This is a genomic window from Desulfosporosinus sp. FKB (assembly GCF_002196705.1).
Lineage (GTDB): Bacteria > Bacillota > Desulfitobacteriia > Desulfitobacteriales > Desulfitobacteriaceae > Desulfosporosinus.
Window position 1 is genome coordinate 1 of the sequence record NZ_NADJ01000036.1, and the last position, 115,343, is coordinate 115,343.

The window sequence follows — 115,343 nt, forward strand, 5'->3', positions numbered from 1 at the left end:
TTGGTAGATTTGTACGCAATCAAATTATACCAAAACCCTGTGTTCATGCGGAATTTTTATATCTGTTTGACCCAATTAAGCCGGAATTAGAGCTGATTTATTAGGTGCGAAACTTCAGTTATTATTAATCGGCAGCGGCCTATCTATTGCAGGCAGGCTGTTTTCGATTGAAGGCTAATAGCCCTCGATTCACAAGTATTGTACACAAAGTGTTTTAGGATTAGGTAAAAAAAATGCTCGAGAAGGCGTTAAAACGTCTTTTCGAGCTTATATGTTTTATATGTTAAAGACCCAAAGCGAATCGCCTGCTCATTCCAGCTTATCCTCATATCCCATTTGGCTGATTACCATTTCATAATAAGCCCCTTTGCTCCTCATCAGTTCATCATGAGTTCCGCTCTCCAATATTCTCCCGCTGCCGATAACCATTATTTTGTCAGCATCGCGAATGGTTGAAAGTCGATGAGCAATTAAAAAGCTCGTCCGATTTTTCATGAGAGTCAACAGCGCATGCTGAATTTCTTTTTCTGTCTTGGTATCAACGCTGCTTGTAGCCTCATCAAGAATTAAAATCGGAGCGTCACACAGTATTGCCCGGGCGATAGCCAGTAATTGGCGCTGTCCTTGACTAAGGTTATCTGTACTGCCGGTTACGATCGTATCATAGCCTTTGGGCAAACGGGTTATAAATTCGTCGGCATGAGCCAGCTTAGCGGCTTCTTTGACTTCCTCATCTGAGGCAGAAGGTCTTGAATAACGGATATTATCGTAGATCGTACCTGTAAAGAGACAGGTATCTTGTAAGACGACTGAAAAACAGCTTCTTAAGTTTTTTCTGGCAATTTCCGTAATATCCCTGTTGTCAATGAGAATTTCCCCATGGTCCAGCTCATAAAAACGAGTTAATAAATTGACAATAGTCGTTTTTCCTGCTCCTGTTTCACCGACTAAAGCAACAACTTCACCGGGGCTGACTTTAAAGTTGATATCAGTTAACACCGGTTTGCCGGGGTTATAGAAAAACGTGACATTGCGAAATTCTACCGCTCCTTGAGGATCAGTTAGTTCTTGTATATCCGACCGGTCAGGGACTTCTTCTTTCTCGTCCATGATTTCAAAGACTCTTTCTGCGCCTGCCAAAGCCGACTGGATGTTATTAAACATTCCGGCAATATTATTTAAAGGCTGACCGAATTGTTTGGAGTAGGTCAGAAAACTTACGACCACACCAACAGTTATGACTCCTTTAACTGACAATATTCCTCCTGTACAGGCGATGATACCAAAGCTCAGGTTATTAATAACATTCATAAACGGCATCATAAAACCAGCCCAGATTTGTGCCTTTGTCGAATAATCACAAAGTTCCTGATTGGTATTCCCAAAATCCGTCAGAACATTTTGCTGCCGGTTAAAGGCTTTGACCATCTTCAGACCGTTAATGCTCTCTTCAATCACGCCGTTTAACGCACCCAGCTTTTGCTGCTGCCCTAAAAAATACCCTCGGCTGCGTCTGGTAATTGTTTTGGTTAATAAGAAAAACAGTGGTATGGATATCATGGCAACCAGCGTCAAAATGGGGCTTAGGACGAGCATCATAATAAAGGAACCTGCGATAGTAAAAACGCTCGCGATAAGCTGAGTCGTCGTCTGGGAAATAGTGCTGCTGATATTATCAACATCATTGGTGATCCTGCTCATAGTATCCCCGTGTGATCTCGTGTCATAAAAATCCAGAGGGATGTTCTGCAGCTTAGCAAAAAACTCGGTTCGAATGTGTTTGACGAGTTTTTGGGTAACCTTGGCCATCAGAATGCCATTGGATGTATCAAGAAACCAGCCGGCAAGGTAACATGCCACCAGAATCAGGATATAGTCTGCCAATAATGATTGATCGACAGTATTGGTTTGGGGATGGAAGGTATTGATTGCCTTGCCTAAAAAAAGCGGGGTAAATAAGGCGACTGTGGCGGAAGTGACTGTTAAAGCGATTGACAGAAAGAAGGACCTTCGCCATAACATAAAAATCCCCAGCAGTCTTTGCAGCGTTGCTTTTGTGTTTTTCGGCTTTGCTGTGGGAGCAAATCGTCTTGGCCCTCCGCCGCCAATCCTGCCCAAGTTAGGCATGTTTTCAAAGCTTTTATTGTTACTCTTAGCCATGCGTAATCCCTTCCAAGTCGCCGCCTATTTGCGAGTCAAAAATTCCCTGATAGGTTTTACAGGACTGCAGGAGTTCTTGATGACTGCCAAAGCCAACATTTAATCCATTGTCAAGTACAAGAATTTTATCGGCAAACATTGCGGTTCCTATCCTTTGCGTTATCATGATTACTGTTCTGCGGTTCTCGGCTTGATTGATTGCCCTTCTGACCTTCGCTTCAGTAACGGCATCAAGGGCACTTGTGCAGTCATCCAGAATCAGAACAGGCGCTTTTTTTACCAAGGCCCTGGCAATAGAAATACGCTGCTTTTGGCCGCCTGAAAGATTTACTCCGCCCTGACCTAAACTGCTGTCGTATTGAGCGGACATATTTTGAATAAATCCGTCTGCCTGGGCAGCCTGGGCTGCCTGGGTAATTTCCTCTTTAGAGGCTTGGGGATTTCCCCAAGCTATATTTTCGAAAACAGTTCCAGAGAAAAGCATGCTCTTTTGCGGTGCCAGAGCAATATTTTCTCTCAAGCTATCGCTGTTCAGGGTTTTAATATCCCTTCCATTAAAATAAATTGCACCTTCCAGGACGTCATAAAAATGTAGGAAAAGCCAGACAAGGGTGGATTTCCCTGAGCCCGTAGGCCCAATAATTGCCAGGGTTTCTCCTGAATTAATCTTAAAGGAAAGATTTTTGATCGTCGGCAGACCGCTGCCGCTCGGATAGGCAAAGGTTACGTTTTTAAACTCAAGTTCTCCTGAACGATGTTCGGATTTTTGGCCGGAGCCTTTAAAATCCTCCTCGCTGTTCAGCACCTCATTGATTCGCTCCGTGGAGGCTTTTGTCCTGACAAAGACATTGAAAATGTTCGTGATCATGATCAGAGAGGCTAAGATCTGCGTCATATAGCTGATGAAGGCGGCTATTTTTCCGACTTCGATATCCCCATGTCCATAGAGTATGCTTCCAATATATAGTATCAGAGCAATCCCCAGATTAATGCTTAGGGACATGAGGGGGGAAAAATAGGCAATGACAACCTGGGAGGACAGAGTTTTAGCAGCCAGATCAGAATTGGCGCTATCGAACTTTTCCTCCTCATCCGCATACCGTCCAAAGGCTTTAACGAGTCTTACACCCATCAAATATTCCTGAACCACTGAATTTACTTTATCAATGGCATATTGGACTTTAGAAAAACGAACATAGCTCAGTTTCATACTGATAACGATAAAAACGGCCACAATCATCACGACGAGAAATAGGATTAAGCTCATCTGGCGGCTTAACATGACGGCCAGAATTATGCTTCCTAAGCAAGTGATTGGCGCTTTAAAAAAGATTCTCATTAAGCCGTTGATAAATTGGGTTACTTGGGAGATGTCATTGGTCATGCGAGTGATCAGCGAACCGCTTTCAATCTTATCTGAACTTACTTCAGAAAATTCAATTATCTTCGCATAGACATCATAGCGCAAATCCGCCCCAAAGCTTTGAGATACCTTGCTTGCCAGGACGCTCCGCGTGCCTGCAAAAAAGGCCCCTATAACTGTGATCAATAACATCAGCAGCCCAAATTTTATCACTGTTGCCATTTGGCTGTTTTTCACGCCCTCGTCAATGATGCGTGCCATGATTGTCGGCTGCATCAAATCACAGAGGGCCTCAAAAAACACACAACTTACCGCTGTGAAGAACAACAATTTGTATTTCTTAAAATAAGGCTTGTAGATACCCATATTTTCCTGATTTCCTATCTTTTCTAATGTCAAAACTGCTCTGAAACGATAGTCTCCAGTGGAGACTATCGCCAAAACAGCCTATACCAAAAGGAATACTTCGCGGCAAAGTAGGACTCTGCCCCGACAAGCAAAGTACGATGGGCCCACTTCCACTGCTGAAAGCAGAAATTTTAAGATTGGATAAATTACTTTTTAGTTGAGTTGGTTGTCTTAGTTGTGGTAGTAGTGTTACCTTTAGAGATTTTTACTTTCTCTCCGTCATTTAAGAAGATCTGGCCCTCGGTAATTACATTCTCACCTGGTTTTAAGCCACTGATAATCTCGGAGATTTTATCGTTAGAAATCCCAACTTGTACGGGAATCTTATCTACAGTGTTATTCACAACGGCATAAATATAAGAAACCCCGTCCTCGATGGATATTGCTCCGTTGGGTACCGTCAAGATATTATCCTTTTGTTGTGCCGGGAGAACTACTGTAGCATACATTCCTGCTTTTAATTCATTATTAGTATTATCCAAATTGACATCAATAACATAGGAATTTGTTTTGTCGGCAGCAGGGCTGATAATATTGATCGTCCCATTGACGGTTTTATTATTCAGTGCGCTGATTTTAACCGGTACCGTTTGGCCTTTTTTGAGATTGATGACCGTGGTATCCGGAACATTAACCTCAGCGACTACAGTTTTAGTGTTGATCACCGTAAATGCTTGAGTCGCACTCGATGCAACCTCTCCTATATCTATATTACGACTAGAAACAGTCCCATCAATCGGTGAAGTAATCGTTGTATTTTGAACCTGAACCTGTGCATAGTTTACGGCTGACTGTGCTTGCTTTACTTGGGCTGCCGCAGCTTCTACGGACTGTGGTCCTGATTGTTCCTTGAGCAAATTCAGGTTTGAGTTGGCAGAATTCAGAGCGACAGTTGCCTCATCGAGATTTTTTTTATCATTCTCCAGACTTTGCTGCGATAATGCTCCGGCATTATACAGCGTTTTGTCCTTATTATAAGTATCTTGAGCATTGTTATAAGTTATTTGAGCATTTTGTTGAGCTTCTTCCGCAGTGAGCAATTGTTGCTGATAAGCTGATCCTTGTGTTTTATCATAATTGACTTGGCTTCCTTCCAGATTTGCCTGCTGCTGCTGAAGCTGAGCTTGTAAATCACTTGAGTCAAGAGTAAACAATACCTGACCTTGTTTAACCTCATCTCCTACATCAGCTTGCACCGCCGCAACCTTTCCGGCAATTTTCGGAGAAATCGTTATATCCTGAAATGGTTTTAATTCGCTGGAATATTCGACATTCGTCGTTATTGAGCCTGAAGTTGCCTGTACAACATTAACGTTAACTGCACTCTGCTGCTTGGGCGCCGCCGTCCCGCAAGCGGTTAAAATGAACGACATACCAATACTCAAAACTGAAATCGCCATACGCTTTTTATCATATCTCATCACTCTTAAGCCTCCGTATGTTTTAAAATCTCTCGTCTCTTGCGAGAACGGTGTTTTATATCATCCAAGACGGTATATACTACAGGCAAGATAATAGGTGTGAATATTGTTGAGGCGATCATGCCCCCGATAATGACAAGGGCCATCCCAACTTTCATCTCGCTGCCCTGACCGAAAGTAAATACGGCAGGCAGCATTCCTACGATCATCGTCAGTGATGTCATTATGATCGGTCTCAGTCGAGTTGTTCCCGATTCAATCAAGGCTTCTTTTAAAGGTTTGCCTCTCTTCATTAATGTATTGGTATAGTCAATTAGCAAGGTTCCGTTTTTAGAAGCCAAGCCGTCAAGCATAATGAGCCCTATCATTGTTGTCAAGTTCAGGGTGTTTCTCGTAATCGCCAGCATGACAAAGGCTCCGATAATTGCACACGGCAAGGAAAGCATTCTAATCAAGGGGGTCAGGAACGATTCGTAGAGTATGACAAGAATCATGTAGACAAGTACGATTGATCCCGCCATAGCTTCGCCAAGGCTTCCAAAAGAATCCGACATGCTTTTTTGATTTCCGCCAAATTTTATACTATAGCCATAAGGCAGGGCGATTGTGCTCAATTTGCTCTGAATTTCTGCATTAGCAGTTCCTAAAGCTACATTTTGCTGCAAATTAGCCGTGATATTAATAACCTCTAACCTATCCTGCCTGGAGATGGTTTTCTGACTATCTGACAAGACAATAGAGGCGACCTGATTCAAAGCGATTTGCTGTCCTGCGGCATTCATTATCTTAATAGAACCGATGTCATCCGGAGTTTTTATCTGGTTGTCTTCAAAACTTACGACGATATCGTGAGAGGTGCCGTCGCTGTCCGTGTATTCTCCCACCGTTGATCCAGCGATACTTGTTCTTAGAATTGATGCAACATCGGAAGGAGATACGCCGTATTGATTACAGGCCAAACGGTTAACATTGACCTTAATTTCATTTTCATTTTGTCTTACAGAGTTGTTAACATCAACGACACCCGGTATTGATTTAACTAAGCCTTCAACTTTATAAGAGATGGTTTTCAAAACAGTGTTATCGCTGCCTTCCAGATTTATCTGTATACCACCTCCGCCGCCTCGGCCGCCGCCGCCGAAGCCAAATCCCCCTGAACCCATAGATGCTTGGGAGACCATTACGCTGGCACCCGTTAGTTTTTTACTCCACCCTCGAATTTCATCACCCACTTGGGCTTGGGTCTTCTTGCGCTGACTTTTATCCACAAGTCCCACAACGAAATTAGCTGTAGATTTATCACTGCCGCCTATCCTGGAAAACACGCTTGTAACTTCCGGCAAAGTGTGCAAATATTTTTCCACAACAATTGCTTTGCTTTCAGTTTGTTCTAGGCTGGCCCCAGGATTAAGCAAAAGATTAACGGACAACTGATTATTGTCGGTCTGAGGAATAAACTCTGTCTTGATGGCTCCCAAGGGCAGTAAGGCAATACTCGCAATAACTCCGATGGCAAAGACAGCGATGATTTTCATGCGGTGATTCATTGACCACAGCAGGGTCTTTTTATATTGCTCTGTAGCTTTTTCGAAGGGATGTAACCCTTTGGCCCTTTGGAATAAGCTTGAACGTTCCATGACCTTGAGAAGGTATTTTCTTAACTTACTATTTCCCTTAGAATCAAAGGGATTAACTTCGTCACGTAAGATTCTTGACGAGAGCATAGGGGTTACTGTAAAGGAAATAAAGAGAGAAAATAAGGCTGCAAAAGCCACAGTAAGGCCGAATTCCTTAAACAGTGCCCCTGATGTTCCTGACACAAAGGCTACCGGTGTGAAAACAACAATATCGCAGAGAGTTATAGCTACAGCTACCATCCCAATTTCTTGCCGCCCATCCAGAGCGGCTTGCGCTGGACTTTTACCCATTTGCCGGTGCCGAATAATATTCTCCAGAACTACGATGGAGTCATCAACCAAAATACCGATGCAAAGTGACAAAGCCAAAAGCGACATCATATTGAGAGTGAAATGGCATACGTACATGGCAAAGAAGGTTGAGACCAAGGAAGTTGGAATGGCGATCAAGACAATGAGTGATGAACGCCAGTTACGCAGAAAGAGGAATAACACCAGGGCAGTAGTGATGATACCTTCGATAATATTTTCCTTAATATCGTTGACTGAAGCCTTGATAGAGGTTGTGGTATCGTAGGCAATGCCCAGATCAACTCCTTTAGGAAGAGTTTTTCTGATATTGACAAGTTCTTTTTTAACTCCATCAACTGTCTCCACCACATTAGCATCACTTTGTTTTTGAATGCTTATGGCGATAGCGTTTTTGCCGTTTAATTTAATTGAGGTATCATTTTTCGGGTAGTCAAAATTAACCTGAGCAATATCACCCAAACGAACACTGCCGGAGTTACTGGTTGGAACCATGATATTTTTGACATCATCAATATTTTGGAATTCTCCGATCATGTCCACCGTTAAGTCACTTTGATCCTGAACAATATCCCCTGCCGGAGTATTCACGTTTTCGGAACTAATTAAGGCCATTAGTGTTTTTAGGTTAATTCCATAATATTCAACGGCAGATTTATCCAGTTTTACTTGCAGCTGCTTAGCGTTTGCTCCCATAAGAGATACTTGCCCAATATTAGGGAGATTCTGCAGGCCCTGCTGGACGTTATAAGCCACATTATAAATTTCATCATAAGAAGTTGACCCGGATACAGTTAGCATCAGTACAGCAGAGGCATTCGGGTCGATCTTTTGGATAATCGGTTTATCCGCATCTGTTGGCAATTGTCTCTGCGCTCTGTCCACAGCTTTTTCCACGTCCATAAGGGCAGAGTTAATATCTGTATCCTGGGTAAAGGTTATAACCGTTGTGCCTGCGCCCTGCCTCGCCGTCGATGAGATGGTATCAATTCCGCTTATCCCGGAAACGGCATTCTCCAGCGGCATTACAATTGCTTTATTAATTTCATCAGAACCTGCGCCTGCATAGCTGACTGAAACTGTAATGACAGGTATATTCATAGAGGGCAGCATGTCTACACCCATATTGTTGTAGCCAATAATCCCCAGGCCCAGGAGTAAAACTACAAGGATAATAATTGTTGCAGGCCTTTTTATCGATAGTTCAGTAACACCCACCAAATTAACCTCCAAACTTAACATTATCATTCATAAACTGCAAATTATAATCTTCACTTACTTTTGTAAAACGCTTTCCCTTGATTATTCGCCTTTGTTGTCCATCTCCTTTAAGATTTTTTCCAAAAACCGTTGCTCAAGCTGATAATGAGACAGGAGATATTCTTTTACCATCAGTCTCTTCGTAGGATATAACTCTTTTGTTTTTGCGAACTTCTCATTAAAATGGTTCATAAAATCATTTAGATTTGTTAAGCGTTCTTGAATTGTTTGCTTGAAAATTTCCGGATCCATTAAATTGCGGCAGGACAAACCGACGCTTAAATCAAAGTAATAGCGTTCACTGTGTTTTAAAATTTTTTCAGTTGCATTTTCAAAGGCTTTATTGCCGTTTTCCGTTATGTAGTAGCGTTTCCGTTGAGGCATGTTACCCTCTTTTTCAATTTTGTAGGCGAGAAGGCCCTTATTACATAACCTATCTAAGGCCTGATAGATTGTCGTACCCCCAATTTTGACCCACGTTCTTATTTCCCGGTCTTCAATCATTTTTTCTATTTCATAAGCATAGGACGGTTTAGTCTTGACAAATTTTAATAACATAAGTTCTTTATTTGATAACATAGATTTCACCCATCCTCATTAATAATACTACTAGTAATAGTAGTATTATTAGTAGTACCAGTCAAGAAGAAATCACCTCCATTGTATTGCCAAATTATGTGAATTAAGCTCTCCTTTATTGCGCCAGCTTATAACATGCCCTTTTTATAGGATAAACGAATTCTGTTAGGATTTAATGAAAAAGATCTTTAGAAAGTGTTAAACCTTATTATGGGAAATAATGAGGACCTCCGCGTCCGGAGGTCCTTGCGCAATGCCCCAATAGAGATAACCATAAAATATTGGGACAAGACTATTGAATTATGAATGTGACTTAATAATTAAGAAGCTTTTGCTAGTATAACCGGTTTACTGGTTTTTATTAAAAGAAGATCAGAATTTAGTCAAATAAATGGCAAGCAACAAAATGACCGGGAGAAACTTCTTTTAATTTTGCTTCCTGGAGTTTACACGATTCCTGTACCTTGAAGCAGCGGGAAGAAAAACGGCAGCCTGCAGGTGGATTAATGGGACTGGGTACGTCCCCCTCCAGTATGATGCGTTCCATTTTCTTCTCCGGATTGATGACGGGAATAGCAGAAAGCAGAGCTTGGGTATAGGGATGCTGCGGATTGGCATAAAGTTCTTTCTTCGGAGCAATCTCTACCAATTTGCCCAAATACATGACGCCAACACGGTCACTAATGTGTTTAACAACGTTCAAGCCATGGGCAATGAAGAGATAGGTCAGACCAAACTCTTCCTTCAAATCGCCTAACAAATTCAAGACCTGAGCCTGAATGGACACGTCCAGAGCGGAAACCGGTTCGTCGCAGACGATAATCTTCGGTTCCACTGCCAGGGCACGAGCAATACCGACACGCTGCCGCTGCCCGCCGGAGAATTCGTGGGGGTAACGGTTACGCTGGTGGCGAGCCAGCCCTACACAGTTTAAAAGATAAATGACACGCTCTTCCACCTGATTTTTCGGCAACAGGCCATTGATAAGAATCGGCTCGGCAATAATGTCACCTACCGTCATTTTAGGATTCAGTGAAGCGTAGGGGTCCTGAAAAATCATCTGGATATCCTTACAATATAAACGGCGCTGTCCTTCATTAAGAACTGTCAAATCCTTACCTTCAAAAAACAATTTACCGCTGGTCGGGCTGTAAAGATTGACTAAAATTTTACCGAGAGTCGTTTTTCCGCAGCCGGATTCGCCCACTAAGCCAAAGGCCTCACCCTTATTGATGCTAAAGGACACGCCGTCAACGGCTTTTAAGACGGAGACGGGCTTGCCAAAGAAATTGGTATCGACAACAAAATGTTTAGCAAGGTCTTGAATATCCATCAACACTTCACTCATTGTTTACCCGATCCCCCTTCCTTAGCGTCATATAAAAAGCACCGTACCTTATGACCGTCAATTTCCCGCAATTGGGGCATTTCCTGAGTACATCGCTCCATACTCTGCTCGCAGCGATCAGAAAAGGGACAACCTTTGGGCATATTAAGGGGGTTGGGTACCATCCCTTTGATCATATATAAAGGTTCATCGCTGTCATTATCAATTTGCGGTATAGATTTCAGCAATCCAATCGTATAAGGGTGCAGCGGATGATTGAATAGGCTTCTGACATCGGCTTCTTCCATGATTTTACCGCAGTACATGACAATGACCCGGTCAGCGGCTTCAGAAACCACGCCTAAATCATGGGTAATAAGCATTACTGCCATATGGAACTTTTCTCTCATGCGATAGAGAAGTTCCAAAATCTGAGCCTGAATGGTTACATCAAGAGCTGTCGTAGGTTCGTCTGCAATTAATAATTCAGGCTCGCAGGCTAAGGCCATAGCCGTCATCACCCTTTGGCGCATGCCGCCGCTCATCTGATGCGGGTAATCGTTGGCCCGCTGAGCCGCTGACGGGATACCTACCGTTTCTAACATCTCAATTGTCCGCGCCAAAGCTTCTTTTTTAGAAAGCTTCATATGCAGCATGATACTTTCCATAATCTGATCTTTGATACGCCAGACCGGATTAAGCGATGTCATGGGTTCCTGAAATATCATGGAAATTTGATTGCCCCGCAGCTTTTGCTGTTCTTTCCTGCTCAGCTTATTTAAGTCCTGGGATTTATATAAAATTTGCCCGCCGGTAACCCTGCCCGGATTTTGCAAAAGCCCCATGATGGAAAGGGAGGTTACACTTTTGCCCGAACCGGATTCACCGACAATAGCCAAAATTTCGCCTTTATCTATTGTGAAGCTGATATCATCAACAGCCTTGACTATGCCGCGCTTCAGCTTAAATTCCGTTGTTAAATTTTTTACTTCCAGCAACATCCTGTTCACCACCCCTATTTTATTCTGGATTTAGGATCAAGGGCATCCCGCAGCCCGTCACCTAACAGGTTAAAGGCCAGCACTGTAATTGTGATGGCAATACCGGGAAAAATCAGTGTATAAGGGGCGGAGAAAATAAAGCCCCTTGCCCGACCAAGCATATCGCCCCACTCGGCGAATGGCGGCTGAACTCCCAGACCCAGAAACCCAAGGGCTGCTGTATCTAACACGGCAGAGGAAATACCCAAGGTAGCCCTGACGACGATCACAGAAATAACATTGGGCAGAATATGTTTATAGATAATACGTCTCGTTTTGTTGCCCATGATTTTTGCTGCATGAACATAATCATTTTCTTTAACTGAGAGAATACTGCCCCGCACGATACGGGCATACTCAGGAATCGATACCAGCCCAATGGCAATAATCGCTTTATCCAAGCCTTTGCCCAAGGCCGCCATAAAGGCGATCGCCAACAGGATCGACGGAATGGCCAGCATCATATCCATAAGTCTCATAATCACTGTATCCGTTTTGCCGCCGCGATAAGCAGCAATGGCACCAAAGATAACTCCAATGGTTAAGGAAATAGCTACTGCTGTAACACCTACGAACAAGGAGATTTTCGTTCCGTCAAGGATTCTGCTAAACATATCCCTGCCAAGTTGATCTGTCCCAAACCAGTGCTGGGCATTAGGTTTGATAAAACTTTTCGTCATATCGGCATAATTAGGATCATAGGGTAATATCTGTTTGCCCATGAGCTCACTCAACCAAACCGTCAGGGCAATCAGAGCCAAAATTCCAATGATAAACAGGCCGGCAACTGCGGCTTTGTTCAGTCTGAGTGTTTCCCACATTACTTTAAGCTGCGACTCCGGTTTTTCCACGTATTCTGCAGCCTGTAGATTTTCATCGGGATTCGAAGAATATGTTGGTTCCATACAAGCTACACCTCTTTTTTCGAATATTTAATACGTGGATCAAGGAAGGCATAAATCACATCGACAATGAGATTCATTAAGACATAAATCGTAGCTACCAGTAATACCACACCCTGAACCACTGGAAAATCAGATTTCAGAATACATTCCACAGTATAAGCACCGATCCCCGGCCATGAGAACACTGTTTCTGTCAGTACAGCACCACCGAGAAGACTGCCTAACTGCAGACCAATTACGGTGACAATAGGTATCAAGCCGTTGCGCAAGGCATGCTTGCGGATCACTTTGCCCTCTGGAACTCCTTTGGCCCGGGCAGTTCGAATAAAGTCCTGCTGCAGCGTGTCCAACATACTGGAGCGGGTCATTCTTGTGATGATCGCCATGGAATACATGGCCAAGGCGCTCGCCGGTAAAATAATGTGCTTCAAGGCATCGAAGAAAGAGTCCATGTTGCCTGCTATCAGGCTGTCAATGAGGAAAAACCCAGTGATATGCGCAGGCGCTAAGAGGGGATTAATCCGGCCGTTGGAAGGAAGCCAGTGCAGTGCACCGGAAAAAAGAATGATTAACAATATTCCCAGCCAAAAAATCGGCATAGAGACACCAATCAAGGCTATGAACATCCCGGCGTTATCGAAAATAGAGTTCTTCTTGACTGCAGAAATTACACCAATCACTATACCGAAAAATGAGGCCAAAATGATGGCGACAAAGGCCAGTTCAATGGTTGCCGGAAATCGTGACATAATTTCTTTGACAACAGGCAGCTTAGTATAGTAGGACGTTCCAAGATCTCCGGTCAATGCACCTTTGAGATAATGATAATATTGTAAATAGATGGGATCATTTAAACCATTGACCTGCCGCCAGGCATCTGCAGCCTGCTGAGTGGCATGCTGGCCTAAAACAATGGGAGCAGGATCCGGTGAAAATACGCGCATGATCAGGAAAACGATAATCGAAACCCCTAAAAGCACGGGAATCAACATTAATAAACGTTTTATTATATATCTGAGCATCAGCAACACCTTTCCCCAAATAAAACCTAAAATAAACAAACCGGGAACCGGCTTGAGGCCGGTTCTCGGCAGTCTAAATTATAAAGAACAACGCCAAAGTTATTTCTTGGATACACCTACAAAAGGAGTAATACCTGTCATATGGAAGTAGAAGTTTTGGACATTAGGTCTGTAAGCACAAAGGGTTTGAGCGTGGGAAACGGGAAGCCACACTGCATCAGCAGCTGCGATTTTCTCCAGTTGAGTGTAAATTGCGTTGCGGGCATCACCGGCAGGGGTAGCTACGCCTTTTTTAATTAAGTCGTTGAATTGAGGATTATTATACAAAGCAATATTCATCGTCGGATCAGGATCTGATAAGAGGTTCATAAAGTTATCCGGGTCTCCATTGTCGCCGACCCAACCGTAGAAGGCAATATCATAATCTCCTTCTTTAACTTTTTGCTTATAAGTGGTCCAGTCATAAGAATCGATTTTAACGGTAACTCCAACTTTGGAAAGATAACCTTGGATAGCTTCAGCTAACACTTGACCGGTTGCGGTGTTGTAAGGTCTTGGGTTGGTATAAGTAATCATGTGTACCGTGGTCAATCCGGCAGCTTTTAACGTTTTGGCTGCAGCTTGCGGATCATAGGCTACTTGAGAAATACTCTTGTCATAGCCTTCCATGAAGTTTGGCATAATTGAGGTTGCAGGTTCGGAATAACCTTTATACAGGCTCTTCACCATTTCAGGAACATTGACGGCCTGAGATATAGCTGTGCGGAGATTTTTGTCATTGAAAGGTTTACGTGAGGTATTGTAAGCCATGTAGTTAATGTTCATGCCCGGTGCTTGGAAAATCTTATTGCCGGCATCGGTGATCTGTTTTACAACAGTAGCATCGATACCATCGATGACATCAGCTTCACCATTGTTTAAGGCAACAACGCGGGCGGAATTGTCTTTAATAAATTTGAAAACAACATTTTTGATCAGAGGCTTGGTTCCCCAATATTGATCATTGGCAACTAAGACAATGTCTTGATCCTTATCCCACTTAACAAATTTGTAAGGACCTGTGCCAACAGGCTGTTGGTTGACGTTATTGTTATTATCTTTAAGAGCTTTAGGACTAATCATGGGAGCGGCCATGATCATTGCTAAATTCTTTAAGAAGGGAGTGCTTGGAGACGTTAAATTAATTTTAACGGTATTTGGATCAACAACCTGTACGTCTTTCACAGAACCAAAGACGAAGGATGCATAGGCCATATCCTGAGTTACTTTAGGCGGTAACTGACGGTCAATGTTAACTTTCACTGCATCAGCATTAAAATCAGTACCATCCTGGAATTTAACACCTTTACGAAGATGGAAGGTATAGCTAAGTCCATCGGGACTTACATCCCAGCTTGTAGCCAGGGAGGGTTCTACCTTCGTGGAATCTTTATCGTACTTTAAAAGTCCTTCATAAATGTTACTCATTACTTTAGCGGACTCGCCGTCATCAACGAGAGCCGGGTCCAGTCCTCTAGGTTCTGCCCCTTGAGCATAAACCAAGGTATCGCTGCCTTTCGATGAACTGCTGCTCGCTGAGCTGCTTGTAGAGCTGCTGCCGCAACCTGTTAAGGAAACAAGAACAAGGGTTGCAGATAGAGCAAGGGCCATAATTCTTTTTACTTTTCTCATTTTCTTCCTCCTACTTTGTTGAATTAGAAAATATCATATATTTCCTATATTTTATATAACACCTCCAAATTATTTTCCCTAATTATAGCAAATGAACTTGCCCAACTAAAGAAATAAAAAAGATAAAAAGTGTTTGATTATTGTATACAATCCTAAATACGTTACTATTATATAAGAACCCCTTGAAGAATCTCTCAAAAGTTAACTCGTTCAACTAAATCCGAACATCGGGAACCACTCCCACTTGAGGTGGAAGTCTTAAGAATAGATAAATGCGGCACTTACTAATAAGCCTAAGCCTCATAGTAAGTGCCGCTGCAAATCCTACGTATACTTCAACTCTGGGGTTATAAATCAAATCCAGCAATAGCGATTTTTGGGCCGGCCGATTTTCTGATAACTTGGTATGGACTGAACTTTACCGTTATTAACAAGATAGGTAAGATAGCGATAAACAGTGGGGACCGCAAGAGACAGCTTTTTGGAGATCTCCTCTACGGTTGAAGGTTCGGGACAATCGGTGAGATATCGTTCGATATAGGAGAGCGTTGATTTACTTATTCCTTTGGTTACAAAAACATCGTTTTGTACTTTGGTGTTGGCTTGTACCGCCTTGGTCATATACAGCAGCCGCATGTGCAATTGGACCCGGGCAATTAAATCCGGTGCCTTGACTGGCTTCAGGGCAAAGTCAGTAGCGCCTGCATCGAGAAAACGATCAGCTATTTCCTGCCGTTCATCAACAGTGAGTACAAGGATGGGGATTTCCGGATCATGTTCCCTAATCAAGCGAACCGTTTCAAGACCATCAATTTCCGGCATATGATAATCCACTAAAATAATATCTGCTCCATGGGTAAAGAAGCCTTCGATTCCTTCTCTGCCATTTGGATAGGCTATAGGATCCCATCCGGCGAAACTGAATATTTCGCTTAAGGTATAGCGCAGTGACTGCTCGTCATCCATAATTATTATTTTCATTGGCTCTCTCCCAAAGGCAAGGTTATCCAAACCTTAGTTCCCTGGCCGACGACACTTTTTATATTGACAAATCCTTCATGCCCTTCGGCGACCTGTCGTACAAAAGCCAGGCCAAAACCAGGATGGTTTTTGGTGCTGTATCCGGTCTTCCAGATTCTTTTGACATCGTTTTCTGTTATACCATAGCCATTGTCTTCCACTTCAAGGTTCACTGTATTTTCCAATGTTTTGGCACGCAAAACAACCCTCCCATTTTCTCGATCCTGCACTGCATCCAAGGCGTTATCAATCAAATTTATGATTGCCCGGGTTAATCTGATTTTATTAATATAAAGATTTGATCGAGGTTCTCCCTCTAATTCTATATCCACAGATAAGTTTGTCCCACTTAGACGAGTGGCTCGAATATAGTCAATCAGGTCTTTTAGTTCACACCAATTCTTGCGATCTTCATATAAAATTTCCGATACCATGGCGCTCATAGAATTAATGGAACGATAAATCGTTTGACAGTATTCCTGCATCTTTGGGTCCGGCCAGCGCGTCTCCATAAGAGAAACCAGCCCTTCAATGGTTGCTAAAGGCGTTTTTAGATCATGGACTAAATGAAGCACCTCTCGTCCCGAACGAGATTCATTAGCTTCAAGCTGGGCACGAAGCAAATCCTGAGAAATAGCCCATTTCTCCATATATAAAATTAAATAAACCCACAACGTGATAGCACTGGCAACGAAGATAAAGAACAGCACATTGGCATAAAGCGTTAAAACCTCGCCAAATCCAATTTGAATTGCGGATTGTTTTAATTTAAACGATAAAGAACCCTGACCAAAGCCGTAAGGTGTTAGAAAAGGAACTTGATTTAACCAAGCAACTCCAAAAATTAATTGAGAAAAAACCATGAGTTTCATCCCAATATTCAATTTTTGCTTGCTTAAGGTCTGCATCACTACAATCATCAGCCATAAAAAAATGTCGGTGGCTCCAAAACTATAGTTTAAAGGAGTAACCAGGTTAACAATCACATAAGCGCAGGGAACAACGGTCAAAGGGATGACGGTTTTTAAGGCAGGCCGTTCAAAGACTTCCGCCATTCCATCCCCTAACATAACCACGCTGAGAAACTGAGGTATAGAAATAATCGTATTAATAGACACGATCAGGAAGGCATTTACCATTAAGGCACTTCCGTCTGTCTTATAATGCATCGTTTGCAGTAATTGGTCCAAGCCAATAAGCTGCGGTTTTAGCCAATAAGGTATTAATATTCCCAATAGGAATAATATAATTCCTATCCATATTTTTATAGACTTGAGAATTTTCCTCACAGCTTGCCTCCCTTCTCTTATATAAGTATACCATGAAAAAGGTCGACGGATAGCAAAAAAGCCTTGAAAGGGAACAATAATCCTCTTCAAGGTTTTATTATTTTATAATCATATTTACATACTCTAGACTCTGGACGAATGACCGCTGGTATAAATGCCCTTTGCTTCAAGAGCCTGGACAAGAGCGCCAACTGTTTCGAGATGACCTTTTCGCATGGTAATATAAAGCTGAAAAGACCTGTGCGCTGCTAAGAGAGGTATTAAAAGCAGCAAAAGTCCCAAAGGCCCATAGCAAGTTGTTCATTTTGGATAATGTTTATTTTTTCTCCAAAAATAATAATTGACTTTGTGACTTTTTTCTATAATCAATCGTGTTATAGATGAAAGGAGATTCTTACATGCCCCAATGGCCTGGCAGTAGTTTTTCAACAAAATACAAATTGTATGGCGACATGGTTTTTAAAATTGCCATGGTTCATCTCGGAAATAAAGATGATGCAGAAGAAATTATGCAAGAGGCATTTTATAAGCTTCTGTTCAAATCACCAACTTTTAATAATGATGGCCATGAGAAAGCATGGCTTATTAAAGTGACGGTTAATCTTTGCCGGGATACCCTGCGCAGTGTTTGGCACAAACGAGTCATAAAAATGGAGGAAATAGATAATTATTACGATGATCCGGCGGACTTTAATATTTTAAAAGAGATTATCAGCTTACCTATGAAGTATAAATCGGTAATTTACCTCTTTTATTTTGAAGATTATTCGATTAAACAAATAGCCCAAATCCTAAACAGCAAAGAGTCAGCAATAAAAATGCGTTTGCAGAGGGGTCGTCAGCTTCTAAAAATAGAATTGGAAGGAAATGAAAATGAACAGCTTTGATATTAAACGCGTCATCGGAAAACTTGAGCCGGATGATGACATGGAACAGAGATTATCCGCCAAATTAAACGGGAAGCTGGCAAAAGGAATGCCCTTCAAACCTATTGCTGTAATAGCGGCTGGGCTGATCGTGGCTATTGGGGCAGGTGTATTGGCCAATCATCAGATTGAAACCCCTCCCAAATTAGCTGTTCAAAACAATATCCCCAATAGCACGTCCATTGCCCTCCTCCCCGATAATAAAGGCGGCAACCAAGCGGAACAGAAAATTCAAGGAAATAATGCTAAAAATCCAAACCTCCCGCAAACTAATAACAATCAAAGTAGTAACCAAACTAATAGCCAAAATAACAACCAAAATAACAACCAAGCTGAAACTATCGCTCCTCAAACCCGCAGCGACTCCGATGTCCAATCACCGTCCCTTCCCAATACCGATAAGCAAAATGACAACTCGAAAGCACTTCAACAGAACAACGAGACCAACAATTCTAAGCAAATCCCGGCTGAAAATGAAACAACACCAGAACCCAGAACTTTGCTTAGAGACAATGGCGATAACGGTGTCAGTTCACAGAATCAAATATCGCAAGGGTTAAATCAGCAAAATGAGGGAATTTTTATTCCCAAAGTTCAATTGCCTGTTAAGGCAACAGATTCGGTAACAACAGCAAAAATGATGGAGCTTATTGTCTATCAAGGGAGGATATATATTCGCAGCACTTTACCCCTGGATCTGAACAGGGCCGCTGCGCTGGTTGGCGAAAAGCTTGGCACCACGAAGGGAACCATCACAGAATGGAGTCAGCAGAACGATTATGACGAAGAGTTGGCTTCGACGGTTGGGATCCAAGACGTCTATTCCGTCAAGGGCTATGACAAGAGCTTCAGAATTATGACGTATGAACAAATCAACGGTGAAGTTAATGCTCAGTTCTTTGATTGCCTGAATGGCATCACTGTGAAAACGGGACATGACATTTTTGGTAAGTTCCAGATAGAAAACAATATTGCTTCGGTTCGTTATGAGGACTTCGAAAGTTGGAACAACGGTAAAAATAATTTTAAATCCCTGTCAAATCTTGATCAATTTAATGTTTTTCTGGCAGCATTAGAAAACTCAGTTCCTGTGAATGAAGAAGACTTAGACTATTTATTTTCTGAACAAGGTACAACAGATCAGCGAGTTTTGGATATCCGCTTAAAGGATGGCAGCGGTGTTGAATTACGGCTTTTTAAAGAAGGCTATGTCTATATCAATGGCGTTAATATATTCTTCAAAGTGGACAGCCTTGTATTTAACAACTTTTGGAATGGGCTGGTTTAACCAGCGAATTGATTTGTGGTTAACAAGCTCCGTTTATTGATTACTATGAAAGGGGTGATTACCAAGGAACAAACCCAGCTTTCTTAAGACAAAGCCTTGATTCGATCTGTAATTAATTATTAAGGAGGCGTCTCTTTTGAAAAAAAGTATTAAACTTATATTTTTCGCCCTTGTTCTAACCTTATTATTTGCTCAAACTGCATCTGCAGCGGAAATTCAACAGCCAGGAACAATCGAGACTTCGGCAACCAGTTCCGTAAACGTAGACCCTGACATCGTCCAACTCAATTTATCTGTAAGGACTGAAGCAAACAGTGCTGCTTTAGCGCAGGAAAATAATTCGATTGCTGTTAACAAGGCCATAGATTTGCTCGTAGGTGAAGGTTTAAGCAAAGATGCCATTAAGACTACAAACTATTCCACCTATTCTTACACCAAATCAGATGATACTACTAAAAATGAAGTTACAGTATACTCTTCTAATAGCAGTATGACAGTGACTATTAAAGAGTTAGATAAAGTCGGGGATATTCTCGATAAACTGGCAGATATCAGCGAGGTCAATGTAAATTCGGTTAACTATTCCATCCAGGACCCAGGAAAGTACAAAGATCAAGTCATCGCTTCCGCGATTGCCGCTGCGAAGGAGAATATTCTCAGTAGTGCCAATGCTTTAGGTGTTACCTTGGATAAATTGAACAGCCTCAGAATTGATTTTAATTCAGATTCAAATATTCAGCCTTATCCCAGAAATACAGTTTCCCTTAGCGGATCTTCAACTCCCCAGCCACAAAGTCCGGAAAAGATTACAATCTCAGCTACTGCAGACTTGTCTTATACGGTCCAACAGTAGATTCACTAAATTTTTCAATTTACAAACACTAACTAAAGTGAGACAGGCACGTTGTTTCGAAAAGCAACGTGCCTGTCTCTTTTTGAGTTCCCTCTTCAAGAAGCCATGCATGAATTGTAACCTACTTATATAATCTATCGTGAAGCAACATCCATGTAAAGGTGATCGCGTCATCCATACTAAGAAAAAGATAAGCAAGTGACGCTGCACGATGATAAAGAGTGCGCATAAATGCTTTCTTAAAAATCCAAAAAATAAATGATGGAAAAGGTCGAATATTATAGACGATGTTTACTATTTAGATTATACTGAAAATAACTAAATCGTAAAGGGAGCGGTGATATGGGCACAGTCGAAAGAGAATTCAGAGCTTACGATGAAAAAGAAAAGGCCTTGATTTATGATCAAGATTTATGGCTTCCTGATTATCTGAAAAAGTTAGGGCATACCGAATCTCCCGTTCATATTTCCTCGGAAGGAATTCATTATACCTTAAATTGTTTATCAAATCATTATGAAAACGATTGGGAAGAAAAGGTCATAGCTTATATAGGTATTGATATCATGCAAAACACGAATCTTTTGGACAAGACGGGAAAAAAAATCTTTGGCAAAGACATTATTTCCTTCTACCCTTCAGGTAATTTGACTCAAAGTTCAGCCAAAACTTTAGGAAGAATTCAGTATAGCGAACAATCCGGCGAATGGATTATCGTTAATAAACATGAACAATTTCTCGATGAATTAGGCAAAGCAAACCAACCCGAAGTTATCGGTAACTGGTTCGAGAATGCAGAATTACTTAATTAAGACATCAAAAAGAACTCCGCAACACTACGGAGTTCTTTTAGTTATAGTTGGTTTTAGGTGTTGGATGCTCAAATCAACTCTTTAGTTTCTTGCAATATAGTGAGTGTGCAGTAATTGATGAGCCTTACTACTGCCGGGCTTGTCCAGAAATTCTGCGTAGATCTTTTTAATTTCAGGATTATCATGGGATTTTCTCTTCACGGCTGTTCTGTCTAAGGAATAGATACTGGCAGCTCGTAATTGATTAACCTCTTGAGTTTTTGATTTATCCATAAGAATCGGCTGACCCCCGCCATTAATACAACCTCCAGGGCAACCCATAACTTCTATAAAATGATAGCCTGCTTTACCCTCCCTGATTGTATCAAGAAGTTTCGACGCATTACCTGTCCCGTGAGCAATTGCTACGTTTAATTTCATCCCATTGACATTGACAGTTGCTTCCTTGATTCCCTCCAAACCACGAACTTCGTGATATTCAATGGTTTGAAGATCTTCACCAGTTAAAATATCAGCAACTGTTCGCAGAGCTGCTTCCATAACCCCTCCGGTATTAGCAAAGATTACACCTGCACCGGTTGAAGTGCCAAGAAGTTCATCATAATGGCTGTCTGATTGTTGATTAAAGTTTATGCCCGCTTGTTTAATCATTTTAGCGAGTTCTCTCGTCGTTATGACAGCATCAACATCCCTAAGTCCATTGATCTTCAGTTCTTCACGGTCTGCTTCGAACTTTTTAGCTGTACAAGGCATAACCGAGACAACAAAAACCTTCTTCGCATCAAGACCGGCTTTTTGCGGATAATAGGACTTGGCTACCGCTCCAAACATCTGCTGAGGGGACTTACAGCTTGAAAGATTATCCAGAAAGTCCGGATAATTATGCTCGCAGAATTTGACCCATCCCGGAGAACAAGAGGTAATCAGCGGCAGCTTACCTCCATTGTTGATCCTGTGCAGCAGTTCCGTACCTTCTTCCATAATGGTAAGATCTGCGCTAAAGGTGGTATCGAATATCTTATTAAACCCTAATCTTCTAAGGGCAGTTACCATTTTCCCTTTAACATTAGTTCCAACAGGCAGGCCGAATTCCTCACCCAAGGCAACCCTGACGGCAGGAGCTGTTTGTACGACGACATGGAGCTCCGGGTCTTCAAGCGCATTCCAAACTTTTTCCGTATCATCTCTTTCCTGGAGCGCGCCTACGGGACAAACCTTTATACACTGCCCGCAATTAATGCAGGAACGAAGAGACAGACTTTGTTCATAGGGAGTGGTAACGGAGGTATCGGGCCCTCTATTGGCTAATTCAATGGCATTAACCTTTTGAATGTTCGAGCAAACGCTGACACACCGGCCGCATAAAACACATTTGCTGGTATCCCTGACCACCGGGCCAGATTGATCCAGCTCCACGCAAGTTCCTTTTTTCTCATAGTAATTCGAGTCAATGCCAAAATCCTCAGCAAGCTTTTGAAGCTCACATCTTTGATTTCTTTTACAAGATAAGCATTCCCGATTATGATTTGCCAATATGAGCTCTAAGATGTCTCTCCGTGTCTCCCGCACCAGCTTGCTTGAGGTTTTAACCGCAATCCCTTCCTCAGCTTTTGTTATGCAGGCAGGCTGCAGTCCCCTCCAGCCTTCAACTTCAACGACACATATTCTGCAAGAGCCTGGTTCATGAACCCCTTGCAGGAAACAGAGTGTCGGAATATCTACCTTGGCTTCTTTGGCAGCTTGTAAAATTGTAGAACCCTTGGCAACGGAGATATCTATACCATCAATCGTTAGGTTGATCTTTTCCATTCTTGTTTACCTCCTTACCCCACTCATGCTGCACTTTCCGCTGGGACATCGGCCCTGAACATGAGCTTCAAATTCATCTGCAAAATGCTTGAGAAGTGTTGTAACAGGAACCGGAGCGCTTTGGCCCAGACCGCAAAAGCTTGTATTCCTCATCGTCCGAGCTAAACTCTGGAGACGCTCAAGGTCTTCCTTCGCTCCTCTGCCTGAAGTCAGCTTCTCTAGGATTTCAACCATTCTTCGATTTCCTTCCCGGCAAGGAGTACACTTACCGCAGGACTCGTCTTCGAAGAACTCCATGACCGTCTTGAGATAATCCACAACACAATGACTGTCATCGACAACAAGAACGGCACCTGAGCCCAGTGATAAACCGTTTTTTCGAAGGTCGTTATAACAAATTTTTGTATCCAGTAATTCTTCAGGGAAACAAGCTCCGCTTGATCCACCCAAATGAACAAATTTTAGCTTTTTGCCGTCAGCAATTCCACCACCGAGGTCATAAATAAGGTCTCTAAGGGTCGTTCCAAAAGGCACTTCATAAACTCCCCGCTGAACAACATTTCCGGAGAGACACATCAATTTTGTCCCGCCGCTGAATTCCGTCCCCAACGATAGAAATTTTTCTCCGCCTTCCTTAACAATCCAGGGAATACAGGCATAAGTCTCCACGTTATTTAATACAGTAGGCAGCATATTAAGGCCTGCATTCTTGATATAAGGTGGTTTACGTCTCGGTCTGCCGGTTTTTCCTTCAATTGATTCCACCAAGGCGGTATTTTCTCCGCAGACATAAGCCCCTGCTCCTGAAACCACTTTAATATTAAAATTCAGTCCCGTACCCAGGATGTTTTCTCCAAGGAATCCAGCCTCTGTGGCGTTCTTAATAGCACTCCTTAATATTTTTTGAATCCCGGAATATTCACCCCGGCAATAGATGTATCCTTCCTTTGCCCCGAAAATAAAGGCCCCAATTGTCATCCCTTCGATTAACATCAAGGGATCTTCGGCCATAATATGGCGGTCCTTAAAAGTTCCCGGTTCCCCTTCGTCCGCATTACAAATCATGTATTTAGGCCCTTTTTCCAGAGGAATAGCATACGCCTGTTCCCACTTAACTCCCGTAGGATATGCCGCTCCCCCTCGCCCAAAAAGATAGGCATTTTTAATCTCCTGAATAATCTCTTCAGGTTTCATGGTAATTGCTTTTTTTAACCCTTCGTAACCACCGGCAGCAACAAATTCTTCCACATAGTCCGGCTTAATTTTTCCAAAACGCGAACTTAATATCTTTGTGTTTTCCATGCTGTTAAGCCTCCGCTCTGTAAGAATTAATGACCGCTTTGAGTGAGTCCGGCGTTAAATTGCCATAAACATTTTCGCCGATTTTTATGGCAGGGGCTATATCACAGGCACCAAAGCAATTGGAACGTTCTAAAGTAAAGAGTCCATCTTCTGTTGTTTCCCCCGGCTTAATTGCTAACTCTTTTTCTAACATCAGTTCAACGCCTTCAGAACCTGACACATGACAGGGACCGCTCTTACAAACTTCAATGAGATTTTTTCCTCTGGGCTTGGTACTAAACATCCCGTAGAAGGTCATAACTCCGTACACCTTGTTCATAGGCATGTCAAGGGCCTGTGCAACATATTCCACCCATTCCTCGGGTAAATAATTTTTTCCCGAAAGCATTTGTAGTTCGAGCAGAATTTGAATAAGGTTTTCTTTAGCGTATCGAAACTTTTCCAAAACCTCGTCGACTATTTTCATTTGTAATACCCCTTTGTTTTTTTCTGCACATAAACAATAGATATTAGTTTGCTATAGTTCCATTAGTTTCGTTACTAATAGTTCTATTATCCGAAACACGTTTCCACTATGTAAAACAAATATTAACTTATAGTGATAAGAATAACAAGTACTTTTGCCAAAGTTCTAATTTGATTATTATTCACACTTTACTTTTTGTTCTGATTAATAATCTGATCTGAAGTCTCTGAAATTTGCTAAAGCTGAACATCGGGGCTTCGGTGACGAAAGTGTCCTGTGGACACTTTCGCCAAAGCCCTAATGCAATTGAACCCTTCCCCGGCAAACTTGAAGGCACTCCGAACATCCCCGAAGCGCTTTTGAGAAACAACGCATTTTATGAAACCTGTTATCCTGAAATGCTTTTGCCGGACATGCGTCAATACACAGTGAGCAGTTGTCACAGGACTCATTGATTAAACTTAAGTTCTCTGCAGTACTGACTTGCAGCGGTGCATTTGTAAAAATCGCAGCAAATAAAAGTCTTGAACCATACTTAGGGTTTGTGACCAGTCCGTTTTTCCCCCAGTTTCCCAGTCCCGCCGCGATTGCCAAAGGGCGAAAATCCCCGAATAGCGAGAGCGGGGTTTTAAGGTCTGCAGAATATCCTTCACTGCGTAAAACCTGAGCAATATCCCTCAACAGTTTCCAGCTTGTCCATACTTCTTCCCCAAACCTTTTCGTGATGTAAAAGGGATGATTTAAAATCCATTGATCCGAGAAGGGAAAACCAATCACCATAACAGGCTCTTGCTGCCTTATTTTCGTATAGCCAACGGCTAACGCTCCTTGCTGCAATAATTGATTTGTAAGGTGATCCTGGAGATCAGCGCTATTTTCCATTATATACGTCCCTTTCATATGATCTATAAGCAATTTTATCCAATCGTAAGACTTCCACTTCTACAAGAGGGAGCGTTTCCCATACCTGCTTCGGTGGGGATAGAGTCCTTCCAGACCATAGTTTAACTTTCCACAAAATAGCCAAACCATTCAATATAATCAACCATCCTGTCACCCACGGAGCCTAAATCAGCATTAATTAAGTCAAATTTATAAAATTTCTTTTTATGGTTTCTTACTTAATAAATTCGATAAGCTCTAGGAATGAGAGGAAAACCAATTACTTACTTGCTCAATGCACTCTAGACTTCCAGAAGAACCAATCAAAAAAGGTTTCAGAATTCCTATCAAGGAACCCTGAAACCCATTTTGATCATTTCTATTAGACATTTCTATTAGACATTTCTTTAGAAACAAAGTCTGAGACTAAAAGATAATATGGTTTACTCGATCACTTCGATTCCTAACACCTTACACAACAATCTCATCTCTTCGGCTACATCTTCCCAAACGATACTATAGTGATGGGGAACACCTTCCTCAACAATCTTGTACAACATTTTCAAGACCGGCTCTTCCATAACGACATTGACCATGACTCCTTTGGTAACTCTTTGGGTAGGGATGGCTTCACCTTTAGTCAGGAAAAGTTTATACTCATTGCCGATCTTAGACATCCGGGCGATGGTAACCTTGCCGGGCTTGAGCGTCGTGTAGAAAGCAACTCCCTGTCCGGCTAACGGGTGATTACTGACAATGAAATCACTCTCCGGGTCTTTAAGAGACTTTCCTGCCTGGCCGCAGTGCCAGAAAAGGGCAGTATTGGCTTTTTCATCAATGGTGATCAGGTCGGACATAAAGACTGTTTTTCCGGTCAGGTATTTTTGAATGAGCATGGCAATGGTGGCATCCATATCACCTTCACAGCCAATGACAAATCCCTTGTCGGCAAAGCGGGCCATGGCCCCGCAGGGTGTGAACTTCAGATTGCCCATTTCAGGCCAGCATTTTAAAATCAGGGCGTTAAAGCCTTGTTGGCGGATAAATTCTTCCAGGGCCAAAACCAGCCTGCTGTGATTTTCCAGATGGCCATCAGGAAGATTCTGCACGTTTTCATGAGCTCTTATATTGTCCGCATCGGCCTGAACTTTTGCAGGGTCGGCTTTCTCTGCCAGATCAAAAATAACCTTGAGGTCAAATTCCTCCATCTTAATCCCGAATTTTTGACGAATTAGTGTTTCGTCAAAGGTTGAGCTGTAAAATGCTGTCGGCCGATAGCCCAAAAGGCCCAGAAAGGTGTATTTTAGTTTTTTGATAGTATCGTAGACTTTAAGATATTGGGTTACTTCCTTTTGCACCCTGCTGTCCGTATAGTCGCCATAGACGAAATGAGCTTTGTATCCCAGCCTGTGCAGAGCCGCGGCGTTCATCGTTGCCGATACAAGGCTGTTGGCCATAAGCCTGCCTCCGTCGAAGGACGGCTCATAGGGTGCCCAAATCATTACCGGAACCTTTAGCTCTTCAGCGATTAGAGAAGCAGCATTGTCGCCGGTAAAAGCCCCCAACAGGAGAATAACAAGGTCAACGGCTGCTTTTCTAAACGATATGATGACCTCTTCAACATCCTTCATATCAACGGCTAATTTGTCTGCTTTTACTATATTCATGGTTGGGAAATTGTCCGCCAGCCATGCAGAGTAGTCATGATGCCTCTTAGTAGGCAGCTCAGTCGGCCATCTCCCCGATACGGTTGTGATCAATCCCACATTTAGTTTTTTTTCTTCCATTATAAATTGCCTCCTCTTAACCCTAATAATCAATATAATTGATTCGGTTTAAGCTTAAGCCTTATTGGCAGAACCGGATAACTCGATAATATCTCTGATGACGCCTTCCAATTTCTTCTCAGCGAATTGGGAGATCTTCCAGGAGTGTCCTTGGTGATTCAAGGTTTCCAGGCCTTCTTTAAAATACTCGACATATTTATGGCGAATTAATGTCCCAAAGTTGATCTTGGCCACACCAATACGGATAGCCTCTTTGACGGCTTCATCCGGCATACCTGTACAGCCGTGGAGCACCAAAGGAATATCCGTAATTTCACGTACCTGGCGCAGAACGTCTAAGCGAATCAGTGGTTCACCTTTATAAAAGCCATGGGCATTACCGATACCAATTGCCAACATGTCGGGAGTGCAGCCTTCCACGAACTGCTTGACATCCTCAACCCTGGCAATGTTCTTATTCTCCAGGGTTTCACCCGTTTCGTCCAAGCGCACCAGCTCGCCGACTTCTGCTTCGATGGGGACTCCGAAAACCTGGCAAACCTTCATAACTTCATTGGTGTGCTTGATATTGTCCTCAATCGATTCAGCCGAACAATCCAGCATTATTGAGGTGAATCCGTATTGTAAAGCCTTAACACAGATGTCATAGCTGTCACCATGGTCCAGATGGATAGCTACAGGAACCGACACTTTCTTGGCCAGCCATTTGCAAACCTCAACAAACCAATCGTCACCCGAATATTTGCCGGTTGCCACGTAGTGAGCCAAAATAATCGGAGATCTCATCTCTTCGGCAGCATAACAAATGGAGCGTATAATGTCGTAATTTCCTCCTCCGGTATTAATGGCCGGAACGGCATAGCCTCTCTTTTGAGCATCTAAAATCATCTCTTTGCTTGTTACGAGCATATTATTAGCTTCCTTTCTCGTCTTGAGATTGCTCTTTGGTGAAATTATTAATGTAAAAATAATTGAGCTAACATAGCCAGACCGCTGATGAGAATAACGATCAGCCCGAATTTTTTTAGGGTCGGAAAATCGAGGCGTACGAAGAGCTTTTCACCGATCCAATAGCCCAGAAAAATCGCCAGGCAGGCAAACAAGACATTGAAATTGAGGTAGTCCAAGTGAAACGTTTGCGCAAAATAAGACATACTTAAGGTTACGATGTTTGAAAGCAGGAACAAACGTGCCAGACTGGCCCTCACAAGTTCCTTGTCTTCACTCAGTGCTATCATGCATAAAACCATCGGCGGTCCGCCCAGGCCGGTTGTGGCAGTCAGGAAACCGCTTATGAAACCAAGCACAGCCTTGAACAGCCCTTGACGGCGGATTTTAAGCCCGGCACTCTTTGTCATGAGAATGGAACTTAAAATAAGAACTATGCCAACAAAGCCTTTTAAAACACTCTCACTAATAACTTTCATGACATACAGGCCGGGAAGTATCCCTACGATGCTGGCCACAAAGGCAACGATGAGCTGACGAAACCTTGCTTTCCCGACGGTTCGGCAAATCATAATCACGTTGATCAATGTTGAGGTCACCAACGTGAACATTACGACTTCTTTAGTGCCTAAAACCAGGGTAAGCAAGGGTGTCGCCAATAAAGCATAGCCAAACCCGGTCAAGGTCTGTAAAAGGCTGGCCAGCAAAACAACCAGAACTATATATAATGTCGTCAACGTTAACATCCTGGATCATCTCCTTCATATCGCCCTGAACGCTCATGCTTTTTATCATAACCCAGGACCCCAGGAAAGTCAGGATGCTGCTCCCTGCCCTCTACGAATTTCTTTGGTAACGTTGAGCCATTTCCTCTAAACTTACTGCTTCCACCTTTGCGGAAGAACCGACTGAACCGAATTCGACAATGAGTGTCCCAACGACTTCCTGCACTCCTTGTTTTATCCGCTTAAAGATATCCAAGACCTGGGGATCAGTGGTTTGACCGGTAATAAAGCTATCCATAATGGGAACCAAATAACCCCGGGGATCAAACTGCTCCGGCTTTTGATTCATGAGCTCCGCTATAGCTTTTAGAGCCGGATTTTCGGCGGCAGAGTTATTTCCCGCCAAATACTCTCGTATATTTCGGGTGACTGCCAGCCGAAGGTCGGTGTCAATATTGATCTTGCCGATTCCGGCTTTAATAACGGACTTCAGTTCCTCCATGGGGATGCCGTTGGCACCCTTGATTGTTCCGCCCAATTGATTAATTTTCTCGACAATATACCGGGGTACCAGTGATGAACCATGAGAGACAAGAACGCCAAAGATTCCTTCATGCTTGAGATTCTCTGTAACCGCGATGACAATTTCCTTGCGTAATTGGACGTTTTCCCCTTTAACGGCGCCATGTTTGGTGCCGTAAGAAATGGCCAAGCAATCTACGCCGGTCTTTTTGCAAAACTCGACGGCTTTGAGGGGATTAGTATAGGTTGATTGGTCGGAAAAAACGTCATCCTCCACTCCGGAGAGTACCCCCAGTTCACCTTCCACCGTAATTCCCCGCTCATGGGCATATTGGACAACCTCGCGGGTCAGCTCGACATTCTCAGCAAACGGAAGATGGGAACCGTCAATCATCACCGACGTAAAGCCTCCATCAATGGCCGCTTTAACGGAAGCAAAATCTTTGCCGTGATCCAGATGAAGTACAACCGGTATAGGAGAATCCTGACTGAGCTTTTTTACGGCCTCGCCAATAAGCCGGGCACCTCTCTGTTTGTCTTCCAGGGTTCCCTTTAAAAAATCGGCGTTTCCGCCCATAAAAGCATTAGCCAGGTCTGCCCCCTGCAGAATGGCAGCTGACCTGAACATTTCGTGCGCTGCAATGACAGCTTCGGCCTGGATAACACTGTTGACATTAAAAGCTCCCTGGGCAAAACCGTACCTTTGAGTTGCTGCCAATAAGGGCCGGAGGGGTATAAGTGGCATACTAAAACGCTCCTTCCTGCATACCCAGATGAACACTGGCCGTTTTAAAGGCTCTGGGCAAAGCTAAGATGTTCGGAGTCTTGCCGACGTACTTTTCCGCATCCTTTAAAGCCTCTGCAAAGGTCGCTCTGGTCTTCATGCCCATACTTCTGGCATAACCCGGTTCATAGGCTCCCACAATATAGATAGCCGAACAATGTTTTTCGGCAATATGGCCGCAGGAAATCATGGAAAAGGTATGATAGGGATGATAGCCGAAATTAAAACGATATTTGGCGATATAGTCTTCATCCCGGGCCAGGTATTCACCGTACTTTTCCAGGTCAGGCAGGACATTGTGATAATCTTTCTGGAAAAGGTCATAAACTCTTCGATAAGCGGGAAATTCGTCATCATGAAAATAACCGTTGCAAATCGAGGAACAAATAACGACGCAATTGTCGCTTAAGACTCTTTTATGCCTGATAATCTGGGCCGATACGGCCTGCATCATCAGAATCGGATTGGTGCCCATACCGTTGCCATAGTGGAAATTCTGCGGCATACCGAACACCATGACATCATATTTTTTCGTGGCCCAGGGCACATAGGTTCTTTGATCGGCAATTTCCCAGGACAGGGGCTGAATCTCTTTGGCATAACCGGCAAAAACCGCAATCTGTCTTTGCGCTGTATCCAGCACGGCGTCACAGGCAAAAAATTTCTTGCCCATGCATTTTTCCATGTGCTGGCCAATCGAATCAAACTTTCTGCGCATCAGGCTATGGCTGTTAACAGGCGTGAAATCGTCCCGATGCATGACATGAGGCACATGGTGGGAAGCAATGGATTTCCAGTGGGTTATGCCTGTGGCGCAGTGCTTATAGCCTCCGGAATAGCCGCCATAGGGATTGCCCAAAACATGGCCGATCAGTACAGCCAGATCGGCTTCATAAACTATTTTGTTCATTATCACCGGGTTCCCCATCTCATCGCAGCCGAGGTCTACTAAATTGTCCCAGTCCTCGCTGTCGTGGTTGGTTATTTGATGAGACCACCAGTAATCATTAAATAATTTATCGCCTAAGATCGTCTTGATTTCTTCCTTCGTCATTTTGCGGTGGAGTCCATTGCTGCAGACCAAGTGAATATCCTTCTTTTCCACTCCCGCTTTCAGACATTCTTCGATGATGATTGCCGTAGACACTTTGCGATGAGAGTTCTCCTGAAATCCGCCTTTTACTCTGTCCGGGAAAACAATCACAACCTTGGAACCTTTCCTGACCTGTTCACTGATCGGCTTAAGACCAATGGGGTTAAGTATGGCTTCGCGGGTGCTTTCCACGATATTTTCCAGAGCAGGAGGATCGGCAACAGTCTCTCCCGGAACAAAGACATCCGTATTATCCGGCAGTTCTGCTTCCATCAGTCCTTCACCATATTCAAACGCTAGCTTTTTCATCCTTCCTTATACCTCCAATTGATTAGTAAACTAAAGACAGCTCTCAAGGTTAGGCCATATATTTAGCAATAATTTTTGCTAAATCCTCTGGGTAAAATCCGATTTCACCGCTAAACTGAGTTAAGGCTACCAGCCCTCCGCTGACTGCTTCCACCTTGCCTATGGCTCCGGCGTTGTCCTCTTTCAGTCCTCCCCCATAGACAACACTTATCTCCCTGCCCAACAGTTCTAAAGCAACTTCCTTTATATAGGAAGCAACAAACGCGATATATTCTGGTCCGGGGGGAGTTTTGCCGGGCCCAATAGCCCAGATTGGTTCATAACCGATAACGACCTGACGATTTGTGCTCTCAGCCGGAACTGACTTTAGTTCTTCTTCCAGCTGCCGGCGCAATACTTGTTTCACTCGGACTTTTTGTTCTTCCCACTCACCCTGTCCTCTTTCTGCGGCTGTTTCTCCAACACACAAGAGGACATCCAACCCGGCTTTTAAGGCGCATAGAACTTCCTGGTTAATGAGGGAATAAACAGCCTCTTTGGCCTTTTTGTTCTTGATCTCATCTGTCATGATTTCGGAATCATAACGGGTCATAATCTCTAACTTATCTTTAATTTCTTCCGAATGACCGATAATCGCCCAAGTACAGCCCATCGTTTTGGCAGCGGCGGCAGGTCTGTTCGTGGTGAAAGCTCCAAAATTGCCGCCTTTCTGGATATCGACCCGGAAAACTCCCTGACATCCCAGTTTAATAGTCTCCCGCTCCTCTGCCGGATAGGTCAACAGTTTCTCATCAGCGCTGAGGATCAGCCCTTCCTGCAGCAGGTAGATGATCTCAATATCTTTAAGTTTTCCCAAACCTTGTTCAACGCTTTTAGCCATGATCCACTGAACCCATTCCTTGGGGCCGTCTTTACTCGCGACTCCGCCTAAAGACCTTGGCACCTCAAAGCGTTTTAAATTCACAAATATCTTAGCCATCAGCCTAACCTCCAAAATGTTATTGTCTTATTGTCAGCCTAAGCGAAATTCCCCTTTTGACCTGAGATCTGTAAACTCCGGCAAGGGATTACCGATCAGCGGCCTGCAATAATTAAGAAATTCTTGGGTAACACCGTTCCCTTGGGCATTGATATAGGAAGCAGGCATTTTTTTCTCAAGTAACATTACGTCCTGAATGGGTATAAGGACAGGCTCACATTGATAGGGAAGGCCGGCGAGCCGTTTGAAGCCAACCATCTTGCCGCTTTCTCCCTTAAGTACTGCCTGGACTGAATAGGCTCCGGCCATGATGGCTTCATCCCGGTCTGTTGACGACTGGTAAGGCATTGAGGCCCTCCCCAGCAAGCCGGGCTTTTCACTTCTGGCCTTGATGCCTAACTCTTTCAGCACCAGCATGGCCAGATGAGAGCCAACATCACCGAAATAGACGTCCCTGCCCCTGGTCAGTAAGGGCGGAACAATAGAATTTCCTGTCCCATCCTGCAATCCCTCACTAGCAACAACCACCACTCCGCCGAAACGTTCATGTAAGCTCTTCACATCCTGAAGGAATTCCTCAGGTTTAAAAGCTCGTTCAGGCAAATAGATGAGGTGGGGTGGATCATCCGGTTCTTTTTGCGCCAGGGCTGAGGCAGCAGCAATCCAGCCGGCATTTCTGCCCATGGCTTCGATGATACTGACATGAATAGGCATGGCTTTAACATCTTCAGCCACCTCTGCTGTCGCTGAGGCGATAAAGCGGGCAGCACTGCCGAAACCTGGAGAGTGATCTGTAATAGCAATATCGTTATCCACCGTTTTAGGAATTCCTAAGACTCTGATATCCTCCGGCTTCGCCAGTTCGTAAATTTTCCCGCAGGTATCCATGGAACCATTGCCCCCGTTAAATAACAGGTATTTAACCTTTAACTCTTTGAGGATCTGGATTATGCGTTCATAATCCTCTCCAGACAGCTTTTTCCTGGATGTTCCAATCGCAGAAGCCGGTGTGTTGAGAAGACGCTGAATATCTGCGGAGGGCACCCGGCTGAAATCAATTAATTGCTTTTGAACTATTCCTTCCACTCCGCTGACTGCCCCATAAACTCCAGAGATCTCCGGATGCTTTTGGGCTTCAGTGATGGCTCCGTATAAGGAGGCATTAATAACTGCTGTCGGCCCCCCTCCATGAACAATCAACAGATTCCCTTGATGAATTTCGGACAAATCGGCCACCTCCTTAGTTTAAAAAGGCTATCCTTTTAATTTGGCAAACATCTTTTCCTTATAGGCCTCTACTCCCGGCTGGTTAAAAGGGTTGACCCCCAAGAGCGATGCGGAAAGATAACAAGCATACTCAAAGAAATAAAGCAGCTGCCCCATGTAGTAAGGGGTTAATTCAGGAACATTGACGATGAAACAGGGAACCCCGCCGTCCACATGAGCCTGTACTGTTGCTTCATAAGCGTTTTTGTTGAGGTAAGCAAAATCCAGGTTATTAAGATAATTAAAACCGTCAATGTCTGTATCTTCAACGGGAATCCTAAAGGTTTCTCCTTGATCCTCAAGATTAATAAAGGTCTCCAGCAGTAACCTCTGACCTTCCTGGATGTATTGCCCCAAGGAATGGAGATCTTCAGTAAACGAACAGGATGTGGGATAAAGTCCTTTGCCCTCCTTGCCTTCGGTCTCTCCAAAGAGCTGTACCCACCATTTAGCAAAATAAGCCAAGGCAGGCTCGAAATGAGCCAGAATTTCAAGCCGGTAACCTTTGGCCAGGAGAATATTTCTGATGACTGCATAAATTACGGCGTCATTCTTCTCCGGGCTTTGCGAATGAATCACCTGTTTGATATCCTTAGCACCCCTTAACAGCTCATGTATCTCAACCCCTGCGATAGCGATAGGCAAGAGTCCGACTGCCGAAAGGACGGAATACCTACCTCCCACATCGAGGGGAAAGGGCATAAGGGTATAGCCTTTCTTTTTTCCCAGCTCTTCAAGGCTGCTGCCATTGAGTGAGCCAGTCGCAATAATCCTTTGTGCCGCTTCTTCTCTGCCGTACCTTTCTTCCAGATACTGCCTGAGAACCCTAAAGGTGATGCCCGGTTCCAGGGTGGCAAAATTTTTGGCGATAATATTGACATAGACTGATTTTCCGGCGAGTTTAGCCATGATCGTTTGCAGATACCGGGGAGATAAATTATTGCCGACATATAAAATTTCAATTTGCTGATCACCCAATGATTTAATGACAGCCCGTGCTCCTTGATTAGATCCGCCTACCCCAATCAGGACAAATATGTCCCCTCGTTCCCGAATCTCTCGAGCCTTTTTTTCAATACTCTCCAGCAAACGATCATTTGCCAGACTAGTTAGATCAACCCAGCCGAGGTCATTGCTGTTATCGTGATCAGGAGCGAGAACCGTTCTAAGCAACTCGTGATGGCGAATTAGAACGTCATTAATTTCCTGATCGCTGACAAAAGGAACTGTATTTACATAATCCAATTTTATCGTCATTGTTAGCTCTCCTTACTCTAATCGCAGTGACCCGGCGGAAAACAGCGAATGATTCTCAGGTTTCCCTCACCTCTGGACTCCCACACCACAGGGCCGAGTGCTGCCGGCAAAAACAGTTCATCGCCCTGGCCGATGGCCATGATCCCACCGGACCAAATCAGATCGCCCTGTCCGGAAACCACAATCACTACTGAAAAGCTGAATAAGCGGGAGGTGGCAAAACAGCCCCAAATCTCCAGTTCATCCATGGAAAAATAAGAGATATCTTTCCCGGATATGACACTTCTGCGCATTCCGCCGTCTTTGCGCTCAATAATTTGGGGTTTACGGTAGTATTTTTCCAGGACTTGCTCTCGCGTGTAAGGTTCATAGTGAAAACATTCCAGCATTTTCGGAAATCCTGCCCCCTGATGACATTGATAATCGGACATCACTCTTCCTTCGGGCGATACTTTCTCGACTCTCATGGTAAAGTCGGTAGGTTCTTGTATTTCAATCAAAAAACAGCCCGAACCAATTGCATGGGGAACCCCGCTTTCTACCAAAAACACGTCCCCCTCTTGGACCGGAAAGTGATGAAGGGAGTCAACCATGCCTTGGATGTCTTGTCTAAAAAATAGCTCCGACCAGGTTTCTTGGGTTACGCCTGGTTTGAAACCAAGGAGAACATAGGGGTCCTGCCCATTGACCCTTCTCCCTCCCAGGACATACCATGCTTCCGTTTTGCCAAACCCCGACCCAAAAACCCTTTGGGCATAATCACGGTCTGGATGAACTTGAAGCAAGAGCCGTGTATAAGAATCCAGTAGTTTTACCAAGATGGCCATATTGCTGCCGAACTTCCTAATGTGGGGCTGACCCAAAAATTCAAGGGGATGAGCAGCAAGCAGGGTTTTAAGAAATTCCGCGTCTGAGTTCGGATTATCCAGCCGGCTCAGCCCTGCAAAGGAATCACTTGTTTCACTTTGGGCCTGAACAATCGATGCAGCCCACTCTTCTGCAGCGAATCCATCTTGAGGATTATCCTTGTGCTGCCACTGATCTAAAAGCATCCCACCTTTAAAGGGGCGCTTGACACGGTTTGGTTTTAGCTTAAGCGGTTTTAAGCAGATCTCCTTCTCCACAAGTTCACCTCCTTCGCCTGGACTGAAGTCCTGGCGTTTTCCTTCGCAAAATAGGGCCAAGCGTGTTAAACTAATAGATGCTACCAGAGAATTCAAAAGATCGCTAAACTTTAAAAATTTCAGCGGAGGAATCCCAACTATGATTGTCCTCTTATTGTTGCTGACTTTGGCTTCCATCGCACTCTTTATCATAAAAGCCAGAAATTCTTCTGCCTATTGGATGGCGTTCGTTCTTCTCGGTTGGTCTTTAAGTATGTCAGGGTTTGTTCTATTTATCTCAAAATACGGAGGTTTTTACTACCGGGTTAATACCATCTTGTTTTTCAACGATGCTATCCGCATAGCTCTGCTGACATCGCCCATCTCCCTGGATGCCATAAGCCGGATGATCACTGCCGGCCGCTCCTTGTTTGTCTTTAGTTTGATCGGATTTTCCCTGAACCTCTACCACAAGCATCTCGGGAAAGGTCTATGGAAGATACAGGCCATTAACTTCCTCTTCTCCCTTACTCAGCTTCTTTTCTATGATCCCATAATTTATCGCAGGGCACTTGAGGTCCTCAATGAAAGGCAGACTTACATTGTCAGTTTGCTGACCAGAACCTGGTTTGTTATATCTGTGATCCTTGCTTTATCCCTTCTGCTTTGGGAATATAAGTTTCTCGCTATTCCTTGGATCAAGCGCCAACGGAAATTTATTCTTATGGGCCTTTTGGCCCTCGTCGTTTTCTATTCTTACCTTGGCTTCATGGGGCCTCTCCAAGTCACTGATGTACGTACCTACTACTTTCTCTACTCTGATTTTTACAATTTCAATCCGCCCATTACCTTGCCGGAGTGGTATATTGGCATAGGATTTACTGGCTTTGCCTCTGTCGTTAGTTTCTATGCTGTCTGGAAATACGCTGAAGTGGAGAGACAATTGGGGCAAGCCGATATGCAATTAGAACGCAAACTTAAAACAGCAAACATTGGCGTACGCGTTTTCACCCATGCTATCAAGAATCAATTGCTTAGTATTCAGCTAATTCTTAATCAAACTTCTAAGCTCTTGACGCCGGAAGATGAGGCAGAGTCCAAAGATGCCTTAGTGGCGCAGAACTTAGCTAAAACTTTAGAGATCGTCAATCATACTCTTTCCCGGCTTGATACCCTCTACAGCTCCTTTAAAACAACGCAGCTTCATCTGAAAGCAATAGTGTTAAGTGAGCTGATGAACAATATTGTCCAGCGCTTAGAGGTTCCTAATAATATTCAATTTGAACAGCAGACACTTTCAAGCAGCATCTTAGCAGATCAATTGCACCTTTCCGAAGCCCTTTATAATATTTTATGCAACGCCTTTGAAGCTATCGGAACAGAAGAACAGGGGCAGGTGCATGTTACAACCTGTTCGGATTTCAACTGGCTGATTATTCAAATTCAAGATAATGGCCCCGGCATTCCCAGGGACAAACTGGACAGTATTTTTGATCCGTTCTATACCAGCAAAAACACAAACCGCAACTGGGGAGTCGGACTATCTTATGCCAAACAGGTTATTGACGGTCATTTTGGCCATATCCATGTAGAAAGTCATACGGATGGGCCGAACAAAGGAACTTCCTTTTATGTCTATTTGCCAATTTACAACCTAACGTTAAATTCTAAAGGAGAATAATCGTCATCAACTGTCTAATAGGAGGAGCATGATTTCCATGGAAAACGAGATGCTGGAAAAAACCATTGGTCTAATTGTAGCCGATGATCTTGCGATTTTACGCGATCACTTCTGCAGTATTATCAATGGTGAAAAAGATATGAAAGTACTCGCTCAAGCCTCCAGCGGCAAACAAGCGGTTCAGCTCGCGTCAGAGTTAAAACCTGACTTGATGCTCATGGATATAGAGATGGATATGCGCCATGATGGCATTTTTGCCGCCCAGGAAATATTGGCCGCCAACCCGGAAATACGCATTGTCTTCCTAACGATTCATGAAGATGATGATACGGTTTTCAATGCCTTCGAGGTCGGGGCCGTAGACTACATTCTCAAAACTATTGACAGTTCGGAACTGGTTGCCGGCATTCGAGCGGCATACCGCCGCAATTCTCCGATCCGTCCGGAAATAGCCTCCAAAATACGAAATGAATTTTCTCGCATCCGCCGCAATGAGTCGAGAATCTTTGATGCTATGTCTATTGTCTCCAGCCTGACGCCTTCGGAAAAAGCAATCATCACCCTACTTTTGCAAGGAAAAAAGCCGGCAGAGATTACAGCCATTCGTAACGTTGAATTAACAACTATAAAGTCTCAGATTAATGTCATCCTCAAGAAGTTTAATAAAAATCGAACGAAGGAAATTGTCAAAATGATTAAGGATATGAATATCGCTCATCTTTTTTATCGTTAGAACTTAAACGATTTAGCGACAAGGGCTAGGGGTTATCCACCTAGCCCTTGTTTTTATTTATGCCATTACTTTTTCAGGGCTTGGGCCATAGGGGCCGGAGCTAAATATTGATCTGGATCGACATAGGTCTTAACCTTACCGGTCTCTATAAACAGGTTCTCTAAGTTGCCCAACCACTTCTTGATAGTTCCATCCGTCAGATTACTGTTTAATTTACTGGATTCTATCCAATTTGTCGTTTTTACCTGTACTTTAAGGGAATCTTCAGGGACCTGCGTGAATTTAGAAGTTAATTGGACAGCCTCATCGAGATGGCTTATCCGATAATCATTAGCTTGGCTCCAAGCCTTCATGAAACGATTGACAGCTTCGGGGTTTTTCTCTAAAAATGATGGTCTGACTACCCACATTTGCGGAAAAACATGATCTGGTTCAAAGGTAGCGTCGTTGGCTAATTTTACAATATTATCGGTGCCTACTTGTTTTTCGATCTCGTTTGTATAGGGGACCCAGGTTGCCACGGCGTCAACTTTGTTAGCCACAAAGGCGGCAACTGATCCGGCTACATCCATATTTACTAAATTTACATCACTGGGTTTCAAGGATACCTTTTTCAAAGCTAAATCAAGGATCATCTCTGCTGAGCTTCCCTTGGTAACGGCTATGTTTTTACCTTTAAGATCACTTAAGGTCTTAATTCCCGATTTCTTGGTTGCCCAGACCACATCCCCTTCGTTGGTGCTGTCGACGGTTAAAACTTTACCTTGACCTTGTACGACAAGAGGAAAAGCGCCTGGTCCAATATAAGCTATATCCAGATTTCCCGAGGCCATGGCTTGAAATTCCTGAGGTCCGGTAAGGAATTTCAGCGGATTGACTTGAAGTCCGGCATTTTTAAAATAGCCTTTCTGGTCGCCAATAACGATAGGAGCGGCACCGTGAAGGTCCGGCAGATAACCGACATTTATTTTCATGACTGTTGCATTTGTTCCGGAGGAATCCTGAGATTTGGACGGAACGGACGATTGGTTACTGCAAGCGCTTAAAATGAGCGAAAGTACTAACAAGACCACACCCGAAAACACCAGTCTGGTTTTTTTCAACATTAGTAAACCTCCTCAAATTCCCGATATTTCTCTCATAATCTCTTTTTCTATCGTTACTCTAAAGGTTTTAAAAATCTTACTGCAATTCATACCGAATAGAATACAGTTATTGAATTGATTAATTTGACGTATTCAATTGTATTTTTAATTTACTTCTTAACTTCCAGATATTCCCGATAAACCTTAGACCAAATTTCATTTTTGATCTCCACGAATTCGGAGCTTAGTTTTGTAGCTTGATCTCGCGGATAAGGAATATCTACCGGGATAATTTCTTTTACTCGTCCGGGCCGTGCGCTCATAATGATAACCCTTTGAGCGAGAATTACAGCCTCCTCCACATCATGGGTAATAAAGAAACAGGTCCTTTTTTCCGTCTGCCAGGTTTGCAGCAGCTCCTCCTGTAATTGGGAACGTGTCTGAGCATCAACGGCTCCGAAAGGTTCATCCATCAGAAGAACCTCCGGCTCAACGGCATAGGCCCTGGCTATGGCTACCCGCTGTCTCATCCCGCCTGAAAGTTCTTTGGGATAGGCGTGGGCAAAATCCTTCAGTCCTACTAGTTCAAGATACCTTTCAGCTTTCTCTTGCCGTTCTTGCTTGCCCAAACCTTTAAGTTTCAAGCCAAACTCGACATTTTTGAGGACAGTCTTCCAAGGAAATAAAGCATATTGTTGAAAGACGACTCCTCGTTCCCTGCCCGGACCGTTTATCGGTTTCCCGTCAACTAAGACACTGCCCTCTGTCTGTTTCTCGAGTCCGGCAATAATGTTTAGCAACGTAGTTTTACCACAGCCGCTGGGGCCGACAACACAGACAAATTCATTATCCGCAATATCTAAGTTAACATCCTGCAAAGCAACCAGTTGACCTGTCCTGGCCTGATATATTTTCGAAAGGTTTTTGATCTCAATTCGATTGTTAACGATGTTTTCCCTTAATTTTTCCTGACTTCCTGCCATCCCGTTAGCTTCCTTTCCAAAAATAAGACCCCTCTGTCCAAGACAAAGCCGATAATACCAATTAATACTATGCCTAAAAGAACCAGATCCATACGGAAATAAATACTTGCCTCTTCAATCATATCGCCTAAGCCCGCTGAAGCCCCGGTCAATTCTGCGGCTACCAACGTCGTTAAAGCACTGGCTAGTCCCAGCCTTACTCCGACTAAGATATAGGGAAATGATGCAGGTACTACAACTTCAAAGAATATATCTTTATCAGTCGCGCCTAAAACTTTAGCCGCTTTGATTAGGGTCGGATCTACATTGCGAACTCCTTGATAAATAGTAATAACCATTACCAGAAAAGATGCTACGAAAATAACGGTAACCTTCGCTCCCTCTCCCACACCAAAGGCAACAATTACCAAAGGAATGAGGGCGATGGGAGGAATCGTTCGAAAAAATTGAATCCAGGGCTCGACGATATTGCGGAACAGGCCGTACCAGCCCATTAGAAAAGCAACTGGAATAGCGGCAACTAATCCCAGGGCAAAGCCGCATAAAACCCGGAAAAGACTGATGGATATATTTGAATAAAGACTGCCGCTTTGTAATTCTGAAACAAACGCTTGGGCAACTTTCCCCGGGCCAACCAAAACAGCCCCAACCTGCGGAAAAGAAGAGATTCCTGCCCAGAATAGAATGCCAACAATAAAGGATATGACTGTCATAACCCGGGCATCAATTTTATCCCAAAACTTAACCCCTTCTTGACCGCTGTTTCCCGCATTCCTTCTTTTTGACACCGACTGATTCACTGCCACGTATTGCTCACCTCCTTTCCATCCTTGACTATTCATCCTGTTTGATGAAAACGCGCTTACCAAATCAGGAATCCCTCATTTACCTCAAGGATATCTCTAAACAATCAGAAAATACAGTATGATCTTTTTTCATACTTTTAGAGAACGACCATCTAAAAGTTCATACAGATCGTCTATAACTTGAAAAAAATTATAAGTTTTCAATGGTCCTTATTAAGGCGAATATATCGAACTCACGTCATGCTTATTTAAAACCTAAAATCCAAAAGGCTGCTATTTCTTCATTACAGAAAGTACCTAATTCATGAATTGACAAATCAGTAAGGTACCTTTATAATATAATTCATAAGGTACCTTACTAATTATTAATTGCTTCTGGAAAGTGAGGGTTAATTATGAATAACAATGATCTAGACTTATTTGATCAATTTGTCCGCCTTGAATGGCTGCTTCACCGCTATCATCAACACAACCACAGACACCATGGTCCTATGGGGGACTCTCATCGCGGCCAGGGTCGGGTACTGGCTCTGCTGAAGTTAAAGCCGGAAATTAGTCAGAAAGAGCTTTCCGATATCTTGGATATCCGCTCCCAATCTTTGGGGGAATTGCTGGCAAAATTAGAGCGCAGCGGTTTTATAACCCGGACCCCTTCCCAAACTGACCGCCGTGTTATGGAGGTACGTTTAACGGAAACAGGAAAAACGGTATCTGACCAGAATGAGCAGCAGAGAGATACTGAGTCCTTGTTTAGCTGTCTAAATCAAGAGGAGCAATCTGCTCTCAGCAATTATCTGAATCGTATTATTGATAACTTAGAACAACAATTCGGAAATATTGAACCAGGACCACATTGGCATGGACTTGAACATGGACATGGTGGGCATCCGCCTTTTGATGGCAGAGGTATTGGCCCTCATTGTGACCGGAGAGGCGGTCATCCGCCCTTCCATGGCAGACACTTTGCTCAGCATTTCGGCGGAGAAGGAGGTCGTTCTCCTTTTGATGGCAGGGAGTTTGGTCAAAATTCTAAGACCGAGGATAAACCAGATAGCTCAGATGGGAAATAGATTATAGTATAGAGACCCAATTCAGACTAATATCCCTTGAAAAGGTACTCTAACTGCAGCAAATCTACTGCTGTACAATGATAAGTTACTGATAAGTTTCGGCATGCAGCTCTTAAAAGAACAGCCCTCTACCTACATAATATAGGTCAGAGGGCTGTTTTATTAGGATTTTGGAAATTTTTACTTTATGATTCAGGCATTTAAATAGACTTTAAATAGTTTATGACACTTGATAGGAGCAACTTAAAATTCCAGTACAAAAACAAAAGGTACTAATTGCTTATAATCATTAGTACCTATCCCCATACAGATGTTTTAAGTTCATCGTCTTAAAGCTCTCAAACTATTTACTTTCAAGAATCTAAAGATTAGGCCAGTCTCTTTTTTAGGAGGAACATCAAGCCTGGTTTCCAAATCAGGTTCAATTACCTCCATTCGATAGGTATGCACTAAACTATCAGCATCCAGTCCCAGAAAACGTGCATAAGAACGCAAATAGCCTATTGTATATACTCCCCCAGGAAGGATTCCAAAGTTCCCTTCCTCTAACGCTTGCAAATACTTAGTTCGAATTTTAGTAATTTCTTCAACGTCTTTTAACTCTATTCCTTTTGCTTCTCGGGCCTTTCGTAATTGCAGGAAGACATTATCCATATCTAAACCTCCGGCGGCCTGGCAATCATGGCAGTGCTTTCCTGCTTTAGACCCATAGCTTTGCGTCATACCTTTTCAGATATTTTGCCCTTATTCAGAACATTTTTCGAGATAAGATAACATAAGTGAAGATTTTATGTATATTGGTAAAACGAAGTTACAGAATGTCGTATTTGCGAGAATCTTCTCGTGAAGTATTTTAACACATTTGTCAATAACTTTAAATACACTTTTGCTATATTTTTCTAAATTTTTTTCTATATTTTTTCTATATTTTTACTATATTTTTACTTAGGGATCAGCACAATAAAATTGGGCTCTGCGGATCAACAACTTGTTGACTGTGGAGCCCAATTTTTTTATTATTTAAGCATAATTTAAAGAGCTAGCTGTAAGATCTGTTCTTGTACATCATTCGTCAATACGCCCCCATGATAGCAAATAACGTTATCAATTTCAAACTGAGCTAGTTTCTTCACTGACTTATTCGCTTCATCCAAATCGTAAGTAGCTGAGGGATTGGGTCCCGATAATTGGCCACCATCGGCAGTTAAGGCATCTCCAGTCACTAAGGTTTTACTTGCCTTATGATATAAGCAAATATGACCGGGAGTATGTCCCGGTGTATGGATGACCATAATTCCGCCACAATAGGGGAGCTCTTCACCATCTTCAATAGTTCTATCGACCTTAGCTTTCGGCGGGTTGGAAAATGCAGCTTGAAGTCGTTTCCGTTGGTCTTCCGGCAACGTTTCAAAGAGTTTCGATCGTTTTGCAGTTTCCGCTTTGATTAGGGGCTTATCACCTTGAATGTAAGGTTTTTCACCCTCATGCGCTAAAACTTCAACCTTTTGCTGTGCACAAGCCAAAATTTCCGGTAAACTGCCAATATGGTCAATATCTTGATGAGTTATGATCACTTTGTTCAAGCGCTCAAAGGAAACTCCTGTTTTTTCAATGGCCTCCTTAATTTGCGGTTCTAAACCAGGGAAACCGGCATCTACTAGAATTACAGAGTCTTTATCCCAAAACAGTGTTGGATAGATAGTTGTTTGACGCCCCATCAGATTAACTGTCAGTTCAAGGGCCTCAAGGCCGTTCGCAATTTTCAATTCTCTCAACCTCCATTGTTACCCTAATTGGATCTATAATAATAACATACAAGCGAAGTTGCAAGGTGGTAATAAAGAATGATGACGATCAACAACAGCTCCCGCCGTATTTCTCAGGCTTGGTTCCTTCTTCTAAGTTTAACTGCGGTCTTTGCATTTCTCTATTTCATTTCCGCACTCTTTCCCAAGCCAATCGATCCTTCCATAAGCAAGTATTTTTCTTTAGCTTTAGCAGAGAAGGCCAGAATATACAATTACGCCCCCCGTATTGTTTATATCGTTCATTTGTGTTTCCAGATCGGTTTTTTAACCTGGCTGCTCTTTAGCGCCAGAGGGAAAATTTTCTTTCAGGGCGTCCGAAATCTGAGCCGAAATTATTGGGTAGTTTCCGTCCTTTCCATTCTGGCCATATGGCTTTTAAGCACTTTTATTTCCCTGCCTTTCTCCTATTATAGCGGATACTACTGGCAGAAAATCTGGGGTTTTAGTACCCAAAGTCAAGTCGCTTGGTGGGTTGATTATCTAAAAAATACGAGTATCGATCTTATTCTCTCTCTGGCGGGAGGGATTGTTTTCTTCCTGTTGGTCAATAGTCTATCCCGTTATTGGTGGTTAGTCGGCTCAGTGTTGTTCAGTCTTTGGCTCCTTGTAGAATATTTCTTTTGGCCCATTGTCGTATCCCCAATTTTCAACCATTTTGAACCCATACCTAACTCGGCTGTTACTGCCATGGTTGACGAACTCGCACATAAGGCAGGGTTAAACGTTGGCTCTGTTCTCGAGATGGATGCCAGCAAACAAACAACCTTTGCCAACGCCTATTTTACCGGAGTAGGCAGTACGAAGCGAATCGTAATTTATGATACTTTATTAAAAAACTATACCCTGCCCGAGATCAGGGCTGTTATTGCTCACGAAATGGGACATTGGCGTCATAACGATGTTGTCCACGGGCTCCTTTTAGGAATGGCAGGGGGGTTTATCGTTTTTGGTTTCTTGACCTTTCTCTTAAAACCATGGCTGCCGAAAAACTCCAATAAACCGCCAGAACTCTGGGCCGCTCTGCAACTTGCACTTATTCTCCTCCTCTTTGTAAGCAGTCCCATCCAAAGTGCCATCTCCAGAGAAATGGAACGAAATGCTGATTATTTCTCCTTAGAGCTTACCGGCAGCCTTCCAGTACAAATTGAACTCCAGGAAGATCTGGCGCGCAATAGTCTAGCTGATTTAGACCCCCCCGGCTTTATTGTCTGGTTTAGCTACGATCATCCACCGACCTTAACCAGAATCCATGACTTCGAACGAGAGTATCAGCCAAATTGATCGGAACATTTGAGGGACAAGCAGAATAGACTATTTCATAATCGCCTCCTTACTCTTATGGATCCGAATGAAGGAGGACCAACATAACGGGAAGGTTGAGGCAAAAACTGAAAACGAAACTTTACTGTTTGGCTACCGAAGAATAAAATCCGAATATAAATAAAACGCGAAGAGCTTAAGCTCTCCGCGTTGCAAAAATTAATGAACTCTAATTCGTTGCCCAGGATAAATATAATTCGGATTAGAAATCTGTGGATTTAAAGATATGAGTCTTCGCACACTAGTTCCGTGACAGTGAGCTATTTTATGCAAAGTATCGCCTCTGCGAACATAATGATACATTAAATATCCCTCCTCATTTTGACTACATCCCAAAATATTCCACGAGGAGTTTGTTCGGTGCTTGGGCAAAATAATTCTCTTAGCCCAACTCATGAATAAATAATCCGCTCCTGAGTTTCGGTTCAAACCAGGTCGACTTCGGCGGCATTAATTGACCTGCGTCGGATACATTAAGCAATTCATTGATTGAGGTTGGGTACATAGCGAAGGCAACCTTCATGTCAGTGTTGACTCTTCGTTCAAGTTCCTTAAGACCTCTTATTCCGCCCACAAAATCGATTCTCTTGTCTGTTCTAATGTCTTTTATATTTAGAACCGGTGTTAACAAATAATTTTGCAGCAAAGAAACGTCAAGCCCCTCGACGGGGTCATTTGAACGAATCTCCTTCTTGGCGCTTAACTTATACCAGACTCCTTCCAAGTACATCCCGAATGTAGCCTTTTCCGTTGGCTTATAAGGTTCCTTACCGATAGTTTCGATTAAAAATGATTGCTTCAGAGCACTGAGGAACTCTTCTTTCGTATAACCGTTCAGATCTTTGACCACACGATTGTAGTCCAAGATCATCAACTGGTCATGGGGAAACAGCACTGAGAGAAAAAAATTAAACTCCTCTTCTCCGGTATAATCAGGATTGGCCTCTCTGCGTTTTAGTCCGACTTTTACCGCGGAAGCCGTTCGATGATGACCATCCGCGATATAGACACTTTCGGTCTTCCTAAATTCTCTTTCGATCTTTTCGATATCAGTCTCGTTAGCAATTTTCCAAACTGTATGCCTAATTCGGTCAGGAGCGATAAAATCATATAATGGCTTTTCCCTTTTTATTTTTCCTACAATATCATCAATGGTTTTTTGTGAACGATACGCTAAAAATATTGGACCAGTTTGAGCATTGCAACTATCCACATGATTGATGCGGTCGATTTCTTTCTCTTCCCGTGTTTTCTCATGCTTTTTGATAACGTTATTCAGATAGTCGTCAATCGAGGCGCATCCGACAAGGCCCGCCTGGGAACGGCCGTTCATCGTTAACTCGTAGATATAGTAACAGTTCTTGCCATCCTTTACGAAGATACCTTCGCTGATCATTTCTTGGAGGAGGTCTCTCGCTTTCTCATACACTTTTCCCTCATAGGGATTAACGTCCTTGGCAAATTGAGTTTCAGCTCGGTCAATCTTCAAAAAGGAGAATGGTTCTTTTAAGACTTCGGCCTGAGCTTCTTCACGGTTATAGACGTCATACGGCAGCGCAGCAACTCTGTTTGCAATATCTTCTCGAGGTCTTACAGCTTTAAATGGTCTGATCACAGGCAAAGTACGTTCCCTCCATTCCCATAACTATTTGTTCGTTATACAGTTTACGGTTTGAGACTCCCGTCTTCTATAGCTGGTGAGATTAATTACCACTCCCAAATTATTGCCGAACTCTTGTTTCAAACATGTTCCTGTTCTTAACGAAGTGTAGGTGGGGAGGTTTACTTAATGACCCTGATTCTTAAAACCCCATCAATTTCTTCGATTCTCTTGATAATGTCAGGGGTCGAAGGTGGTTCGATATCGAGCAGGGTATATGCCCACTGTCCCTTACTCCTATTCATCATGTCCGAAATATTAATATTTTCTTTAGCAAACGCTGCGGTAAATTGGCTTAACATGTTGGGTACGTTACGATGATGAATGGCAATACGCTCTGCCTGAGTACAAACCCCCATGTCACAATTGGGGAAGTTGACGGAATTTTTGATATTCCCATTTTCCAGATAGTCCATTAATTGGACAACTGCCATGACGGCACAGTTATCTTCTGATTCGTTCGTTGAAGCCCCTAAGTGAGGAATTGCAATAACGCCTTCATGTCCAACCACTTTAGGATTGGGAAAATCCGTCACGTACTTGCCAACTTTGCCGGAATTTAAAGCTTCAATCATGTCATCATCATTCACCAAAGTGTCTCGGGAGAAGTTAAGAAGTTTAACTCCATCCTTCATAAGGGCGAAGGCGTCTTGATTGAACATGCCCTTGGTCGTATCGGTTAAGGGTACATGAACCGTAATGAAATCACACTCACGATAGATCTCTTCCAATGATTTGCTTGGTTTAATATATTTCGAAAGCTTCCAGGCAGAGCCAACAGAAATAAAGGGATCATAGCCGTAGACCTCCATCTCCAGTTTAATGGCCACATTGGCAGCCAAAACTCCGATGGCGCCCAGTCCGATTACGCCAAGTTTTTTACCTTTAATTTCGGTTCCTACAAACTTAGCTTTATTTTTTTCGACAAGCTTAGCAACATCCGGCTCCTCCTTAACGGAAGTCACCCAGTTTACTCCCCCCAGGATGTCACGGGAAGCAAGAATCAATGAAGCGATTAAAATCTCTTTGACTCCATTTGCATTTGCACCCGGTGTGTTAAAGACGACAATTCCTTTTTCAGCACATTTGTCGAGAGGGATATTATTAACTCCGGCTCCTGCTCTAGCTATAGCCTTTAAAGAATTCGGCAGTTCTATTTCATGAAGATTCGCGCTCCTGACAAGTGCCGCATCGGCATTATTCAGGCTCTCAACCATCTCATAATTATCCGTGAGTAAATCCAAGCCCACATTGGCTATATTGTTAAATCGGTTGATCTTAAACATTGTTTCATCTACTCCTTCTTAAATCTACTTGTTATTTGACCACTTGTTATGAAATCTGCTTTTATTCACTAAAGCGGCTTGTTTTCGTCCTCAAATTTTTTCATAAATTCCACCAGACTTCTAACACCTTCAATTGGCATAGCATTATAAATACTCGCTCTCATCCCGCCAACAGTTCTATGCCCTTTTAAGTTTTCAAAGCCGGCTGCCTTTGATTCTTTGATAAATTTAGCATCAAGTTCCTCCGAACCCGTAACAAAGGGCACATTCATGAGCGAACGATCCTTCTTGACAACAGTTCCCTTAAACAGTTTGCTTGAATCAAGGTAGTCATATAAGATCGCTGCCTTCTCCTCATTTCGTTTCTTCATGGCCTCAAGACCGCCTAATTTCTGAACCCACTTAAATACTTTGCCGCAAATATAGATACCGTAGGCAGGAGGGGTATTATATAGAGATTTATTATCGGCATGAGTCTTATATTTTAACATTGTCGGCGTACCAGGCAAGACGTCATCGGTAATCAAGTCTTCGCGAATAATAACCACCACAACTCCCGCAGGGCCAATATTTTTCTGAACTCCGGCAAAAATAATGCCGTATTTTGTGACGTCGACTGGTTCTGAAAGAATATCCGAGGACATATCCGCAACTAAGATTTTGCCGCCTGTTTCTGGTAACCGATTATATTTCGTTCCATAAATTGTATTGTTATGGCAAATATACACATAATCGGCATCATCGGATATTGTTAAGTTCGTTAGATCAGGTATATAGGAAAACATCTTATCCTCAGAAGAAGCGATGACATTGATTTTGCCATATATTTTCCCTTCGGCGATAGCCTTTTTAGCCCATTGTCCGGTATTAATATGATCTGCAACTCTATTCTTCATCAAGTTCATCGGAATCATGGCGAATTGTTGAGATGCTCCGCCTTGGAGGAACAATACCTTGTAATTCCCTGGAATGTCCATCAAATCTCTTAATGTTTTCTCAGCATCGCTGATTATTCCTTCAAAGGCTTTTGAACGATGACTCATCTCCATAACGGACATACCCGTACCGTTATAATCCAACATCTCTTCTGCTGCTTCTTTCAACACCTCTTCCGGTAATACGGCCGGACCTGCTGAAAAGTTGTATACTCTTGCCATGAAAAATAATCCTCCTTTTGTTCTATCCTAAAATTTTAACGCGCTCACTATATCTCACTATTTCTTGCTATCTATCACTATCTCATGTTAACAATTTACACAACTCCCCTTTTTTTAAATATTTTAATCAAATTGTAATATATTGGATGTGCAGAAAAAAACAAAACCCGCCCCATCATTGGGGCGGGAATTCCGCGGTGCCACCCAAGTTCAAGCCAGTTAAGAGCACAGGAAAAAAACGCTTTGAACGCAAACAAACCTCTCATCCCAAATAGGGACGAGAGGTTATTCCCGCGTTGCCACCCATGTTGCCAATAACGGCCAACTTTTGTCCGCGCTATCGGGCGGAACCCGTCACAATTCATCATTGGCCACTCCGGGATGGAATCCTTAGACTAAGCAGACTGACTTGCACCGACCGCCAGCTCTCTAAACGACTTAAGCCTGGGACTTCCCTTCATCGTGTTCAAGCATATTTTCGAAGGTTTTATTGGTGTTGATTTTAATCCATTTCAGTCTTCCTGTCAATATCTTTTCTGGATTTAAATCAAATTTCATTATGACGAATTTCTAATACCTAGCAAAGATTCCATCCTTCGACGACCAATTTCTCTCTGTGGAAAAAGCGAGTCAAATCAACCATAAGATTCATATTGCTCAAATGCGAGGGCACATTGAGCTTAATCCCTTGAACTTCCAAAGCCGTATAGGAACCTTCAGGAATCTTTAACCCCTTTCTCACCTTGAGCTCACCCACGTACACTGGGGGGGGCTCAGAAATCTGGAGGCAACATCCGTTAACGATTATTGGCATATCCACAGAAATCGTCTTAACCTCTCTTCTCTCAAGAAAAGCTAAAGCCTCAGGAGAGATTGTCCACATCATCTGCCACCTCCAAAACATCTTGGTTCATATCATCCATTGGTACAAAGGACATTGATTACTGCAAAGCAACAAAGTAAATCATGCTTATTTTGCTGCCAGATCTTTAAGAATTTCTTGATGACGGGCTTTTTGAATCTCAAGAGTTTTCTTATCTTTGATAAGGGCAGTCCATTTAACAAAAGCGTCAACAACGATGATCAAGGCTAAAATTGCCATAACGACGGAGAGAATCACATTTAAGACCATGTGTTGGGGCAGATAAACCTTTGTAACATTAAAGTAAGACGCGTCCAAGGTGGTTATGAAGAGAAAAACAAATGGGATAAAGGTGGTAAGTGCATAGGAGATTCTGCCAGTGCTCTTTAAAATAATCGAAGTACCGACCACCATGGCTAAAGAAGCGAGCAGTTGGTTCGAAACTCCAAAGAGCGGCCAAACCGTAGAAATATTCCCTCCATACAAGAGATAGCCCCAAGCGAAAGAGACGAGAGCTGCACTGATGACTGCACCCGGCCACCAGTTAATTTTTTTGAACGGCTTAATCACAACACCGATCATATCTTGAACAACATAGCGAGCTGCTCTTGTTCCGGCATCAACTGCAGTGAGGATAAATACGGCTTCAAACATAATAGCGAATTGATACCAGTAGGCAACTAAATGGCTTAAGCCAGGTATGCTGCTAAACACATATGACATTCCAACAGCTAAAGAAACTGATCCGCCGGGACGGCCTGCAACATTCAGCCCAATAAGTTTGGAGAGCATGGGCAATTTGTCTACATGCATGCCGAGATGAGCGAAGACCGCCGGTGCGGTATTAATTGCGAAGTAATCTCCAACCGGAAGCACGGAAGCGGCGATCATAGCCATGATGGCGACAAAGGATTCCATGAGCATCGCCCCAAAACCTATGATCTTGATATCCTTTTCACTTTCCAGCATTTTTGGAGTCGTTCCGGCGGCAATTAAACTATGGAAACCGGACATGGCTCCACAAGCAATTGTGATGAATACAAAGGGCCAGACTTTACCTGCAATAATTGGACCTCCGCCGTTGATAAACTTTGTTACAGGCGGCATTTGCAGTACGGGATTGACAAATATGATCCCCAGAGCCAAGGCACCGATTGTTCCGATCTTGAGGTAAGAGCTTAAATAATCACGCGGCGCCAGAAGCAGCCAAACAGGCAGAGCCGCAGCAACAAAAGCATAGACAGGGAGAGCGATTTCAATAGCATGAGCACTGTAATTAAAGTAGGGAGCCAAAGCTGAACTCTTTATCATAGGCCCCAGAGCAACTGCCAAGAGAATAAGCGCAACTCCGATTACAGATGCCTCACCCAATTTACCCGGACGCAGGTAACGCATATAAATCCCAATAAAGATGGCGATGGGAATCGTCATGCCTACTGTGAAGGCCCCCCAGGGGTTAGTATTTAACGAACTAACAATAACAATTGACAAGCCAGCCATCGTAATAATCAGGATGAATAATACCGCTAATGATGCCGCAGCTCCTGTAACAGGTCCTATTTCCTTTTTAGCAATCTGGGGAAGAGATTGTCCATCGTGACGCACTGAAGCAAACAGCACCACCATATCATGAACTGCTCCTCCCAGGACTCCTCCAATAAGAATCCACAAGGTACCTGGCAGGTATCCGAATTGAGCCGCCAAAACCGGTCCTACCAAGGGTCCCGCAGCAGCAATTGCCGCAAAGTGATGGCCAAATGCGACCCAGCGATTCGTCGGAACAAAGTCATGACCATCTTCCAGACGTTTAGCCGGTGTAGCTATCCGAGGATCAATGGCCAGTACTTTAGTGGCCATAAACGTACCATAGAGGCGGTAGCCAATCAGTAAGATACAGGCGGCAGCAATGACGAGATAAATCGCATGCATACTTAAATCCTTCCTTTCTAAATTCTTATAAAATAAAAAATTGGGAATTTTGAGTAACTATTAGTACCAATTTTAATTATTGTGATATCTAAGAGAACATTCACAGCGGCCACTGTGCTTTTATCATATCAGACTTATTTAATAATCGGAGGAATTTTTGAACAAGACGTAAAAAAACGCACCTAAGAGGCACGTTTTTTTCGATAAGATTCAAAATCACTTTAATCAATGGTCATCTGCTAAAATTTCAGAGCGGAGCGCACAGATTTAACGTATGTTCGACTAACCGGTACTTGTGATTTTTCCGGATCTGACATAATTAAATTGTAAGTCCCATTGAACCAAGGCACAATTTCCCGAACCATTTCTTTGTTTACTAAGTAACTCTTATGCGTTTGCAATAAACCCAATTTTACTTCCAGTTCACTCAAACTATAACCTGTTTTATAAGTGGCCGTATCTGTCTTTACTAAAACACGTCGATCCTCCGCCCAGGCATAAATAATCTTACTAGCTTCCAAAAGTATAATCCGTTCATTTTCTTCTACCGGAAGTTTCGCCTGACCTGAAGGTTTCTCCAGAAGGTTCAAGATTCGATCAAGTTTATCCTTTTCAACCCTATCGGAATCTCCGGCCTTTTCCAAGAAGCTGCGCAGGCGCTCAAGGGTATTTTGCAAACGCTCATCGCTAAAGGGTTTAAGAATATAGTCAATAGCATTAACCTCAAAAGCTTCCAGCGCGTGTTGATCAAAGGCCGTGGCAAAGACAAACAGAGGAACGCCATTCGGTGCCATCGCAATCAGCAGTTCCCGTGCTACAGCCAAACCGGATAAATCTGGCATCTGTATATCCAAAAAAACAACGTCAGGATGCATTTTGGGAATTAACTCCAAAGCCTCTCGCCCGTTTCGAGCCATCCCCACAATAGAAACATCTTCCTCCTGTTCGAGCAGATACCTTAGTTCATCCCGGGATAAAGCCTCATCATCAACAATAAACGCCCGCATTATTTTCTCCTCACCTTTCAACTGGGAATACTAAACAAAATCCGTGTTCCCTTCCCTTGTTCACTTTCTATTAAAAGGCCAGAACCATAGAGATATTTTAATCGATCGTTCACATTGCTCAGCCCCAGTCCCATTCCCTGACTGGAAGTGCCCTTCTTATGATAGATTTCTTCAAGCCTTTCCGCTTCAATTCCCACTCCATCGTCACTAATAACAACCTGTAAAGCATTATCCTTAACCCAGCAGCTAATATCTACGGTACCACCTTCAACCTTTGGATAAATTCCATGCTTAATTGCATTTTCGACAAGCGGCTGTAATGTTAAAGCCGGTAATTGCCAATCTTCCGCCTCTGATTGTATGTTTTCTACAACACTTAAGCTATCGCCAAATCGCGCCTGTTCAATACTCAGGTAAGCCCGAATATGCTCAAGTTCTTGCCGTAGAGTTACAAATTTGTCTCCGCGTTGAATATTCTTTCGAAAAAATTCGCCCAATTGTATCAGCAGCTTTCTTGCCTTTTCGCCATCCGTCCGTACAAGAGCAACAATTGTATTTAAGGCATTAAAGAGGAAGTGAGGGTTAATCTGGGCCTGGAGTGCTTTAAGCTCAGCTTTGCTGACTAATTTCGCCTGCTCCTCCAGGACTGCCAATTCCAATTGAGTGGAAAACAAACCCGCCAATCCTTGAGCCAGCTGAATCTCAACACTACCAATGCCACGTGCACGGTCCTGATAGAGTTTTAAGGAACCACTCACTTCTCCACGGCTGAATAAAGGGACAATTACTGCAGAACGTAAAGTACAGTCCTTATTTGGGCAGCCGATTTGCTCCTTGTCCAAAGCCAACTTCATTTCGCCGGCATTCAAAGCCTCTTTGGTAGCCTCAGTCATTATCGGAGTACCAACCAAATGATGAGCACAACCATTTCCCACGTGAGCTAAAATTACCTCTTTGTTCGTCAGCGCCACTGCTTCGACTTCCACACGGTCAAATATTATCTGAGCAACCTGCTTGGCTGTATCCTCGTCTAAACCTTTACTTAAAATAGGCAAGGTAATTTTGGCGATTTCCAAAGCCTTTTGCGCTTGTAATGCTCCGGCTCGTTCTTCTTCCTCAAGAGAATTCCGGGCTATGACAACAAAAATCGCAATTCCTACAGAATTCATGATAATCATAGGCAATCCTATAGCACTGACTAAATCCCAGGCTGCCGAAAAAGGACGCGCAATTGCCAGGATAATTAACATTTGCAGTGTTTCAGCCAGTACTCCAATGCTAAGTCCGAACTTCCAGGAAAAATCTTTGGAACTTCTTTTTCGAGAGTACCAGGCCGCAGCACAGGCCTCTGCTACTGTTGCTAAACCGCAGGCAAACGCTGTAAATCCTCCAATTAAGTAACGGTGAAGCCCTGCTATGATTCCTGCTCCAATCCCGACAACCGGCCCTCCGATTAAAGCCCCGACCACAACACCAACAACCCGTGAATTTGCCAGGGCGCCCTTGATTGAAACTCCAGTATATGTACCCATAATTCCGATGGCACTAAAAACTGAAATTAATAAGAGCTTTTCCCATAGATTGTTTTTTAATTTCATGGCTTTTTTGAAGACCCGCGTCTTACTCAAAAGAAATGAAATAGTTACAATGACACTGATATTCTGAGCCAATTTCAAAAAAAGCTGCAGAAGCATTTTAATTCCACCTCAGTAAAAATAGCGCCTAGAATTTTACATGTTATGCTCCATTGATAAGATTCCGACACGATCAACTTTAAATATAAGTATAGAGCAACTATTCCCTAGTGTCTAATGTATACGGCAAGAACTATTAGAGCTGTGAAATCTAACAAGCCCCTTATCCCGATAAAGGACAAGAGGCTAATTCCTGAAGAAGAATACTCCCAGCACCATTGGTGGGAGTATTTAAGTAAAAAATAGTTCCAGTAACATTTAATAGTCTCTCCGGCTTTTTATTAATTATGCAGCGGAGTAAGAAGCAAATCATCTAAACTCCAACTTATGCTATTTCTGCGAACCATTTTTGACGAAAAAAGAACTCCCATCCTTACCGATGGAAGTCGAAGAGGAAAATTTAAGGTGCAAAAGTATGGTAAAAGGTGTTACACAAAGATTATCATTGCCATCTTATTTTGTCCATAGATAAACCGTATGTTATCGATAAAAATTTGTTATATAAAAACTTAATTTGCTGCTTCTCTTTCTAACTTATTGCCACTTTTCGGGGACATAAGTGATTCCAGATACATTTTCAGAAATTGAAATTCACCTAATCCAAGACTGGCAGCAGTAGTTTCGAAATCCGTATTTAAATCATCCTCTTTCAACTCGATAAGAGTAAGAAGCAACTCTTCGATTTCTCTCATTGCTTTATAGATTTCCTCTTTTATTAATTCTTCTACAAACTTTTCTTTGTTTGACATAAATTTAATCTCCAAATTTTTATTTAACCTGGGCATATCAACTATTGTGAGTATAATCCTATACTAATTGAAACATATCGTTTTGATCTTAACAAATTGTGATGTTTATGTGGTCACACTATTAAGAACTCTTGAAGAATCCATACTTAAAAGGCCCCAGAAGTTCGATATGCTCTCCATGGGGTCAACATACCAGTTTAAACTTTGCTGGAACCTTTCGTCTATTCCGCGACGTTCATAGCATTTTATTTGTCCAAATATCTATTCTATTCTTCAGAGGTTAGCTAAAAAAACCAGTTTGATTTAATTAATATAATAATTCAAGGTCAACCATGCGCTTTACGCACTCATAAAATCTCTTATTTTTCTCTTCGATATCCAATTCGATACGTTTATTGTTTTTGACTATTACCTCTGCTATAACTTCGGCATTCATTACTTTACCGTCTAACAGCTTTTCAATTTCTTCTGCTGATAAACCCAAACTCATATTATCCCCCCTTTATTGTTCTATTCTCTAGTGAAGATAATATTACCTTTGGTACTAGTATGAGGGTTTTTAATTATCACCGTATCTACCCAATTAGCTAAATCTTAAGCATGTTTGTAACCATGACGTGATGGTTCTGATGGTTCGCGCTTTGTAATAGATCACCGAAAATTGGCAAATCAAATCAAGGTTTAGAAATTTAGTAATTGCAAAAACTAATTCAAATTCGACTTAAAGGAGTGCAAAACATGACTACGCTTGATCAAGGTAATCCGCCATCTTCTCCCCAAAAAAGCAATCCAACTCCTCAGATTAAACCACCGCAACCGAAATAAGTATCAATGAATGATAATTAATCACATCAAAAAGTTAAGGTTATCTTCAATTTTTACTTGAAGATAACCTTACTATCCCTTTTTATGCAAATTTTTTCGTTTATTCTTTTACCAATAGATTAATCTATCTTTGGATTAAGAATCATCAACCCAATAGCATCCATTATTAGATGGTCTATTCTTTATTGATCAGAATTCTGGGCATTAAAGTTATCTGCCTTCTGCTCACCCATGGCAGCTTGTTGTGCTTGTTGTTCATACTCCTGAGCTTTTTGCCAATCTTGCTGACTATTTGTAGTATTCATCATAGTTTGGTTCCCATATACTTGCTGATTCATGTTCCCAAACTGACTTTGTTGATTATTCCGATCACTTGAATTCTGAGCATTAAAGTTTCTGGCCTTTTGCTCTCCCAAAGCAGCTTCTTGTGCCTTTTGCTCAAATTCTTGAGCCCTGTTCATATTTTGTTGTCCTGAAGCAGAGTTATTATCCATTGTTGTAACCCCTCCATCTAAGATTTTAGATTTCCAATCGCTATTATCTCCTAACTTTTCGGATTTATGTTAAGTCTTTCAGCAATAGAATGATCTTCTTGAAAAAACCCTTTAATGAATTTCCTATTTGGCATAAAGATCATAAAGCAAGTGAATTTATGGCCCGTTGATCGCCAAGTTCAAATGGATATTCAAAACGCTAATACAGTCTTAAATTTATCATAAAAAAATATTTAACGGGATTCCATAAGGAATCCCGTTAAATATTATAACCCCATTTATTATACAAGCCGAAGGCTAGATGAGAAAGCCCTGAGAGCTGTATTGCAATCACTTAGGCCTTATTTATCCCCCTAGATAAGCTTTACGAACATCTTCACTTGCAGCCAAATCCTGAGCTTGTCCGCCCAAAGCGATCTTACCCGTCTCCAAAACATAAGCGCGGTGGGCAATCGACAAGGCCATATGTGCATTCTGCTCCACTAATAAAATAGTAGTGCCTTGGGCATTAATTTCCTGGATGATCGTAAAAATTTGCTTAACTAAAATAGGAGCAAGTCCCATAGATGGTTCATCGAGCAACAGCAACTGCGGCCTGGACATCAAGGCTCTGCCCATAGCAAGCATTTGCTGCTCTCCGCCAGACAGGGTTCCTGCGACTTGGCTTTTACGCTCCTTTAGACGTGGAAAAAGTTCAAAAGCTCTCTCCACATCTTGCTTGATGCCGCTTTTATCTTTGCGCAGATAAGCACCCATATCAAGGTTTTCCGAAACAGTCATGTTGGCAAAAATTCGTCGGCCCTCAGGAACTTGGGAAATACCTTTGGCCACAATTTTCTGTGGTGGAATCTTGGATAGATCTTCACCATTAAAACTCATTTTTCCTTGTTTCGGGCGCAGCAAGCCAGAAATTGTTTTTAGGGAAGTACTCTTTCCTGCTCCATTGGATCCGATCAACGTGACAATTTCCCCTTGGTTTACCTGGAGGGAGATCCCCTTTAAAGCGTGAATGGCTCCATAATAAACATGGACATCTTCAAGCACTAACATTAGATGGCCTCCTCTCCCAGGTAAGCTTCAATGACTTTCGGATTGGACTTAATCTCATCCGGACCGCCCTGAGCAATGATTGTTCCATAGTCTAGAACATAAATCCGTTCACAGACTCCCATGACTAATGACATATCGTGTTCAATCAGTAAAATAGTAAGCTTAAAGGTATCGCGGATCCAACGGATGAGTTCCATTAATTCATGTGTTTCTTGAGGATTCATACCGGCCGCCGGTTCATCGAGAAGCAAAAGCTTAGGTTCCGCAGCCAACGCTCTTGCTATCTCTAGCCTTCGTTGTTCACCGTAAGGGAGGTTTTTGGCAACCTCTCTTGCTTTGCCCTCGAGACGAAAGACCTTCAACAGTTCCAAGGCCTTTTTCTCCATCTCAGCCTCCCCTTTAAAATAACTGGGTAACCGAAGGATTGCTCCTAACGAGCTGTACTTGGCGTGTTGATGGTATGCGATCTTTACATTGTCTATAACATTTAAATCAGCAAACAGGCGAATATTCTGAAACGTACGGGCTATCCCTCTGTGAGTTACCTGATATGGCTTAAGACCATCGATCTTGCGTTCCCGAAACAAGATTTCCCCTTCCGTGGGTTCATAAACTCCCGTGATTAAATTAAATACGGTTGTTTTCCCTGCACCGTTAGGCCCAATCAGACCAATTAGCTCGCCGTCCTTAATGTCAATATTTAGATTTGAAACGGCTTTAAGCCCGCCAAAGGATTTGGAGAGATTTCCGATTTTAAGCAACGTTTCTCTCCCCCTTCTTCTCCAAGAAATTCAGATTGAACTCCTTTGTCCCCATTAAACCCGAAGGCCGGAATAACATCATTATGATTAGAAGAAGCGCTGTAATAACCATCCGCAGCGATGGGATCCCTGACAAAGCCACATTTAAAACTGTCATAATTAATGCACCTAGAATGCTGCCTGTCATGCTGCCTAACCCTCCAAGCACAACCATAACCAGAATGTTGAATGACGTTAGGAAGTTGAAGGTCGTAGGTTGAATGAAATACATATAATTCGAGTAGATACCACCAGCAACACCGGCGAAAAAAGCACCCAAAGTAAAGGCTAGAACTTTGTATTTTGTTGTATTAACCCCCATTGCTTCTGCAGCAATCTCATTCTCGCGCACGGAGATACATGCCCGCCCATGAGTGGAATTAACAAAGTTGTGGATTACGACCAAACTAATGATTGTTACCCAAAAAGCCCATGACCAATTGATGTGGCGGCCGACTTGCATACCAGCCGCTCCACCAAAGTAGTCAATATTTTGGAAGATAATCATGACGATCTGGCCCAATCCAAGTGTGGCAATCGCCAAATAATCTCCTCGCAGACGCAACGTTGGCAAACCAACAATGAAACCGGCCACTGCTGCTACAATACCGCCTACGAGTAAAGACAGAAATAAAGGGCCATGGAATTTGACACTTACAATCCCGGCTAAGTAGGCTCCGATAGCCATGAAGCCCGCATGACCGATGGAAAACTGCCCGGTAATTCCGTTAATTAAATTCAGGCTTGCTGCTAAAATCACATAGACACAGACCTGAATCAGGGTAGAAGTATAGAGGGGAGGTAAAATGTCGGTGACGATCAAGCCCTGAATGACAGCGTACATAACAATAACAAGGAACAACGTCAAAGCATTTTTTCGGTTCAGAATACTCACTCTTTTCACCTACACTTTCTCCCGAAGATTTTTCCCAAAGAGCCCGCTTGGCTTGATAATCAGAACAAGAATCAAGATTAAGAACGCCACGGCATCACGCCAGGTCGAAGCTCCAAAACCACTGACGAGAGACTCTGTAATGCCCAGAACCAGCCCTCCGACCATCGCCCCGGGGATAATCCCGATCCCTCCCAAAACAGCCGCAACAAAAGCTTTCAACCCCGGAGTGATACCCATCAATGGGTCAATAGAGTTGAAATAAATTCCGTACAGAACACCTGCTGCAGCTGCCAGGGCTGAACCAATAGCAAATGTAGCAGAAATCGTTGTATTTACATTTACTCCCATCAAGAGAGCAGCTTCCATATCAAATGAGGAAGCACGCATAGCTTTGCCAATCTTCGTATATTGAACCGTGAAGTGAAGTAAGAGCATGAGTACAAGAGCGGTCACCAGCATGACAATGTCCCCGAACTTAAAAATAATTCCCCCAATATTATACATAGTTTCAGGAAAAACGTTGGGGTAGGTGCGCATTTGCGCCCCAACAACCAGCATGCCGCCGTATTCAAGAAACAAAGAAACGCCAATAGCAGTTATAAGAGCAGCAATACGGGTTGCATTGCGCAAAGGCTTATACGCTGTCCGTTCAATGATAATTCCGGCGATCGCTGCCACGATCATAGCAAATAGGATAGCTGGAAAAAAGGGAAAGTGGAATACTGTGATTGCAATCCAACCCATGTAAGCGCCAACCATCATGACGTCGCCATGGGCGAAATTAATGAGCTTAACGATTCCGTAAACCATGGTGTACCCTAAAGCAATTAAGGCATAAATGCTTCCGAGTGACAGTCCATACACGAGCTGTTGCAGAAGCTCTGTGATGCTGTGCATAATGTTCCTCCTACTGTCAGTTTAAAAATTAAAAGAAGGGGGATTGCCCCCCTCCTCCCTACGAGGCTTATTTCGGCGAGACTTTTGTCATAAAGACATTCTTACCGTTTTCGATCTTGATGATGACGGCATCTTTGATTGGATTGTGGGTCTTGGGATCCATTGTGATGTCACCGTTCAAACCTTTGAAGCCCTTTAGATTTTCGAGAGCTGTACGAATTTTATCACCGTTTGTGCTGTTTGCATCCTTGATTGCTTGGAACATGAGACGAGCAGCATCATAGCCAAGAGCGGCAAATGAATCAGGATCCTGGTTGTATTTAGCCTTAAAAGCTTTTACGAAATCAGCCATGCTCGGATCGTCAATGGCCACGTGGTTAACATAATAGCAATTGTTTAACTGGTCAGCACTGGCCAAGTTGAACAGTTCCGGTGAACCCCAGCCGTCACCGCCGATAAAGGCCTGGTTCATGCCCATTTCCCGGGCTTGTTTAACAATTGGTCCAACTTCACCATAATATCCAGGTACGAAGACAACATCTGGGTTAGATGACTTGATCCGGGCAAGCTGCGGACGGAAGTCCTTGTCGCCGGCAACATATTTTTCTTGGGAAACGATTTGTCCGTTTGCACTCTTAAAATTAGTACTAAATGCATTTGCCAGGCCGATGGAATAATCACTCTTTTGGTCAATAAAGATGGCTGCCTTTTGAACCTTCAGAGTATTTGCAGCAAATTGCGCAGCCACTTGGCCTTGGAAGGGGTCGATGAAGCAAGCACGGAAGATATAGGGCTTAACCTGTCCATTCTCTACAGTCACTTTATCCGCCGTTCCGGTCGGTGAAATAAGGGGAACTTTGTTGTCTATGGCAACCTGTGACGCTGCCAAGGTGTTACCGCTGGTCATCGCTCCGATTACGGCAACAACACTGTCTTGGGTAATCAGCTTTGTAGCTGCGTTAGTGGACTCACCAGGATCGGATTTATTGTCAGCGTAATCCATTTTGATTTGTTTGCCTAAAAGGCCGCCGTTGGCATTTTGCTGCTCAACTGCAAGGTCAATAGCTTTCTGGGCAGCCGTACCAAACATTGCCACGCCACCAGTAAGTTCAAGGTCAGCCCCGATCTTTAGATTACCGCCGGCAGATGAACCGCCTCCGTTAGAGGTGGCGCCCGTGGTACCGCATCCAGCCAGCAGGCTTAGGCTCAATACTGCGGCCGTAGCCATTACAAAAAATTTTTTCATTTCTACTTCTCCCCCTAAACTCTCTTCTTTAATTGTTGGATATCGGATAAAAATACTTTTTAAGTGTTGCTCCCACCTCCGCATAAACTTTTTCGGAAAAAACCAAGGTTTGTAGTGTCAAGATTCTCATTTATGCATATTCTATATTTTATAGATTAACGTGTCAATCACCAAACTGTGTTACAACAAAATTTCGACGTATTTTTCTCTTGGATTACCGCAATTTCTCAACTTCTCAACCTCTTTAACAACAATTGGTCAAATATGTCCTTTTTTTCCACCTATTTTTCGACAAATCTATCTCAATATCTATTCCCAGGTCAAAAATTTCCGATCATTATATTTACTATACGTTTCTCTCTAGACACAAACTGGTTAGCCCTTTGCAAAATTGTTCATCAAAAACTACAGGAATGCCCCCCTAAAAAAGTTCCCCTGGACAAAAAGTCCAAGGGATTTTTATCGATATCGGTTAGAGAGCAACCGAAGGGAAACTCCCTTGACTGCTACTTAAAAACTACTTTACGATAAAGAACGTAATTCCATATTGTTATACAAGCCATAGTAATTATCTTTGCAAATATTTCAACAAATCCAAAGCTGACCATTATTCGTATTGCATTGGTGCTAAACGTTAAGTTTAATGAGAATAAAATAAGATATAATATAAAACTTCGTTTTAAGTTGGAACTAGTGGGAAATGACCATCCTCTATTGACAAAAAAATTAAATAAGGTTGCTAAAACAACAGCAGCAATATTCGATATCGTAAGATCTATGAATAACATCCTTAAAAAAGAAAATATTAAAAGTTCAATTAACGCTGATGAACCGCCAACAATTAAGTATTTAACAAATCTTGGTATGGAATAACTTCTTTTATTCTTTAAGCTCAGAGAACCTTCCAACTCTTTATTCATTATTAAGTCCTTCTCCTTGTATTTTTGAAATTGAATACGTACTTATTCTTTTCTTTATGTTGTGTCTTCAGGATGCTTGTTTATAAAAATCACCTTCCCAATAAAATTATAACTTTATGTAATAATATACTTATGGTTGCTTTATCATTTGGTGTTTTAGGCTATATTTATGTTGTATTTTAAAGTATATTGAATAGTACATCAATCATATCAACATTACTATAATGAATTTAACATAAGGAAGCCGATCTCGTGAAAATTAGAGACCGGCTTCCTTATTATCAACTACGTAAATGTTCGATCAACTTAAATTTTTCTTGATAAACCCATGAGATCTTCGACTATATTAAGTGTCGCAGCTGCTTTTTGGGAAGCTTTAGCTGCACCAGCCGTCAATACTTGATCAAGGTAGCTGCTATTAACAAATTCCTTATACCTTTCTTGAATGGGACGAATGGCCTCAATAATCACTTCAGCTACATCATTTTTAAATTGTCCGTATCCTTTTCCGTCATAAAGCTGCTCAATTTCTTTAATTGACTTATTCGTAATTAAAGCATATATAGCCATAAGATTCGATATGCCTGCCTTAAGCTCTCTATTGTAAGAAATTTTGTTTTCCGAATCTGTTTGAGCCTTTTTAAGCTTTTTCAGGATTATCTCAGGTTCGTCAAGCAAATAAATCGTTGCAAAGGAATTTGCATCAGATTTACTCATCTTTTTCTGTGGTTCTTGTAATGACATAATTCTTGCTCCGACTTCTGGAGTGTGAATAGCAGGAATTTTAAAAGTTTCCCCATACCGATTATTAAATCGTTGTGCTAAATCCCTGGTTATTTCAATGTGTTGTTTCTGATCATCTCCAACCGGAACATAATCAGTTTGATATAGGAGTATGTCCGCAGCCATTAGCGGCGGATAAGTTAGTAAGCCGGCAGGGATAGAGTCACCATTCCCATGACGTTGAGATTTATCCTTATATTGAGTCATTCGTTCAAGCTCTCCAATATAAGATAAAGTAGTCATTATCCATCCCAATTTGACATGTTCAGGTACTTCGGATTGAATAAATAGTGTTACTTTATCCGGGTCCAAACCTATTGCCAAATATAATGCGGCTAAATTCCTGATGTTATTCCTGAGCTGATTCGGTTCTTGGGGAACAGTAATAGCATGTTGGTTGACTATACAGAAATAACACTCATGCTCATTTTGATACTTTGTAAAGTTTTTCATTGCTCCAAGATAATTCCCTAAAGTTATTGTGCCACTAGGTTGTACACCCGAGAAAATTACCGCCATAAATAACTCTCCTTTAAACTAAAATATAAAAGGCCCAATCATCCTAAAAGGGACGATTGGACCGTGGTACCACCCATATTTATTTAATACTACACATATTAAATCACTCTTTCCGTATTAAAAATAATACGGCATCTTTTGTAACGTGTGGATTATCACGTCAACTCCTACTACCATTTCGGGTTGCTGCTCAAGAGGCCATTCAATATTTATTCCACACTGATTCTCACCAGCCATCAGCTCTCTGACGCTTCCTAAATAGTTACTCTTCTCTATCATCGCTTTTAATTACTATTTATATTAACTAGTAGTTTATCAGTTTAAAATCATTAAATCAAGTTTCATTCGTCAACCGTTCTATACGTCTGTCCCTACAGCAACGGAAAAAACCGAAATTCTCATGATTACTTTTCATTTTTGACAATTTCAATTGCCGACTTGCCCGTCATATGCTCAATCTTGACCTCAACCAGACTAACTCTACCCCAGTCTTTTTCAATTTCCCTCTGCCCTTCCTGAATATAGTCCGGGGAATACTTTTTAACAAGGCTTTCAAGAGCGGCTCTCCTCTCACTGTCTTCCGTCAGAATCCTAGCTCTGCCAAAGGCAACGACACTACGAAAATGGGTCGTGAAGGTTTCCTGGATAACCTTATCCTGGTTAATGACACAGAAGGACACCTTTTCATCCCGCTTGATTGCATCGATCTTGTGGCCTTCTTTTGCGCAGTGGAAATAAAGTTTACCATCGACATAAGCATAACTTATCGGAACGGTATACGGATAACCATCATCGCCCGTTACAGCCAGCACCCCTGATGATTGAGCCTTGATAATTTCTCTTGCCTCTTCCTCAGGCAAGAGCTGTTTCTTTCTTCTCATTTCTCGAAACATTAATACACCTCATTTTAATTCTTCTTGTTTTAGCTATTGTACAGTACACCATCTGCTTCATTAACAGCACTTACTTTTACTCAACAAGCCATTGACCCATTTGCCTGGCTTCCTCTAAGAGTTCAGTTTGATTGACTAAATCCTCAGGCTGACGGGTCCCACCGGCTATGAGAATTTTATACGATCCAAAGCCAAGGAATAAAAGGTTATTCCCTACATGCTCAAAGTAATGCCGAAATAAAGACGTCTCAGTCCTGCCTTGGGTTACCGCGAGTAAAACCTTTTTCCCTGATTCGAGACTGCTGGTATAGCCAGGACGGAGGTACGGCAGCAAGCGATCAACTGCAGTTTTTAATTGCGCCGACATCTGCCACATATAGACTGGCGTAGCGAAAACAATCCCATCGGCACTGGCTATCTCATCTAATATTTCCTGCATATCGTCCTGCTGCACACATTGGCCTTTCTCTGTACAAGCACGACATCCCTGACAGGCTTTAATATTCATACCACTCAGATGGTAAGACTTGACCACAGCTCCTAGGCTGCCAGATCCTTTAATGACCTCATCAGCCAGAGCTGCCGTACACCCATGTTCATGGGGACTTCCGTTAAGGACTACAATTTTTTTCACAGAAAATAACCCCCTCACTAAATTTGGTTTTAGATAATTACACGAAGTAACCCAAAAGCTTAGAGCAAGGAGGACTATAGCCAACGCTCCTAACGTAGTTCAATAGCTTTAAAATTCCTCCGTACTTAATTCAAAGCCTTCCAGAATTGCAGGGTCATCAATCTCAATCAGCAAATACTGTCGTCCATTCCTCTTGACTTGTTTAATGCGCTTTAAGTCCTCATGACGAATCTTAATTTGTGCGACATTGCTTTTAATTTCAATCACTTTACTGCTTGGTAACAGGTTGGTCGCCTTAAATTCATAATTTGCCTTTTCAGTATTGACCAAAAATGAACTTTCTAATTTACGTGTATCTTCAATTCCGCTTTTGACAAGAATTTGTTCAATAGCTTTGACGCCAAGGGTAGGGATCTCGCCGTCTTCATCTGCATCAAGGATGCATTCACTTATCTGTTCATAAACATTGGCAATTACCTCAGGTTCAACCTGATCTCCTGCGACGTCTTTAATAATTGTTAAAAACCGTTCTTTATCATCTTGAGCTGTTGGGACTAGCTCACAATTTAAAACATGGTGAATAAAAGATTCACTAGGTTGATTATCTTTTTTGGTATAATAAATGACTTTATTCGTATCTGCATACCCATCACTCATGGAAGGAAACACAAATCCCTCTTCAGGTGATACGGCATTGATATAAACATTCATCGGGATGTCAACTCTAAAGTTCTTTTCCTCAAAATCAAACATCAAGGCCCGTTTGGGACTGGACACCAAGTTGACGGTACCCATCATAAATTGAAAAGCATTAACAACATCGTTTTTGGCTGCGTCATCTTCGCCCACTTCGTTTTTTGCAGGAATCCAAAATTCCCCACGGGTAAATGAAATCATATAATCCGATTCGTAGGATTCACTGTGATCTATGATTTTTTTCACAATGTGCCCAATCTGTTCTTTGAAATCCGAGTTTAGGGCCTCAAACAGGACCTTTTGCTCCGGGTTTTCACCGAGTTTGTTGTCCGCAAAACTTAGTTCAAATATTTTACTGTCCAGTTGACCTGTAATAAGCTTTTTAAATCCTTTGAGGTAAAACTCCTGTTTTAATTCGTCCATTTGCTCAAAATATTCAGTTTCTACCCCAAGAATTTGTGCATTATCTTTTTTGATATAAACACTGCAAATTTCCCCTAATTTTAGCCCGTCATTGCCTGCCTTAAATTCTTTTCTAAGCTTGGCGAGATCATTTTTGTCCATTCTTAATCCCCTTAGTCAGTATAATTTCCAATGTCTTAAATGTTAACATAGTTGGATATGAAAGTGAACTCATTCAGCTAAAGCTGAACATCGGAGCTTCGGTGGGGAGTCATTTTAGGACAGTTAAGCGTTGCAAACTGGTTGGAATAAATGGCACCATGGGGCCCATATCTGTTATGTAAGGGCATAGAAAAAAAGGGCCATTAACCATAATAAGAATGAACATGATAGTCTGAAGTTATCAAAAAATCCCCCCCTTTTATCTATCTTACATCCAATAATGGACTGGGGTGACAAGAAGTTATCGGGACAAAATTATTATTTTAAGAAAAAAGCAGTTTTACAACGAAATTCACTTACCACAATGTGGCAAGATCTTGGGACAAAGCATATCATGTACTATCTTTTAGGATAACGGGGGTAACTAATGGCGTTAGGTGTTGTTGATGGGACTTTAGGCCATCCTCGTTTTCTAACTGGCATCTCGATCGTAGTCGTTCATTCTTTTGCTCATCGCAATGGGCATCATATTTTAAGGCTAAAATTATAGGAAGGAGACAAATAAATGGGCGGATTTCTCTTTAGTGGGACTGGCATCGGCGCTGGTATTATTGCTATTGCCATTTTAATTCTTATTGCTTTGGGTGTGATTTTTTAAAGCCTGCAGTGAAACAGTTGGTTGATAACCTAATTAACATTTCAATGTAGTACGGTTGAGAAAGGAGGAAATCTAAATGGTCGGTTTCAGACGTTTTGGATTCTTTAACCCATTCTTTAACCCATTCTTTTTCCCGTTCTTCCCATTCTTCCCATTTTTCTTCTTCGGACGGAGGTTTTAACATTAAGGTTGGTCCTTAAACTCCATGTATCCATTTTAGTTTTATGTTTTAAGAACAAATAATTTTACCCAATTGAAGGCTACTAACATTAGTGATTCAGCTTTCAATTGGGCTATATATCTTAGATGGTTCGTGAAAATTACTTATCTTATCGATATTCTAATATGTTATAACTGTAAATTCCGTTTTGCCCTATTTAATATTCTAAGGTAATGATTGGCTTCTCTTAATACATGATCCGCCAAGAGCGGAATTAGAATTGATTTTATCTTGCATGTCAGCAGCCCTTCCGTACCAGCTGCTTTAAAATCCCTAAATGACCGGGTTGCCGTAATAGTTTCCCGTGTTAACTGTCCAAGAGTTGTGCCTTGTCCTTTTCCCTGCGCTACAAGCTCAAGCCTATCAAACTGGTCCGCAAAATTATTTGCTTTAATTATTAGACCGGATTCAGTTGGATCTAATAAGTGAGTGATAAACTGTGCATGTTCCGCCATTTGCCGATTCCAAAACTTTTCTTCTTCGAGAGCTTCCTGAACAAAGCCAACTACCATGTGCCGTTGCAATCGTTCTAAATGATGAATGTAGAAAAGCGCTTCTCTCTGGATATGAATTACAAAAATGGGAAATTAAACGTGAACAGTCAAGCATATGATTTTAAATCCGCTGGCGATGCCCTTGTTAGGTGATCATGTCATCCGGGAAGCGAATCATTATCTAAGAATTTTGAGTACATTTCTCAGACGTTTAAAGTGAAAACCCCACCCTGAACTATTGTATTATAAAAGTTTCTAAAACTTATTCAAATGAAAGATAGTTAAGTAGTATGTAATCTAAAGCCAAAGATTAACATACTACTTTTTAGTTACAAATCAAGGAACTATGCTAAAATAATCATTGCATTTTTATAACAAGGATATATTGTAGACACAAAATCTTCGTAAATTAAGAAGGAACGAAAGTAAAAAAATAGTACAAACTAAATAATACGGGTGGTAAGGATGGTTCTTATTGACTATCTTTTTATAATTCATTGCGTCTAAATATGGAGATAATGAATCTAACTTCGTTTGGGAAGGACTGATAGAATGAAAGCGAACATATACCAATCAGGATTGACAGATGCCAATAGTTCCTTTGAGTCAATCGTCGAGAAGAACCAGGATAAAATTCTGAACCTTATATATGGAATGATCGGTGATTACCATTTAGCTCAAGATTTAACCCAAGAAGTCTTTTTAAAAGCATTTCAGTCATTAGGCACATTTCATGGCGAATCAAAATATTCTACATGGCTTTACAAAATTGCGGTCAATCATACGATTGATCATCAACGTAAAGCCTGTGTACGTCATGAAAATAGTACACCTGATGACCAATTTGAAAAGACCCCGGCAGGTACTGACCCTGACTCGTCCTGTCAGAAAACAGCGATTCGTAATATCCTATTCAAATCAATAGCTGAACTACCCGATCAACAAAAAGAGGTCTATATTTTGCGAGAAATCAACGGTTGTACCACGAAAGAAGTCGCCGAAATTCTTAATTGTTCCAACGAGTTAGTAAAATGGCGATTACACAAAGCAAGATCATTATTGAGGAAAATCCTGTCATCTAAAAACCAATACGGTAGCACTGGAACATTTACTCTCACTGCCAAAGGCCTTGAGTAAACAAGATTTTTGGAACCACTATCTTTTTCCCTCACTACTTCGTCAAATAAATGAAGTCATTGTGAGGGGAGGAAATTTAATGTTTGATGCTGCTAAAAAGGAAAAGGCTCTTGCGGCTCTCATCGAACTTTGCCATCATTGCGGAGAAAATCATTCTGATGAATGTCCGTTGGCAAAAGCTATGATTGCAGTAAAAGCTATTCCCACTGAATAATTAGATTCGTTTGAAACTCTCCGAAATGACTCACCCGCTTAAACAAACGGGCGAGTCTTTCCACTTTTTAAGGGCTAGTATGAATAAATGATTATATGAATTGATTTAAGGGCGTAATAATAAAGCATTTCCAACTAAAACCATTGACATTATCAGAATTTAAATGTATTTTTTTAATTGAGAATAGTTATCATATTCGATTGCAAAGAAGGAGGTACATAATGGCTCGGACAATCAAGACAATATTACTCATTGCAGCCATTCTAGTTACGTTAAGCCCAAGCAAAGTTTGGGCGGCATCTACTCAAGCTTCTGATAATATAACTCGTGCCGAAGTCTTTATCGATCATGCGTTAACGGCCTCGGCTCAAGGGCACTTGTCCGAAGCGAAACAAGATTATCAACAATTCCATGATATCTGGGGGCAAATCGAAGATAGCGTAAAACAGGAATCGGGAGAAGCGTACAAAGAAGTTGAGTCCAACATGGGTCAAGTGGATTATGCCTTCATGCAAAAGAAACAAAATGCCATTACTCAGGCATTACAAGGACTTAAAACCGTTAATTCGAAGGTAATCCATGGCGATTTTCCCAAGGGGCAACAGTTTAAACAAGAATCTATCTCATTACGTGATTTCATCGTTCTTTTACAACAAACTAAGCTCAAAGCTCAGAATCAGCAACAACAAGAAGCGCTCGCTGAAATTTCTAAAGTAAGAGATTCCTGGCTCAGTGTGGAAGGCGATGTCGTTGCACAGTCCGCATCTGTTTATGCCGATTCGGAAAGGGATATGGTCACGGTCAATGCAATGCTTTCGGCAAATCCGCCAAATTATCAAAGTTCGATTCAATTACTGAATCAGATGATCAACTATTTAAGTCCACTAACAGGCAAATCTGGGTATACGTTTTGGGATGCTGCTATGATCCTAATCCGCGAAGGTCTTGAAGCGCTATTAGTGATCGCTGCTTTACTAGCCTTTGTAAAGAAGTCGGGGCAAACCAAGGGGAGCACCTGGGTTTGGCTTGGAGTTATAGGGGGACTCATACTTAGTATTTTGGTGGCTATTATCGTTAAGTTTGTTTTCTCTTCAGGTGCATTTGGTAACAACAATGCTTTGATCAATGGCTGGACGGGTATTTTTGCGGCTTTGATGCTCTTATACATGAGCTATTGGCTTCATAGTCAATCTAATGTTTCTGATTGGCAGAAGTACATTAGGGAAAAAAGCACGTCCGCTCTGGATACCGGAAAAATGGTTTCGTTAGGGGTTCTCTCGTTTCTGGCAGTCTTTCGCGAAGGAACTGAAACTGTCTTGTTCTTTATCGGAATGGTAAATCAAATAAGCATGAAAGAACTTATTCTAGGCTTGGCCCTTGGATTTGGTTTTCTTGGCACTCTGGCTTATTTGATGATTCGTTTAGGCTTGAAGCTTCCCATTCGGCCCTTTTTCCTGGTATCTAGTGTCATTGTATTTTACCTATGTATTAAGTTCACTGGAATGGGGATTCATGGGTTACAACTCGCTGGTACGATACCATCCACAACGTCTTCAAGTATACCCAATCTGGACTTCATAGCACTTTATCCATCATGGCAAAGTGCTATACCTCAGATGGCTCTGATTGTCATTGCTCTTCTCGTGATCCTATGGAAACGGTTAAAACCCATAGGAAACTAGTTCAAAAATGCGAAATTGTAGGAGGAATATTTCAATGAAATCAACTCGATTATTATTAGCATCAACTCTAGTTATCAGTTTAACTGTTATTGCTGGATGCGCAAACAGCACTTCGTCCTCGACACAAAGCACTACCTCTCAATCAACATCAAATCAGACAGCAACACCATCGGCAATTCATTCAGGTGTAACAAAAATGCTCAGCATTACAGATACTTTAAAGTCAGCTATTAATTCTGGAGATGAAGTGACCGTCAAGAAAACTGGACCCCAGTTAGAAGATGCATGGAGTCCCTTTGAAGACAGTGTAAAACAGAAATATCCTGATCTCTATAAAAAAATCGAAGACTATCTTGATCCAACGATAGCAGGCTCTAAAGCAAGCCCAATGGATAAACAAACTCTCGGAACATTGAATGGAGAATTGACTCAAGCCTTGAAAGAATTATCAACTAAGGAATAGTAACAAAGAATTTTAACAACAGAAACCAATTACCCAAAACTCTTATACTCCCTAAGAATCCCGTTTAGCTTTTCTAGGCGGGGTTCTTAATATTTCCACCCAGTTAATGATAAATACATATCCAATCGATCTGCTCATTTTACCACTTCCCCAACTTCATACGCCGGAACTTACTTCTGCAATTCCCGCAGAACACCTTTCCGGAAAAAGCATAGTCACTCGTGAACTTGCTCATCCACTAGGACGATTGGATTAATAAATTACTACTTTTAGGCCGAAACAATTCTCCAAATGCTGCCCCTCCCAAAATCAATACAGCTCCGGCTATTTGCATAAGACTTAACTTTTCTCCTAATATGGCAGCTAAAAAAATCAATGCCGAAAGTGGCTCCAAATAACCGCAGATTGACACAGTCTGCACAGGCAGACTACCGATGGAAGAAAAATAAAAATAGCAACCAAATTCCAGTATTAACAACCTTTTAAACGATTCCATACTTCTAAACGAAATGGGGGGTGCATCTTTTAACGAAGAAGATGCAAGAAACATAAAAAGCACCGCCATTAACGATGCTAACTTAGCCTAAAACGTCGAAAAGCCCAGCAATGCTGGGCTTCTTATGTTCATAAAAAATTGTGGCAGAACCCATTTCTTTTCCAACAAAGGAACTATATCTTTTCCAAAAGCCCCCCTTTATAGGGAGGCTTTTAGATTACGATTTGTTATTATGGAAGCATAAAGTTTCCTTTAGAGCAAAAAGGAAACATATAACTTCCATATGATATATTTGTTGTTAGCTTCACTTATTAGTTATTAATCCCCATAAATTTGTTTTCTGGGAATTAATCTAGTATCTATACGAGTTGTCTTTTCAACAAAATCAAACAAATCAAACATTAATTTAGTAGTTAATTCATTAAAATCATTTCCAAGTACCTCTCTAATTGACTTCTTTTCACTTTTTTGTGGTAATAACGTTGAATAAATAATAATGTCCATATATCTTAAAATATCTTTAGCTTCATTTGGTCTTCTTAATAAGGTAATACAAAGTTCTACTAAATTATCAAAAAATCTTGGTTTAGTATCAATCATCTTTCTAATCTGGTCATAGTTCCGAGCAGTTTTTTCAAATATTTTATCTACTATAGCTAACACTGAACTATATTTATCCAAATTGTAAATACCATTATAAAGAAAAAGTAATACTCCATGTTTAACATCACTTAAACTAGTACGTATTACATAACTACAGGCCTTGAAAATAGAAATAGTTAATAAAATAATTAAATCCATTACAATAATTTGATGATTTTTATTTAACGGGTTTAACTTATCAGCATATTTAGATAATAACGAAAGAATATTATGAAGATTAGTATGGTCTTCACTTATCCAATAGTGATATTTACGGTAGTTAAGTAATTCAGCAATTTGTTTTTCGGAGATTTGTTCTTGTTTTAAAAATAGTTCCTCAGAAAATATATTAATGCCATCTAATTCATTTATATTATATATACGTTCTAAAGCAACTAAATTTTTTCCATCCATTAATGAAACATTGAGCTTATTAGCGACTTCTCTCAAATGAGATGGAATTGTCTTTTTCCCCATAACTAAATATCCCCGAGTACTATCGAGGCTTTCCATTACTCCTTTTAACCAGTATAAACGATTTGATGGGCTAACATTTTCTCCATTTTTGCAATCCACGATTATCGGTTCTATTTGAAAGTCATCATGAACATTTATCCCAAGGACATCAACATCGGTAAGTTCACCAATACCATCCCGTCTACCTGATTGCTCCTGTTCACCGTAACCCGCAATTTTTACGTCTATTCTTGCATAATGGCCCATTTGCCATAAAATCTGTTTAAATTTAATTTTTAATTGCATATCCAAATCTGTGGATTTCTTGAACTCTTTTATCATTGACGAAGCAGGTCTTCCAATATTACCGTTTTCAAGTTTATCTTCCTTATTCTTGATGATATTAGTTTTATTTTCTGCCATTTTGGGATTTTCCTTAAACATAGAAATTTGTGTTTTGGGAGTATCACTTTCAATTTCTATACTATTTTGTTTCTCCTCATTCATGATAGAAGGTGCGTCAGGCAGTATGGGGTTTTCTATTTTAGTTTGGTCATAATTGGAGGTGTATGACTCTTTATTTGAATCAAGCGGAGTGTTTTCATTTTGTGCCTTTGTTTGATCATTATCACTTTTAATTTCCAAGTCATTTCCTCCCTTTAAATGTATAAACGCCTTGAATAACATTGAGAAGTTCTGTTGCCATCTCTGGTGTTACATCTTTCTTTTTGTTTGCTTCCTTTATTGATTTGAAAGCACTAACACTTTGGCCCTGAGTACCTATAAACCTTTTTATTTCATCATCATTTTCTTTTCCACCCTCTACCTTTTCTCCATAGAGAATGAGTTCCTTTGCTAATTTTACAGCCCTAATATTCGCTTCAGTATCAATCAATCTGAAGGAATACCAGTTTCCCCCAGTACTATCCAATGCTCCTATACCCTTCGAAGCCAGCAAGAAATACTGTTCTTTTGCTACTGTGGTTGAACGAAGTCTATATCCTATTGTGGAATCCATAAGAGCATTAAGTATATAAACTGGATTCGTTATTGGATATTTTGCAAAATTCTCTCCTGTTCTAACACAAGCAACTATGTCCCTTGCTTTCTCAAGTATAATCTTTTCTGATGGGTCCGTATTATATGGTGTAAATAAAAACGGGTGGTCAATACCTTCCATTCTAACAACAGGAGTGGGGAGGATTGCTTTAGCAACCAAGGCTTGCATCACTGGGTTTTTAGATATTTCGACAGGAAATCCTTGATACACTTTTATCTTTGTCATTGCTTCTTTGAACTCAACAGAAGAAAATTGTTCGATAATCGCGTGTGCCGAAATAGCATTTTCGTCCCAATACATAGGGGTACTTATAAGATGTATATTATCTTCAATAGTAGTAAATTGAAGTAGTTGCGATTCACGTCCAAAATACATTAATCTCCTAAGTTGTTCTTCGTCTAAATTATAACGCTCTTTTACATCTTCTGTTGTAAGAGGCGCAGTTGACAATTCTTGTAAAATATCAATAGTTCCCAACTCAATTTCCTCTGGAGACATCTCTTCAGTTAAATATTCCGAAAGAGTTTCATAATTGCTTTTTAAGTATTTAGATTTTATATAAATCTTCTCTGGTTTATTCTTCTTACCCATAAGTTGAACAAGGCCACAGTCCTCTAATACATTAAACACTTGTTTTAACCACATAACATCAACTCCGTATTGATGAGCGGCTATTGGCTCGAAACGCTGATAGTCAACTACATCCATACCATGTAAGGTTGATATAACCTGCCCAGCCATCCCAATAGTCCTAGTGGCTGTATAATCGGTCAAATACCCACTTGTTGGATCAACATTTGCAGATACAGCATTATGCAAATCCTGACATCTCAATGAATATAATTCGTTCTCCATTTTGAAACACCTCTTGTTTATCTAATCCCCTTGACTATTGTACAATAGTTACAATTTTCGAACAATACAAAGGGGGAAATAATCAAAAGGTGTTGAATTTATTCTATATCCCTAAATGATTAGCGTATTTAGTCTCAGTGATTAATTATGCGGAAGCAAAAATCGTTAGTTTTTACCTATTATCACCTCAAACCAAGTTCTATTAAAGCATCTATCTATACCTTATTTTCAAAGCTATTGCTATAAAAATTCTTATTTATTAAAATACCCACTTTTTCTTTACTTGGGTATATTCCCTTCTCATAGAGGTCGAATACAATTCGTTTTATTTGTAAATATCTCTGTTCTCTCCTTTTCTCCAATAAAATGCTTTGCTGGGTATCTCGAACTTCTTGCAATTCTTTTGTTTCATTTGGAAATGCGGTTTTGATTGTTTGTCTAGATAGATGAAACATCTCGGCTACCTTTCCAATTGGAGGAATTTCAACATTATCTTTAGCCATATTTAATAATTCCTGTAGCCTTTGTTTTAGCTGTACGTTATCTTTCGCTTTTATACGATTACCTTTTTTAATTTTCCTTTCTAATTTAGTTTGTGCCGACGTTATATCATTTTCAGAAAGAATTTTAGAATACATCCTTTTAATGGGAATATTTATCGAATAACATAATTTAAGTAAAGTTTCCCCATTAGGAATTTCCTCTCCATTTTTCCAATAATTTAGCGTATTAACACCTACTCCTGATTGACGACTTATATAATCCATACTTTTTAGTTTATTTTTTAACATGATTAGATTTTGGGATAAATTATTTAAACTCATTTTACCTTCATATTTTAGAAATTCACTAATGTTTGAAACTACCCACTTTGACCAGTCCTCATCTTTTACCCCTGTTATGTTATTTTCTTGTCCTAACCATTTTGAACAGTAAAGGCAAAATCCAAGCCTAGAGCGGCCTGAGATTTTTGGATTTTTCTTTCCACAATGTGGGCACTCAGAAACTAAAGATATTTTATGTTTGGGGCAATAATCAACCATTAATAAGTACCATAGTAAAGGTTCGTATATAATCTCATTTCTATCATGCCATTCTGTGTAGCATTTTGGGCACCAGGCTTTATGGCCTTTAAGGGGAACTAATATTAAATCCTTTGTGTTCCAGGTAGTTAACAATTTCATATTTTTTAACCCTGTGAATTCCTCTAGAATAGCAATTAAATCTTGACCCGCCTTTGAGAAACCATTTATATTACCTAGTGTTCTGTAGTCTGACTTTAAATTCAATGCTTTTTCAGATTTTAAAATAATACCATATAATAAAGTCCCAACTTTTAAGTGGTGAGCATCGGCTAAACGGTTGATGTGACTTGTTAAACTTTCAACATAATATCTTGTACCTATACCCCTTGGTTTTAATGAATAGAGCTTAGTTGGAACACATTGAACAAAACACCTATTGCTTTTTAACATTATCTCTAAATCTTCTCCTCTTAAAAATACTCTACATAACCGCATCTCTTTTTGGGCTTCTGTTAAATGGTTTGGTACTGTCCTTTGTTGTATTGCTCTTTTCTGAATTATCCTGTGACTCATCTTCGGATTTTGCATAAACTAACTTCGAATCAATATCTCCTCCCGATTGTACTTCCTTCATTTTTCGCTCTCCTTCCTCTATACTCTGATACATCCCGTCAAGTCTGTACCCTGAAAATTTTGCTTCTTCTAAATGCTCCCGAGTTAAGGTTTTAGCATCTGAATCTAAAGCAAGTGCATAAGCGTCCATGAGCCAAAGTTTTAATGTCCCAATGCACCCCAAAGAATTTTTGTAAAAATACTTCCAGTCTTGTTTATTAATTAAATCTTCTGCCTTTTGTTCAAGTGGCATATTTTGAAGAAGCTTTTTGGCTGTTTTCCCAAAGATATTGACCTCACTTGTAACTTCTGAGCGATAACGCGGAAAATCTACAATTCTAGTTCTTTGATTAATCTGGTCTGTTGACTTAAGGTTTAAATCCACTAAAAGCGAAAGTAAGTCATACGTCCCAACCAGTATAATCGAAGTTTCGCTCAAGTTGGTTAGAGATTTAATTAAATCAACTGACCAGTTAGATTCTTTTCCACTTACTACTCGCAATATATGGTGTGCTTCATTAATAATAAGAGCCATTACGTCCCTGTACCCCCGATGGTCCACATATAAAAACTATTCTTTCAGGTACGTCATTTGTAATAAGCCTAATTGTCTTATTAATTGCTTCATCTAAGAACTTGTGGGATACAATGCAATCTGCAAAGTACTTTTTACGTTCTTCCTTAGTTTTATCTAACAACTCTACTGGGAATTTATTTTTCCCTTCTTCGCCCATTTAATAAAATCCTCCATTACCAGGTAAACAAACGATTAACGGGCCTTAATTTGAAAGCTCCCTTAGTCATGTAAGCAGTCAAGCAAAACCAGCAACTTTTCGCCACAAACCATACAACATTTTTGTTACTGTGTAATGGTCTTCCTATGTTGGAGTCTGTAGCTGTTTCCTGTCATGTTTAAAATCTCGCAGTGGTGAATAAGGCGGTCTAAAATCGCCGTTGTAATTGTGGCATCCCCTAAAAAGTCAGCCCATTCATCGAATCCTTTGTTTGAGGTAATGATGAGTGATGTTTTCTCGGACATTGAAGACACGAAACCGAAGAACAAATTGGCTTCTATTGTAGAAAGTGGCATGAAGCCAACTTCATCAATAATAACCAGTGATGCCGAGTTGAGTATTTTTATTCGTCTCTTACTGGCGGTCGAGATTTGCGAGGTTTTTAGTGTAATTATGAGTTCATCCAAGGTTGTAAAAGCTACGGCATAACCTAGGTTTAAAGCCTGTACCGCTAAGGACAAGGCCAAATGCGTTTTCCCAATACCAGGTGGTCCCAGGAAACAAATGTTGAACGCTTGCTCAACCCAAGTCATATCGGACAACCTTAACATCTGTTCCTTGGATACGCTGCGTTGGAATCCGAAGTCGAAGGTTTCCAGAGTCTTTTCGGCCGGTAGATTTGCTCTTCTTCTGCGAATTAGATTTTGCTTTTCCGTCCGAAGACGTTGTTGCTCTGAAAGGAAAACTTCAACACTTTCGAGAGGCGTGAGATTATTCTTTTTAGCATAAAGGTTTTCTAAATCAACAGGGACCAAATGAAGTCCCGACACTAATGCATTGACACGTTCAATTCGTTCATTAATGGCTGCTACCTACCTTTGCATACACATCCAGAGAGCGTTTCTCAGTGGTCACATGATACTTGTTGTTGCTAACCGGAATAGCATTCAGGACGATGACTTGTTTTGGTTTAGCACTGTGCTCTAAAAAATCCTTTACATAGGTTATTCCGAAGAGTTTGCTCACCTCACAATATCTGATGGCATTGAGTACGTCATCAATCCCATAGTTATCGCATAATGTTTGCAACAACCGGAACTGATCACGGGCATAGCGTGCTTTTTCTGTTCGAATTGTCTGCAGAAAACCGGTTGCCTTGAATAATAACAGCTCATCAACAGTAGTTTGAGCTTTATCCATCGAGTCTGTAATATCTCTGGAATGACTGGTGCTCTTAATTAATTGACCTCTGCCGGTTGAGATTGGATGTTCACAGATAAATTCACCGAATACGGTCATAATCGTTAATTTTTCATTCTTCGCTTCAATGCTGACCTCTTTTTGGTTGTTGTATGTACCAAGAGGTAAAGAGTACCGATTGCTGTCGTAGACGATCGTGTTATCTTTCCGAACGTTTCTGCAGATGGTTACATCACCGTTTAATCGGATGTCCAGCAGGGGTCTTAGGTGTTCACGTTCATCTTCAAACACCTTGGCTGGTATCTTTTTGGTAGTGCCGTGAACTTTCGCATTACCGGTTCTATCCAACCATTTTAGGAACGAACTGTTGAGAACTTCCTCATCAGCAAAAAGTCTGTTTTCAAGGAAATTATACTTGATGAATTTAACCACATTCTCGATCTTACCCTTCCTTTCCGGATCAGCTGCGCGGCAGAGGTATTCTTAAATTGCATTCTTGCCGGAACTTCTCAAACTCAAAGGTATGAATAATATCTCCATAGTTTTCTGAAACGCTGACGATACTATCCTGATCAAATACCATTTCTAGCGGCATCCCACCTATATATCTAAAGCACTCATGACAGCTTGAAACCAGATCGCTTGTTGTGAAGGGCCGAGTTTGAAAGAATGCCCATTTGTAACGTGCATGAGCGAGTACAAAGGCTGCAAAGCGAATCTTTACACGCTGCCCATCAATGGATTGCATCCACTTTTCACCAAAGTCCACCTGTAACTGCTGCCCCATGGGGAGCTCTTCTACAGCCTCATAATCTCTGGGATGATTGGATTTTTTAAGATTATATTCCTCTCGTAACCCTTTGACATAACGGCTGACAGTTCGTTCCTTGATATCCTCTTTATAATGCTCCTTAAGCCAGTCGCATACTTGGGCGGCTGTCATTGTTGGATATTGTGTCAACCAACTAATGATAATTTCCTCATATTTTGAAAGTAGCAGTTCTCGGTTAATGCTATACAGCTGTTTGGCGAATTCATCCGCTGTCATGTTCCAATATCGTGTTACGGTTTCCCGATTTATGTTCAGCTGCTTGGCAGCCCGAGACCGAGTGAATCCAATCTCTTTAAGTTGCTGTATCTGTTTATACATCTTAAATCCTTTCATTCTAACAGCTCCTGACCTCTTTGCTAGCCCCTATTCTAACAAAGTCCGATCGCTGTATTTGATTTAAGTTGTATGGTTATTGGCAAAAAGTTGTATGGTTTGTGGCAGAAACTTGTATGCTTTCATTGGCGTAAATGTGTATGGTTTAGTTTACCATTCACAAGTCATCATCCAAATCAAAGTTTATTTCTTCATCTTCGTTAAAGTCATGCTCATTGACGTATTCGGGTTCATCAATCTTATGAACTTCAAAACCACCTTGGATAACATGTAACTGAGGTGCCATTTCAGCATTTAGTATTCTTTGATTTAAAATTTCTTCGTTAACTTCCGCACGAGAAAGAAAATCTGCTAATTTCCTTGCTGATATACCTGACTTCCCTGCATTATCTCGTTTTTGTTTCATCAATTGTTCAGAAGCAATTTGAATTTCAGTTTCCGTTCTGTTCTTGAACACCGAGTAGTATTGTGAATAACACATGACCCAACGCTTGCGAACAAAGCAATAAACAATACCCACATTCCATGGGTCATATCGGACAGGTACTCTTGTTCCTGAAACATCAGGTTTATAAAAATCGTCACAGTAATAATAAAGGTAATTAACTTTTACACCTCTTTGAGGGTCAACTTTAGCCGTACCATTACCTCTCTTTACTGGTGGAAGTGTCATAATCATAAAATCTTTGTTGTATGGAATAAACCGAAAACGTCTTTTGCCCGAAATCACTATCCCACGCTCAAATGTTTCCCTTGGAGATTCTCCAAGAGCTGAATGCTCTTGAGTATCATAAAACTCATAGAAATACTCCTTAAGTAATTCATAAAGAGCTGGCAGAGTCCAAACCGCATGGTTTTTGGGGTTAACCGACTTAGAAACTTGACGGACATTTTTCATGATTTTCGTATTTCCCTTCAAGTTATGAATGAGTTGCGACATTGTCGTGCCAAAAAGTCGTTCCCCAATCGAACCAAAACGTGCCTTATGGGCAGGTCGAATTTTATGTGTTACTCCAAACATTGCCAAAAGCGACTGAAAATAGATACTTTTAAAATCTTTGCCGTTATCTGTCACAATAATTTGCGGAAGCCGATTAACTCGCCTGACGCATTCCCTTAAAACCATCATGTCACTTCGATAGGATGGGGCGTCATAGGTAATATAAAATGCCAGAACTCTTCTTGAGAAAGCATCTACTAATAACGTAAGCCAAACCTTCCCTAAGTTCTTACCAGTTACTGAGTGATTTGTTTCCAAATCCATTTCGGTATGGTCAAGATGAGCAATTTCGAATGGACGTTCTCCATGCCTTGGAGTATCTGGTTCAAGTACCCAGTAAAATGGTTCATTTTGATAAGCAGTTCTTGGTCCCTCTGTATTCAGTACATGTTCATATCTGTGTCTACACTTAATCATTTTTTTAAAGGTCTTTGAACTTGGTACAATAATACCATGTGTTTTGCAATACTCTTGAAGCTTTCCATAAAGAACTTTCATGCTTTGGTTCGTTACTGTTTCATTTTCTTCAATAAATTGAACTGTCTTGGATAACGTTTCCTCTGGGAGATGAGGGTCCCTGTTACCACGTAAATTTGTTCTTGGAATTAACCCAATGAATCCCGAACCATATTGGTTCTCAGCTTCCATGTAAGCATTTATCCAGTTCCTAATTGTACGAGATGTTAGCCCGACTACACAAATATCTTTAATCTTCTTACCCTCTAAAGCTGGCAAGATGGTTTTATATCTGTAATTGGCTTCCTGAAGTTCTTTCTCACTAGCTTGGGCAATTTTTTCGTTTATTACGGCATTAGTGTTCTTGATAATATCAGTATCAACGCCTTTTATTCGCCCTTCACTAACCATGTTGTAAAATTGGTCTTTGGGTATGTGGATAATATCTTCTTCAGATAAGAGCGAAATGCTCTTTTCTCCCACGTTTATTATCGTCCATAATTTACCTTTCCAAATAACTTTCACACCAGGAGCAATTTCAAGCGTATGGTCCTCAAACATGGGACTCTTCTTACGATAAGTCATCGTTTTATATGCTAAAGCAGTTTGTTCGTCGATAAATACGTGGGTATATTCGGGTTCGCTTAATACCTCTTCCTCTAAATTTATATAAATTTTACTTCTTGCAATTAGGTAGTAAATATCATCTGCCTCAACTCCATCAGTTCTTAAAAGGTCAGCCAAAGGAATTCCAGGATTTTCACGAATATAAGCTAAAATTTTCTTAATAACTTCTGGCAAGACTTCTGTTTCGTTATCCAATAGATAATCTTCAAGAAAAACTATATTTCGTTGAATTTGCACGTTAATTTCATCTGAAGATTTTACCCAGTATTGAAGTCCAAACTGCTTTGCATATTCTTCTCCAGGTGGGCAATGCCATTTACCGTTAATTTTAACGTAACGATTAGGGGAATCCTTTGCTAATTGAACTAACTCTTCCTCTGTTTTCCATTCCTCCCAGCCAGCTTTATCCTCATGTAGCACAAAGTAGTCAGCTGTATGATATATCGTGATAACCTTTTCTTTGAGTGATTTATAGGATAATTTTATTTTGGGAGGCTGGTCATAGAATTCTTTAACAGAGTTATCATGCTCTTTAAGATACACCCCTGGAAGTTCGACTTTATTGCTTTCAAATTGAATAGACATACCCATTTTCCGACTAGGGTAGGACCCTACAACATTTGTTCTTCCTCCCCCGACTCTCCGCGAGGGTTCGCTTTCCCTGACCCTACGAATTATTTCAATTGCCGAGTCAGATAATCCAAGCTTTTTATTCCATTGTTTAAACTCATCTTCAGTGAACATATAACGCCCTCCATTTTTTGTAAATTATTTTTTACCATAAAACAAGTAAAGACCGCCTAGTCAAATGACTAAACGGTCTTTAAAAAATATCTTATGTATTTATCTGTTTTCATTCTTTCCTTAAAATGTTTTAAGGCTTTGCCAACGAACTCATAAATCCTCATGTCTTCCCCTTATTTTTACACTATTCAACTTTCTAAGTTTAACCCTAGGCTGAAAATGAGTCAACAACTAAATTACTCACCTTGGTTAGTTAAGCCTGAGTTTCTAATACTCTCTTTCCACGCCTTTTGATAAGCTTTTTCCCGTAGTAAAATATTAGGTGGAAGAAGACTTTCAATTTTACGTCGGCTTGGATAGATACCCGAGTCGTATAAGACCTTTATTACTTCGTTTATTCTTTGGCAACCTTCATCAATACGTTTTATTTTCTGAGCATGAACAAACGCCGAGTGTTTTTTAGCTATCTCTTTACATAAATTCGGGAAATGTCTATAGAGTAATTTTTTATCGCATCCGATCTTCATAGCAACTTCATGAACAGAAGGATAAGTTGTATCATCATTAGATATAAAACTTCTAAGAATATTTTCGATTATGTTCCAATCATAGCTCCTTTTCACTAAGGATACTTTGATATGTTTTTCTGGTAAGATATAAACATTATCGTAACTCGCTGAATTTAAATCTATTTTATTAACTCCGAAGATTTCCCTTATATCTATACCTACCATATAGCAAATTTCCAAGAATGTTCTTAGAAAGGGAATATGCCTCCCCTCATACCAATATCTTGCGGTTGTTAACGGAACATTAAATTTCTTTGAAAAAGCAACCCTCCCGCCAGCCTTGTCAATTATCGCTTTTAAAAAGATATACATTTCTTCGACTGATGGACGGAATCCAGGGTTATCCTTCATCTCAAGAAGTTCTTCAATATTCTTCGCTATAAAGTAATCTAGTGAGGCTTGCCCCACGGTTGTTTCTCTGTCGAGTTCCAACTCGGTGGAACCCAACCAACAACCACAAAACGAGCAAAAGCCGTTTCTCGATTTACGTGATAGCATAGGGATTTCCTTTTCACATTGGGGGCATTGAGTTTTAAGCGTTATCCCATGAGTTCTACATATATTAACTGCTTTGATACTCCAAAGCAAAGGTTCATAAATATCTTTGTTAGAACTTTTCCATTCCTCAAAACACATTGGACACCATGCTTTAGTCTGTCGAAGAGTCCCTCTATTCGTTAATATATCGTGTAATGGTAACAATGACAGATTTCTAAGGGTATTGCATCCTGTTAACTTTGATAATACCCGAGCAAAATCCTCTGATACAATTCCAAACCCATTTAATTCAAACCCATTACCGTAGAATCCACTACCACCAGCTTCACTGCTGTTTGTTAGATAGGTTTTTCCCAGTATTGGTGCAATTACTTTCCCAATCAGAGTTCCAACTGAGACAGAATGGGCTTCTGCCAGTCTTGATAAAAAGCTTGTTTGGCTCTCACCTAAACCTGTATATAGCCCGAGGGGAGGTAAGGTATAAAGTCGTGGACTAATAATAACACCCCATGAATACCGACTTGAATTACTTAATCTTCACCTATAATCATTCTAAATACCTCCAAGACGTACTTTACTCAGTCCCAATATTACACACATTGTAAATTTTTACAAAAAACAACATACTAATAAATAAAGACGGGAGTAATCCGTCTTTATTTATTAGTATATGTAATTAATCAGGTTCAGCGATTTTAGCATAAAATATTCGCTTTGGCTACTTTATTCCTCTTAGTTCATCCTTTTGAATTTTGAGGTTTTGTTGTATTAAGTTAATATTTGATTGTAGCATAGTAAATTCTGGAGTATTTTCGCACTCTATTTGACCCCCGATAATTCTGTCAATATAATCTATTGGTACTCCCACAAACCCATGATTATTGGCGTATAAACATGCTAACCACGCAGTAACATATTACCATATTATACTATTGATTCCAACATTATATTCCCATATTTAGCAGGATTCCCTTTCTTTCTGTCTAATATCATAAGTAGCTATACTATATTAATTAAATATAATAATTAAATAAGAACTTTGTCAGGGGTTAATAGCAATATTTAACTAGTCTATTTAGGAGATTAGTCCCTCCTAATCTAATTTATGGAAATGAAAGGAGAATCTCTCATGGCAAAGAAAGAAGTAAAAACCGATTTATGGGTCAGAGACTTACTCAAAGAAGCTGACCTCAATTTAGAACCACAAGGAAGTTCTATCAAAGAGCTTAATGAAGCACTTAAAACGGCTTCCAAAAATGGCACTGGAAACGTAGGATTTCCAGAGTATATTGGAACAGTCAAAGATTTTATTATTGTAATTGAAGATAAAGCTGACCTTAATAAGCATGTAAAAATGGATGGTAAGGTCATCAGCCTTGAAGTTCAAGCCGTCAAGGACTATGCCGTGAATGGAGCCTTATTTTATGCACAACATTTAATTAAAAATACTACTTATAAAAAAGTGTTGACATTTGGTGTGTCTGGTAATGAGAAACGACACAAAATCAGTCCAATCTATGTGGATGATACAGAGTACTACAGAGAGCTTCCAGAAGTGGAAACCTTTATTTCATTTAACGAGAAAAACATTGAAGAATACTATGTCAAAGAGGTGTTGCAGGAGAAAACTGATATTGAGAAAGAAACTGCCGAGATATTAAAGGATGCGGCTACTCTACATGAAGACTTGCGTAACTATGGCAACCTGAAAGATATTGATAAGCCACTGGTAGTATCTGGAATCCTACTTGCATTAAATGAATTAGAGCATAAGAACTTTAGTGTAGAGAGTTTAAATGCTGATACCTTAAAGACAGACGGACAAAAGATATACGAAGCAATCGAAGCCAACTTAAAGAGAGCCCATGTTGCACCAGATGTTAAAAGGGATAAGATATTAAGCCAGTTTTCAATAATCAAAGACACTACGATATTGAATGAGGTCAATTCTACACTTGGCAAAACCCCACTTAGATATTATACAGATTTTTTATATGAACATATATATAAGTGCATCAAATACACTCGTTCTGCCGAGGACTATCTTGGACGGTTCTATGGTGAGTTCATGAGCTACAGCGGTGGCGATGGTCAGACACTTGGAATAGTTCTTACTCCAAAGCATATTACAGAGCTGTTCTGCGACCTGCTTGATTTGAAGCCTACAGACATTGTGTTAGACCCATGCTGTGGTACAGCAGGATTTCTTATTGCTGCTATGCATAATATGTTCAATCAGATTATCGGAGCAAAAGAATTGAGAACCAAAGAAGAAATTACATCCGACCCAGACATAAAGAACATCCGTAAAAATCAGCTTCATGGATTTGAGTTGCAGTCTTATATGTTTACTATTGCAACTACTAATATGATTCTTCGTGGCGATGGAAAGAGCAATCTAATCAATGCTGATTTCTTAGCACAAGAGCCAGACAAGATACAGTTGAAAGGGGCAACTGTTGGAATGATGAACCCACCTTATTCGCAGGGGTCAAAGAAGAATCCAAATCTTTATGAGATTTGCTTTACGGAACATTTACTTGATTCATTGGGAGAGGGTGCACGCTGTGCAGTGATTGTTCCTCAATCTTCTATGACTGGAAAGACTAAAGAAGAACAAGCCATCAAGACTAATATATTAAAGCATCACACATTAGAGGGTGTAATCACTTTGAACAAGGACACTTTCTATGGTGTAGGTGTAATGCCATGCATTGCCGTATTTACAGCAGGAGAACCGCATCCACAATCAAAAGAGTGTAAGTTCATAAACTTTGAAGATGATGGCTTTAAAGTTGCCCCACATATCGGATTAGTAGAAACAGAATCTGCTAAGGATAAAAAGCAACATTTGCTTGATGTTTGGTTTAGTAGAATAGATGCTGAAACAAATTTCTGCGTACAATCAACAGTTGAAGTTTCTGACGAATGGTTGCATAGCTTTTACTTTTTTAACGATGAAATACCAACAGAAGACGAGTTTGATAAGACCATAGGTGATTATTTATCATTTGAATTTTCCATGATTATGCAAGAAAGACAGAACCTTTTTGGTGGAGGTAATTCCAATGTTAAGCCTTAATGATAAAAGGTGGGAGTCATTCTTCATATCTGGGGATGAGGGCATATTTCATATTGAAGCTACTCAAAGTGGAATTGATAAGAATAAATTGTTCTTCGATGGAGCTTCTGAAATTCCTTATGTGACACGAAGTGCGTCTTCTAACGGAATAAATATGTTCATTCCGTCAGTCCAACCCGACAAATATGCTATTGATAGTGGGAACTGTATTACAATCGGATTGGACACACAAACTGTGTTTTATCAACCACATGATTTTTATACAGGACAAAATATTCAAGTCTTAAACTACGATGATATGAATAGGAATTCTGCTCTATTTGTTAGTGCTATGCTAAAGGTACAAATGGAGAAATTCAACTGGGGTGGAAATGGTGCAACATTAGGTAGGCTCTCACGTACAAAAATAATGCTTCCAGTAAATGATTTTGGAAGTCCAGATTACAAATTTATGGACGATTATATTAAAGATCGGATAAATCAAAAGCAAGAGCAATGTGTTAAATATTGTAAAAAACAGCTTAGATTGCTAGGAGAACAGGTTTCAATCCCAAAAACATCAGCTATAGATTGGCAACCATTTTATATCAATTCCATTTTTGATAAACCCAAACGCGGAAAGCGCATTGTAGATAAAAACCATATTTCAGGCAATACACCGCTTGTATCTTCATATGGTCAAGAAAATGGTGTAACTCATTTTATCGGCAATGAAGACAAGGTTAGAAAATTTAATGTATGTCTTAGTATTGCAAATGGTGGTTCATCTGCGGGAAAGACTTTCTATCATCCATATACATTTGTTGCCGCAGACCATGTTACCCAATGTTGGAACAGGAATCTGAATCAATATCAATACTTGTTTCTAGCAACAGTTATGACAAAAGCTCTAACTGGTAAGTATAGTTTCAGCCATGAAATCTCTGACCCACGATTAGCAAAAGAACGCATCATGTTACCCGCTACAGATTCTGGCGAGCCAGATTATAAATATATGGAGCAATACATAAAAAATATGATGATAAAAAAATATAATAGTTATTTGAACAATTTAAAACAAAATTAAAAAAATAGGGCTTCCTTCTCGGAAGTCCTATTTTTATTTGAGGTGTTCTCTTAAACTTTTGATTTAACAAAAGTGGAAGCATATCTTTTCAAAACGGAAATTTTATGGGTATTGCCACAAAAATTGTGGCAATTATTGAGTGCTTATTTGGCGGAGGCGAGGGGACTTGCACCCCTGTATCGAAGAACGACCACAAAAGCGTCTACGCGTGTGTCCTTTAATTTAAGTTTCGCCTTTCGTGCCTCCTAAAGGCAAGGATTCATTTCAGGCTAGCTCGATAATCTTAGCTAATATCTCCGAGCATTGACATTAGAGCGTCCTACTAATTTGACACCCTGGACCCTTCACCGTAGGTCAGAAGGCAGGATGCTAGCGGCACTTAGGCAGCTAGAGCGAAATTATCTTCGTTAACTATTTTTGTCCACCGTTTAACGAGACCAGGTGGAATCTCGACGCGCAACTTTTGCCACCGCTTCCCCGAGCGAGTCTAAAACGCCCCCGAATTAATTACATGATTAGTATATCATATTTAAGCATAAAACAAACTGATTTTCTTTGGAATATGAGGATTATCATGGCAAGAATTTACTTTGAAAAAAAAGAACTATAAGATAGGATTCCAAAGTTTGTTTAAATAAATCTATAGTTCACAAATTGTTTTCAATAATCATAAGTAATGGTATCGTTATTGGCAAAAATCCCCTAAACAAATTAAGTTTAAAATTCGCTTATCAGGAATTATGAAGTTAATTCAATAATGAAATAGCGTAATTACTCCATTAACTTCTATTCCGATCCTTTAATGCTCGTTCAATATCTCGTTTACTTTCCTTTTCGGCCAGGGCTTGACGTTTATCATAATTTTTCTTCCCTTGAGCAACTCCTAATTCAACTTTTGCCAAGCCCCTTTTTAAATATATTTTAGTTGGGATTAGGGTTAAGCCTTGCTGCTGAATCCTTCCAACCAATTTATTAATTTCAGATCGGTGCAAGAGCAGCTTTCGAGGCCTTAAAGGATCATGGTTAAAGCGGTTCCCTTGTTCATAAGGGCTGATATGCATTTGATAAACCCAAATCTCGCCATTATCTAGATGAGCATAACTGTCTTTTAAGTTTACACGTCCATTCCGGATTGATTTTATCTCAGTTCCTGTAAGGATTATTCCAGCTTCGATTCGGTCCTCTATGAAATAATCGTGGAAAGCTTTGCGGTTTTCAGAGACAACTTTAATCCCTTCAGAAGGCATATGAGTTCCTCCTCTCATCTTTATTATACAACAAATCATTATACAATTAATCGCATTATTTTCCTATCTTATCCATATCAAAGGCATTTCCAGTCTTCAATGAAACTATTATAAAACCTCATTATATCTCTGCAGAAACTCGTGAACCTTGAGAGCAACCTCTTCTCGTTCAATCCCCAGCGTCAATATATGTCCGGAATGTTCCCAATAAAGGACTTCGGATTCACAAGCCTGTATGTTCTTACGAATAATTTGAACACTGATTGGGTCAACGGTAAAATCTTTGCGGCTTTGCATCAATAAAGCAGGGCATTTTATATGTTTAAGTTCGCGGCGAACTTTGTGAATGGCTTTATTCAAGGATATCAGAGAATCAATAGGAATTTTATCGTAGACAAAACGTTCTGGTTTCGATTGAGTTAACCGAGAATCTGAAGGGACATGGGCAGCAATTTGCGATTTTGGCTTTGTGACAAATTTCCGGAAGGGGCGGATCAGCCGAACATACCGTGTTCTCCGGTCAGCCAGCAGCATCGGAGAATTCATAGATACCAGGCCATCAATTAAATCTAGTGTTGCCAAATGCAGAGCTAATAACCCTCCCATTGAAAGTCCCATTCCAATCACTTTGGAACATGACTTTCTTAACTCAGCCACACCTGCTTCAGCGTCCTTAACCCAGTCCTCCCACCGGGTCTTTGCCATTTGTTCCGGTGTAGTCCCGTGCCCTGAAAGTCGGATTCCCAGAACCGTCCAGCCGAGACCAGCCAATTGTTCGCCTAAATAACGCATTTCAGAAGGTGATCCTGAAAAACCATGAATAAGCAAACAGCCTACAGGATTTCCTGGAAAATAAAATGGGTCCACCAACCGTTTTTGCGGTTTCACCCAAATCCCTCCCGTCGTATCTCGGATTTAGACACCCAAAACATAGCACGAAAGGGGCACCTCATACGAAGTGTCCCTCTTGTATCATAACTTGTTACTGAATCATTGCTAATCCCAGAGAGCTTAAGAGGAAGACAGCCGCCAAAACAGCTGTAACTTTAGCAAGTAATTCATCCATGCCCTTCTTTTTCCCAAAGATGGAATCGCCGGCACCAGAGATTGCTCCGGATAACCCCGCACTTCTTCCCGATTGGAGAAGGACAGTTGCAATCAGTCCTATAGAACTAAGAACCAAAACCACAATCAAAGCAATTTTCAAGTAAACACCCCCCCAATACAACACTCTGTTGTATCGCTACCGTAAATAGTCAGTAGGACTATTTTAGCACAAGCAGCCTGAAAACTCAACAAACATTAAAGGATGTCGTCCGGAGTAATTACTTGCTTCTTGCAAGGGATTTGCGGCCACGATAAATGGCACTTTCCCCAAGTTCTTCTTCAATGCGGAGCAGTTCATTATATTTTGCTACCCGTTCTGTTCGTGCCGGAGCCCCGGTTTTGATCATTCCGGCATTAACTGCAACTGCAATATGCGCTAAGGTAACATCTTCAGTCTCACCGGAACGGTGGGAGACAACTGCAGTATACCCTGCTCTTTTAGCCATTTCGATGGCATCCAAGGTTTCGGTGAGGGTTCCGATTTGATTAACTTTAATTAAAATAGAGTTGGCACATTTTGCTTCAATTCCGCGTTCTAAGCGAGCAGGATTTGTGACAAATAAATCATCGCCAACGAGCTGAACCCGATTCCCCAATCGCTGGGTTAATTTAGCCCAGCCTTCCCAGTCTTCCTCAGCAAGGCCGTCTTCGATGGAAACAATGGGATAACGGGTGATTAGACCTTCATAGTAGTCAATCATTTCTTCAGAGCTCTTGGTCAGCCCTTCCCCAGCTAAATGATAAGCCCCGTTGTCATAAAGTTCAGTGGCCGCTACATCCAGGGCCAAGGCTATTTGTTCGCCGGGAACAAACCCCGCCCTTTGAATAGCATCCATGATGCAAAGCAAGGCATCCTCATTTGATTCCAGGCTTGGTGCAAATCCGCCTTCATCGCCAATTGATGTGGCCAGGGACTTTTCTTTGAGGACTGACTTTAAGCTGTGATAGACTTCTGTACCCATGCGCAGAGCTTCTGCAAAGCTCGATGCTCCCACGGGCATAATCATAAATTCCTGAATATCCACATTATTGTCCGCATGCTTCCCGCCGTTTAGGATATTCATCATGGGAACAGGAAGTTCTTTGGCATTGACTCCGCCCAAATATTGATAGAGGGGTAAACCTAAGGATTCGGCTCCGGCTTTGGCAGCAGCTAATGATACCCCAAGGATCGCATTAGCACCTAGTTTGCCTTTGTTTTCTGTACCGTCAAGTTCCTTGAGCAATTGGTCAAGACCCGGTTGATCAAAGGGAGATAGTCCCTCGACTTCCGGAGCAATCACGGAATTTACATTATCGACGGCTTGCAGAACCCCTTTTCCCATATAACGAGCTTTATCGCCGTCACGAAGTTCCACGGCTTCAAAGGCTCCTGTTGAAGCCCCTGAAGGAACGGCAGCACGGCCCATAATACCATCAGCTAAAACAACATCCACTTCTACGGTCGGGTTGCCGCGGGAATCAAGAATCTCCCGGGCATAAACATCGGTAATCACACTCATTGAAAAATCCCCCTTATTCTTATTAAGACCTCAGTAATGATTTCCCCGTCATCTCCTTGGGTTGGGGAATCTGAAGTATTTCCAAAATAGTTGGTGCCACATCGCATAGGGCTCCACCTTCACGCAGAGCTGCACTTTTAAATTGTTCACTGACCAAAATCAACGGTACCAGATTTGTAGAATGAGCCGTTAAGGGAAGGTTTGTCTCAGGATCTATCTTCTCTTCGGCATTTCCATGATCTGCCGTCACGAGCAGCGTTCCGCCCATGCTGTGCAATTCCGCCTCGATCTGTCCCAGGCATTGATCTACGGTTTCTACTGCCTTTATCGTTGCTTCGAAAACACCGGTATGTCCAACCATATCCGGGTTAGCAAAGTTGAGAATGATTACGTCGTAGGCCTTCTTTCTGAGTTCACCAAGAAGTGTTTTGGTGACTTCAGGGGCACTCATTTCAGGCTGAAGATTATAGGTTGCAACTTTGGGTGACGGTATTAAGATTCGCTCCTCACCTGGATCGGCTTCTTCAATTCCGCCGTTAAAAAAGAAGGTTACATGGGCATACTTTTCAGTCTCAGCAATTCGCAATTGTTTATGCCCCTGTGTGGAAAGAACTTCACCCAGAGTGTTCTTCAAATCTTGCTGAGGAAAAGCAACGGGAGCCGGAATCGTATCGTCATATTGTGTCATGCACACATAATTTACATGAGGACGATTCGGCCTCTCAAAGCCTGCGAATTCCTCGTCCACAAAGGCCCTGGTGATCTCCCGCGCTCGATCAGACCGAAAATTATAAAAGAGCACACTGTCTCCTTCTTGAATTAAACCTACAGGCTTTCCATCATCGCCAAGGATTACGGTGGGGAGTACAAACTCATCGGTTACACGCATATCATAGGAATTTTCTACTGCAGCAAGAGCACTGGGGGCAAATTTCCCTTGGCCATAAACCAAGGCTTGATAGCCCTTCTCCAAACGTTCCCAGCGTTTATCCCGATCCATCAGGTAGTAACGCCCACTTACTGAAGCAATTTGCCCAATGCCCAGTTCTTTAATCTTTTCCTCAAGCTGGGTAATGTATTCTTTGGCGCTCTGGGGCAAGACATCTCGACCGTCAAGAATGACATGAATAAACACCTTCTTTAAATCTTCTTTCTTGGCCATCTCAAGAAGTGCAAATAAGTGTTCAATATGAGAGTGCACTCCGCCATTGGACAACAATCCCATCATATGGAAGGGGTGATCATGAAGGCGGGCAGATTTCATAGCCTCTAAAAGAACAGGATTCTCAAAAAGCGTTTTGTCCTTGACGGCTTTAAATATACGGGTTAATTCCTGATAAACAACTCTCCCCGCTCCCAAATTCAAATGCCCGACTTCTGAGTTCCCCATTTGCCCTTCAGGTAAGCCCACCGCTTCCCCTGACGCTTGAAGCAGAGTATGAGGATAATCTCTTTCCAAGCGCCGGAAATTAGGCAGGTTCGCTTGAGCAATAGCATTCCCTTCCCGGGTCACACGATATCCCCAGCCATCAAGAATCATCAGCAATAGTGGTTTGTCAGTACTCATTTCCAGTTTCCTTCCCGCGTGCCTAAACTGAAGCAGCGTTATGTATTAATTTGGCAAATCCCTGAGGATCAAGGCTAGCTCCTCCGACGAGAGCCCCGTCGACATCGGGTTCCGACAATAATTCGGCAATATTGTCCGCCTTAACACTCCCTCCATAAAGAATCGGCACCTTTTCGGAAGCTGTTCCCATGAACCTGGCAAGTGTGGAACGGATGGCGGCACACATTTCTTGGGCATCTTGACTCGAAGCCGTTTTTCCCGTTCCGATAGCCCATATCGGTTCATAAGCAATAACAACTCGGTTAAGATCTTCCGGAGAAATACCTTCCAAGGCCTTGGACACTTGACCCTGCACTCGCTCGACAGCTTTTCCCTCTTCACGAACGCTGAGATTTTCTCCTACGCAAAGAATAGGAGTCAGCCCTGCAGCCAAAGCCTTGCTGACCTTCTTGGCAATAGTTTCGTCGGTTTCACCAAACATTTCTCTGCGCTCCGAGTGTCCTAAGATTACGTAAGTACAAGCAGCTTCTAACAGCATCTGGGCCGATATTTCACCTGTATAGGCACCTTGATCAGCCCAGGACATATTTTGTGCCCCTAAATGGACAATACTTTCTTCCAGCTCATTTTTAAGCGTATAGAGGGCAGTAAAAGGAGCGCATAGAATGATATCAAGGGCAGTGACGTCTTTAATTTCCTCTAAAAACGTTACTGCATAATCTTCAGCTTCCTTTACGGTTTTGAACATTTTCCAGTTGCCCGCGATGACAGGTCTTCGCTTTGCCACAGTACAATTCCTCCCGCAATCAATTGAAACTTTGCCTCTTAATCAAATTTATATTATAGTTTGATTTTCCAAAGACGAAAGTTTTAGCTGCAATTCCGTCTTTTAAGCGTCCTGTAAGGCCGCAACACCCGGCAGAACCTTCCCTTCCAAAAATTCGAGAGATGCTCCCCCACCGGTAGAAATATGTGTCATCCGCTCTGCTACACCAGTCTTTTCGACAGCCGCTACAGAGTCTCCGCCCCCAACAATCGTGGTACCTTTACAATCCGCAACTGCCTTGGCCACCCGTTCAGTTCCTTTAGCAAAAGCATCCATCTCAAAAACTCCCATAGGACCGTTCCAAACAACAGTTTGGGCTGAAGAAATGATAGTGCTAAACCGTTCAGCGCTTGCCGGACCGATATCCAAGGCCATTTCGTCATCCTGAATATCTGATAAAGCAGCAATGCGATGGGAAGCCTGAGCGGCAAATTCCTTGGCTGCAACAACATCAATGGGCAATTCTAAAGCGACGCCTTTGCTCTTTGCCTTCTCGATCAGCTGTTTCGCCAGGCCGAGCTTATCCTCTTCCAGCAAGGATTTACCAACCTTATAGCCTTGGGCTTTAAGAAAAGTGTTAGCCATTCCCCCGCCGATAATCAAGGCATTAACCTTATCCAAGAGGTTTTCAATAACTCCGATCTTATCACTTACTTTTGCTCCGCCAATAATTGCCACAAAGGGGCGTTCAGGCCGTTCCAAAGCATTCCCCATGAACTCCACTTCTTTTTGCATCAGCAGCCCTGCCACCGCCGGAATATAGTGCGTTACTCCCTCCGTCGAAGCATGGGCACGATGGGCTGTTCCAAAGGCATCATTGACAAAGATATCTGCCAGGGAAGCCATTTCACGAGCAAACTCCGGATCATTCTTTTCTTCTTCTTTGTGGAAACGAACGTTTTCCAACAAAAGAACCTGACCATCTTGTAATTTTTCAGCGGCCTCTTGAGCCGCTTCCCCAATACAATCTTGAACCAGGGCAACATTTTGCCCCAATCGTTCACTCAGACGTTTAGCAACAGGTGCCAAAGAATATTTCGCATTGACCTGGCCCTTTGGACGTCCCAAATGAGAAGCAAGAATGACCCGGGCACCCTCTTTAACGAGATATTCAATGGTGGGGAGGGAAGCACGTATGCGCGTATCATCGGTTATCTGCCCTTGCTCGTCTAACGGCACATTAAAATCCGCTCGGACTAATACTCGCTTTCCTTTAACAGTGACGTCTTTGACACTTTTTTTGTTCATAAAAAATCCCCTTTCTATGGCTCAAGGGTTTGGTGTTTCTTAGCGTTTTAGATAACTTTAATAATATATCCTAGTATACCGAGAAAAGAAACTTCCTACTCTCCCAAACTCCAGATTCATAAACAATTGATGCTATCTTCTCCAAAGGAGTTTCAAATTAATTCTTCATTAAAACATGAGATTCCTGCCTGACCTATTATGTTTCTCGTTATTAACAAGATCTTAATCTCTATTTAACTTTAAGGGTACCTATCAAAATACCTCATTCAAAAAAATAAAGCAAAAATAATCCTGATTATCTGTTTCACTAACCATTCAAAAAGATAAATTTAATCGAAGTTTATATCCCACAAATGGCGCAGGCTTGTAGAAACAGCATCAATTCCCTTGGCTAAAGCAGTCCTGACGTCTTCTTCAGTTCTTAATAATCCCCCGCCAAGAACGGGTATGCCTAAGGAATCTTTCATTTCCTGGATAACAAAACGCGGGATCGTGGCCGGTAAGATTTCCACGGCATTTGGTTTGACAGCGGCAGCCATTTTTATCCCTGTCTTAACAGACTCCGAATCCAAAACAAACAGGCGCTGAATCACCACCATACCTTCGTCAAGCGCATATTTAACCAAGTTTGGCTTCGTCGTGACAAGGCCGCGCAGTCCCATTCTTGCCAACAAATGTATCCCCGCCTTGTCCTTACCGGCACCTTCCAGCATATCGAGATGGACCATCAAAACTTTATTATCACCATGAACCTTTTTCACTATGGAGGGCAGGAGATTAATGTTTGCACCTAAAAGAAAGACAGCGCCAATGTTGGGATGAAGCATGGCTTCACTTAAATCCTCAACTCTCCGAATGGTTGCGCCAACCTTTTTTCCCTGCATAACAGTACTTAAAAAATCCATATTGCTATCCCCCAAGGTTTAATTAATTATTCGTGTATTATATTATATGCTTTTGCCAAAATACGCAAAGGATGTTCAGTGGGAATAGAAGTACCATGTTGAATCTGAACTTTACAGACCCCGCATTCCGTTAACATTTCCTGAAAATCTCCCTGTTCAACTCCGACATTGACTGCCTCAAAAAGGGGGCTGCCGATTTTCATTGCTTTATCATACTTTTCAGCTTTAAATCCATAGCTCCCGGATACGCCGCAGCAGCCGGCATCAAGATTGCGTATTTTTACACCGGGGATTAAGCGCAAAATGCGCAAAGCCGGGGTTCCAATCCCTTGAGCTTTTAAGTGGCACGGCAGATGGTAGCCAAAAGAAGCATTGACCTGTTGAAAATCCAGAGGCAATTCTCCCTTTTCATAAAGCAGCCACAGAAATTCAAACAAATCGTAGGTCTGAGCCCCGATCATCTGGGCCGCCGAGGCTGACAGCTTAGGATAGTCTTCTTTCAAGGTTAAGCCACAGCTGGTACAGGAGGCTATAACAGGCACTCCGGCCTCCAGATAGGGGCGCATTAATTCCAAGTTATAAAGTCCATTCTTGCGGGCCTTGTCGAACTGACCATTAGCCTCTAAGGGTAAACCACAACAATGAAAATTAGGCACAATGGTTTTATAGCCAATATGCTCTAAAACTTTAATCATGATTCGGCCTGTCTCCCCTTCATTATAACGTGTATAGCAACCTGGGAAGTAGACAACTTGCTTGCCGGACGTGACTCCAGCTCTTCCGGCCTTATCTTCGATTACTTCTAAAGGTTTACCATAAGCAGGCAAGGGACCTTTTTGACTGATCCCAAGTCCTTTCTCAAGAGCCCACCGTACTAAGTTTAGTTTCAAGGCTTGATTGGCCATCCCGGGCCATAAAACTCCGAGCTTGCCAAGATATTCTGCCCGGCCCAGGACGTACCCTCTTAAGCGTAATTTGACGCCGGGCATCGTTTTATGGGGCCCTTTACGGGCTGCCCTCCGGGCATCAAGAATCATCTCCGTTATTTTTACCCCTGAAGGGCAGGTTACTTCACAGGTTTTGCAATTTGAACAATCATCCAACGTTGTTTCACCTGGAATAAACTGCCCCCTGCGGAATCGTTCCATATCCGGTCCTAAACCTTTCGGTCCCGGAAAATGAGGATTTACTTTGGCCACCGGGCACTGAGCTGTACATACATTACATTTTTGGCAAGCATCCAACCGTGCCGTCAATTCATTTCTTACATCCATCGTCAAGGATCCTCCTTCCCGTCTCAAGTGCATGGGCCCTAAATTATTTCAGCCGCAGCGCAGCCTGAGGTTACCGATACACCTCCGCCGCACCGTTGAGTCCAAGGATCCCAATGGGCCAGCATTCTTCCTACGACATGGACATTATCCCAGATAACTTGTCCCTGATTAGTGTCCAAGGGGCGCAGACAGTTATCCGTTTCCACGCCAATTTGGGCAAAAGGCTGAGGAGCAAAGAACCGGGAAGCGCTCCATTCCTGCGGCACAAATAAGGGCAGATCGAAAACGTCTTCATGAATCGATTTTCTTTCTATGCCTACTTTAATTCCGCCGCCTAAGAGTCCGCCGGTAGCCAGAATAAACTTCTTGGCTTTTAAGTGCAAAACCTTACCCATACTATGGACTATTATTTCCTGACAGGACTTAGGCTGCTTATCCGATACCGGCTCTCCAGTCAGAGCAGCCGCACGGGCTCCGATCATTAATTCACCGCCCAAATCTGTAAATTGATGCTTCAAATATTCCGCAAAATAACGGCCATGAGGACTTGGTATAAAAGAACTCATTTCTATGACAGGCAAGGAATAATCCTTTCCATAAATTTTAGTGCGCGAAGCATCAAAGTACTCGCTTACCAGACTGGGCAAAACCACAGCGATTCTTTCCGATTTGCTGCCTGCTCCTTGCTGCTCTCGTTTAATCGTTTCAATTTCCTGGGCGAGAAGGTTCTGCCCTTCCTTTGATCTCCAGATAGCTGCATAATCAATACCGGATGCACTCTTGCCTATTCGTTCCCATTCTCCAAGAATCTCCGCGTGTACTCTCTTTACCTTCACTTGCCATCCGGGGAATTCCCGGGCCATGTTCGACACTACGATTTCCGGAAAGAAGTCCTTCAATCCTTCAGGCACTAACAGTACGAAAATTCCCTGCTCCTGTCGATCCGGAAGAACCATGCTGCGGGGCATAAGATCACCTTGGCGGACCGTCCCTAATACCGTTAAGGCATGCCGGGACTTGTTATTTTCTATATATTCCGGGCAAAGTTCCTTGATAAATTGTTTGCCGCGGTCAATTGTCTCAGCGTCAAATAAGGAATAGGGGTGTTTCGGAAAATGGCGCAAACCCGCTACATCCCCATAATCAAAAATCCCTGAAAAATAATAGAGGGTACCGACTCCTTCTGTCACAATAAGCACCTTTTTGCCCCGTTGTGCGGCACGAATTCCTGCTGTCCAACCTGCTAAACCGCCCCCCACCACTATGGCATCCCACATTTTGCTCATTCCTCACTTTCAACTGCCTTAAAATCCAAAACGTTTAGATACAAAGCTCGTGCCAATTCGCTCTCACGCAGCTGATCTCCCCAAAGCACCGGGGTTATCCCCCGCCATCGTTCGCTTAATAATATCCGATATTCCTTCAGGGTTCTCTCCCAACTGCCAAAGGTATCTTTAAGCATAGGCGTCGAGCGATAGGTACAATAGGTTCCTTGACAGGTCCCCATTCCCAGTCTTGTCTTACGGCGCAGATCGTCAAGGGAATGAACCGCAGGATCTTGGAGCGCATGGAGAACTTCGGCCTGCGTGACCATTTCGCATTCACAGATAAATTGTCCAAGTTCGGGCTGTTTTTCGATGGCTGCAATGACGGAAGCGGCTTCTTCGTTCAAACGTTCCATCATCTTATCCGCGGCCGCTGCTCCTATCAGTTGGCGCGCCTTATTCCAGACGTCTGCCGGGGGTTCATGATGCAATGGCTCCTCAGCTGTGCGGCAGGCGGTCGTGACATTTAATTTGGCGGCCACCCAATCCGTCACTTTTTCAGCCATTAAGCGATAAGTTGTTAATTTGCCGCCCACAATACTTACCAGTCCGCGAACCCCGTCTCTTTTCTCATGGTCAATGAGAGCGAAGTTGCGGCTTACCCCTCGGCCTTCATGCTCTGAGGCATCTTCGCTTTCATACAAGGGACGAATGCCTGCAAAGGCACGCAAAACACGGTGCAGTTCAATTTCTTCTGCGAGATCTTTGCCCATTTCCAACAAATACGAAACATCTTGTTCCTTAACCTGATTATCATCCGGTAGATCGACCATCTGTGAGGTTGTCCCCAGGATCGTTACGGTTTCATGGGGCACAAAGATATCCCCATCACCCGGAGTTCGCAAACGATTAATTACTCGATTGAACATCCGCTGATTGAACACCAGGAGAGAGCCTTTATTTTTCAGCATATGGACATCAAAACCGGACATAGCGGCAATCTCAGCCGACCAAGGACCCGCGGCATTGACGACAATTTTACTGCGGATTTGTATTATTTCCCCGGTAATAAGATCTTCGGCATACACGCCTTTGATGTCTTTATTCTCTAACCACAGGGATTTCACTTTGCAATACGTGCGATACGTTCCTCCGTATTTTTCCGCTGATTTCACATTGGCCCATAACAATTTAAAACCGTCGACCGTAGCATCCGGCACTTCGAAAACCCGTGCTGCTTGTCGTGACAGTAAAGGTTCGAGGCGAAAGGCTTCTTCAAGGGGAATCTCCTTCACCGGTATTCCTGCCTGGTCACATCCTTGAAGCCAGAGCTGCAAATAACCCGGATCATCCTCGTTTAAATATACAAACCAGCCGGAGGTATCCTCGATACAATGAGCCGCAATGTGTTTCACAATCTTATTTTCCTCGATACACTCTTGGGCTGCTTTAGCATCTTTAACCGCATAGCGCGCGCCGCTGTGCAAAAGCCCATGAAAGCGTGAACTTGTCCCATGTGCCAGATCTCCTTGTTCCAACAAAAGCGCCGGGATACCACGCATACTCAAGTCTCTTAATATTCCAACCCCTGTCGCTCCTCCGCCGATTACTACAACTTGGGTCTCAATCTCACGCATCCATATCTCCTCCTTGCCCGAAATTAAGAACCACCAAAGAAACCGTTGTTTCGCAATGGCCTCTTTGGTGGCTTCACTTATTCTCAAGCCGCCTTATCTATTTTTATCGAAGTTCACAAATCGTAACTTAGTCTTCTTCCCAGTCTTTCGTCCGCTCAACGGCTTTTAACCAGCCCTTGTATAGTTTCTCCCTCTTCTCTGCTTCCATTACAGGCTCGAAACGCTGATTGAGCAGCCAGCGGCTTGCCAATTCCTCTTTGCTCTCCCAGAAGCCCACTGCCAAACCTGCAAGGTAGGCAGCGCCCAGGGCTGTCGTTTCAATGATTTCCGGTCTGTCAACCTTTGTTCCTAAGATATCAGCCTGAAACTGCATGAGCAAATTATTGGCAACTGCACCACCGTCAACTCTCAGGGATTTTAAGGAAATACCAGAATCGGCTTCCATAGATCCTAAAACATCTTTTGTTTGATAGGCCAAAGAGTCCAGAGCCGCACGAATAATATGGGACTTGGTAGTTCCGCGAGTGAGCCCAAAGATTCCGCCCCTGGCGCGCATATTCCAATAGGGAGCGCCTAAGCCCACAAAGGCAGGGACAAAATAAACGCCATCGGTGTCTTTAACCTTTTTGGCAAAATACTCAGAGTCAGGGGCAACGTCAATCATCTTCAGACCGTCTCGCAGCCATTGGATCGCTGCACCAGCAATAAAGATACTTCCTTCTAAGGCGTACTCGACTTTACCGTCGATCCCCCAAGCAATCGTAGTCAATAAACCATGTTTGGAAGCATGAATTTTACTTCCCGTATTCATCAACATGAAACAGCCTGTACCATAGGTATTTTTCGCATCTCCAGGTTCATAGCATGCTTGTCCAAACAAAGCGGCTTGCTGATCACCGGCCACACCGGCAATAGGAACTTCGTAACCCAAGAAGACACCGGCATCGGTATTGCCATAGACTTCGCTGGAATTCCGTACTTCCGGCAGCATTCCCTTGGGTACATCCAGCATAGCGAGCAATTCCTGATCCCATTGCAATTCACGAATATTATACATCATTGTTCGGGAGGCATTGGAATAATCCGTAACATGGACCTTTCCGCCCGTAAGTTTCCAGATCAGCCAGGTATCTGTCGTCCCAAAGAGCAAATCCCCCTGTTCAGCTTTAGCACGAGCTCCTTCAACATGATCTAAAATCCATTTAACCTTCGTTCCGGAAAAATATGCATCGACCACCAGGCCTGTTTTTTCCCGGACCATTTCTTCGCAGCCCTTAGCTTTTAGATCGTCGCAAATGGCAGTCGTTCTGCGGCACTGCCAGACAATGGCGTTGTAAACCGGCTTACCGGTATGTTTATCCCAAACCACCGTTGTTTCACGTTGGTTCGTTATGCCGATTGAAGCGATTTCATCGACTTTTATACCTGTTTTAGCAATGAGTTCAGCAATAACCCCGTATTGCGTACTCCATATTTCTTCCGGATCATGTTCAACCCAACCTGCTTTAGGATAAATCTGAGTGAACTCCTTTTGAGTTATTCCCACAATTTTGCTTTCCTTGTCAAAAAGGATTGCTCGACAACTCGTAGTCCCTTGGTCAAGAGCCATAACATAGTTCTTCACAATAAGTCCTCCTCATCTAATTATAGTCAAGTTTTTATGAGTTTCTAGCCCAAGTACACGATTTTATAGAGAAAAGCCCCGAGTATTCCACCGATAATCGGGCCGACAACAGGTACCCAGGAGTAGGCCCAATCCGATTTTCCTTTTCCAGGTATCGGTAATATGAAGTGAGCAATTCTAGGTCCTAAGTCACGAGCCGGATTGATAGCATAGCCTGTCGGACCGCCGAAGGATACTCCAAGACCCCAGATTAAGAAGCCCCATAACAGGGGATTAAGTCCCGTCGTTGTTGCAGATTTAGAAATTCCGATTGCCAGTCCGACAAAAACTAAAACAAAAGTGCCAATAATTTCTGTTAATAGATTTGCTCCATAACTGCGGATTTGGGGAGCCGTACTAAAAACCCCCAACTTTAATCCCGGATCATCAGTAACTTCCCATTGCTTCAGATACGCAAAATAAACAATAACTGCACCGAGAAAAGCTCCTATGAACTGAGCCGCGATATATAAGGGAACTTCCGACCAGGGGAACTGTCCGATAACCGCCAAAGCTATGGTAACAGCCGGATTCAAATGTGCTCCGCTGATTGGTCCTGTAGCATAAATTGCCAGAAGAACGCCAACCGCCCAACCTAGTGTAATCATAAATGTGCCGCCGTTATTTCCATTCGTCTTCTTCAGCAGAACGTTGGCAACTACCCCCGAACCAAAGAGAAGAATGATCATCGTACCTATCATTTCAGCTATAAATTTTGCTTCCAAATTCAAGTCCTCCTTAATCTTAACGCCATTTTTTATGTTTACTCAAGAGTGAACTCTATGGGAACCCCTCCCACTTCTAGAAGTGGGAATCTTACGATTGGATAAAATAGTCTATATATTAATGCCTATTTAATTAAATTATTGGAACAGCCTATGCCCCCTTTCATTTATAGTTAATTTCCAAATATCATCGCCATCACTCGCTTCTCCTATCTGGTTGGTCGGGCCCGATAACCAATAGGCAATTCGCGCAAAATTCTTTAATGTTGGAATTTTCCACCCTTATAGAACAAAATAAAAAGCCCAATTACACTAGTCATTCTTAGGAACAACTAATATAACTCGGCTTCTCTAATACTCTAGCCTCAATCTTAAATTGTCTAACGAATCGTTGAATTCCAGCGACGTTTTTTTGTCGGTGATATCAGTATATTCTTTCTTTTGACCTTTTTCAAGACTAAAATAACAAAATTTCCGATAATTCTTATTCCTTTATTCTCCTGAACTAGAAATATTAACGTTCAAGCAACTGTTCTTTTGGTTATTCTCAAGATTGAAGAATTTTCATCAATATCGTTTTCTTACCGTTGCCGTAGGTATTCCCAATTCATCCCGATACTTAGCTACCGTCCGCCTGGAGATTTCCATACTTTTGACTTTGAGCAGATCCGCTAATTTCTGGTCAGAGTAAGGATTCTTAGGGTTCTCTGAAGAAATGATCTCTCTCAGGGCGAGCTTGATTTCCTCCGTTGTGATGCTTGACTCACTGCTATGACCACGCCCCATGCCGTTGGCGAAGAAAAACTTGAATTCGTAAATTCCTCGCGGCGTCTGAACATATTTATGAGAGGTTGCCCGGCTGACCGTCGACTCGTGGACCCCGATTTCCTCAGCAATGTCTCTTAAGGTGAGTGGTTTCAGATGGTGAATACCAAAGCGCAGAAAATCGGTTTGCCATTTCACAATGGCATTAGCAACTTTATAGAGTGTTAAGCGCCGCTGTTCAATGCTGCGAATCAACCAAGCAGCTGCGTTGAGTTTCTGTTCCACAAACTTGCGGGTATCCGTTTCTTCCTCATGTCTGAGAGCTTCACGGTAGGTTTTGTTAATCCCCAGGCGAGGAACAGTAACATCATTAACCAAAATAATAAACTCTCCGCCAATTTCTTCTATGACAACATCGGGAACAATATAGCGCACATCTCCAGGCCCAGAAAAACGCAGACCAGGCTTAGGGTCTAATTTTCGAATCATATCTGCAAGTTCTTGAACACGAGTAATAGACAATTTCAAAGCATGGGCAATCTTTTGCAGACGCCCTGCCGCCAGATCTTCAAGATGCTTTAATAATTCAGACAATTCCGGAGGACAATTAGGAATAAGCGGAAGCTGAAGTCTCAGGCATTCTTCAAGGCTTCGTGCTCCTACGCCTAATGGGTCCAGAGTTTGCACGGCCGCCAAGGCCATTTCCGCTGTTTCCAGGGGAACATGAGTCTCCCGGGCTATATCTTCCGAGGTCAAGGTCAAACCGCCATTATCATTAAGGTTCCCAACAATATACTCAGCGACGTTTAAAGGGGCAGAAATTTTTTGAACATGAAGTTGTTCCAGCAAATGCTCCTGAAGGGTCGGAGCAGCCGCTATAAAAGGATCAAATCGCTGTCTTTCGTCTGGAGTTACCCGTTCCTGCCGAGAGCGATTTTCATCTTGATCATGAAAGTAATCCTGCCAATCAACATCCCATTTATCATCTGAAGGACTTTCTTCCGTACTGTTGTGCTCCGGTTCTCCTTTAACATCCAAATTTTCTTCCTGTGTTTCCAGTAAAGGGTTCTCTAACAGCTGTTCCTCAACATATGTGGACAATTCAAGTGCGGACAATTGTAAAATCGTAATCGCCTGTCGCAATTCCGGAGTCATAATTAGTTTTTGAGTCTGCTCTAAACTTAAGCCATATCCTAACCGCACCTAATCCCCCCATCTCCTCTTAATGTCGCGGGATCAAAATTTAAACCATTAGCTTAGAATTTCCTGTCTTTGCGCTCCTAATTCGCTCGGCTAATTCTTCAATTTTGCGCATTCGATGATTAACACCTGATTTGCCGACTTTAGGCTGGAGCATTTCACCAAGTTCTTTTAAACTGGCATCCGGATATTCCAAACGCAGTTCAGCCATACCTTTCAGGGTAGGCGGCAAGGCCTGAAGCCCAATTGTATTTTGAATAAGCTGAATATTTTCCAGCTGTCTTACTGCAGCATCAACAATTTTATCCAGATTTGCCGTTTCGCAATTGACAAGACGGTTAACTTGGTTGCGAACATCTTTAAGAACCCGGACATTTTCAAATTCCAAAAGGGCGTGATGTGCTCCAATAAAGCCGAGAAACTCCACAATTCGTTCACTTTCTTTAATATAAACGACATACCAATGCTTCCGCATACTAACTTTGGCCCCTAATTTAAAGCGATTAACCAACTGGCATAATGCTTGGGCATGTTCTTCGTCATTACTGACGATTTCCAAGTGATAGGTTCCTTCAGGATTATTAATGGAACCTCCGGCCAAGAAAGCCCCCCGCAAGTAAGCCTTTTGATCACAGCGTTTCTTGATTAAATCCGGCGAAATGCCATGGTATATTTGCCCATCTTCATTAAGCAAGCCGAGATTCTGCAAGTCTTCTGCTCCCCGGGGATAAATTCGAACCATATAGGAGTTATTCTTGCGCAGCCTTAATTTACGCCGGACAACAATATCTACGGGCCGCTTAAGGACATCTTTGGCTAAGCGATAAATTTTACGGGCTACAGGAGCACTTTCCGTGATAACATTCAGGGTGTATTGTTGATGAGCACTGATTTGAAGGGTACCATCCATGCGAACTAAGGCAGCTAATTCTGCCAGCTCACAACACGGTTTTTGTTCGGACAAGCGTGCCAACTCTTCTTTGGTTACAGCACTAAAGGACAATGATCAGCCCTCCTTCATCGAGGTTTGAACACCAGGATAGAAGCTTGACTCACTTAATTATAAAACCTTTACGAATTTTTACGGAGCTTCTGGGATAATAAATAAGCATCGACAAGAGCAATACGTTCACCCATAGGTTTTAAGCGAAACAGTAAACGGATGAGCTCTTTCGCCAGGAGATCGGGATCATGACGAACGACATTTCTCTCCTGTACAAGGTTGGCTTCAAAATACCTGGCACCTAACCGTTCCACTTCTTTAGGGTCCGTGGCAACAGGAACAGCGTCTTCCTCAACGTATCGCTGCAGAATTGAGGCTGTGATTTCTCCTTTGGTGGCCAATACTGCATCCACAAAGCCAGGTCCGCAGTGATCCAAAATCGCTTTCAAATGGTCAGACACACTGTAGCCATCAGTTTCCCCTTTTTCAGTCATAACATTACAGACATAAACACAGGGAGCATTAACCTTTCGTATTTTATCGCGAAGACCGTCAACTAAGAGATTCGGCAAAACGCTGGTATAGAGGCTCCCGGGACCTAAAACAATAAGGTCGGCCTCTTCGAGAGCCTGCAGAGCACCGGGTAAAGGAGCGCAGCTGCTGGGACTTAAAGAAACCCGACAGATCTTACCATCAGTTTCCCGCACGGAAGTCTCGCCTCTTACATGCCGCCCATCTTCGAAATCTGCCATTAACTCGACTTGTTCCAAGGTCGAAGGAAAAACCTTGCCGCGCAGAGCAAAGACTTTACTGACTCGTTCGATTCCCTTTTGAAAATCGCCAAAGGTATCGGTCAGCCCTGCCAAAAGCAAGTTTCCCAGGCTATGGCCTTCGAGAGTACCACTTTCAAAGCGGTAGGAAAACAACGTATCCATAATATCCTCGGTGTCCGCGAGAGCCACTAAACAGTTGCGCACATCACCCGGCGGCTGAATGCCCATTTCTTCGCGTAAGCGTCCGGAACTGCCGCCATCATCCGAAACCGTTACGATCGCTGTGAGATTGCGCGTATAGTGTTTTAAACCGCGCAGAAGCGATGACAGCCCCGTTCCCCCTCCTACAACAACAATCTTGGGACCTCTCATTAAATGCTGCCGGGCATAAATCACATCAACAATTTTACCTTCATTTCCCGGTAAAACACCGGAAATAATCGAATACAGCATGCGTTTAAAACCGATAGCAATTGCTAAAACTCCAAGGACACTTATAATCAAACCTGTCGGTATAGCTACGTGTTGAGTGCTTCCTGTAAGATGATAAATTATCTCTCGAAATTGCAATTCCGCATATCCCAAGGCTACCCCATCATTCATAACGGCAAAGCCTGTAGCAAATAGAAAAATCCCAAAGACCGCTACCAGGAACCATCGTTTCACTTTCAAGTTTGGATAAAGCCATTTCAGATATTGAGCAATCTTCTCATGTCTTACACTTCTCATCGAGGGGTTCCGCCCTTTCGATTTTTTGCGGCATCCCGATGTTTAATACTAATTGCATAATTGCGTTCCCTTAAAAATTGTCCAACCCGTTCAGCGATGGCCACGGAACGGTGCTGCCCGCCTGTACAGCCTATACCGATGACTAAATGAGTTTTTCCTTCTTTCACATAGTTAGGGAGAATATATTCAAGCAACGCTAAATATTTTTCCATAAATTCCTGAGCCATTTGATTGCCAAAAACATAATCCTGTACTAACTTATCTTCGCCAGTCAAAGGACGCAATAATTCCACATAAAACGGGTTAGGCAAAAATCTAACATCCATCAGTAAATCAGCATCGAGAGGTATTCCATATTTGAAGCCAAAGGAAATTACAGATACCGCCATCTGCCTGCCTTGCCCTTTAGCAAAACGTTCGGCCACCTTAGCCCGTAGCTGCGAGGCCGTCAAATCGGAGGTGTCAATAATTTCATCCGCTCGAATCCTTAACTCTTCGAGTTGCTGACGTTCTGCCTGGATTCCGTCTAAGACTCTTCCTTGAGGTGACAAGGGATGACGACGGCGAGATTCTTTATAGCGCCTGATCAAGGTTTTATCCGAAGCATCTAAAAAGAGGACTTGAAGATGAAATCCTTCTATCTCCAAATTAGTTAATGCTTCACTCAGGGAAGAAAAGAATTCCCCTCCCCGCAAGTCGCAAACAATAGCCGCTTTGGAAACCTTGCCGCGAGATTGAGCGCACAGCTCAGCAAATTTTACCAAAAAGGTTGGCGGCAAATTGTCGACACAGAAGAACCCTTGATCCTCAAGACTCTGCATAGCCTGAGTTCTTCCAGCTCCGGACAAACCGGTAATTACAATAATTTCCAATCCCTCTTTATCCATTCTTTTCACCCCCTCTGCAAATTCATATCAAATCTAAGAACTTTTTGTTAAAGCTTTCAAGGCTTGAGTCTGGGCATTTGTCAAGGCATCCTGCGGACTGAAGCTTCCCGTCAAAGCACTGCTCCAGGCTGTATCCTGAAGAGAAATCAAGTTCCACTCCTGAGCGTTGCCCGCTAAGGCCCAGGCCTTTGAAAGAGCTCGATAAGCCTGGGGGAAAACTCCCGTTTGGGCTTCGGGAAGCTTATAATATGCAGTATTTGCCGGCAGAAGAGATCCTGCTTTGACAAGAGCCCCCTCAGCCTCAGGCTGCAGAAGTGCCCTTTCAACAATTTGGATCTCCGGGCCAAGATCATTCGTCATGATCGCGGAATTCGCAATCCCGAAGGTTAAACCTAAAAGGGGCTCTCCCTGACCCGCCGTTAAATCGGCCAGGGAAATACATCCCCAGGGAACCTTTTTCTGATTTAAAAGTGCTGCCTGGCTCGCTCCTGCAATCACATAGGGAGTTTGACCATCTGCAAAGGCAGACATGGCCTGAGGATCAATTCTAAGAGTCTTTGCGCTTTGCCAGGCCATCAGCTGCTGTAAAAACGCAAGATTACTGGGATCATCCAGAGAGGGTTTACCGGCGTTCATCAACTTTCCGCCTTGCCCATTCCACCAAGCGGAAAGGGTCGCAGTATCCGCCGCCAGGACAGAAGTGCCTCCTTGGGACGAAAAAAGGTCGGCAAGAGTACTGGGTGCACTAACCATATCTGTTCTGTAATAAAGCAGAGGAACATCTGTTAACCAAGCTAAGGCATATTGGGTATCTCCAAAGCGAAAACCGGCCGAAGCAGCGGGAAAGCTTTCTTGATCTGTATAAGCCGTCTTGGCTAACGTTCCCTGACCATAAAGCTGACGAATAACCTCCCGCCGGGCAATGAAAATTTCCGGTCCCTCTCCGCCTGCTTCAGCTTGATAAGAAAAGGCTGCAAACTTCTCTTCGGGAATATATTTAAGTTTAACAATCACCTCCGGATGAGCTTTCGTTATGGCCTCAGCCTGGGCCTGTAAGGCATCTGCCTGAGTCCCAAGGAGAGAATGCCAAACTTCTATAACGGCGGGAGCCGGACCTCCGGGCTGTCCTGTCTGAGGTGCCTGAGAGCAGCCGATAACTAAGAAAATGATGATTAATAAGCAGAAAATACTGCGGGGTAGAGTACGGGAAATCATGGTTCTGCACTCCATTCATACGTGATAGCGATACGTCCTGACTTGGCCCTGCTGATAAAGGAAAAGGAACCAGCCGGGACCAGATTCACCCACTTTTAAGACATCTGTCTCGAAATAAGCCACGGCCGTGTTACGATTCCACTGGCGACGATCCATGCCTGCAAACTCAGGAACAACATTGGCCCAGTGACCATCTCGCTGAATCTCTTCGCCGGTGCCCTTTGATTCCCCGCCGTTGGGCCATTCTTCTTGCCCTTCGCTCCTGACAAAGTAGTCAGGAAGGGTTTTGGGACGTTCCCATAAATAATAGTCGAAACGCAGAGCATCCAGAAACGCTTTCCGGCCCGGGGCTGCTAAGTATAATGAACTTTCCCTTTGGGATTGAACCCATTCCATAAACTCCCACAATTTATCAAATAATGCCTTACCCGGCCATAAGCGCTGAAACCAACCATTTTTTTCCCAAAACTCGGCCAATTCATGGTAGAAGTCAAAGGCCGCAGGAAACATGTGAAGGGCTTCACGCAAAGCATGAACGAACTTTCCTGAATTATAATATTTGTCAAGAACCTCTTCCATACGCAGCAATTGAAGCATTTCTTGATGTGATAATACGGCTGTTTCTAAAATAGTATATGGGGGCTCAGGGTTAAACAGAAGGCCATATTTTTGACTGTTCAGACGCAGACCTGATCCTTTAAGAACTTTCAGAAATCCAAGTTGGAGCATATCCGGTTTGACTGCGTAAACGTCATTGAAGGAATTCCGGAAATTTGACCAATTTTCGAGAGGCAGGCCGGCAATCAAATCCAGGTGCAAAGGAATTTGCAGGTCCTTCATTATAGGGACATATTTTTTCCAAGTTTCAAAATCCTGATGCCGAGCAACAATTTCTAATGTAGGTTGATAGGTCGACTGGACACCAATTTCCAGTTGAATCAAACCTCGGGGATAATTCCTGAAAAAATCCATCCATTCGTCATCTAACAGATCCCCTGCTATTTCGCAGTGAACCCTCACCTGATTGGATAATCCCAGAGAACTGCACTCTTCGCGAACAACATTTAAAATCTCAAAAGCATGTCGTTTATGGGCATTAAAGGTACGGTCAACAAACTTAATTGTACGCGCACCTTGACTTATAAGGCGGCGAAACATTCGGCGAAACCCTTCGGGCTCCAAATAACGAACGCCCTGGAAGGTAGAGGACAGACAATACTGACAGGAAAAAGGACAACCTCGAGTCGTTTCAACATAAACAATGCGGCCGGAAAAATCCTCATCATCCGCATAGGGAAATGGAAGTTCGTTTAAATCCGGTAATTTCCGACTGGGAGGATTAACAATCACTTTCCCGTTATGCTTCCAGGCTGCGCCCTCAACCTGAGAAAGGTCCTCTCCCTTCTGCCAAGCTAAAAGCAGATCATTAAAGGATTTCTCCCCTTCACCGATGATTACCGCATCCACCTCTTGATGAGAGCTTAACAGGTCCTCGACGTCATAGGATACCTCCGGACCCCCGAGCACAAAACGAACATCAGGGCAGACGGGATGCAGCTGCCGAATGACACTCAAGACTTCCTTGATGTTCCAAATATAACATGAGAAGCCGATGACATCGGCCCTGGTTTTATAGATTTCCCCGGCAATACGATCGGGACGATCATTAATACTATATTCTCGCAAAATTACATCGGAACTTACGGAACACAAAAGGCCTTCTTTCAAATAGCGAAGGGCTAAATTTGTATGGACATATTTGGCATTAAGCGCCACCAAGAGAACACGCAAATGAGAATCCCCCTTCGCCCTAAGTATAGTCTTTTAAACCTTTTAATGCAATTCTTGTGCCAGAATGCACGAGGGCCTTCCATTCATTATATTAATGGAAGGCCCTCGTGCATTCTGCTATGCTAGTTTCCCATTTTTAAAAAATGACATCCATACTGATATCCTTCAGGGAAGCACATCCTGTCAAGATCATAGCTTGTTTTAATTCGTTCGTCATCCTGCGCATAGCTAAAGCTACCCCCTCAGCACCTCCGCCATAGGCAGCAATGACAAGAGGACGTCCAATCAGGACTGCATCCGCTCCAAGAGCCAGCATCTTTAAGACGTCAACCCCTGACCGAATTCCCCCGTCAACGAGGACAGCAATTCGTCCATCGACAGCTGCCGCAATCTCCGGCAGAGTCTCAGCCGTTCCCGGAGTATGATCAATCATTCGTCCTCCGTGATTAGAAACAACGATTCCCGCTGCACCGGCTTCAATTGCCAATTCGGCTTCATCAACAGTCATAATTCCCTTAAGGATCACCGGCAGCTTCGTACTGGATATAATCAATTTCAGATCATCCAGCGGCTTAGGGCCCACGGCCATCGTAATCAAACCTGCAGCATCAACATCCATGCCAACGGCAACAACGTTCGCTTCCTCAGCACGCTTAAGACATTTAATGACTTCCTCAGGCTCTCTGGGTTTTGTGAAAGGTATACCGCGTCCTTGAAATTTAGCGATTTGATCCACACCACTGTTATACAGAGCAACGTCCGGGCCGTCACCAGTCGTTCCCAAAGATCCCTCGGCCTGACAACCTCGAAGAATAGCCTCCGCCCATTCCTCTTCGTTCAAGGCTCCGCCCATATTGAACTTATTGCCTGTTATCGGGGCAGCAATGATCGGGGCAGCCAATTCTTGTCCAAAAAGCTCCAGCTTTGTATTGGGATTTTTAACCCCATGGAGTGTCCTTAAATTTATCCGATAGGCAGCCAGGGCTTCGACGTTATTCTTAAAGGAAGCACCGGTGCCGGCACCGCCCATCCCCGGAACTTCGCCGACACAGGCTTTGCCATTGCATTCGGGACAAATCCGGCAATATCCTTTAAGTTTTTCACGGGCAGTTTCGCGAACGGTCTTCATCGTCATTTTCATCACTTATTCCCCACATTCCTTTAATTAATAGTCCCTGTGCATGAGGACCTAACACCCTAACAAATAGAGATTAAACATTGCTATTAAGAATTAATAATCTTACCCAAATCTTCCGCATGCGTTCGAGAAAGAAAACGTCCAAGATATTGCCCTGTATATGATGAAGGAAAAGCGGCCACATCCTCAGGCGTGCCTGTGATAACAACCTCGCCCCCTTTATCGCCTCCTTCAGGTCCAAGGTCGATAAGCCAATCGGCAGTCTTTATCACGTCGAGATTGTGCTCAATAATGAGTACAGTATCTCCGACGTCCACTAAACGGTGCAGGACTTGGAGGAGTTTGTCAATATCCGCCATGTGCAGCCCGGTGGTAGGCTCATCAAGAATATAGATGGTTTTTCCTGTACTGCGCCGGCTTAGTTCTGTGGCCAGTTTAATGCGTTGAGCTTCTCCTCCGGATAAGGTTGTCGCAGGCTGTCCTAGATGGATATACCCGAGTCCGACGTCCTGAAGGGTTTGAAGTTTCCTCGCTATTTTAGGAACAGCCTGAAAAAACTCTACGGCTTCATCTACTGTCATGTCCAAAACCTGGGAAATGCTTTTCCCTTTATAGCGAACTTCAAGAGTTTCCCGATTGTATCGCTTTCCTTCACAAACTTCACAAGGAACATAAACGTCGGGGAGAAAATGCATCTCAATTTTAATAATTCCATCTCCGTGACAAGCTTCACAGCGCCCGCCTTTAACGTTAAAGCTAAACCGTCCAGGTTTATAACCTCTCATCTTGGCTTCAGGAGTCAAGGAGAATAGTTCGCGTATCAAATCAAAAACACCTGTATAGGTTGCCGGATTGGAACGGGGGGTTCGTCCGATAGGCGATTGGTCAATATCAATAATCTTATCCAGGTACTCCAATCCTGCCAAGCTCTCAAAAGCACCGGGGCGCTGCCGAGCTCCGTTAAGCTTTGCGGCCAGGCCTTTATAAATGATCTCATTAACTAAAGTACTCTTTCCTGAACCGGAAACCCCGGTAACGCAAGTCAAAAGCCCTAAAGGGATCCGTGCTTTAATATTTTTCAGATTGTTTTCCCGAGCCCCGGATACTTCCAACCATTTGCCATTGGTTTCTCTCCGTTTCTCAGGTACGGGGATTTGTTTTTTCCCGCTTAAATACTGGCCCGTTACCGACTTCTTATTGGCCATAATTTGTTGAATTGTTCCTTCCGCCACAACATAACCGCCGTGGGCCCCGGCCCCTGGCCCAATGTCAATAATATGGTCGGCTTCAATCATTGTGTCTTCATCGTGTTCGACAACAATTAACGTATTTCCTAAGTCCCTTAAGCGTTTTAGGGTGGAAAGCAGCCGGGCATTGTCTCGTTGATGAAGCCCGATACTTGGTTCATCCAACACATAAAGTACACCCGTAAGGCTCGACCCAATTTGGGTGGCAAGGCGAATTCGCTGAGCTTCTCCCCCGGAGAGCGTACCTGCAGAACGGGCCATGGTAAGATAGTCTAATCCTACATTAATTAGGAAGCCCAATCTCTCTCTGATTTCCTTCAAAATTTGATAAGCGATCGTTTCTTCTTTCGGCGTTAGTGTCAAGTGATTAATAAAGTCAATGGCCTCCGTAATGGAAAGGCGGGATAAATCATCAATGGAAATCCCGCCCACCTTTACTGCCAGGGCTTCAGGTTTTAAGCGCTTTCCATGACAGTCAGGACAAGGGCGTTCTGTCATATAACTTTCAATTTCGGTACGTACCATGTCGGAGGTGGACTCCCTATAACGCCGCTCAAACAATGGGATTAACCCTTCGAAGTTTGAATGATAGGTTTTTAACTGATCAAAAATATTGTGATATTGAAAGCTAATAGGTGTTTCTGTACCATAGAGCAGACCCTGCCATTGCTTTTCAGAGAGTTCCTGCAGTGGAGTATCCATCTTAAAGCCAAGATTTTGGGCTGCGGCCTCCATCATCTTGGGATAGTAAGTCGAGGTCGATTTAGCCCAGGGAGCTATGGCGCCTTCGGACAAGGATTTAGAACGGTCCGGAATAATCAAATCAATATCTACGATGAGATTAGCACCTAAACCCGTACATGTGGGACAAGCTCCATAAGGGCTGTTAAACGAAAAAAGCCGGGGTGAAATTTCCTCCAGTGCTATACCGCAGTCAGGGCAGGCAAAATTTTCACTAAACAGCAGTT

Annotated in this window: 100 protein-coding genes, 1 other RNA gene, 1 riboswitch and 1 other annotated feature (1 of these 103 running past the window's edge); of the genes, 16 read left to right on the forward strand and 85 right to left on the reverse strand. The window is 42.2% G+C overall.

The genetic code is table 11. The features are described 5' to 3' along the window. Positions 1 to 309 precede the first annotated feature (309 nt). The 12 genes from B5Y67_RS13980 to B5Y67_RS14035 form a co-directional block, all read right to left on the reverse strand. Positions 310 to 2,160: an ABC transporter ATP-binding protein gene (locus tag B5Y67_RS13980; RefSeq protein WP_088227059.1), complete on the reverse strand. Its 1,851-nt coding sequence runs from the start codon at positions 2,158 to 2,160 to the stop codon at positions 310 to 312. Next, a complete protein-coding gene (locus B5Y67_RS13985) occupies positions 2,153 to 3,889 on the reverse strand; it encodes an ABC transporter ATP-binding protein (RefSeq protein ID WP_088227243.1) in 1,737 nt (578 codons plus the stop codon). Before B5Y67_RS13985 ends, B5Y67_RS13980 begins: the two co-directional genes overlap by 8 nt. Positions 3,890 to 4,077: 188 nt before the next feature. After that, the gene (locus B5Y67_RS13990; protein ID WP_088227244.1) at positions 4,078 to 5,352 is read right to left on the reverse strand and encodes an efflux RND transporter periplasmic adaptor subunit; all 1,275 of its coding nucleotides are present in this window, start codon (positions 5,350 to 5,352) and stop codon (positions 4,078 to 4,080) included. A 5-nt stretch (positions 5,353 to 5,357) separates the two neighbouring features. Continuing rightward, the gene (locus tag B5Y67_RS13995) at positions 5,358 to 8,516 is read right to left on the reverse strand and encodes an efflux RND transporter permease subunit (protein ID WP_088227060.1); all 3,159 of its coding nucleotides are present in this window, start codon (positions 8,514 to 8,516) and stop codon (positions 5,358 to 5,360) included. Positions 8,517 to 8,600: 84 nt separating this feature from the next. After that, positions 8,601 to 9,137, reverse strand: coding sequence for a PadR family transcriptional regulator (locus B5Y67_RS14000; protein WP_088227061.1), 537 nt, complete (start codon positions 9,135 to 9,137; stop codon positions 8,601 to 8,603). A gap of 379 nt (positions 9,138 to 9,516) precedes the next feature. Further along, positions 9,517 to 10,485 (reverse strand): dipeptide ABC transporter ATP-binding protein, encoded by a 969-nt coding sequence (locus tag B5Y67_RS14005; RefSeq protein WP_088227062.1) that lies wholly within the window; start codon positions 10,483 to 10,485, stop codon positions 9,517 to 9,519. Further along, a complete protein-coding gene (locus B5Y67_RS14010) occupies positions 10,482 to 11,465 on the reverse strand; it encodes an ABC transporter ATP-binding protein (RefSeq protein ID WP_088227063.1) in 984 nt (327 codons plus the stop codon). The genes B5Y67_RS14005 and B5Y67_RS14010 overlap by 4 nt, the downstream gene beginning before the upstream one ends. A 14-nt stretch (positions 11,466 to 11,479) precedes the next feature. Further along, the gene (locus B5Y67_RS14015) at positions 11,480 to 12,409 is read right to left on the reverse strand and encodes an ABC transporter permease (protein WP_088227064.1); all 930 of its coding nucleotides are present in this window, start codon (positions 12,407 to 12,409) and stop codon (positions 11,480 to 11,482) included. A gap of 5 nt (positions 12,410 to 12,414) precedes the next feature. Beyond that, complete coding sequence (locus tag B5Y67_RS14020; RefSeq protein WP_088227065.1) at positions 12,415 to 13,431, reverse strand: ABC transporter permease; 1,017 nt, start codon at positions 13,429 to 13,431, stop codon at positions 12,415 to 12,417. A 99-nt stretch (positions 13,432 to 13,530) separates the two neighbouring features. Further along, positions 13,531 to 15,102, reverse strand: coding sequence for an ABC transporter substrate-binding protein (locus tag B5Y67_RS14025; RefSeq protein WP_088227066.1), 1,572 nt, complete (start codon positions 15,100 to 15,102; stop codon positions 13,531 to 13,533). Between the two features lie 354 nt (positions 15,103 to 15,456). Continuing rightward, positions 15,457 to 16,083, reverse strand: coding sequence for a response regulator (locus B5Y67_RS14030; RefSeq protein WP_088227067.1), 627 nt, complete (start codon positions 16,081 to 16,083; stop codon positions 15,457 to 15,459). Continuing rightward, entirely contained in the window at positions 16,080 to 17,411 is a 1,332-nt protein-coding gene (locus tag B5Y67_RS14035; protein WP_088227068.1) for a HAMP domain-containing sensor histidine kinase, read from the reverse strand. The genes B5Y67_RS14030 and B5Y67_RS14035 overlap by 4 nt, the downstream gene beginning before the upstream one ends. Before the next feature lie 398 nt (positions 17,412 to 17,809). Here B5Y67_RS14035 and B5Y67_RS14040 point away from each other — a divergent pair, with 398 nt between their 5' ends. The 4 genes from B5Y67_RS14040 to B5Y67_RS14055 all read left to right on the forward strand — a co-directional run bounded on the left by B5Y67_RS14040 (position 17,810) and on the right by B5Y67_RS14055 (position 21,288). Next, positions 17,810 to 18,298 carry a sigma-70 family RNA polymerase sigma factor gene (locus tag B5Y67_RS14040; protein WP_088227069.1) on the forward strand — a complete coding sequence of 163 codons (489 nt, stop codon included), beginning with the start codon at positions 17,810 to 17,812 and terminating at the stop codon, positions 18,296 to 18,298. Beyond that, the gene (locus B5Y67_RS14045; protein ID WP_088227070.1) at positions 18,285 to 19,625 is read left to right on the forward strand and encodes a hypothetical protein; all 1,341 of its coding nucleotides are present in this window, start codon (positions 18,285 to 18,287) and stop codon (positions 19,623 to 19,625) included. The genes B5Y67_RS14040 and B5Y67_RS14045 overlap by 14 nt, the downstream gene beginning before the upstream one ends. Before the next feature lie 136 nt (positions 19,626 to 19,761). Continuing rightward, entirely contained in the window at positions 19,762 to 20,478 is a 717-nt protein-coding gene (locus B5Y67_RS14050; protein WP_088227071.1) for an SIMPL domain-containing protein, read from the forward strand. A 342-nt stretch (positions 20,479 to 20,820) separates the two neighbouring features. Further along, positions 20,821 to 21,288, forward strand: a complete 468-nt coding sequence (locus B5Y67_RS14055) for a YopX family protein (RefSeq protein ID WP_088227072.1) — start codon at positions 20,821 to 20,823, stop codon at positions 21,286 to 21,288. 81 nt (positions 21,289 to 21,369) lie between these two features. Here the strand turns inward: B5Y67_RS14055 and B5Y67_RS14060 are convergent, their stop codons facing one another. The 13 genes from B5Y67_RS14060 to B5Y67_RS14120 all read right to left on the reverse strand — a co-directional run bounded on the left by B5Y67_RS14060 (position 21,370) and on the right by B5Y67_RS14120 (position 36,541). Beyond that, positions 21,370 to 23,097: an NADH-dependent [FeFe] hydrogenase, group A6 gene (locus tag B5Y67_RS14060; RefSeq protein WP_088227073.1), complete on the reverse strand. Its 1,728-nt coding sequence runs from the start codon at positions 23,095 to 23,097 to the stop codon at positions 21,370 to 21,372. A 6-nt stretch (positions 23,098 to 23,103) separates the two neighbouring features. Further along, a complete protein-coding gene (locus tag B5Y67_RS14065) occupies positions 23,104 to 24,399 on the reverse strand; it encodes an NADH-ubiquinone oxidoreductase-F iron-sulfur binding region domain-containing protein (protein WP_088227074.1) in 1,296 nt (431 codons plus the stop codon). A 4-nt stretch (positions 24,400 to 24,403) separates the two neighbouring features. Beyond that, a complete protein-coding gene (locus B5Y67_RS14070; protein WP_088227075.1) occupies positions 24,404 to 24,865 on the reverse strand; it encodes an NAD(P)H-dependent oxidoreductase subunit E in 462 nt (153 codons plus the stop codon). Positions 24,866 to 25,162: 297 nt separating this feature from the next. Continuing rightward, complete coding sequence (locus B5Y67_RS14075) at positions 25,163 to 25,747, reverse strand: 4Fe-4S ferredoxin (RefSeq protein WP_088227076.1); 585 nt, start codon at positions 25,745 to 25,747, stop codon at positions 25,163 to 25,165. 443 nt (positions 25,748 to 26,190) lie between these two features. Beyond that, positions 26,191 to 27,534 carry a fucose isomerase gene (locus tag B5Y67_RS14080; RefSeq protein WP_242975975.1) on the reverse strand — a complete coding sequence of 448 codons (1,344 nt, stop codon included), beginning with the start codon at positions 27,532 to 27,534 and terminating at the stop codon, positions 26,191 to 26,193. A 54-nt stretch (positions 27,535 to 27,588) separates the two neighbouring features. Then, positions 27,589 to 28,443 (reverse strand): class II fructose-bisphosphate aldolase, encoded by an 855-nt coding sequence (locus tag B5Y67_RS14085; protein WP_088227077.1) that lies wholly within the window; start codon positions 28,441 to 28,443, stop codon positions 27,589 to 27,591. A 47-nt stretch (positions 28,444 to 28,490) separates the two neighbouring features. After that, complete coding sequence (locus B5Y67_RS14090) at positions 28,491 to 29,228, reverse strand: sulfite exporter TauE/SafE family protein (RefSeq protein ID WP_088227078.1); 738 nt, start codon at positions 29,226 to 29,228, stop codon at positions 28,491 to 28,493. A 91-nt stretch (positions 29,229 to 29,319) separates the two neighbouring features. Continuing rightward, entirely contained in the window at positions 29,320 to 30,474 is a 1,155-nt protein-coding gene (locus B5Y67_RS14095; protein WP_088227079.1) for a class II fructose-bisphosphate aldolase, read from the reverse strand. A 1-nt stretch (position 30,475) separates the two neighbouring features. Beyond that, positions 30,476 to 31,915 (reverse strand): lactate racemase domain-containing protein, encoded by a 1,440-nt coding sequence (locus B5Y67_RS14100; protein WP_088227080.1) that lies wholly within the window; start codon positions 31,913 to 31,915, stop codon positions 30,476 to 30,478. Positions 31,916 to 31,964: 49 nt separating this feature from the next. Beyond that, positions 31,965 to 32,894, reverse strand: coding sequence for a triose-phosphate isomerase family protein (locus B5Y67_RS14105; protein ID WP_088227081.1), 930 nt, complete (start codon positions 32,892 to 32,894; stop codon positions 31,965 to 31,967). Between the two features lie 33 nt (positions 32,895 to 32,927). Continuing rightward, entirely contained in the window at positions 32,928 to 34,121 is a 1,194-nt protein-coding gene (locus tag B5Y67_RS14110; protein WP_242975976.1) for a 6-phosphofructokinase, read from the reverse strand. Positions 34,122 to 34,148: 27 nt separating this feature from the next. Then, positions 34,149 to 35,417, reverse strand: coding sequence for a glucose-6-phosphate isomerase (locus tag B5Y67_RS14115; protein ID WP_088227082.1), 1,269 nt, complete (start codon positions 35,415 to 35,417; stop codon positions 34,149 to 34,151). A gap of 17 nt (positions 35,418 to 35,434) precedes the next feature. Further along, complete coding sequence (locus B5Y67_RS14120; protein WP_140419099.1) at positions 35,435 to 36,541, reverse strand: mannose-6-phosphate isomerase; 1,107 nt, start codon at positions 36,539 to 36,541, stop codon at positions 35,435 to 35,437. A 139-nt stretch (positions 36,542 to 36,680) separates the two neighbouring features. Here B5Y67_RS14120 and B5Y67_RS14125 point away from each other — a divergent pair, with 139 nt between their 5' ends. Together B5Y67_RS14125 and B5Y67_RS14130 are read left to right on the forward strand one after the other, a co-directional pair. Continuing rightward, a complete protein-coding gene (locus B5Y67_RS14125) occupies positions 36,681 to 38,201 on the forward strand; it encodes a sensor histidine kinase (RefSeq protein ID WP_088227084.1) in 1,521 nt (506 codons plus the stop codon). Positions 38,202 to 38,238: 37 nt separating this feature from the next. Further along, positions 38,239 to 38,934 carry a response regulator transcription factor gene (locus B5Y67_RS14130; protein WP_170932696.1) on the forward strand — a complete coding sequence of 232 codons (696 nt, stop codon included), beginning with the start codon at positions 38,239 to 38,241 and terminating at the stop codon, positions 38,932 to 38,934. Between the two features lie 65 nt (positions 38,935 to 38,999). Here B5Y67_RS14130 and B5Y67_RS14135 read toward each other — a convergent pair whose 3' ends face one another. The 3 genes from B5Y67_RS14135 to B5Y67_RS14145 all read right to left on the reverse strand — a co-directional run bounded on the left by B5Y67_RS14135 (position 39,000) and on the right by B5Y67_RS14145 (position 41,808). Further along, positions 39,000 to 40,040, reverse strand: a complete 1,041-nt coding sequence (locus B5Y67_RS14135; protein WP_088227086.1) for an aliphatic sulfonate ABC transporter substrate-binding protein — start codon at positions 40,038 to 40,040, stop codon at positions 39,000 to 39,002. 149 nt (positions 40,041 to 40,189) lie between these two features. Beyond that, the gene (locus tag B5Y67_RS14140) at positions 40,190 to 41,002 is read right to left on the reverse strand and encodes an ABC transporter ATP-binding protein (RefSeq protein WP_088227087.1); all 813 of its coding nucleotides are present in this window, start codon (positions 41,000 to 41,002) and stop codon (positions 40,190 to 40,192) included. Beyond that, entirely contained in the window at positions 40,978 to 41,808 is an 831-nt protein-coding gene (locus B5Y67_RS14145) for an ABC transporter permease (protein WP_242975977.1), read from the reverse strand. The genes B5Y67_RS14140 and B5Y67_RS14145 overlap by 25 nt, the downstream gene beginning before the upstream one ends. Positions 41,809 to 42,203: 395 nt before the next feature. Here B5Y67_RS14145 and B5Y67_RS14150 point away from each other — a divergent pair, with 395 nt between their 5' ends. Continuing rightward, a complete protein-coding gene (locus B5Y67_RS14150; protein ID WP_088227088.1) occupies positions 42,204 to 42,878 on the forward strand; it encodes a MarR family transcriptional regulator in 675 nt (224 codons plus the stop codon). Positions 42,879 to 43,199: 321 nt separating this feature from the next. Here the strand turns inward: B5Y67_RS14150 and B5Y67_RS14155 are convergent, their stop codons facing one another. After that, positions 43,200 to 43,532, reverse strand: a complete 333-nt coding sequence (locus tag B5Y67_RS14155) for a helix-turn-helix domain-containing protein (RefSeq protein WP_088227248.1) — start codon at positions 43,530 to 43,532, stop codon at positions 43,200 to 43,202. Between the two features lie 9 nt (positions 43,533 to 43,541). After that, a riboswitch (cyclic di-GMP riboswitch) is annotated at positions 43,542 to 43,631 on the reverse strand. A 278-nt stretch (positions 43,632 to 43,909) separates the two neighbouring features. Then, complete coding sequence (locus tag B5Y67_RS14160; protein ID WP_088227089.1) at positions 43,910 to 44,644, reverse strand: MBL fold metallo-hydrolase; 735 nt, start codon at positions 44,642 to 44,644, stop codon at positions 43,910 to 43,912. Between the two features lie 78 nt (positions 44,645 to 44,722). Here B5Y67_RS14160 and B5Y67_RS14165 point away from each other — a divergent pair, with 78 nt between their 5' ends. Next, positions 44,723 to 45,967 carry a M48 family metallopeptidase gene (locus tag B5Y67_RS14165; protein ID WP_088227090.1) on the forward strand — a complete coding sequence of 415 codons (1,245 nt, stop codon included), beginning with the start codon at positions 44,723 to 44,725 and terminating at the stop codon, positions 45,965 to 45,967. Between the two features lie 198 nt (positions 45,968 to 46,165). Here B5Y67_RS14165 and B5Y67_RS26360 read toward each other — a convergent pair whose 3' ends face one another. From B5Y67_RS26360 to B5Y67_RS14275, 21 genes are all read right to left on the reverse strand, one after another. Continuing rightward, on the reverse strand, positions 46,166 to 46,402 hold the full coding sequence (locus B5Y67_RS26360; protein WP_348982305.1) for a LysM peptidoglycan-binding domain-containing protein: 237 nt from the start codon (positions 46,400 to 46,402) through the stop codon (positions 46,166 to 46,168). Further along, complete coding sequence (locus B5Y67_RS14175; protein ID WP_088227092.1) at positions 46,389 to 47,627, reverse strand: DUF1015 family protein; 1,239 nt, start codon at positions 47,625 to 47,627, stop codon at positions 46,389 to 46,391. Before B5Y67_RS14175 ends, B5Y67_RS26360 begins: the two co-directional genes overlap by 14 nt. Positions 47,628 to 47,788: 161 nt before the next feature. Next, positions 47,789 to 48,952, reverse strand: coding sequence for a phosphoglycerate dehydrogenase (locus tag B5Y67_RS14180; RefSeq protein ID WP_088227093.1), 1,164 nt, complete (start codon positions 48,950 to 48,952; stop codon positions 47,789 to 47,791). Positions 48,953 to 49,020: 68 nt separating this feature from the next. Then, a complete protein-coding gene (gene serC / locus B5Y67_RS14185; protein WP_088227094.1) occupies positions 49,021 to 50,109 on the reverse strand; it encodes a 3-phosphoserine/phosphohydroxythreonine transaminase in 1,089 nt (362 codons plus the stop codon). Positions 50,110 to 50,686: 577 nt separating this feature from the next. Beyond that, entirely contained in the window at positions 50,687 to 50,995 is a 309-nt protein-coding gene (locus B5Y67_RS14195; protein WP_140419100.1) for a hypothetical protein, read from the reverse strand. Positions 50,996 to 51,079: 84 nt separating this feature from the next. Next, a complete protein-coding gene (locus B5Y67_RS14200) occupies positions 51,080 to 52,900 on the reverse strand; it encodes a carbon starvation protein A (RefSeq protein ID WP_088227097.1) in 1,821 nt (606 codons plus the stop codon). A gap of 239 nt (positions 52,901 to 53,139) precedes the next feature. Further along, positions 53,140 to 53,907: a LytTR family transcriptional regulator DNA-binding domain-containing protein gene (locus B5Y67_RS14205; protein ID WP_242975978.1), complete on the reverse strand. Its 768-nt coding sequence runs from the start codon at positions 53,905 to 53,907 to the stop codon at positions 53,140 to 53,142. A gap of 17 nt (positions 53,908 to 53,924) precedes the next feature. Beyond that, a complete protein-coding gene (locus tag B5Y67_RS14210; RefSeq protein ID WP_088227098.1) occupies positions 53,925 to 55,601 on the reverse strand; it encodes a sensor histidine kinase in 1,677 nt (558 codons plus the stop codon). Between the two features lie 509 nt (positions 55,602 to 56,110). After that, positions 56,111 to 56,350: a hypothetical protein gene (locus tag B5Y67_RS14215; RefSeq protein WP_088227099.1), complete on the reverse strand. Its 240-nt coding sequence runs from the start codon at positions 56,348 to 56,350 to the stop codon at positions 56,111 to 56,113. A gap of 307 nt (positions 56,351 to 56,657) precedes the next feature. Further along, positions 56,658 to 56,840 (reverse strand): hypothetical protein, encoded by a 183-nt coding sequence (locus B5Y67_RS14220; protein WP_088227100.1) that lies wholly within the window; start codon positions 56,838 to 56,840, stop codon positions 56,658 to 56,660. A gap of 517 nt (positions 56,841 to 57,357) precedes the next feature. Further along, positions 57,358 to 57,669 (reverse strand): hypothetical protein, encoded by a 312-nt coding sequence (locus B5Y67_RS14225; protein ID WP_088227101.1) that lies wholly within the window; start codon positions 57,667 to 57,669, stop codon positions 57,358 to 57,360. Positions 57,670 to 58,014: 345 nt separating this feature from the next. Then, complete coding sequence (locus B5Y67_RS14230) at positions 58,015 to 58,719, reverse strand: ABC transporter ATP-binding protein (protein ID WP_088227102.1); 705 nt, start codon at positions 58,717 to 58,719, stop codon at positions 58,015 to 58,017. Beyond that, positions 58,719 to 59,480: an ABC transporter ATP-binding protein gene (locus B5Y67_RS14235; RefSeq protein ID WP_088227103.1), complete on the reverse strand. Its 762-nt coding sequence runs from the start codon at positions 59,478 to 59,480 to the stop codon at positions 58,719 to 58,721. Before B5Y67_RS14235 ends, B5Y67_RS14230 begins: the two co-directional genes overlap by 1 nt. Continuing rightward, positions 59,473 to 60,363: a branched-chain amino acid ABC transporter permease gene (locus B5Y67_RS14240; RefSeq protein ID WP_088227250.1), complete on the reverse strand. Its 891-nt coding sequence runs from the start codon at positions 60,361 to 60,363 to the stop codon at positions 59,473 to 59,475. Before B5Y67_RS14240 ends, B5Y67_RS14235 begins: the two co-directional genes overlap by 8 nt. A gap of 60 nt (positions 60,364 to 60,423) precedes the next feature. Further along, positions 60,424 to 61,311, reverse strand: a complete 888-nt coding sequence (locus B5Y67_RS14245; protein ID WP_088227104.1) for a branched-chain amino acid ABC transporter permease — start codon at positions 61,309 to 61,311, stop codon at positions 60,424 to 60,426. Positions 61,312 to 61,378: 67 nt separating this feature from the next. Next, entirely contained in the window at positions 61,379 to 62,557 is a 1,179-nt protein-coding gene (locus B5Y67_RS14250; protein WP_088227105.1) for an ABC transporter substrate-binding protein, read from the reverse strand. Positions 62,558 to 63,063: 506 nt separating this feature from the next. Beyond that, positions 63,064 to 63,477 (reverse strand): GtrA family protein, encoded by a 414-nt coding sequence (locus B5Y67_RS14255; protein WP_088227106.1) that lies wholly within the window; start codon positions 63,475 to 63,477, stop codon positions 63,064 to 63,066. Positions 63,478 to 63,783: 306 nt separating this feature from the next. Next, positions 63,784 to 64,779 carry a tryptophan--tRNA ligase gene (gene trpS / locus B5Y67_RS14260; protein WP_088227107.1) on the reverse strand — a complete coding sequence of 332 codons (996 nt, stop codon included), beginning with the start codon at positions 64,777 to 64,779 and terminating at the stop codon, positions 63,784 to 63,786. Positions 64,780 to 64,824: 45 nt separating this feature from the next. Continuing rightward, positions 64,825 to 65,067: a binding site (T-box leader), on the reverse strand. A gap of 116 nt (positions 65,068 to 65,183) precedes the next feature. Further along, positions 65,184 to 65,672, reverse strand: a complete 489-nt coding sequence (locus B5Y67_RS14265; RefSeq protein ID WP_088227108.1) for a pyridoxamine 5'-phosphate oxidase family protein — start codon at positions 65,670 to 65,672, stop codon at positions 65,184 to 65,186. Between the two features lie 76 nt (positions 65,673 to 65,748). Further along, the gene (locus B5Y67_RS14270; protein WP_088227109.1) at positions 65,749 to 66,306 is read right to left on the reverse strand and encodes a flavodoxin family protein; all 558 of its coding nucleotides are present in this window, start codon (positions 66,304 to 66,306) and stop codon (positions 65,749 to 65,751) included. A gap of 108 nt (positions 66,307 to 66,414) precedes the next feature. Next, positions 66,415 to 67,566, reverse strand: coding sequence for a DUF4317 domain-containing protein (locus B5Y67_RS14275; RefSeq protein WP_088227110.1), 1,152 nt, complete (start codon positions 67,564 to 67,566; stop codon positions 66,415 to 66,417). A gap of 427 nt (positions 67,567 to 67,993) precedes the next feature. Here B5Y67_RS14275 and B5Y67_RS26225 point away from each other — a divergent pair, with 427 nt between their 5' ends. Next, positions 67,994 to 68,116: a hypothetical protein gene (locus tag B5Y67_RS26225; RefSeq protein WP_282432780.1), complete on the forward strand. Its 123-nt coding sequence runs from the start codon at positions 67,994 to 67,996 to the stop codon at positions 68,114 to 68,116. Positions 68,117 to 68,572: 456 nt separating this feature from the next. Here B5Y67_RS26225 and B5Y67_RS14285 read toward each other — a convergent pair whose 3' ends face one another. Then, a complete protein-coding gene (locus B5Y67_RS14285; RefSeq protein WP_242975979.1) occupies positions 68,573 to 68,956 on the reverse strand; it encodes a DUF2935 domain-containing protein in 384 nt (127 codons plus the stop codon). 97 nt (positions 68,957 to 69,053) lie between these two features. Between B5Y67_RS14285 and B5Y67_RS26365 the strand changes: the two genes are divergently transcribed. From B5Y67_RS26365 to B5Y67_RS14300, 5 genes are all read left to right on the forward strand, one after another. Then, positions 69,054 to 69,158, forward strand: coding sequence for a DUF2935 domain-containing protein (locus tag B5Y67_RS26365; RefSeq protein WP_140419101.1), 105 nt, complete (start codon positions 69,054 to 69,056; stop codon positions 69,156 to 69,158). A 332-nt stretch (positions 69,159 to 69,490) separates the two neighbouring features. Beyond that, positions 69,491 to 70,075, forward strand: coding sequence for an RNA polymerase sigma factor (locus B5Y67_RS14290; RefSeq protein WP_088227112.1), 585 nt, complete (start codon positions 69,491 to 69,493; stop codon positions 70,073 to 70,075). A gap of 79 nt (positions 70,076 to 70,154) precedes the next feature. Continuing rightward, positions 70,155 to 70,289: a hypothetical protein gene (locus B5Y67_RS26230; protein ID WP_282432781.1), complete on the forward strand. Its 135-nt coding sequence runs from the start codon at positions 70,155 to 70,157 to the stop codon at positions 70,287 to 70,289. A gap of 221 nt (positions 70,290 to 70,510) precedes the next feature. Beyond that, on the forward strand, positions 70,511 to 71,971 hold the full coding sequence (locus B5Y67_RS14295; protein ID WP_088227113.1) for an FTR1 family protein: 1,461 nt from the start codon (positions 70,511 to 70,513) through the stop codon (positions 71,969 to 71,971). A gap of 34 nt (positions 71,972 to 72,005) precedes the next feature. Next, positions 72,006 to 72,434, forward strand: coding sequence for a hypothetical protein (locus B5Y67_RS14300; protein WP_088227114.1), 429 nt, complete (start codon positions 72,006 to 72,008; stop codon positions 72,432 to 72,434). Positions 72,435 to 72,672: 238 nt separating this feature from the next. Here B5Y67_RS14300 and B5Y67_RS14305 read toward each other — a convergent pair whose 3' ends face one another. From B5Y67_RS14305 to B5Y67_RS14350, 11 genes are all read right to left on the reverse strand, one after another. Beyond that, positions 72,673 to 72,999 (reverse strand): EamA family transporter, encoded by a 327-nt coding sequence (locus B5Y67_RS14305; protein WP_282432782.1) that lies wholly within the window; start codon positions 72,997 to 72,999, stop codon positions 72,673 to 72,675. Between the two features lie 249 nt (positions 73,000 to 73,248). Further along, a complete protein-coding gene (locus tag B5Y67_RS14310) occupies positions 73,249 to 74,673 on the reverse strand; it encodes a hypothetical protein (protein WP_088227115.1) in 1,425 nt (474 codons plus the stop codon). Position 74,674: 1 nt separating this feature from the next. Continuing rightward, complete coding sequence (locus tag B5Y67_RS14315; RefSeq protein ID WP_088227116.1) at positions 74,675 to 75,943, reverse strand: hypothetical protein; 1,269 nt, start codon at positions 75,941 to 75,943, stop codon at positions 74,675 to 74,677. A 215-nt stretch (positions 75,944 to 76,158) separates the two neighbouring features. After that, positions 76,159 to 77,418 carry a TniQ family protein gene (locus B5Y67_RS14320; RefSeq protein WP_170932697.1) on the reverse strand — a complete coding sequence of 420 codons (1,260 nt, stop codon included), beginning with the start codon at positions 77,416 to 77,418 and terminating at the stop codon, positions 76,159 to 76,161. A 31-nt stretch (positions 77,419 to 77,449) separates the two neighbouring features. Then, positions 77,450 to 78,115 (reverse strand): TniB family NTP-binding protein, encoded by a 666-nt coding sequence (locus tag B5Y67_RS14325; RefSeq protein ID WP_088227118.1) that lies wholly within the window; start codon positions 78,113 to 78,115, stop codon positions 77,450 to 77,452. Next, positions 78,099 to 78,314: a hypothetical protein gene (locus B5Y67_RS14330; RefSeq protein WP_088227119.1), complete on the reverse strand. Its 216-nt coding sequence runs from the start codon at positions 78,312 to 78,314 to the stop codon at positions 78,099 to 78,101. The genes B5Y67_RS14325 and B5Y67_RS14330 overlap by 17 nt, the downstream gene beginning before the upstream one ends. Positions 78,315 to 78,439: 125 nt before the next feature. Continuing rightward, positions 78,440 to 79,177 carry an IS21-like element helper ATPase IstB gene (istB, locus tag B5Y67_RS14335; protein WP_088227120.1) on the reverse strand — a complete coding sequence of 246 codons (738 nt, stop codon included), beginning with the start codon at positions 79,175 to 79,177 and terminating at the stop codon, positions 78,440 to 78,442. After that, a complete protein-coding gene (locus B5Y67_RS25935) occupies positions 79,173 to 79,946 on the reverse strand; it encodes a hypothetical protein (RefSeq protein ID WP_242975981.1) in 774 nt (257 codons plus the stop codon). The genes istB and B5Y67_RS25935 overlap by 5 nt, the downstream gene beginning before the upstream one ends. 28 nt (positions 79,947 to 79,974) lie before the next feature. After that, entirely contained in the window at positions 79,975 to 80,679 is a 705-nt protein-coding gene (locus B5Y67_RS25940; RefSeq protein WP_242975982.1) for a hypothetical protein, read from the reverse strand. A gap of 157 nt (positions 80,680 to 80,836) precedes the next feature. Next, positions 80,837 to 83,506 carry a DDE-type integrase/transposase/recombinase gene (locus tag B5Y67_RS14345; RefSeq protein WP_088227121.1) on the reverse strand — a complete coding sequence of 890 codons (2,670 nt, stop codon included), beginning with the start codon at positions 83,504 to 83,506 and terminating at the stop codon, positions 80,837 to 80,839. 236 nt (positions 83,507 to 83,742) lie between these two features. Beyond that, the gene (locus B5Y67_RS14350; protein ID WP_088227122.1) at positions 83,743 to 85,074 is read right to left on the reverse strand and encodes a TniQ family protein; all 1,332 of its coding nucleotides are present in this window, start codon (positions 85,072 to 85,074) and stop codon (positions 83,743 to 83,745) included. 628 nt (positions 85,075 to 85,702) lie between these two features. Here B5Y67_RS14350 and B5Y67_RS14355 point away from each other — a divergent pair. Then, positions 85,703 to 87,655, forward strand: a complete 1,953-nt coding sequence (locus B5Y67_RS14355) for an N-6 DNA methylase (protein WP_088227123.1) — start codon at positions 85,703 to 85,705, stop codon at positions 87,653 to 87,655. Continuing rightward, positions 87,642 to 88,721, forward strand: a complete 1,080-nt coding sequence (locus B5Y67_RS14360) for a restriction endonuclease subunit S (RefSeq protein WP_207652420.1) — start codon at positions 87,642 to 87,644, stop codon at positions 88,719 to 88,721. Before B5Y67_RS14355 ends, B5Y67_RS14360 begins: the two co-directional genes overlap by 14 nt. 148 nt (positions 88,722 to 88,869) lie before the next feature. Here B5Y67_RS14360 and ssrA read toward each other — a convergent pair. The 22 genes from ssrA to uvrA form a co-directional block, all read right to left on the reverse strand. Then, positions 88,870 to 89,221: a transfer-messenger RNA gene (ssrA, locus tag B5Y67_RS14365) on the reverse strand. A gap of 279 nt (positions 89,222 to 89,500) precedes the next feature. Continuing rightward, positions 89,501 to 89,968 carry an SsrA-binding protein SmpB gene (gene smpB / locus B5Y67_RS14370; protein ID WP_088227124.1) on the reverse strand — a complete coding sequence of 156 codons (468 nt, stop codon included), beginning with the start codon at positions 89,966 to 89,968 and terminating at the stop codon, positions 89,501 to 89,503. Between the two features lie 108 nt (positions 89,969 to 90,076). Further along, positions 90,077 to 90,856 (reverse strand): alpha/beta fold hydrolase, encoded by a 780-nt coding sequence (locus B5Y67_RS14375; protein WP_088227125.1) that lies wholly within the window; start codon positions 90,854 to 90,856, stop codon positions 90,077 to 90,079. A gap of 94 nt (positions 90,857 to 90,950) precedes the next feature. Next, positions 90,951 to 91,175 carry a preprotein translocase subunit SecG gene (secG, locus tag B5Y67_RS14380; RefSeq protein WP_088227126.1) on the reverse strand — a complete coding sequence of 75 codons (225 nt, stop codon included), beginning with the start codon at positions 91,173 to 91,175 and terminating at the stop codon, positions 90,951 to 90,953. Positions 91,176 to 91,293: 118 nt separating this feature from the next. After that, positions 91,294 to 92,577 (reverse strand): phosphopyruvate hydratase, encoded by a 1,284-nt coding sequence (gene eno, locus B5Y67_RS14385; RefSeq protein ID WP_088227127.1) that lies wholly within the window; start codon positions 92,575 to 92,577, stop codon positions 91,294 to 91,296. A 22-nt stretch (positions 92,578 to 92,599) separates the two neighbouring features. Then, complete coding sequence (gpmI, locus tag B5Y67_RS14390; RefSeq protein ID WP_088227128.1) at positions 92,600 to 94,144, reverse strand: 2,3-bisphosphoglycerate-independent phosphoglycerate mutase; 1,545 nt, start codon at positions 94,142 to 94,144, stop codon at positions 92,600 to 92,602. A gap of 22 nt (positions 94,145 to 94,166) precedes the next feature. Next, positions 94,167 to 94,931 (reverse strand): triose-phosphate isomerase, encoded by a 765-nt coding sequence (gene tpiA / locus B5Y67_RS14395; RefSeq protein WP_088227129.1) that lies wholly within the window; start codon positions 94,929 to 94,931, stop codon positions 94,167 to 94,169. Positions 94,932 to 95,033: 102 nt separating this feature from the next. Next, entirely contained in the window at positions 95,034 to 96,218 is a 1,185-nt protein-coding gene (locus tag B5Y67_RS14400) for a phosphoglycerate kinase (RefSeq protein WP_088227130.1), read from the reverse strand. Between the two features lie 329 nt (positions 96,219 to 96,547). Then, positions 96,548 to 97,123 carry a glycerol-3-phosphate responsive antiterminator gene (locus B5Y67_RS14405; RefSeq protein WP_088227131.1) on the reverse strand — a complete coding sequence of 192 codons (576 nt, stop codon included), beginning with the start codon at positions 97,121 to 97,123 and terminating at the stop codon, positions 96,548 to 96,550. Positions 97,124 to 97,149: 26 nt separating this feature from the next. Then, positions 97,150 to 98,397 (reverse strand): anaerobic glycerol-3-phosphate dehydrogenase subunit C, encoded by a 1,248-nt coding sequence (locus B5Y67_RS14410; RefSeq protein WP_088227132.1) that lies wholly within the window; start codon positions 98,395 to 98,397, stop codon positions 97,150 to 97,152. A 38-nt stretch (positions 98,398 to 98,435) separates the two neighbouring features. Continuing rightward, positions 98,436 to 99,674, reverse strand: coding sequence for an FAD-binding protein (locus B5Y67_RS14415; RefSeq protein ID WP_088227133.1), 1,239 nt, complete (start codon positions 99,672 to 99,674; stop codon positions 98,436 to 98,438). Between the two features lie 5 nt (positions 99,675 to 99,679). Beyond that, entirely contained in the window at positions 99,680 to 101,299 is a 1,620-nt protein-coding gene (gene glpA, locus B5Y67_RS14420; RefSeq protein ID WP_088227134.1) for an anaerobic glycerol-3-phosphate dehydrogenase subunit GlpA, read from the reverse strand. 127 nt (positions 101,300 to 101,426) lie between these two features. Next, entirely contained in the window at positions 101,427 to 102,926 is a 1,500-nt protein-coding gene (gene glpK, locus B5Y67_RS14425; protein WP_170932700.1) for a glycerol kinase GlpK, read from the reverse strand. A gap of 41 nt (positions 102,927 to 102,967) precedes the next feature. Further along, the gene (locus B5Y67_RS14430; protein WP_088227136.1) at positions 102,968 to 103,687 is read right to left on the reverse strand and encodes an MIP/aquaporin family protein; all 720 of its coding nucleotides are present in this window, start codon (positions 103,685 to 103,687) and stop codon (positions 102,968 to 102,970) included. 567 nt (positions 103,688 to 104,254) lie between these two features. Further along, entirely contained in the window at positions 104,255 to 105,655 is a 1,401-nt protein-coding gene (gene rpoN / locus B5Y67_RS14435) for an RNA polymerase factor sigma-54 (protein WP_088227137.1), read from the reverse strand. A 40-nt stretch (positions 105,656 to 105,695) separates the two neighbouring features. Beyond that, positions 105,696 to 106,655, reverse strand: coding sequence for a DNA-binding protein WhiA (gene whiA / locus B5Y67_RS14440; protein ID WP_088227138.1), 960 nt, complete (start codon positions 106,653 to 106,655; stop codon positions 105,696 to 105,698). Positions 106,656 to 106,723: 68 nt separating this feature from the next. After that, positions 106,724 to 108,097 carry a gluconeogenesis factor YvcK family protein gene (locus tag B5Y67_RS14445; protein WP_088227139.1) on the reverse strand — a complete coding sequence of 458 codons (1,374 nt, stop codon included), beginning with the start codon at positions 108,095 to 108,097 and terminating at the stop codon, positions 106,724 to 106,726. After that, positions 108,094 to 108,984: an RNase adapter RapZ gene (gene rapZ, locus B5Y67_RS14450; RefSeq protein ID WP_088227140.1), complete on the reverse strand. Its 891-nt coding sequence runs from the start codon at positions 108,982 to 108,984 to the stop codon at positions 108,094 to 108,096. The genes B5Y67_RS14445 and rapZ overlap by 4 nt, the downstream gene beginning before the upstream one ends. Before the next feature lie 33 nt (positions 108,985 to 109,017). Continuing rightward, a complete protein-coding gene (locus B5Y67_RS14455; protein WP_088227141.1) occupies positions 109,018 to 110,199 on the reverse strand; it encodes an extracellular solute-binding protein in 1,182 nt (393 codons plus the stop codon). Positions 110,200 to 110,214: 15 nt separating this feature from the next. Further along, positions 110,215 to 111,990 carry a B12-binding domain-containing radical SAM protein gene (locus tag B5Y67_RS14460; RefSeq protein WP_088227142.1) on the reverse strand — a complete coding sequence of 592 codons (1,776 nt, stop codon included), beginning with the start codon at positions 111,988 to 111,990 and terminating at the stop codon, positions 110,215 to 110,217. Positions 111,991 to 112,126: 136 nt separating this feature from the next. Continuing rightward, on the reverse strand, positions 112,127 to 113,125 hold the full coding sequence (locus B5Y67_RS14465) for an alpha-hydroxy-acid oxidizing protein (RefSeq protein ID WP_088227252.1): 999 nt from the start codon (positions 113,123 to 113,125) through the stop codon (positions 112,127 to 112,129). 89 nt (positions 113,126 to 113,214) lie between these two features. After that, positions 113,215 to 115,343 carry the 3' portion of an excinuclease ABC subunit UvrA gene (uvrA, locus tag B5Y67_RS14470; RefSeq protein ID WP_088227143.1) on the reverse strand. The gene runs 727 nt beyond the window's last position, so only the last 2,129 of its 2,856 coding nucleotides appear in the window; its start codon lies beyond the right edge, outside the window; the stop codon is at positions 113,215 to 113,217.

Bases quoted from the DNA above. Each gene is read 5' to 3' on its own strand.
- glpA (WP_088227134.1), bottom strand. From the start codon at position 101,299: ATGCGTGAGATTGAGACCCAAGTTGTAGTAATCGGCGGAGGAGCGACA.
- smpB (WP_088227124.1), bottom strand. From the start codon at position 89,968: ATGCCTTCTGAAGGGATTAAAGTTGTCTCTGAAAACCGCAAAGCTTTC.
- B5Y67_RS14265 (WP_088227108.1), bottom strand. From the start codon at position 65,672: ATGTTTCGAGAAATGAGAAGAAAGAAACAGCTCTTGCCTGAGGAAGAG.
- B5Y67_RS14130 (WP_170932696.1), top strand. From the start codon at position 38,239: ATGGAAAACGAGATGCTGGAAAAAACCATTGGTCTAATTGTAGCCGAT.
- B5Y67_RS14005 (WP_088227062.1), bottom strand. From the start codon at position 10,485: ATGAGTGAAGTGTTGATGGATATTCAAGACCTTGCTAAACATTTTGTT.
- B5Y67_RS14155 (WP_088227248.1), bottom strand. From the start codon at position 43,532: ATGGATAATGTCTTCCTGCAATTACGAAAGGCCCGAGAAGCAAAAGGA.
- B5Y67_RS14090 (WP_088227078.1), bottom strand. From the start codon at position 29,228: ATGTTAACGTTGACGACATTATATATAGTTCTGGTTGTTTTGCTGGCC.
- B5Y67_RS14320 (WP_170932697.1), bottom strand. From the start codon at position 77,418: ATGTTAAAAAGCAATAGGTGTTTTGTTCAATGTGTTCCAACTAAGCTC.
- B5Y67_RS14400 (WP_088227130.1), bottom strand. From the start codon at position 96,218: ATGAACAAAAAAAGTGTCAAAGACGTCACTGTTAAAGGAAAGCGAGTA.
- B5Y67_RS14165 (WP_088227090.1), top strand. From the start codon at position 44,723: ATGATGACGATCAACAACAGCTCCCGCCGTATTTCTCAGGCTTGGTTC.
- B5Y67_RS26360 (WP_348982305.1), bottom strand. From the start codon at position 46,402: ATGAGTTGGGCTAAGAGAATTATTTTGCCCAAGCACCGAACAAACTCC.
- B5Y67_RS14275 (WP_088227110.1), bottom strand. From the start codon at position 67,566: ATGGACAAAAATGATCTCGCCAAGCTTAGAAAAGAATTTAAGGCAGGC.
- B5Y67_RS14300 (WP_088227114.1), top strand. From the start codon at position 72,006: ATGAAATCAACTCGATTATTATTAGCATCAACTCTAGTTATCAGTTTA.
- B5Y67_RS14010 (WP_088227063.1), bottom strand. From the start codon at position 11,465: ATGTTGCTGGAAGTAAAAAATTTAACAACGGAATTTAAGCTGAAGCGC.
- B5Y67_RS13990 (WP_088227244.1), bottom strand. From the start codon at position 5,352: ATGAGATATGATAAAAAGCGTATGGCGATTTCAGTTTTGAGTATTGGT.
- B5Y67_RS14195 (WP_140419100.1), bottom strand. From the start codon at position 50,995: ATGATGTGGACAATCTCTCCTGAGGCTTTAGCTTTTCTTGAGAGAAGA.
- B5Y67_RS14055 (WP_088227072.1), top strand. From the start codon at position 20,821: ATGGGCACAGTCGAAAGAGAATTCAGAGCTTACGATGAAAAAGAAAAG.
- B5Y67_RS14455 (WP_088227141.1), bottom strand. From the start codon at position 110,199: ATGATTTCCCGTACTCTACCCCGCAGTATTTTCTGCTTATTAATCATC.
- B5Y67_RS26230 (WP_282432781.1), top strand. From the start codon at position 70,155: ATGTTTGATGCTGCTAAAAAGGAAAAGGCTCTTGCGGCTCTCATCGAA.
- B5Y67_RS14100 (WP_088227080.1), bottom strand. From the start codon at position 31,915: ATGAAAAAGCTAGCGTTTGAATATGGTGAAGGACTGATGGAAGCAGAA.
- B5Y67_RS14415 (WP_088227133.1), bottom strand. From the start codon at position 99,674: ATGTGGGATGCCATAGTGGTGGGGGGCGGTTTAGCAGGTTGGACAGCA.
- B5Y67_RS14020 (WP_088227065.1), bottom strand. From the start codon at position 13,431: ATGCTCAGATATATAATAAAACGTTTATTAATGTTGATTCCCGTGCTT.
- B5Y67_RS14125 (WP_088227084.1), top strand. From the start codon at position 36,681: ATGATTGTCCTCTTATTGTTGCTGACTTTGGCTTCCATCGCACTCTTT.
- B5Y67_RS14330 (WP_088227119.1), bottom strand. From the start codon at position 78,314: ATGGGCGAAGAAGGGAAAAATAAATTCCCAGTAGAGTTGTTAGATAAA.
- B5Y67_RS14000 (WP_088227061.1), bottom strand. From the start codon at position 9,137: ATGTTATCAAATAAAGAACTTATGTTATTAAAATTTGTCAAGACTAAA.
- B5Y67_RS14085 (WP_088227077.1), bottom strand. From the start codon at position 28,443: ATGCTCGTAACAAGCAAAGAGATGATTTTAGATGCTCAAAAGAGAGGC.
- B5Y67_RS14040 (WP_088227069.1), top strand. From the start codon at position 17,810: ATGCCCCAATGGCCTGGCAGTAGTTTTTCAACAAAATACAAATTGTAT.
- gpmI (WP_088227128.1), bottom strand. From the start codon at position 94,144: ATGAGTACTGACAAACCACTATTGCTGATGATTCTTGATGGCTGGGGA.
- B5Y67_RS14255 (WP_088227106.1), bottom strand. From the start codon at position 63,477: ATGAATAAAGAGTTGGAAGGTTCTCTGAGCTTAAAGAATAAAAGAAGT.
- B5Y67_RS14065 (WP_088227074.1), bottom strand. From the start codon at position 24,399: ATGGAAAACACAAAGATATTAAGTTCGCGTTTTGGAAAAATTAAGCCG.
- B5Y67_RS14295 (WP_088227113.1), top strand. From the start codon at position 70,511: ATGGCTCGGACAATCAAGACAATATTACTCATTGCAGCCATTCTAGTT.
- B5Y67_RS14210 (WP_088227098.1), bottom strand. From the start codon at position 55,601: ATGCTTCTGCAGCTTTTTTTGAAATTGGCTCAGAATATCAGTGTCATT.
- B5Y67_RS14230 (WP_088227102.1), bottom strand. From the start codon at position 58,719: ATGTTAGTGCTTGAAGATGTCCATGTTTATTATGGAGCCATTCACGCT.
- B5Y67_RS14215 (WP_088227099.1), bottom strand. From the start codon at position 56,350: ATGTCAAACAAAGAAAAGTTTGTAGAAGAATTAATAAAAGAGGAAATC.
- B5Y67_RS26365 (WP_140419101.1), top strand. From the start codon at position 69,054: ATGATTTTAAATCCGCTGGCGATGCCCTTGTTAGGTGATCATGTCATC.
- B5Y67_RS14025 (WP_088227066.1), bottom strand. From the start codon at position 15,102: ATGAGAAAAGTAAAAAGAATTATGGCCCTTGCTCTATCTGCAACCCTT.
- B5Y67_RS26225 (WP_282432780.1), top strand. From the start codon at position 67,994: ATGGCGTTAGGTGTTGTTGATGGGACTTTAGGCCATCCTCGTTTTCTA.
- B5Y67_RS14135 (WP_088227086.1), bottom strand. From the start codon at position 40,040: ATGTTGAAAAAAACCAGACTGGTGTTTTCGGGTGTGGTCTTGTTAGTA.
- B5Y67_RS14080 (WP_242975975.1), bottom strand. From the start codon at position 27,534: ATGGAAGAAAAAAAACTAAATGTGGGATTGATCACAACCGTATCGGGG.
- B5Y67_RS14410 (WP_088227132.1), bottom strand. From the start codon at position 98,397: ATGGATGTAAGAAATGAATTGACGGCACGGTTGGATGCTTGCCAAAAA.
- B5Y67_RS14140 (WP_088227087.1), bottom strand. From the start codon at position 41,002: ATGGCAGGAAGTCAGGAAAAATTAAGGGAAAACATCGTTAACAATCGA.
- eno (WP_088227127.1), bottom strand. From the start codon at position 92,577: ATGAGTGTGATTACCGATGTTTATGCCCGGGAGATTCTTGATTCCCGC.
- B5Y67_RS14245 (WP_088227104.1), bottom strand. From the start codon at position 61,311: ATGCACAGCATCACAGAGCTTCTGCAACAGCTCGTGTATGGACTGTCA.
- B5Y67_RS14315 (WP_088227116.1), bottom strand. From the start codon at position 75,943: ATGGAGAACGAATTATATTCATTGAGATGTCAGGATTTGCATAATGCT.
- B5Y67_RS14220 (WP_088227100.1), bottom strand. From the start codon at position 56,840: ATGAGTTTGGGTTTATCAGCAGAAGAAATTGAAAAGCTGTTAGACGGT.
- B5Y67_RS14240 (WP_088227250.1), bottom strand. From the start codon at position 60,363: ATGTACGCTGTCATTCAGGGCTTGATCGTCACCGACATTTTACCTCCC.
- B5Y67_RS25940 (WP_242975982.1), bottom strand. From the start codon at position 80,679: ATGAAAGGATTTAAGATGTATAAACAGATACAGCAACTTAAAGAGATT.
- B5Y67_RS14355 (WP_088227123.1), top strand. From the start codon at position 85,703: ATGGCAAAGAAAGAAGTAAAAACCGATTTATGGGTCAGAGACTTACTC.
- B5Y67_RS14180 (WP_088227093.1), bottom strand. From the start codon at position 48,952: ATGTTTAAGATCAACCGATTTAACAATATAGCCAATGTGGGCTTGGAT.
- B5Y67_RS14405 (WP_088227131.1), bottom strand. From the start codon at position 97,123: ATGGATTTTTTAAGTACTGTTATGCAGGGAAAAAAGGTTGGCGCAACC.
- B5Y67_RS14030 (WP_088227067.1), bottom strand. From the start codon at position 16,083: ATGAAAATAATAATTATGGATGACGAGCAGTCACTGCGCTATACCTTA.
- trpS (WP_088227107.1), bottom strand. From the start codon at position 64,779: ATGGCGGTAATTTTCTCGGGTGTACAACCTAGTGGCACAATAACTTTA.
- B5Y67_RS14305 (WP_282432782.1), bottom strand. From the start codon at position 72,999: ATGGCGGTGCTTTTTATGTTTCTTGCATCTTCTTCGTTAAAAGATGCA.
- B5Y67_RS13980 (WP_088227059.1), bottom strand. From the start codon at position 2,160: ATGGCTAAGAGTAACAATAAAAGCTTTGAAAACATGCCTAACTTGGGC.
- B5Y67_RS14115 (WP_088227082.1), bottom strand. From the start codon at position 35,417: ATGACGATAAAATTGGATTATGTAAATACAGTTCCTTTTGTCAGCGAT.
- B5Y67_RS14225 (WP_088227101.1), bottom strand. From the start codon at position 57,669: ATGGATAATAACTCTGCTTCAGGACAACAAAATATGAACAGGGCTCAA.
- B5Y67_RS14360 (WP_207652420.1), top strand. From the start codon at position 87,642: ATGTTAAGCCTTAATGATAAAAGGTGGGAGTCATTCTTCATATCTGGG.
- B5Y67_RS14285 (WP_242975979.1), bottom strand. From the start codon at position 68,956: ATGGTAGTTGGCTTTGTTCAGGAAGCTCTCGAAGAAGAAAAGTTTTGG.
- B5Y67_RS14200 (WP_088227097.1), bottom strand. From the start codon at position 52,900: ATGCATGCGATTTATCTCGTCATTGCTGCCGCCTGTATCTTACTGATT.
- B5Y67_RS14045 (WP_088227070.1), top strand. From the start codon at position 18,285: ATGAACAGCTTTGATATTAAACGCGTCATCGGAAAACTTGAGCCGGAT.
- B5Y67_RS14015 (WP_088227064.1), bottom strand. From the start codon at position 12,409: ATGGAACCAACATATTCTTCGAATCCCGATGAAAATCTACAGGCTGCA.
- B5Y67_RS14445 (WP_088227139.1), bottom strand. From the start codon at position 108,097: ATGAGAAGTGTAAGACATGAGAAGATTGCTCAATATCTGAAATGGCTT.
- B5Y67_RS14095 (WP_088227079.1), bottom strand. From the start codon at position 30,474: ATGCCACTTATACCCCTCCGGCCCTTATTGGCAGCAACTCAAAGGTAC.
- B5Y67_RS14290 (WP_088227112.1), top strand. From the start codon at position 69,491: ATGAAAGCGAACATATACCAATCAGGATTGACAGATGCCAATAGTTCC.
- B5Y67_RS14070 (WP_088227075.1), bottom strand. From the start codon at position 24,865: ATGAAAATAGTCGACGAGGTTTTGGAAAAGTTTCGATACGCTAAAGAA.
- B5Y67_RS13985 (WP_088227243.1), bottom strand. From the start codon at position 3,889: ATGGGTATCTACAAGCCTTATTTTAAGAAATACAAATTGTTGTTCTTC.
- B5Y67_RS14060 (WP_088227073.1), bottom strand. From the start codon at position 23,097: ATGGAAAAGATCAACCTAACGATTGATGGTATAGATATCTCCGTTGCC.
- B5Y67_RS14205 (WP_242975978.1), bottom strand. From the start codon at position 53,907: ATGCGGGCGTTTATTGTTGATGATGAGGCTTTATCCCGGGATGAACTA.
- B5Y67_RS14250 (WP_088227105.1), bottom strand. From the start codon at position 62,557: ATGAAAAAATTTTTTGTAATGGCTACGGCCGCAGTATTGAGCCTAAGC.
- B5Y67_RS14325 (WP_088227118.1), bottom strand. From the start codon at position 78,115: ATGGCTCTTATTATTAATGAAGCACACCATATATTGCGAGTAGTAAGT.
- serC (WP_088227094.1), bottom strand. From the start codon at position 50,109: ATGGCAAGAGTATACAACTTTTCAGCAGGTCCGGCCGTATTACCGGAA.
- B5Y67_RS14105 (WP_088227081.1), bottom strand. From the start codon at position 32,894: ATGGCTAAGATATTTGTGAATTTAAAACGCTTTGAGGTGCCAAGGTCT.
- rapZ (WP_088227140.1), bottom strand. From the start codon at position 108,984: ATGGATAAAGAGGGATTGGAAATTATTGTAATTACCGGTTTGTCCGGA.
- B5Y67_RS14075 (WP_088227076.1), bottom strand. From the start codon at position 25,747: ATGGAAAATAGCGCTGATCTCCAGGATCACCTTACAAATCAATTATTG.
- B5Y67_RS14345 (WP_088227121.1), bottom strand. From the start codon at position 83,506: ATGTTCACTGAAGATGAGTTTAAACAATGGAATAAAAAGCTTGGATTA.
- B5Y67_RS14150 (WP_088227088.1), top strand. From the start codon at position 42,204: ATGAATAACAATGATCTAGACTTATTTGATCAATTTGTCCGCCTTGAA.
- B5Y67_RS14465 (WP_088227252.1), bottom strand. From the start codon at position 113,125: ATGACGATGAAGACCGTTCGCGAAACTGCCCGTGAAAAACTTAAAGGA.